Raw genomic sequence first — 109,676 nt, forward strand, 5'->3', positions numbered from 1 at the left:
CCCCCGTTGTCGGCCAGCGTAGGCCGGGCTTCAGCCCGGCCCGCGCCGCTCAGTTCATCGAGACCAGCATGAACGGGCAGCTGCGGCGCGCGTTGGTCAGGCCGGCATGGGCGCCGTTCATGATGAGGTGCCACGTCGGCGCGTAGCCCGGCGCGTGGGCGCGGGAGTAGGAGCAGCCGTTGGCCGGGTTGGTCCAGCTTCGCGCGGTGTAGCTCGCGGGCGGGCCGGCCTCGTAGCCGGTGCCGGCCGGCATCATGCCGGTCGACTGGGCGACGGCCGGCGCGGCGAAGGCGGCGATGGCGAGGGTCGCCGCGATGGCGAGGGAGGATTTCAGGGGCATCTGGTGCGGTCTCCGGTTGGCGTTGATGCTCCCCGAAGACCAGATCCGCGCGGCAATATGGTGCAAGCGGCGTGGCGGCATCTTGGCACTTGCCGCGATCTTTCCCCGTCCGCCGCGCCGGGCTCGCGTTGCGTCACCGCCCGTTTGGAGGCAAAAGGCGCGCCAGCAGACCACAGGAGCGCGCCGCCATGTCCAACGACCAGCTCGAAGCCGCCATCGAGGCCGCTTGGGAGACCCGCGACCAGATCACGCCCGCCACCGGCGGCGAGACCCGCGAAGCCATCCAGGACACGCTGAACGCGCTCGATTCGGGCCAGCTGCGCGTCGCCGAGAAGCGCGGCGACGACTGGCACGTGAACCAGTGGGCCAAGAAGGCGGTGCTGCTGGGCTTCCGCATCAAAGACATGGAGATCCAGCATGGCGGCCCGCAGGGCGGCGGCTGGTGGGACAAGGTCGACAGCAAGTTCGCCGGCTGGGGCGAGAACGCCTGGCGCGCGGCGGGCTTTCGCGCGGTGCCCAACTGCGTGGTGCGCAAGTCGGCCTACATCGCGCCCGGCGTGGTGCTGATGCCCTCCTTCGTCAACCTCGGCGCCTATGTCGACGAGGGCACGATGGTCGACACCTGGGCGACGGTCGGCTCCTGCGCCCAGATCGGCAAGGGCGTGCACCTGTCGGGCGGCGTCGGGATCGGCGGCGTGCTCGAGCCGATGCAGGCCGGGCCGACGATCATCGAGGACAACTGCTTCATCGGCGCCCGCTCGGAGGTGGTCGAGGGGGTGATCGTGCGCGAGGGCTCGGTGCTCGGGATGGGCGTCTACATTGGCCAGTCGACCAAGATCGTCGACCGCGAGAGCGGCGAGGTCTTCTACGGCGAAGTGCCCCCCTACTCTGTCGTCGTCTCCGGCACGATGCCCTCGAAGAACGGCGTGCACCTCTATTGCGCGGTCATCGTGAAACGCGTCGACGAGCGCACCCGCTCGAAGACCGGGATCAACGAACTGCTCCGCGACTGAGCCGCTCCGGCACGCGCAAATCCTTCTGGCTGCGTGAATTTGTGGCGGCAACGCCACAGATGCGCTATGTCGGTTGACGCAAGGAACCCCGACCGAGCTGCCGCTGTTGTGCGTCAGAAGCCGGGGGGTCCGGCGGGAAACTGGAGAGGGATTGCGAGATGAACGGAGTAGGTTGGCTCATGGCCATCATCATCGGCGGCATCGCCGGGTGGTTGGCCGAGAAATTCATGAAGTCCGACATGGGCGTCCTGATGAACATCATCCTCGGCATCGTCGGGGCGATCGTGTTCAACTTCCTCGCCGCCCTGATCTTCGACTTCGAGACCGCCGGCTGGATCGGCTCTCTCATCGCCGGCTTCATCGGCGCCTGCCTGCTGATCTGGCTCGCGCGCCTGATCAAGGGCCGCACCTGACGCCAGGCCGGGCGACAGACCGGGTGGTCCGCGGCAGCGGGCCGCCCCGCGAACTCAGGGAGACGGCATGGGACTCGGTTTCTTCGGCTCGATCATCGTCGGCGGCCTCGCCGGGTGGATCGCCTCCAAAATCATGAAGGCCAGGACCGGTATCTTCCTCAACATCCTGCTCGGCATCTTCGGCGCCCTCGTCCTCAACGCGTTGCTGCGGATGCTCGGCATCTACACCGAGGAGGCGTGGCTCACGCAGCTCATCGTCGGCGCCGCGGGCGCGAGCCTGCTGATCTGGATAGGGCGCAGGTTCCGCTAGCCCTTGACGCCGCGCCCGCCCGGCAACAGGAGAGGGCATGGCCCAATCCGTCTACACCCTCCTCGTCGAAGTCGGCCGCAAGTCGGGCGACGGCCTGCCCAAGGACGCCACCGGCGCGGCGCTGATGTGCTATGCCAGCGGCGTGGACGAGGCCGAGGCCGTGCGCGAGACGGTCGCCGTGCTCAAGCAGGCCGACCTGAACCCGCTCGAGGTCTCTGGCTACGGCACCCTCGAGGAGCGTCTCGCAGAAGGGCACGACATCGAAAATGACGAGCGTGCCCTGATGGACCGCGCCCGCGACGAGAACAGCGTCATCATCGCCCAGATGACCCCCTTCTACGACTGACGCGCCCCGTAGGGTGCGCATTCATAGCGCACCCCCCCGCGCACCACCAGAAACCAACCAACGAAAAAGGGGCCGCTCCCGCGACCCCTTCCCCATCGTCTCTGCCGGCGCTCAGCGGCGGATGCCGAGGCGCTTGATGAGGTCGCGGTAACGCGGCTCGTCGTTCGCCTTGAGGTAGTCGAGCAGCTTGCGGCGGTGGGCCACCATCTTGAGGAGACCACGGCGGCCGTGGTTGTCCTTCTTGTGGGTCTTGAAGTGCTCGGTCAGCGTCGAGATCCGCGAGGTCATGATGGCGACCTGCACCTCGGGCGAACCGGTGTCGCCGTCCTTGGTGCCGTATTCCTTGATCAGGCGGGTCTTTTCTTCGGGCGTGATCGACATCGGGGTCTCCTTCAGGGTCAGAGGTCATGGCACAAGCCGGGATGTCGTCCAGCAGGGCCCTTGGAGTCTCCGGGCGGCGGGTCCGACCGGAAGGCTGCCCCATAGTCGATGCCGGCGCGGATGAAAAGGGTGGAATCGCCGCTCAGGCGTCGGGCCACGCCTCGGGCTGCACGTGATAGCCGATGTAGAGCGGGTGCTTGGGGTGCCCGGCCTTGCTGAGCCCGAGATGGTGGAGCGGCCGCCCCGTCGCGCGCAGCAGCCGCTCGACCTCCGGCCCCCGGTCGCGGTGGGCGCCGTGGGTGCCCCAGGCGCAGACGATGCGATCGTCGCCGCCCCGGATCCAGCGCGCGGCGCTGTCCTCGATGGCGGCGTCGTTGCCCGGCCCGACGGGATCGTCCACCGCGCGCATCACCTTCGGGTCGGTGGCGCGGAAGGCGAAGATGTTGGTCACCCGGAACGCGCCGAAGCCCAGCGCCCGTGCCCGCCGCTCGCAGCGCTCGACGGTCGGGTCGTTCTGGATCTCCGTGGCGGTGGAGGGGTTCAGCATCACGAACAGCGCCCGCGCGCCGGCCGGATCCCAGGTGCGGGTGAGGAGGTAGCGATAGGCTTCGCAGGGCGAGTAGACGGCCACCGAGGCGGCGTCGCCCTTCTGGTGCAGGCGCTCGATCATGGGCGCGGTCTAGCCCGGCGGCGGGCAGGGCGAAAGGCGCTTGATCTAAAGTCCACTTGAGAAATTACCAAGGGAGGGTCGAAGCGCGAATCACACCTAGAAAGGATCACCGACATGTTCTCCCGCCGCCGCCCCGCCTCCCTTGCCAGCCGCCTCGAAGACGAGCTGCAGGCCCTGTGCAACCGCGCCCAGATCGAGCGCCTCGCGCTGCCCCGCCGGGTCCGCAAGGACATCGGCCTGGATTGCGACTGCACCGACCTGCGCCCGCCGCACCATCCGCTGCCGTTCGTCTGAGGCTAGAGCTGGAACACCCGGACCGGGTGCAGCTCACCGCCCTTGTAGCGGCCGACGGCGAGGGGCCGGCCGTCGTGGCTGGCCCAGCATTCCTCGCCGTACTCCAGCCCCGCGGCGATGACCGTCGCGGGGTTGCCGTTCTTCAGCCGGCCCACGCTCTCGGCCGGGCAGCGCACCTCGGGCAGCTCGGCGAGCGCGACCTCCAGCGGCAGCAGCAGCCCGTCGAGCTCGTCGCTGCCGGCCAGCGATTCGACCCGCTCCAGCGTCACCGCGTCCTCGAGCTCGAACGGGCCCGACCAGAGCCGGCGCAGGGTGAGGACGTGCCCGAGACAGCCCAGCACTCGGCCGAGGTCGCGGGCGATGGCGCGCACGTAGCCGCCCTTGCCGCAGGTCATCTCGAGCTCGGCGAGGTCGGGCTCGGGCCGGTCGGTCAGCACCAGTTCCTCGACCCAGAGCGGCCGCCCCTCCACTTCGAATTCCTCGCCGGCCCGGGCGCGCTTGTAGGCGCGCTCGCCGTCGATCTTCACCGCCGAGAAGGCCGGCGGCACCTGGATGATCTCGCCCACGAACCGGCCGAGCGCGTCCTTGATCTCGTCGTCCGAGGGCCGGCCTTCGGCCTCCTTCACCACCGCGCCCTCGGCGTCGTCGGTGTTGGTCTCGGCGCCGAAGCGGACGGTGAAGGCGTAGGCCTTCATCGCTTCGGTGACGTAGGGAATGGTCTTGGTCGCCTCGCCGAAGGCGATGGCGAGGATACCCGTCGCGGCCGGGTCGAGCGTGCCGGCATGGCCAGCCTTCCTGGCGTCGAACGCGCGGCGGACGCGGTTGACGACGGTGGTCGAGGTCAGGCCCGCGGGCTTGTCGACGATCAGCCAGCCGGAAATGTCGCGTCCCTTGCGGCGCCGTGCCATGAAGCTCTCCTTGCCCAGAAAGGGCGGGGTGCTAGCCGCCGTGCCCGGCCTCGTCAAGCACGCCGACGACCGGCCCCATCGCCCACCCCACATCGGAGCGGCCGACGCCCGGCGCGTGCAGCCGGCTGACCTTGCCGTCGAAGTAAAGCGCCTGCGGCAGGTCGAGCCGGTCGCGGAACAGGGTGGCGAAATCGTGGAAGTTGACGACGCCGTCGGAGATCGCGAACACCACCCGGCTGCCGTCGTCGGAGGTACCGACGCCGTTGCGGATGTGGCGGCTGTCGGAGCCTTCGATGAAGCGCGGATGCAGCGCGCCGTCGATCACCAGCATCGGCCCCGACTGGGTGGCGTGGCGGCAGTCGGGCGCTTCGTCGAGGTAGAGACCGGTCTCGTAGACCCGCGCGCTGTCGTTGCGGATGCAGAAGATGCCGTTGGGCAGCATCCCGAAGTTGCCCGGCCCGGCGTTCGGGATCACCCGCATGACCTCCTCGCCGTCCTCGACGTAGTGGCCGACGGGCGAGTGGTCGCGGTGGTACATCCCGGCGTTCATCGCGAAGCTCAGCGGGCCGAGATCGTCCTCGATCGCGCCGAACGAGCCGTAGGTCGCGCCGGACTCGTCGGCGAGGAACAGCCGCAGCGGCTCCTGCGCCGGGTCGACTTCGCAGATGGTGAAGTCGGTGCCCTGCCACGCGAGGCGCTCGCACTCCACCGCGAGCGCGGGGGACGCCAGCAGCGCCAGCGTCAGCGCGGATGCGGTGCGGATCATTCCTCTTCGTCCCGCGCCTCGTCTCCGTCCTCGATGTCCTGGCGCACGCGGGGCTCGTTGAACATCCGGCGGGTGTCGTCGATCCGGTCGAAGGTCTCGTCGACGCGGAAGCGCAGGTCGGGCGCGAACTTCAGGGTGAGGTTCTTCGACACCGCCCGGCGCAGCTCGCCCTTGTTGCGCGCCAGCGCCTTGAGCGCGACCTCGACGTCGCGCCCGCCGAGCGGCAGCACGTAGGCCGTCGCGATCTTGAGGTCGGGCGTGGTCTGGACCTCGCTCACGGTGATCGACATGCCCGTCAGGTCGGGATCGTGGACATCGCCCCGCGCGAGCACGTCGGACAGCGTCCGCCGGATCAGTTCCCCGACCCTGAGCTGCCTCTGCGACGGGCCGCGGCCCTCATCGAATCTGTTCTTCGCCATGGCGGGCATGTAAGCCCCGTGGGCAGACTTGCCAAGCAGACCGCGACGTACGGAGACGACGACATGAGCGACGAGACCCCCGGAATCGTAGTGACCGGCGTGGCCGGACGGATGGGCCGGATGCTGGTCGAGACCGTCGCCGCGTCCGACGCCTGCCGCCTCGTCGGCGCGCTGGTGCGGCCCGGCCACGAGTGGGAGGGCCGCGACGTCGGCGAGGCGACGGGCGGCGCGGCGATGGGCGTGCCGGTGACGTCGGACGCGCTCGAGGCGTTCGCGAAGGCGCAGGCGGTGATCGACTTCACCACCCCCGCGGCGACGGTGGAGTTCGCCGCGCTCGCCGCGCAGGCACGGGCGACGCACGTGATCGGCACCACCGGCTTCGGCGACGACGACCTCGCCTGCATCGCCGCGGCCGCGCGCCACGCCGTCGTCGTGCGGGCGGGCAACATGTCGCTCGGGGTCAACCTGCTGGTCGGGCTGACGCGCAAGGTGGCGGCGGCGCTCGGGGAGGAGTTCGACATCGAGATCGTCGAGGCCCATCACCGTCACAAGGTCGACGCCCCCTCCGGCACCGCGCTGATGCTCGGCGAAGCCGCGGCAGAGGGTCGCGGGGTGGCCCTGTCGGAGGCCGCCGAGCGCGGCCGCGACGGGCAGACCGGTCCGCGCGGCGCGGGCGCGATCGGGTTCTCGGCGGTCCGGGGCGGCGACATCGTGGGCGAGCACGATGTTCTGTTCGCCGGGGCGGGCGAGCGCGTGATGTTGCGCCATGTGGCCACCGATCGGGGGATCTTTGCGCGCGGCGCCGTGCGGGCGGCGCTCTGGGGGCAGGACAAGCGGCCGGGCGAATACACGATGGCGGACGTGCTCGGGCTCTGAGGGAAGGCAACGGCTTGTCGGTTCACGACAAACTCAGCCGCGGCGGGCGGACCTAGCGGCAGGGGGCGGGCGTTTTGTGCGCGTACCTGGAGACCCAAGATGACCGGACCCCTCGCCCTGGCCGCGCTGATGGCGCTGCTGCAGCCTCAGCCGGCCGCCGCCGACTTCCGCCCGATCGACTCGCGGCGGGTGTTCGTCGCGGAGGTGGCCGACCGCACGCTCATCGCGGCGGTGCTCGGCCTGTCGGTGCGGATGGAGGCGAGCGGGCGCATCCGGGGCACCGCGCAGGGGCGCGAGGTCGTCGGGCGCTGGACGTGGGAGGGCGGCGAGTTCTGCCGCACCCTGCGCTGGGAGGGCGGCAACTGGCCGCGCAACTGCCAGCTCGTGGAGATCGACGGCGACAAGGTGCGCCTCACCGCCAACGGCGGCGACGGCAGCTCCGTCGTGTTCAACCTCGGCGACTAGAAGTCGACGGCGATGCCCTTGCGCTCCCAGTCGCCATAGCGGACGGGCTCGGGGCCGTCGCGGCCGCCGAGCTCCGTCGGCAGCGGCGTATCCTGCGCGGCGCGGCGGCGGGCGGCGGCCTCTTCGAGGGCGCGAAGGGCTTCGGGCGGCAGCTTGTCGGTATCGGTCATCTGGGCGCGGCCTTCTTGTCCGGTATGCTCTCCTGATATACGCAGCCGCGTTCGCCGAACAAGGAGCACCCGTTGGCCGATCGTCCGCCCCGCCGTCCCGCCGCGCCGCCTGCCAAGGAAGGCGCCGCGCCCCGCAAGGCCGCCTGGGCGCTCGTCAACGGCGTCACCGCCGGCCGGCTGCTGTCTGAACTCGGCGGCGAGCTCGAGCGGCTCGCTCCCGCCGAGCGCGCCCGCGCCGCCCGCCTCGCGGCCGACGCGCTGCGCGCCGCGGGCCGGGCCGACCGGATGCTCAAGCCGCACCTCTCCAAGCGCCCGCCCGACGCCGTGCGCAACGCGCTGCGCCTCGCGACGCTGGAAATCGGCGAAGGCGCGGCGGCGCACGGGGTGGTCGACGCGTGGGTCGATCTGGTCGGTCGGCATCCGCACACCTCGCGCTACCGCGGCCTCGTCAACGCGGTGCTGCGCAAGATCGCCGAGGCCGGTCCCGAGGCTTGGAGCAAGCTGCCCGTGCCGAACCTGCCGCGCTGGCTGCGCCGTCCGCTCGCCGAGGCGTGGGGCGACCGGCCGGTGCAGCAGATGGAGCGCGCCCATTTCGCGGGCGCGCCGCTCGATCTGACCGCCAGGACCGATCCGGCGGCGCTCGCCGAGGCGACCGGCGGCGCGCTGCTGCCGACGGGGAGCGTGCGGTTGGCGCAGGCCGGTCAGGTCACGGCGCTGCCGGGCTTCGCGGAGGGCGCGTTCTGGGTACAGGACGCCGCCGCCGCCCTGCCCGCCCGGCTGCTCGGCGCGCGGCCCGGCGAGCGGGTGCTCGACCTGTGCGCCGCGCCCGGCGGCAAGACGCTGCAAGTCGCCGCCACCGGGGCCGACGTCACCGCGCTCGACATCTCGCCGGACCGCCTCGCACGGGTGGAGGAGAACCTCGCCCGCTGCGGCCTCGCCGCGCGCACCCTCGCGGGCGACGCGCTCGCGTTCGACGAGGGCGGCTGGGACGCGATCCTGCTCGACGCGCCCTGCTCGGCCACCGGCACCATCCGCCGCCACCCCGACCTGCCCCACGCCAAGGACGGCGCCGAGTTCGGCAGGCTGATCGAGCTGCAGGCCCGGCTGCTCGACCACGCCCTGACCCTGCTGCGCCCCGGCGGGCGGCTGGTCTTCTGCACCTGCTCGCTGCTGCCCGACGAGGGCGAGGTGCAGGTCGAGGAGGCGCTCGCCGCACGCGACGACATCGCCGTCCTGCCGCTCCCCGACCTGCCGGGCCTCGCGCCCGAGTGGCGCACCGAGGAGGGCGGCCTGCGGCTGCGGCCGGACTACTGGCCCGAGCGCGGCGGGATGGACGGCTTCTACATGGCGCTGCTGACAAAGCCCGCGTGACTTGAGCCGGCCCGCGCGGTAGGATCGGCGTCAAACCAAGAGGGGGCGCAGCCTCCGCCCTGAGGCAGCAGTTTGGCCCGTACCCGGACCCTCAAGACGCGCCACGCGCGGCTGATGAACCTTATCCACGCCCGTCTCGCGGCGCGGGGGCGGTCGGTCGCGGCCTTCGCGGCCGAGCCGGAGCCGCGCTCCATCGGCCACTTCGCGCGCGGCCGCCAGCTCTGTGCGGGCAACGTGGTCTTCGCCGGCCACCTCCACGAGATCGGCGACGCCACGCCCTGGGTCATCGCGCCGCCCGATGCGGCCTTCGCCGAGGAGGCGCACGGCTTCGGCTGGCTCGACGACCTCGCGGCGGTGGGCGACGGCAAGGCGCGGGTGCGGGCGCGCGACTGGGTGCTCGACTGGATCGCGCGCTACGGCGGCGGGCGCGGGCCGGGCTGGACGCCCGAGATCACCGGCCGCCGGCTCATCGTCTGGATCAACCACGCGGCGTTCATCCTGCGCGGACAGGACAAGGCGGTGCGCGAGCGCTTCCTCGCCAGCCTCGCGGCGCAGACCCGCTTCCTCGCCCGCCGCTGGCCCGCCGTGCCGCAGGGGCTGGCGCGGTTCGAGGCGCAGGCGGGGCTGATCTACGCCGGGCTCGCGCTCGAGGGACAGGACAAGCTCGCCGACCGGGCGCTCGAGGCGCTTGCGGTGGATTGCGAGCGGCAGGTCGGCCCCGACGGCGGGCTGCCGACGCGCAACCCCGAGGAAGCGCTCGAGGTGCTGACGCTGCTGAACTGGACCGTCGACGCCCTCGGCGCCTCCGACCGCCCGGTGCCCGCGCCGCTGCGCGCCGCGCTCGAGCGGCTGGCCCCGTGCCTGCGGGCGCTGCGCCACGCCGATGGCGGGTTGGCGCGGTTCCACGGCGGCGGGCGCGGCGTGGAGGGCCGGCTCGACCAGGCGCTCGCGGCCTCGGGCGTGCGCGACCGGCCCGCGGCGGGCGCGCTACACATGGGCTACGCGCGGCTCGCCTCCGGACGCACCACGCTGATCTTCGACGCCGCCCCGCCCCCCGGCGGCGCGCTCTCGGTCGGCGCGCACGCCTCGACGCTGGCCTTCGAGCTGACCTCCGGGCGGCGGCCGGTGGTGGTGAATTGCGGCTCCGGCGCGACGTTCGGCCCCGACTGGCGCCGCGCCGGCCGCGCCACGGCGAGCCACTCGACGCTCGGCATCGAGGGCTACTCCTCCTCCCGCCTCGGCCCGCCGTCGATGCTCGGCGGGCACCGCCGCGAGCTGCTCGAGGACAGGCCCAGCGAGGTGATCCACGAGCGCACCCGCCTGCCCGCCGGCGAACGGCTCGAGCTGGCCCACGAGGGCTACCAGGCGACCCACGGCCTGACCCACGCCCGCACCGTCGAGCTGTCGCGCGACGGGCGCGGGATCACCGGCGAGGAGCTGCTGACGACCCTGTCCGACGCCGACGAGCTGCGGTTCGAGCAGGCGCGGGGCGAGGCGGGCGTGCCGTTCAAGGTCCGCTTCCACCTGCACCCCGAGGTCGACGCGGAGGTCGATCTGGGCGGCACCGCGATCAGCCTGGCGCTGAAGTCGGGCGAGATCTGGATCTTCCGCCACGACGGTACCGCCGAACTCGCGCTCGAGCCGTCGGTCTACCTGGAAAAAGGCCGGCTGAAGCCGCGTCCGACGCGACAGGTGGTTTTATCCGGCCGCGCCTTGGCCTATGCGACGCGCGTCCGCTGGTCGCTCGCCAAGGCGCAGGACACGCCGAGCGTCCTGCGCGACGTTCACCGCGACGACCCGTTTGCCGATGCCGACGAGCAGGAGACCACATGACCGACCGCGCCCCGCTGACCCGAGCCCTGCTCTCCGTGTCCGACAAGGACGGCCTCGTCGAGCTCGCCCGCGCGCTCGCGGCGCGCGGGGTGGAGCTGCTCTCCACCGGCGGCTCGGCCAGGCTGCTGCGCGACGCCGGGCTCGAGGTGCGCGACGTCGCCGACCTCACCGGCTTTCCCGAGATGATGGACGGGCGCGTCAAGACGCTGCACCCGAAGGTGCATGGCGGCCTTCTGGCGCTGCGCGACGATCCGGGCCACGTGGCGGCGATGGAGCAGCACGGGATCGCGCCGATCGACCTGCTCGTGGTCAACCTCTACCCGTTCGAGGCCACCGTCGCCGCCGGGGCCGACTACGACACCGCCATCGAGAACATCGACATCGGCGGCCCCGCGATGATCCGCGCGGCGGCGAAGAACCACGGCCACGTGGCCGTCGTCACCGACGTCGAGGATTACGACGCCCTGCTCGCCGAGCTCGACGCCAACGACGGCCAGACCACCTACGCCTTCCGCCGCCGCCTGGCGCAGACCGCCTACGCCCGCACCGCCGCCTACGACACCGCCGTCTCGACCTGGATGGCGAGCGCCATCGGCGAGGCCGCGCCGCGTCGCCGGTCGTTCGCCGGCACCCTCGCCCAGACCCTGCGCTACGGCGAGAACCCGCACCAGCAGGCGGCATTCTACACCGACGGCTCCGACGCGCCGGGGCTGGCGAACGCCGAGCAGCTGCAGGGCAAGGAGCTGTCCTACAACAACATCAACGACACCGACGCCGCCTTCGCGCTGGTCAGCGAGTTCGCCGACGCCGCGCCCGCCTGCGTCATCGTCAAGCACGCCAACCCCTGCGGCGTCGCCACCGGCGGCAGCCTCGCCGAGGCCTACGGGCGCGCGTTCGACTGCGACCGCACCTCCGCCTTCGGCGGCATCGTCGCGCTGAACCGGCCGCTCGACGCGGCGACGGCGCGGGCGATCACCGAGATCTTTACCGAGGTGGTGATCGCGCCCGGCGCCTCCGACGAGGCCCGGGCGATCTTCGCCGCCAAGAAGAACCTGCGGCTGCTGCTGACCGCCGGCCTCGCCGATCCGACCACCGCCGCCACCGCCTTCACCCAGGTTTCCGGCGGCTTCCTCGTGCAGGACCGCGACACCGGCCGCCTCGCGCCCGACGCGCTGAAGGTGGTCAGCGAGCGCGCGCCCTCCGAGCGGGAGCTGGCCGACCTGCGCTTCGCCTGGACCGTCGCCAAGCACGTGAAGTCCAACGCGATCGTCTACTGCAAGGATGGCGCCACCGTCGGTGTCGGCGCCGGCCAGATGAGCCGCGTCGACAGCACGCGCATCGCTGCGCGCAAGGCTGCCGACATGGCCGAGGCGCTCGGCCTCGCCGCGCCGCCGACGCAGGGCTCCGTCGTCGCCTCCGACGCCTTCTTCCCCTTCGCCGACGGCCTGATCACCGCCGCCGAGGCCGGCGCGACGGCGATCATCCAGCCCGGCGGCTCCATGCGCGACGACGAGGTCATCGCCGCCGCCGACGCGCGCGGGCTGGCGATGGTGTTCACCGGCATGCGCCACTTCCGGCACTAGGAGCGGTGATGCGCCTCGCCTACTGGACAGCTTTCTGGGTCTTCCTCGTCGATCAGGCGACGAAGTACGTGGTCGTGCACGGCATGAACCTGATGTCGGTGATGGAGATCGACGTCCTGCCGCCGCTGCTGACCTTCCGCATGGCCTGGAACCGCGGGGTCAATTTCGGCCTGTTCTCGGGATTCGACGCGCGCTGGCTGCTGGTGGCGCTGGCGCTGGTGATCTCGGCGTTCGTGCTGATCTGGCTGCACCGCGAGGGCGGCCGGCGGGCGGCCTACGTCTCGGCTGGGCTGCTGGTGGGCGGCGCGCTCGGCAACGTGGTCGACCGGGTGCTCTACGGGGCGGTCGCGGACTTCATCAACATGTCCTGCTGCGGCATCGACAACCCCTACGCCTTCAACGTCGCCGACGTCGGCGTCTTCGCCGGGGCGGTGGGGCTGGTGCTGTTCACCGGCGACGGCAAGGGCAAGGGCCCGAAGGCCGGCGCAAAACGGTCCGGAAAGACCACGTGACCTCGCCGGCGGGCTGCGTTAATCATTTGGCAGACCGACGGGAAAGCACCTTCATGCGCGCCATCCTCGCCAGCCTCGGCCTTGGCCTGATCCTGACCGCTTGCACGAGCGACCGGACCCTGCACGACCTCGAGACCACCGGCGGCGGGCCCGACGAGTTCTCCGTGCTGCCCGTCCTGCCGCTCGAAATCCCCGACAACCTCGACGCGCTGCCGACGCCGACGCCGGGCGGCGTCAACCGCACCGACCGCTACCCGGTGGGCGAGGGCATCGCCGCGCTCGGCGGCGATCCGGCCGCGACCGTGGCCACCGGCGCGGGCGTGCCGGCGTCCGACGCGGCGCTCGTCGGCGCGGCGGCGCGCCACGGCGTGGTGGCCGACATCCGGCAGGTGCTGCTCGTCGAGGACGCCGCCTTCCGCCGGGCCCGCGGCCCGCTCGCGGGCGGCCTGTTCGGCGGCGGCGACCCGTACTACACCGCCTACGCCCCGCAGCGGCTCGACGCGCAGGCCGAGATGATCCGGATGCGCAACGCCGGCATCCCCGTCCCCACCGCGCCGCCGCCGGCCGAGTAGCCACTGACGCATCGCTCACTTCCTTGTGCCGCCGCTTGTAAGCCGCGCGGCATGGCGTAGCTTGCAGGCGACCTTCACCCACATGGAGCCGCAATGCGACGCATCCTGTTGACCCTGGCCCTCCTCGCCGCTCCCCTCGCCACCCGCGCCCAGACCGACGACGTCACCACCTACCGGCTCGACAACGGCATGGACGTGGTGGTGATCGAGGACCACCGCGCCCCGGTCGTGACGCACATGGTCTGGTACCGCGCCGGCTCGGCCGACGAGCCCGTCGGCGCCTCCGGCGTCGCGCACTTCCTCGAACACCTGCTGTTCAAGGCGACCGACACCCTCGAGTCGGGCGAGTTCAGCCGGATCGTCGCCGAGAACGGCGGCTCCGACAACGCCTTCACCTCCTACGACTACACCGCCTACCACCAGCGCATCGCCGCAGACCGGCTCGAGCTGATGATGGAGATGGAAGCCGACCGGATGAACAACCTGCGCCTGACGCCCGAGGACATCGTCACCGAGCGCGGCGTCGTCCTCGAGGAACGCAACCAGCGCACCGAGTCGAGCCCGGGCGCGCTGGCGCAGGAGCAGCTGCGCGCGGCGCAGTACCTCAACCACCGCTACGGCGTGCCGATCATCGGCTGGAAGCACGAGATGGAGGAGCTGTCGCTCGAGGACGCCCTGTCGTTCTACGACCTCTACTACTCGCCCAACAACGCCATCCTCGTCGTCGCCGGCGATGTCGAGCCCGACGAGGTGCTGGCGCTGGCCGAGGAGCATTACGAGCCCATCCCCGCCGAGCCCGACCTGCCCGAGCGCCTCCGCTCCGAGGAGCCGCCGCAGACCGCCGCGCGCCGCCTCACCTACGAGGACCCGCGCGTCTCGCAGCCCTACCTCGTGCGCACCTACCTCGCCCCCGAGCGCGACGCGGGCGCGCAGCAGAAGGCGGCGGCGCTGGTCTACCTCGCCGAGCTGCTGGGCGGGTCGCCCTTCACCTCCGAGCTCGGCACCGCGCTGCAGTTCGACACGCAGACGGCCGTCTATACCGGCGCGGGCTACGACGGGCTGTCGCTCGACGACACGCTGCTGTCGATCTCCGTCGTGCCGACCGAGGGCACCGGGCTCGCCGAGGCCGAGGCGGCCGTCGACGCGGTGCTCGAGGAATTCCTCGCCGAAGGCCCCGACCCCGAGGCGATGGAGCGGATCCGCACGGCGCTGAACGCCTCCGAGATCTACGCCCGCGACAACGTCTCCTCGCTCGCCCGCCGTTACGGCGCGGCGCTGACCTCCGGCCTCACCGTCGAGGACGTGCAGGCCTGGCCCGGCATCCTGCAGGCCGTGACCGCCGAGGACGTCATGGCCGCCGCCGCCGAGGTGCTCGACGAGCGCCGCTCCGTCACCGCCTGGGTGACGGCCCCCGAGACCGAGGAGCTGTCCCAATGATCCGCACCCTGTTCACCGGCCTCGCCGTCGGCTGCGCCTTCGCCTGGTCGGCCCCGGCCCATGCCGACATCGACGTGCAGGCCGTCACCTCCCCCGGCGGCATCGAGGCGTGGCTCGTGGAGAGCCACGAGATTCCGTTCGTCGCCGTCGAGATCCTGTTCCGCGGCGGCGCGTCGCTCGACGAGCCGGACAAGCGCGGGGCGGTCAACCTGATGACCGGCCTGCTCGAGGAAGGCGCGGGCGACATGACGGCGCAGGAGTTCCAGATCGCGCGCGAGGGGCTGGCCGCCGAGTTCGGCTTCCGCGCCTTTGACGATTCCATCGCCGTCTCCGCCCGCTTCCTGACCGAGAACCGCGACGAGGCCGTCGACCTGCTCAACCTCGCGCTGGCCGATCCGACCTTCGAGGACGACGCCGTCGAGCGGGTCCGGGCGCAGGTGCTCTCCAACATCCGCGCCAGCGCGCAAGACCCGAACGACATCGCCTCGGCCACCTTCATGGAGATGGCGTTCCCCGACCATCCCTACGGCAGCGACCACTCCGGCACTCTGGACAGCGTCGCCGCGCTGACCCGCGACGACCTCGTGACGGCGCACGAGAACGTCCTCGTCACCGGGCGCGCCCATGTCGGCGTCGTCGGCGACATCACCCCCGAGGAACTCGGCCCGCTGCTCGACGATCTGTTCGCGGGCCTGCCCGCCGAGGGCCCGCCGCTGCCGCCCGAGGTCGCGCCCGCCATCGAGGGCGGCGTCACCGTGGTCGACTTCCCGTCGCCCCAGTCCGTCGCCCTGTTCGGCCACGAGGGAATCGACCGGGACGACGAGGACTACTTCGCCGCCTACATCCTCAACGAGATTCTCGGCGGCTCCGGCCGGCAGAGCCTGTTGATGGAAGAGGTGCGCGAGCAGCGCGGGCTGACCTACGGGATCGGCTCCTACCTCGTCCCGAAGGACCTCGCCGACCTCTATCTCGGCTCCGTCTCCTCGGCCAACGCCACCATCGCCGAGGCCATCGACGTGACCCGCGACATCTGGCGCGACCTGGCCGAGAACGGTGTCTCGGAGGAGGATCTGGAGAGCGCGAAGGTCTACATCACCGGCGCCTACCCGCTGCGCTTCGACGGCAACGGCCAGATCGCCGACATTCTCGTCGGAATGCAGTTCACCGGCCTGCCGATCGACTATATCGAGACGCGCAACGACCGGATCAATGCTGTAACGCTGGAGGAGATCAATCGTGTAGCGGCCGAGCTGCTGAAACCGGAGGATCTGCACTTTGTCGTCGTGGGTCAGCCGGAAAACCTGCCCCCGGCGGAAGAGGCTCCCTCGCAGTAGCAATTTCCGCGATTGACGTAACCTTTCGTTCACACCTCGCCTCTAGGACGGTCTCCGGACGACACGAACCGGAGACCGTCATGGCGCACGATACACCCCCTCATCCCGGCCCGAAGCTGGCCCGTGAGTTCACGCAGCTCGGCCTAAGTCTGCGCCAGATGGCCCGCGCCCTCGGCATCTCCCCCGAGCGGGTGGAGGCGCTGGCCGACGGGCGCGGCCGGATCGATCCGGAGATGGCGCTGCGGATCGAGGCCGTGCTCGGCCCCGACGCGCAGCGGTGGCTGGACCTGCAGGCGGCCCACGACCTCGGTCGGCTGCGGCAGGCGGGCGTCGGGTTCACGGCCGATCTGCGCCGGTTGACGATCCATCCGGTGCGGCCGCCCGGAGCCTGCACCTGCTAGCGAACCCTCTCGCAGAATCATCGGCGGCCATGCTAGTCCTTGTTGCATGGCCCTATCCGACCCCAAGATACGCCCCGCGCCCGTCATCCGGCAGCTCGACGAGGCCGCGATCAACCGCATCGCCGCCGGCGAGGTGGTCGAGCGGCCGGCCTCGGCCGTCAAGGAACTGGTGGAGAACGCCATCGACGCCGGGGCGACGCGGATCGAGATCGACTACGCCGACGGCGGCAAGCGGCTGATCCGGGTCACCGACGACGGCTGCGGCATCGCCGGCGACGACCTGCCGCTGGCCCTGTCGCGCCACGCCACGTCGAAGATCGACGGCAGCGACCTGCTCGAGATCTCGACCTTCGGCTTTCGCGGCGAGGCGCTGCCCTCGCTCGGCGCGGTCGGGCGGCTGACGATCACGAGCCGCTGCGGCGACGCGGCGGCGAGCATCACCGTCACCGGCGGACGGGCCGAGGCGGTGCGCCCGGCGGCGCTCTCGCGCGGGACCCGGGTCGAGCTGCGCGACCTGTTCCACGCCACGCCCGCACGGCTGAAGTTCCTGCGCACCGACCGGGCCGAGGCGCAGGCGATCGCCGAGACCGTCAAGCGCCTCGCGCTGGCCGAGCCGTTCGTCGCCTTCACGCTCACCGACCTCTCCGGTGACAGTCCCCGCACCGTGTTCCGCGCCGACGCGCAGAGCGGCGACCTGTTCGACGCGCTGCACGGGCGCACCGCGCAGGTGCTGGGGCGCGACTTCGCCGCCAACGCGATCCCGCTCGACGCCGAGCGCGAGGGGCACCACCTCACCGGCTACGCCGCCCTGCCCACCTACTCGCGCGGGAGCAGCGTGCAGCAGTTCCTGTTCGTTAACGGCCGTCCGGTGCAGGACCGGCTGCTGATCGGCGCGCTGCGGGCGGCCTACATGGACGTGCTGTCGCGCGACCGGCACCCGGCGGCGGTGCTGTTTATCGATTGCGCGCCCCGGCTCGTCGACGTCAACGTCCACCCCGCCAAGAGCCAGGTCCGGTTCCGCGACGGCGGCTCGGTGCGCGGGCTGATCGTGTCGGGCCTGCGCCACGCGCTCGCCGGGGCCGGGCACCGGGCCTCGAGCACCGTCGCGGGCGCGACGCTGGGCGCGTTCCGGGCCGAGCCGGGCCCCGCACCCGCCAACGAGCCGGCCCGCGTCTACCAGATGGACCGCCCCGCCCCGCGCGCCGCGATGCCGCCGATGCCCGGCTTCGCCGAGGCCCCCGCCCCCTCCGCGCGCATCGAGGCCCCGGCCGCGCCCGCGCCGGGCGACGAGCGCCGGCCGCTGGGTGCGGCGCGGGCGCAGGTCCACGAGAACTACATCGTCGCGCAGACCGAGACGGGCATCGTGCTCGTCGACCAGCACGCCGCGCACGAGCGGCTGGTCTACGAAAAGCTCAAGCGGCAGAGCGCCGAGAACGGCATCGCCGCACAGGCATTGCTGATCCCCGAGATCGTCGAGCTCTCCGAGTCCGACTGCGCGCTGCTGCTCTCCCACGCCGACACCCTCGCCACCCTCGGCCTCGTGCTCGAGCCGTTCGGCGGCGGGGCCGTGGCGGTGCGCGAGACACCGGCGCTGCTCGGGCAGGTCGACGCGGCTGCGCTGGTGCGCGACATCCTCGACGAGCTCGCGGACCTCGGCGAGAGCACCGCCCTGCGCGCGCGCATCGACGCGATCCTGTCGCGCGTCGCCTGCCACGGCTCGATCCGCTCGGGCCGCCAGATGCGCGCCGAGGAGATGAACGCGCTGCTGCGCGAGATGGAGGCGACACCGCTTTCGGGCCAGTGCAACCACGGCCGCCCCACCTACGTCGAGCTCAAGCTCTCCGACATCGAGCGGCTGTTCGGCCGCACCTGAGCGGACACACGTGCCGCGAGCCCGCGCCGACAGCCGTTTCGCTTTCCGCTCGGACGCACTAACATCGACGTCAGAGGGCGGCGCGGCCCGGGGAAACGGGGGTTTGACGATGGCGACAGGGATGAAGGTGGCGGCGGCGCTCGCGGCGCTGATCGGGGTGGCGGCCTGCGAGGACGGCGTGCTCGAGCCGCACGAGCTGGAGCTGCAGAACATCCGGCGGATCAGCCAGGTCACTTATCAGGAGGTGCCCTTCGCCGCCGGCGCGCTGCACATCGTCGCCCCCGACGGCGACCGGATGCGCACCTACAAGCTCGTCCCCTGCCACGGCGGCGAGCGCATCTGCGCGGGCTCGGCGCACGGACGCGCCGGGACGATGCTGCAGGGGCAGGAATACCTCGCGGTGAGCGGCGCCTACCACAACACCACCTTCTACCTCTCTCCCGGCGGCGACGGCTTCCTGCGGCAGGGCCACCGCGAAGTGCCGCTCGCCTGGGCGACCGTCACCCCTCACTGACCGGCCGCGCGACGTAGGGCGCGAGGCTCTGCAGGAAGCGGCGGATCGCCCCCGGCCCGTCGCCGGCAAGGAAGGCGCGCGCGCTCTCCGGCCGCCAGCCCGGCTCGGGCGCGAGCTGCGCGGCGAGGCGGGCGCGCTCGGCGGCGGCCTCCGGCGGGAGCGGCAGGCGGGCGGCCTGGTCGAGCAGCAGCGCGAGCTCGTGAATGCGGGCCATGTCGGCGAAGGCGGCCGCCATCGGCGCGGCGAGCGCGGGGCTGTCCTGCCAGCTCTGCCCGCCGAACATGCGCTCGGTCACGTAAGGCCCCGCGCCGTGGCAGGTGTAGCGGTTGCAGCCCGGAAAGCCCCGCGCGCCCTTGTCGGCGTGGATGGCGCAGCCCCCGCCCCGCGCGAGGTGCGGGCAGCCCATCCCGCCGGGCTTGTCGATGGCGAAGGACTCGCCGGCGTCGAACGGCAGCGCCATGCAGCAGAGCGCGGCGCAGCGGGAGCAGTCGGCGGTGAGATCGAGGGCCATGTGGGCTTGTCGCGCCTCGGCGGGCGGAGATGCAACCGGCGGGTCGGTCAAATCCCGAAGATCTGACCGGCGAGCCGGGGCACGAAGCTGTGGAAGCGCAGCCGGGCGTCGGTCGCGGCGAGGCAGATGCAGTCGCCGCCGGGATCGGCGACGGGCTGGTGGTCGACGTCCTCGTCGGCCAGCTCCACGTCGCCCGGACCGAAGCGGCCGATCCCGTCGCTGAAGGCCCCGGCGAGGACGAGGGTGATTTCGGTCCCGGCATGGCCGTGGTCGGGCACGGCGGCCCCGGCGGCGATCGACAGCAGCCGCGCCGTCGCATGCTCGTCGCGGTAGAGGATCGCCTGCTTCACACCGCCGCCGAGCGGCCGCCAACGCACCGCATCGAGGCCGCCGCCGACGTAGCCGCGCACCGGCGCGGGCAGCACGTCTGCCGGAACGGGCGTGCGCGGCGTGGGCGCCGGCCCTTCGCTGCGCACCCGCGCCAGCGTGGCGGCGAGGGCACCGTCGGAAAGCACCTCGGCGTGGGTCTCCAGAAGAGCGCCGCCCAGCACGTCGAACGTCATCGACCGGGCCCGGCACTCGTCACAAAGCGACAGGTGCGCGGCGACGGCAATGGAGAACGCCTCGGGAAGCTCGCCGGTGGCGTAGGCCAGCAGCAGCGACTCGGTGAGGTGATGATTTATGCGTGCGGGGTCAGGCATGGGTCACGACATATGATGGCGCAGCCGCTCGAGACCGAGCCGGATGCGGGACTTGATGGTGCCGAGCGGCAGCCCGGTCTCGTCGGCGATCTCGCGGTGGCTGAGGTCGCCGTAATAGGCTCGCTCGACCAGCACGCGCTGCTTCTCCGGCAGCCGGGTCAGCGCCGCGGCGAGGCGCTCGCTCTCCTGCTGCAGCGCCAGCGCGTCGGCCTGGTCGGCCTCGGCCTCGTGGCCCCAGGGCAGGTCATCGGGCTCGGGGCGGGCGCGCTTGCGCAGGATGTCGATGCGGCGGTTGCGGGCGATGGTGTAGACCCACGTGTTGACGCTCGCCTTCGCGGGATCAAACAGGTGCGCCTTGCGCCAGAGCGTCGCCATGACGTCCTGCGCCACTTCCTCGGCGAGGTCGGGCGCGGAGCCGGAGCGCATGAGGTAGGCTTTCACCCGCGGCGCGAAGTGCGCGAACAGCGCGGCAAAGGCGGATTCGTCTCGACGCTCGCTCAGGGCGCGCATCTCGTCGGCCCACAATGGCCGGTCGTCGCTCGTCTCGTTCACGTTGTTGTGCCCGTGCGTCCTCGCCCGTCCCGCCAGCAAGGCAGGGGGTACGGGGCCACGGTAGGCCAAGCCGGGGGAGGTGTCGAACGCCATCATGATCCCGTTACGACGCGTCGCGCGGGGCGGATCACTTCGCGGCCGCGCCGGGCTCCTCCGGCTCATTTGCATCCGCTTGTGTCCGGCCATCGTAACGAATGGCAAACCTATCCAGGATAAGGACGCCCCATGCCCTTCGAGACTGCCGCCGCTCCGCGCTCCATCGCCGTCATCGGGTCGGGCATCTCCGGCCTCGGCGCCGCCTACGCCCTCGCCGAGACCCACCGCGTCGTGCTGATCGAGGCCGAGAGCCGGCTCGGCGGCCATGCCCGCACCCGGCGCGCCGGGCGGCGGGGCGATTTGACGGTCGATACCGGCTTCATCGTGTTCAACCGGCCCAACTACCCCAACCTCGTGCGCCTGTTCGAAGAGCTCGACGTGCCGACGCGTCCGTCCGACATGAGCTTCGGCGCGAGCTTCGACGAGGGCCGCTTCGAGTTCGGCCTCGCCGACCTGCCCACCCTCTTCGCCCAGCCGCGCAACCTGTTTCGCCCGAGCTACCTGCGCATGATCCGCGATCTTCTGCGCTTCAACAGGGAGGCGCTGGCGGCGGCCGACGAGGACGGGCTCACCGTCGGCGGCCTGCTGGAGAAGCTGCAGCTCGGCGCGTGGTTCCGCGACCGCTACCTGCTGCCAATCTCCGGCGCGATCTGGTCGACGGAGAAGTCGAAGATCCTCGATTTCCCCGCCCGCGCGATGATCGGCTTCTTCGACAACCACAACCTCCTGCAGAACACCGGCCAACACCAGTGGCACACGGTCGACGGCGGCTCGGTGGAATACGTCTCCCGCCTCGCCCGCCGGCTCGACGACCGGGGCGTCGAGATCCGCCTCGCGACGCCGGTCGAGGGGGTGCGGCGCACGGCGCTGGGGGTCGAGGTGAAGGGCAAGGGCGGCGAGTGGGAGATGTTCGACGAGGTCGTCTTCGCCACCCACTCCGACGACAGCCTCGCGCTGCTGAGCGATGCGACCGCCACCGAGCAGAGCAACCTCGGCGCAATCCGCTACCAGCCCAACGACATCGTCCTGCACGGCGACCCGTCGGTCATGCCGCGCCGCCGCCGCGCCTGGTCGTCGTGGGTCTACACCGAGACGGCCGACGCGCCCTCGGACCGGATCGAACTGTCCTACTGGATGAACTCGCTCCAGCGCTGGCTGGGCGACGAGAACGTCTTCGTCACGCTCAACCCCAACCGCGAGATCGACGAGCGCCTGATCTGGGACCGCGCCACGCTGCGCCACCCGGTGTTCGACACCGCCGCGCTCGATGCGCAGCAGCGGGTGCGCGCGATGAACGGGGCCAACCGGACGTGGTTCTGCGGGGCGTGGATGGCCAACGGCTTCCACGAGGACGGCCTCGCCTCCGGGCTGGCCGCCGCCGAGGGCATCGCGGCGCAGGACGCGCTGCTGCGGCTCGCGGGCTGATGGCCGGCGTCGAGCATATCAGGGGCCAGACCTACCACGGCCGGCGCGGCGGCACTCGCAACGCCTTCCGCTACGCGGTCGACTACCTGCTGCTCGACGCCGAGGCCGACCTGCGCGGCCCGCGCCTGTTCTCGCGCAACCGCCGCAACCTCTTCGCCCTCTTCGACAGCGACCACGGCGGCCCGCCCGGCGACGGGCGCGGCGCGCCGTGGGTGCGCGAGGTGCTGGCCGCGCACGGGCTCGCGGCGCCGGCGCGCATCGAGCTGCTCGCCCAGCCGCGCGTGCTCGGGCATGTCTTCAACCCGGTCAGCTTCTGGCTCTGCCACGGTGCGGACGGCACGCTGCGCGCGGTGATCGCCGAGGTGACCAACACCTACGGCGACCGGCACAGCTACCTCTGCCACCGCGACGGCGCGGTGATCGGCTCGGAGGATCGGCTGAGCGCGAGGAAGCTGCTCCACGTCTCGCCGTTCCAGCCGGTGGCGGGGGAGTACACCTTCACCTTCCGCATCGAGCCGGAAGAGGTCGCGATCCACATCGACTACCGCAGCGGCAATGGCGGCCTCGTCGCCACCCTCACCGGCCCGCGCCGCCCGTTGACCGACGGGGCGATCCTGCGCACCGCGCTGCGCCGGCCGTTCGGGTCGCGTCGGGTTCTGGCGCTGATCCATTGGCAGGCGTTGAAGCTGTGGTGGAAGGGCGCGCGGTTCCGCGGCCGGCCGGCGGCCCCGATGGAGGAGGTCAGCCGCTAGGGGCGCGGGAGGGCCGGGCTGAAGCCCGGCCTACTGGGGCAGGGTGGCAGACATGGAAACGGGGGCCGATGGCCCCCGTTTCCGATCCCGGGAATGCAAACTCTGGGATCAGTCGTTCCTAGTTGAACGAATAGACGAGGGAGACGCCGTAGGTATTGTCGGTGTCGTCCATGCCGCGCGCGGGCTCGGTGTGGTACTCGGTCTGCACGCTCGTGCGCAAAGCCAGCGCGTTGTTCATCGCGACGTTCAGCCCGAGGTCGTTGTAGACAACGGTGTCGGACTCGGAGGCGATGATGTCGGTGTCGTTGGTCAGCGAGATGCCGTTCGCGACCTCGGTGTAGTAGTTCGACGTGACGCTCAGCGCGGCCTCTTCGAAATCGCGGTCCACGGCGTCGGACAGTTCCGCGACACGGTAGCCCGGGCCGGCCTGCAGCGACCACTGGGTCGTCGCGGTGTTGACGACGCGGTAGCCGGCGCCGAAGCCCAGGAAGGTGTCGTTCTCGAAGGAGGAGAACTCGTCGATCGAGCCTTGCAGCTTGGCGAAGCCGTAGAAGCGGGGTGTGAAGTCGCGGGTGTACTCGAGATCGTAGAGCAGGCTCTCCTCGACGGTCTCGCCCTCTTCCTCGCCGTACTGGTAGCTGAGGCCGAGCTCGTAGCCGTTGGTGCCGTCGAAATAGCCAAAGTTGGCGCCGACGCCGATGTCGGCGTTGTCGGTGTTGCCCGAAGCCGCGGAGGCCCGCAGGGCGACGGAGCCGTCGAAGCCGAGCTGGCGGCCTTCGTTGCCGAAGGTGGTGTCGCGCTCGAAGTCTTCCTCGATCTGCTCGGTCAGCGCCTCGTTCCGGTCCTCGACGGGCTGGCTGAAGATCGCGTCCTGTGCGGCCGCGGCGCTGGCGGTCATCGCCAGGATCGAGGCGGTGGCGAAGCGAAGAGTGAAGGTCATGTCCTATCCCCCAGGTATCGGTTGTTCGTGGACCCGCGTCGCACTCGGTGCGGCGGACTGGACGAAGAACCCGGAGCAGACACCTCCGTTCCGCCCCCTGCTGCGGTGCGGCGGGGGCGGTGCAGGCTTGCCACATCCCGCGGATCGGCATCAGGAATATCAACGGTTTATCGCCATCACGGCGACGGCACGCGCCGCTGTCTACTTCGTGATGGAACCCGACGCCGCGGCAGCCTACTCGGCCGCGAGCGCGCTGCCTTTCTCGATCCGGACGGCGGCGAATTTGAACTCGGGGATCTTGCCGTAGGGGTCGATGGCCGGGTTTGTCAGGACGTTGGCGGCCGCCTCGACATAGGCGAAGGGAACGAAGACCATGTCCGGCGCGACCGCCCGGTCCTCGCGGGCCATCAGCTCGATCGAGCCGCGCCGGGTGGTCAGCCGCACCATCTCGCCCGCCGCGACGCCGAGCTTGCGCAAGGTCGAGGGGTGGAGCGAGCAGTTGGCCTCCGGCTCCACCGCGTCGAGCACCTTGGAGCGGCGGGTCATCGAACCGGTGTGCCAGTGCTCGAGCTGCCGCCCGGTGGTCAGGATCATCGGATACTCCGCGTCCGGCGTCTCGTCGGGCGGGATGACGGCGGCGGGGGTGAATTTCGCCCGCCCGCCGGCGCGGGGGAAACCGTCGCCGAAGACGATGGGCTGGCCCGGGTCGTCGGGGCTGAGCGAGGGATAGGTGACGGCCTCGCCCTCGAGCCGCTCCCACGTGATGTTGGCGAGCGACTTCATCGTCCGCGCCATCTCGTCGAACACCTCGCTCGGGTGGCTGTAGCTCCAGTCGAGCCCGAGCCGCCGGGCGAGGTCGACGGTGATCGCCCAATCCTCGCGCGCCTCGCCGGGCGGCGGCAGCGCCGGGCGGCCCATCTGGACCTGCCGGTTGGTGTTGGTGACGGTGCCGGTCTTCTCGGCGAAGGCCGAGGCCGGCAGGATAACGTCGGCGTAGTTCGCCGTTTCGGTGAGGAAGATGTCCTGCACGACGAGGTGCTCGAGCTTGGCAAGCGCGGCGCGGGCGTGGTCCACGTCCGGGTCCGACATCGCCGGGTTCTCGCCGAGGATGTACATCCCTGCGATTCGGTCGTCGTGCACCGCGTCCATGATCTCGGTGACGGTCAGCCCCTTCTCGGCGGAGAACTCCGCGCCGCCCCAGATCTCGGCGAAGGCCGAGCGGACGCCGTCGTCGCCGACGGGCTGGTAGTCGGGCAGGAACATCGGGATCAGCCCGGCGTCGGAGGCGCCCTGGACGTTGTTCTGGCCCCTGAGGGGATGCAGCCCGGTGCCGGGGCGGCCGACATGGCCGCACATCAACGCCAGCGAGATCAGGCAGCGGGAGTTGTCGGTGCCGTGGATGTGCTGGCTGACGCCCATGCCCCAGAAGATCATGCCCCGCTCGGCGGTGGCGAAGGTGCGGGCGACGTCGCGGATCACCTCGGCGTCGATGCCGCAGATCCCCGCCATGTCCTCGGGCGCGAAGCCGGCGAGGTGGGCTTTCTCGGCCTCCCAGTTCTCGGTGTAGGCCTGGATGTACTGCTCGTCGTAGAGGCCCTCATCGACGATCACGTGCATGATCGCGTTGAGCAGCGACACGTCGGCCCCGGGGCGGAACTGGAGCATGTGCGAGGCGAACTTGCGCAGGCCGACGCCGCGGGGGTCCATGACGATGAGCTTGCCGCCGCGCTTGGCGAATTGCTTGAAATAGGTCGCGGCGACCGGGTGGTTCTCCACCGGGTTGGCGCCGATGATGATGGCGACGTCGGCGTGCTCGATCTGGTTGAAGGTCGCGGTCACCGCGCCCGAGCCGACGTTCTCCATCAGCGCCGCCACCGAGGAGGCGTGGCAGAGCCGGGTGCAGTGGTCGACGTTATTGTGTCCGAAGCCCTGCCGGATCAGCTTCTGGAACAGGTAGGCCTCCTCGTTGGTGCACTTGGCCGAGCCGAAGCCGGCGACCGCCGCGCCGCCCCGGGTCTCGCGCAGCCGCGCCAGTCCGCCGGCGGCGGCGTCGAGCGCCTCCTCCCAGCTCGCCTCGCGAAAATGGCTGAGCGGGTTCGCCGGGTCGACGTTCAGCCCCTTTGCCGGCGCGTCGTCGCGGCGGATCAGCGGCTTGGTCAGGCGGTGCGGGTGGTGGACGTAGTCGAAGCCGAAGCGGCCCTTGACGCAGAGCCGGCCCTCGTTGGCGGGGCCATCGATGCCGTCGACGTAGACGATCCGGTCGTCCTTGACCTTGAGCGACACCTGGCAGCCGACGCCGCAGAAGGGGCAGACGCTCTCGACCTCGCGGTCGTAGTCCTGCGAGTCGCCCTCCTGCACCTCGTTCAGCACCGAGGCCGGCATCAGCGCGCCCGTCGGGCAGGCCTGCACGCACTCGCCGCAGGCGACGCAGGTCGAGTCGCCCATCGGGTCGTCGAGGTCGAAGACCGGGAAGGCCTGGTGGCCGCGCCCGGCCATGCCGATCACGTCGTTGACCTGCACCTCGCGGCAGGCGCGCACGCAGAGGCCGCACTGGATGCAGGCGTCGAGGTTGACGCGCATCGCGACGTGGCTGTCGTCGAGCAGCGGCACGTGATCGGCGTCCATCGCCGGGAACCGGCTCTCGGCGAGGCCCTGCGCGTCGGCCATCTCCCACAGGTGCGCCGAGCGGTCGTGGGCGGCGGGCTGTTCGGGCTGGTCGGCGAGCAGCAGCTCCATCACCAGCTTGCGCGTCTGCACCTCGCGGGCGCCGTCGGTGGTCACGGTCATGCCCTCGACGGGCGTGCGGATGCAGGAGGCGACCAGGTTGCGCTCGCCGTCGACGGCGACCATGCAGGCGCGGCAATTGCCGTCGGAGCGGTAGCCGGGCGCGTCCTTGTGGCAGAGGTGCGGAATGGTGGTGCCGACCCGCTTGGCGACCTGCCAGATGGTCTCGCCGGGGGCGGCGTCGACGGCGCGGCCGTCGAGGGTGAAGCTGATCGTCTCGGACATGCACGTTCCTCCGCTCGCGCACAGCCTAGCCCGCCCGCCGCCGCGCCAAAAGTCCAGCCGCGACGGTGGCGGCGGGAAAAGCGGCGGCGGCGGTTTCCGATCGAAGCGCCTCGTCTCCCGCGCGGGCACGGACGTTGCGCCGCCGCCCGGCGCGGCATAAGCGAGGACAAAAGGGAGAGGCGGATGGGCGAGATCATCCTGGTCCGGCACGGGCAGGCGAATTCGGCGGCGAGCGACGAGGCCGGCTACGACCGGCTGTCGGAGACCGGACGCCAGCAGGCGGCATGGCTCGGCGAATGGCTGCGCGAGCGGGGCCACGCCTTCGACCGGGTGCTCGCCGGATCGCTCCGCCGTCACCGCCAGACCGCCGAGGCCATGGGCTACGAGGCCGAGGAAGACCCGCGGCTTAACGAGATGGACTACTTCAACCTCGGCCAGGCGCTGTCGACCGCGCGGGGGCATCCCGCTGCCGGGGCCGACCGACTTCGCGGTCTATATCCCGCAGGTGCTCGAGGCCTGGCACCGCGCCGAGATCCAGGGCAACGAGAGCTTCGCCGATTTCGAGGCGCGGGTGACGTCGGTGTTCCAGGAGGCGCAGGCGCCGGGGCGGCGGGTGCTCTGCATCACCTCGGGCGGGGTGATCGGGATGGTGATGCGCTCGCTGCTGCGGCTCGACCCGACGCGGATGGCGCACGTGCTGCTGCCGATCTGGAACAGCTCGATCCACCGGGTGCAGGTCATGGAGCACGGCACGGTGCTGTCGGGCTTCAACGCGATCCCGCACATGGAGCGCGAAGACCGCGCCCACGCCCGGACGCATTTCTGATGCACCTGTGGCTGCGCGCCGAAGCCCGCGCCACCGAGCGGCGCACGCCGCTGCTTCCCGAGGGCGCGGCCCGGCTGATCGCCGGAGGCGTGCAGGTGAGCGTCGAGCGCTCCGCGACGCGGGTGATAGCCGACGCCGCCTACGCGGCCGTCGGCTGCACCCTCGCCCCGCCGGGTAGCTGGGCGAGCGCGCCCGTCGAGGCGGTGATCCTCGGGCTCAAGGAGCTGCCCGAGAGCGATGCGCCGCTGATCCACCGACACATATTCTTCGCCCACGCCTACAAGGGCCAGCCCGGCGCCGACGCCCTGCTCGACCGCTTCCGGCGCGGCGGCGGGACGCTGCTCGACCTCGAGTACCTCGTCGACGCCGACGGGCGGCGGGTGGCGGCGTTCGGCTACTGGGCAGGCTACGTCGGCGCGGCGGTGTCGCTGCTCGCCTACGCGGCGCAGGACGGCCAGCTCGGCCCCGTCGCCCCCTGGGCCGACGCGGCGGCGATGCGCGCGGAAGTCACCGCCGCGCTCGGCGAGGCGCGGCCGGCGACGCTGGTGATCGGCGCACGCGGCCGGGTCGGGACGGGCGCGGCCGACCTCGTGACGCGCGACCTCGGCCTGCCGGTGACGCGCTGGGACATGGAAGAGACGGCGGGGGGCGGGCCGTTCCCGCAGATCGCCGAGCATGAGCTGCTCGTCAACGCGGTGCTCGCCCTGCCCGGCGTGCCGGTCTTCGCGGGGTCGGAGCTGCTGCACGCGCCGCGCCGGCTGCGGGTGATCGGCGACGTCGCCTGCGATCCGGGCACGCCCTACAACCCGATCCCGCTCTACGACGCGGCGACCGGCTGGGACGCCCCCGCGCTGCGGGTCCACGACACGCCGCCGCTCGACATCATGGCGATCGACAACCTGCCCTCGCTGCTCCCCGCCGAAGCGTCGACGGAGTTCGCCGCCGACCTGCTGGAGCACCTCTTGCAGCTGCCCCGCGGCGGCGGCGTCTGGGCCCGCGCCGAGGCGACCTTCCGAAAGCATCTCGGCGCGGTCTGAGCCTCAGTGGCTGTGGGCCTTGTCGTAGTCTTCCGACGGCTTCTTCGCGCCGAACAGCGGGAAGTAGAGCCAGTCGGGCAGGAACTGCGCCAGCCGCAGGATCGAGGCGAGCCCGAAGGGGAAGCTCTTCTTGAACGCGTCGCTGTTCATGTGCTCGAAATATTCCTGCGCCGCCTGCTCGGGCTCCATGATCTGCGGCATCCGGAATTCGTTCTTGTCGGTCATCCGGGTGCGGATGAAGCCCGGATTGACCACCTGCACCTCGACCTTCGTGTGACGCAGGTCGGCGTGCATCCCCTCGGCGAGCGTCAGCACCCCGGCCTTGGACGCGCCGTAGCCGATCGAGCCCGGCAGGCCGCGGAAGGCGCTCAGCGAGCTGGTGAGCACGATGTGGCCCTCGTTGCGCGACAGGAATTCGGGAAGCACCGCGCCGATTATCCGCACCGCGCCGGTGAGGTTGGTCTCGACCATGGTGACGGCCTTCTCGGTGTCCCAGTCCGGCGACGACATCGGCCAGTAGGCGCCGGCCATGTAGATCACCCCATCGATCTTGCCGACCTTGCCGGCGGCCTCGGCGACGCTGTCGGCATCGGTGACGTCGACGGGCACGGCGCTGGCACGGCCGGGCAGCGCGGCGGCGAGCGCCTCGAGCCTTTCCTCCGAGCGGGCCGAGAGCACCAGCTCGCACCCGACCCGGCTCAGCTGCTCGGCGAGCGCGCGGCCCAGCCCCTCGCTCGCCCCGACCAACCAATATCTCTTGCCCTGCCAATCACGCACCCTGGTGCCCTCCTTCGTTCGCGCCTTGCTTCAGGTGATAATAGCGCGCCGGCGCACCACCTCGACCCCCAACTTCGACCGCGCCGCGCCCCGCGCGCGCCGCCGCCCGGTCTGGAGGAGAATGGTGACCGCCGGATGAACGCCCGACCCGACTCTCAGGGTGAACCGCCGCCGCCCGCCCCGGTTCCCGCCCGCGCGCCCGCCGCACGGTTGCAACCGGCCTGCCGCGCGGCTATCGCAGCAGCGGCCCGGACGGCGGGCCGGAAACGACGGGGCGCACGGCACATGGACGACTTGCGGCAGAAGTACCTCGAGCTGATCGGCGGCGCGGCGGACGAGGCGGCGCTCGAAGATCTGCGGGTCCGGGCCATCGGCAAGAAGGGCGAGGTCAGCCTCGCGATGCGCGAGCTCGGCCGCATGAGCCCCGAGGAGCGCAAGGAGGCCGGCCCCCGGCTCAACGCGCTCAAGGACGAGATCACCTCCGCCCTCGCCGCCAAGAAGGCGGCCCTCGAGGACGCCGCGCTCGACGCCCGGCTGATGACCGAGTGGCTCGACGTGACGCTGCCCGGCCGCACCCGCCGCGCCGGCACGATCCACCCGATCAGCCAGGTCACCGAAGAGGTCACCGCGATCTTCGCCGGCATGGGCTTCGCCGTCGCCGAAGGTCCGCAGATCGAGAGCGACTGGTACAATTTCGACGCGCTCAACATCCCCGGGCACCACCCCGCGCGGGCCGAGATGGACACGTTCTACATGGCGCGCGCCGAGGGCGACAACCGCCCGCCCCACGTGCTGCGCACCCACACCTCGCCGGTGCAGATCCGTCACCTCGAGGCGCACGGCGCGCCCTGCCGGATCATCGCGCCGGGCCGCGTCTACCGCGCCGACTACGACCAGACCCACACGCCGATGTTCCACCAGGTCGAGGGCCTCGCGATCGACCGCGACATCTCGATGGCGAACCTCAAGTGGGTGCTCGAGGAGTTCGTGAAGGCGTTCTTCGAGGTCGACGACGTCGAGCTGCGCTTCCGCGCCAGCCACTTCCCCTTCACCGAGCCCTCCGCCGAGGTCGACATCCGCTGCTCCTGGCAGGGCGGGACGCTGAAGGTCGGCGAGGGCGACGACTGGCTCGAGATCCTCGGCTCCGGCATGGTCCACCCAAAGGTGCTCGCCGCCGCCAAGGTCGATCCCGACCAGTGGCAGGGGTTCGCCTTCGGCATGGGGATCGACCGGATCGCGATGCTCAAGTACGGCATCCCCGACCTGCGCGCCTTCTTCGACGCCGACCTGCGCTGGCTGCGCCACTACGGCTTCGCCGCGCTCGACGTGCCGACCCTGCACCGCGGCCTGTCCGCCTGACGCACCGCGGGTCTACGTCGACGACCTCGCCTCCGGCTACGGGGACCGCAGCCGCCACGGCGGCTTCCGGATCGGCGGCCGCGTCGAGGTGATCTTCGACGGCCCGGCGTGCCGGGCTGAAGCCCGGCCTACCGCCGAATTACTCAAACCGGCGTCCAGATCACGTCCGACAGGCGGGGCGCGCCGGTGGCGAGCATCACCAGCCGGTCGAACCCGAGCGCGATGCCCGATGCGGGCGGCATGTCGGCCAGCGCGGCGAGAAAGTCCTCGTCGATCGGGTAGCGCTCGCCGTAGAGGCGCTCGCGGGTGGCCATGTCGGCCTTGAAGCGCGCCCGCTGCTCGACCGGGTCGGTGAGCTCGCCGAAGCCGTTGGCCAACTCGACGCCGCAGGCGAACAGCTCGAAACGCTCCGCGACGCGCGGATCGTCCGGCGCGCGCCGCGCGAGCGCCGCCTCGGGGGCCGGGTAGCGGTCGAGGATCGTCGCGCGGCCCCGGCCGAGGCCGGGCGCGACGAGATCGGTCAGGATCATCGAGAACAGGTCGGACCAGCTCGTCTCGAACCGTGACGCGCCGCGCAGGGTCTCGCCCTGCCGCAGCAGCAGCTCGAGGTCGCCCTGCCCGTCGCGGATGGTGGCGAGCAGGTCGATCCCCTGCCGCAGGAACGCGTCCGCCACGCTCAGCCGCTCCAGCCCGCGCGAGGGCATGCAGGTCTCGCCCCGGTGCGAGAGCACGTCGGTCCCGGCCGCCTCGCAGGCGATGGCGAGCAACTCCTCGCAATCGTCCATCAGCTGCTCGTAGGGCGCGTCGGCGCGGTACCATTCGAGCATGGTGAATTCGTGCCGGTGCAGCGCGCCGGCCGCCGCCTCGCGGTCGCGCCAGACGCGGGAGAAGGTGAAGATCTTCTCCTCCCCCGCCGCCAGCAGCTTCTTCATCGCGAATTCGGGCGAGGTGTGCAGCCAGGCCTGCCGCGTCTCGAGGTCGGCGTCGGTCAGCGTGACTGGCAGCGCGTGGAGGTGGATCTCGTTGCCCGGGCTCGGCACCACGTAGGCCGGGTCGATCTCGGTGAAGCCCCGGTCGGCGAACCACGCGCGCAGCGCGGCCTGGATCCGGTTGCGCGTGAGCAGCAGCGGCCGCCGGTCCGTGTGGCGCCGCTTGTCCCACCATGACGACATATCTGGCCCTCTGCGGTTGATTGCGTTAGCACACCCGGTAATCCGACCCATCGCGCCCCACAAGGAGACGCCTCCGTGAAAGTCATCGCCTCGCAGCTGCGCAAGGGCAACGTCGTCGAGATCGACGAGAAGCTCTACGTCATCCTCTCGGCCCAGAACTTCCACCCCGGCAAGGGCACCCCCGTGACCCAGGTCGACATGCGCCGCATCGCCGACGGGGTGAAGGTCTCCGAGCGCTGGAAGACCACCGACTCGGTCGAGCGCGCCCACGTCGAGGAGAGCGAGTACGATTTCCTCTACGAGGACGGCGAGGGCTACCATTTCATGGACCCGGAGAGCTTCGAGCAGATCACCGTGACGCCCGACGTGATCGGCGACAGCAAGGTGTGGCTGCAGGACGGGATGAAGTGCTTCCTGTCGGTGCACAACGAGGTCGCCATCGCGATGGAGGTGCCGCAGAAGGTCACCGTCGAGATCGTCGAGACCGAGCCCGTGGTGAAGGGCCAGACCGCCTCGTCCTCCTACAAGCCCGCCACCGCCGACAACGGCGTGCGGGTCATGGTGCCGCCCCATATCGGCGTCGGCACGCGGGTGGTGGTGAACACCGAGGACGCGACCTACGTCGAGCGCGCCAAGGACTGAGCTTGTAAGCGATCTGTTACCGCAATTCGGAAACCCGGTCGGCTGATGAGGGAAGTCATCTGACCGTCACCCCCGCCTCGCGCATCCCCGCCAGCGCCGCGTCGAGCGAGCCGTTGGCGTCGATGGCGCGGCAGAGCTCGCGGCGCACCTCCACCTCGAAGCCGAGCCGGGCGGCGTCGATGGCCGAGAAGGCGACGCAGAAATCCGTCGCCAGCCCCACCATCACCAGCCGCGAGATCCCGCGGGTGCGCAGGTAGCCCTCGAGCCCGGTCGGGGTGGCGTGGTCGTTCTCGAAGAAGGCCGAGTAGCTGTCGACCTCGCGGCGGAAGCCCTTGCGCACCACGAGATCGGCCCGGTCGGTGGCGAGGTCGGGGTGAAAGGCGGCGCCGACGCTGCCCTGCACGCAATGGTCGGGCCAGAGCACCTGGGTGCCGTAGGACATCTCCACCGTCTCGAGCGGCGCCTTGCCCGGGTGTTGGGAGGCGAAGGAGGAATGCGCCGCCGGGTGCCAGTCCTGGGTGAGCACCACCGCCCCCGCCTCGGCCATGAGCGCGTTGACCCCCGGCACGATCTCGTCGCCCCCCGCCACGGCGAGCGCGCCGCCGGGGCAGAAGTCGTTCTGCACGTCGATGACGATCAGGGCGGTGTCGGCGGGCATGGGCAATGTCCTCTCAGCGCATTGTCTTGGCGGCGACCTGGCGTTCGGCCGTGGTGCGCAGCCCGAGCTGGCGCTCCCTCAGGACGATGGCGACGCCGGCGAGAATGATCAACCCGGCTCCGCCGAGCATCGGCAGGGTCGGCACCTCGCCGAACCAGAAGTAGCCGATCACGATCGACCAGAGCATCGAGATGTAGGTGAACGGCGCCAACACCCCGGCATCGGCGTGGCGGTAGGAGGCGGTGAGCAGGATCTGCCCGATCCCGCCCACGAGCCCCGCGCCGGCGAGCCACACCCATTCGATCCCGAACGGCATCACCCAGCCGAAGGGAATGGTGAGCAGAGACAGCGTCGCGGCGGTGAGCGAGAAGTAGAACACAATGGCCGCCGTCGTCTCGCGGCCCGACATCGACTTGACGAACACCTGCGCCAGCGCCGCGAGGCTCGCCGAGCCCAGCGTCAGCAGCGCCCCCAGCGCCGCGTTCGAGCCGAGGCCGGCGGAGAAGCGCGGGGCGGTGATGATGACGACGCCCACCAGCCCCACCAGCACCGCGCTGATCCGCACCAGCCGCAGCCGCTCGCCCAGCATCAGCGCCGCGAGCACGACGAGGAACACCGGTGTCACGAAGCGGATCGCCGTCACCTCCGGCAGCGGCAGGTACTTCAGCCCCGCGAAGCCGAGCCCCATCGCGAGCGACCCGGCGATCCCGCGCGCGGCGTGGCCGCGGTAGTTCGTCGTCGCGATGCCGCCCTTCAGCCCGCCCGTCGCGAACAGCCACGCGAGCACCACCGGCAACGCCAGCGCCGAGCGGAAGAACATCGTCTCGCCGGCCGGGATACGGTCGGCGGCCTTCACGAAGGCGGACATCAGGGTGAAGACGGTGACGGCGGAGCAGGCGAGGAGGACGCCGAGCGCGGTGCGCTGGCTGGAGGGTACGGCTGACATGTTGAGGGATCTACGCCGGTTGACGGGGAGGAGCCAGTGCAGCACGGCGCATGTCCGTCATTCGGATACCGTCAGGTGCCCTTGGCTTCGGCCTGCATCCGCCGCATCCGCCGGGCCCGCGGCGCGAGCGTCGGTGCGGCGTCCAGGCTCGCCAGCGCCTCGGCATAGGTCTCGCCCACGTGGACCGGAATGCCGCGCGAGCGCAGCGTGCGGATGTGGACGTCATCGGCGGCGTCCGTCCCGGCGGAGGAGGTGCGCAGGATCACCCGCACGATCCGCCCCGGATGCCGCCGCGCCGCCGCGTCGTAGATCGCCGCGTCGAGCTGGCCGGTGTCGCCGATCAGCACGAACGGCAGCCCCGGATTGGCCTCCACGATGAGATCGATCGCCTTGCCCTTGTGGTCGCCGTGCCCGCCGGAGATGAACTTGTTCTCCCCGAGCCCCAGATCGCGCAGGAACAACGGCCCCCGCGCCAGCCCGTGCCGCGCGAAGACCCGCTCGAGGAAGTTGTGCAGGTTCCATGGAGAGGAGCTGACGTAGAAGACCGGGTTGCGCTCGCCGTCGCTGAGGCGGGTCATCAGCTTGACCGCGTCGGGAAAGATGTGGCGGGTGTGGATGTTGCCGGTGAACGACGTCCAGAGCATCCGCGTGCGCGACCACGCGCCGGTGTCCATCATCGTGTCGTCCACGTCGGAGATCACCCCGAACGAGGCCCCTTCCCCCGGCACGAAGGCCGGCAGCCGCGCCGCGACCACGCCCTCGCTGCCCGGCTCCCAGGCGTAGGACAGCGCGCCCGGCGCCGGCACCTGCGCCATGTGCTCGACCTTGATCTCGACCCAACCGCTCCGGCCCTGCCGCGGCACGGGCAGCAGGAAGTAGCCCTCCTCGTCGCTCCTGGCGTGGTGGCCGTCCGCCTGGATCGCGACACCGCTGACCTCGTTGGTCAGGAACAGCCGCACCATCTGGCGCAGGTTGGTGAGCCAATGCTGGTCGGGACGCGGCTCGTGCCGCCGCAGCCCGGTGACGATCCGGCCGCGGAGCACGATCTCGTCGGGCGTCGCGTAGCCGATATAGGGCTCGATGACAGGTTCCTTGCCGACCGAGCGGCGGCGGCGGCGGCGGTCGAGCAGGCGCTCGACGCGGGCAAGGCCCGCCACGAAGCGCCGCCCGAGCCTCATTCTGCCGGCGCGATCCGCTTGATGCCGCCGTCGGGGGCCGGCGCGTCGATCAGCACGAGCAGCGCGCCGTCGGGCGCCACGTCCACGTCGCGCACCCGGCCGATGCCCTCGGCCACCCGCTCCTCGCCGACGACCAGCCCGTCCTCGAGCTCGAGCCGCACGACGGCGCTCGCGACGAGGCCGCCGATCAGCGCGTCGCCCTGCCAGCCGTCGAAGAGGTCGGCTTGGTAGAAGGTCATTCCGCCGGGCGCGATGACGGGATCCCAGTAGTAGACCGGCTGCTCCATGCCCTCGGCCGACGCCTCGCCGCTGCCCACGGGGTTGCCGCTGTAGGTGACGCCGTAGGATACGACCGGCCAGCCGTAGTTGGCGCCCGGTTCGATCAGGTTCAACTCGTCGCCTCCCGCCGGACCGTGCTCAATGACCCACAGCTCGCCGGTCTCGGGGCGGATCGCGGCGCCTTGGATGTTGCGGTGGCCGTAGGACCAGATCGAGTCGATCCCCTCGCCGCCGACGAACGGGTTGTCGTCGGGCGCGGTGCCGTCGGTGGCGCCGACGCGGACGATCTTGCCGTAGGTCGTGTCGAGGTCCTGCGCCTTCTCGCGGTCCGACATCGAGAAATGCTCGCCGGTCGTGATGAACACCTCCTCGCCCCCCGGCGCGACGATGACCCGGCTGCCGTAGTGCATCGGGTTCTGCGACGGCGGCGTCTGGACGAAGATGTCCTCCACCTGCTCGAGCCGCGTCCCGTCGGCGCTGAGCACGCCAGTCGCGGCCGCCGTGACGGTGCCGCCGTCGACCCGCTTGGCGTAGGTCAGCCAGACCCGCCGCGTCTCGGCGAAGTCGTCCGCCACCGCCACGTCGAGCAGCCCGCCCTGCTCGCGGGCGTCGACCTCCGGCACGCCGCCGAGCGGCTCCGAGAGGCTCCCGTCCGCCGCCACCCGCCGCAGCTGCCCGGGGCGCTCGGTGACGAGGTAGCCGCCGTCGGGCAGCACCGCGATGCCCCACGGATGGGCGAGGCCGGTGGCGAAGTCCTCCACGGTGACGGCCGTCTCGTCCAGCGCCGGGGCGCGGGTCTGCTCGGGGAAGGCGGGGGTGAAATCGGCGTTGGGCGCGCCTTGGGCCACCGGGTCACCGGCCTGCGCGCAGGCGGCGACCGGCAGAAGGACGATCGCGAGGGTCGTTCTAAGCATCGTCGGAAACTCCAGTCTGGATGCCGGTTCAACCCGACTCCCTCAGGCGGGGTTCCGAAGCCGTCCGACCGCCCAGCCCGCGGCGTCCCGAACCGTCTCGTCCGCGTCGTCCAGAAGCGCCTCCGCCGCCCCCAGCAGCGCCCGGTCGCCGGAATTGCCGATGGCGTAGAGCACGTTGCGCACGAACCGCTCGCGCCCGATGCGCTTGATCGGGCTGCCGGAGAAGCGCGCGCGGAAGGCCGCGTCGTCGAGCGCGGCGAGCTCCGCCAGCCGTGGCGGCCCGGCGCCGGCGCCGGCATAGCGCGTCTCGCGGGCGGTGGCGGCGAACTTGTTCCAGGGGCACACGGCGAGGCAGTCGTCGCAGCCGTAGATGCGGTTGCCGAGCAGCGGGCGCAGCGCCTCGTCGACGGGGCCGGCATGCTCGATGGTGAGGTAGGAGATGCAGCGCCGCGCGTCGAGCTGGTAGGGCGCGGGGAAGGCGTCGGTCGGGCAGATGTCGAGGCACGCCCGGCACGAGCCGCAGCGGTCGCGCCCCGGCGGGTCGGGCGGCAGCTCGAGCGTGGTGAAGATCGCGCCGAGGAACACCCAGTTGCCGAGGTCGCGGCCGAGCAGGTTCGTGTGCTTGCCCTGCCAGCCCAGCCCGGCGGCGGCGGCGAGCGGCTTCTCCATCACCGGCGCGGTATCGACGAAGACCTTGATCTGCTCGCCCGGCGCCTGCTCCAGCAGCCACCGGCCCACCCGCTTCAGGCGCTTCTTCACGATGTCGTGGTAGTCGCGCCCCTGGGCGTAGACGCTGATCGCGGCCCGGTCGCGCCGCTGCAGCACCTCGAGCGGGTCGTGCTCGGGGCTGTAGGCCTCGGCCAGCATCACCACCGAGCGCGCCTCGGGCCACAGCGCGGCCGCGTCGCCGCGCCAGTGGGTGCGCTCGGCCATCCACGCCATCTGCCCGTGCCGCCCCTCGGCGAGGAACGTCGCCAGCCGCCCGGCCGTCTCGGGCGCGGCGTCGGGGCGGCAGACACCCATGGCGGAAAATCCCTCCGCGAGGGCCTGCGCCTCCAGCCGGTCCTTCAGGTCCTGCATGTCTCTGTTCTCGAAATATCCCGGGGGAGTCTCCGCCGGCGGCGGAGACGGGGGCAGCGCCCCCATGCCACTCCGGATCGCCTCAGAAGTCGAGGTCGGCGTAGTGCGGCGGCGGCAGGAAGCTCGGGATCTGGTCGGCCAGCAGCGAGCGGAACGCCGGGCGCGACTTGATCTTCGCGTACCAGTCCTTGACCACCTCCGAGCGGTGCCAGTCGACGTCGGAGATGTAGTCGAGGCACGACAGGTGCGCCGCGGCGGCGAAGTCGGCGAGGGTCATGTCGTTGCCCGCCAGCCAGCGGCGCTGGTCGAGCAGCGCGGCCATGTAGTCGAGGTGCTCCTTGATCGCCCGCGCGCCGGCCTTGACGTTGGCCGACTCGGGCGGCCCGGCCGCCATCACCTTGCGGAACACGCGCTCCCCGAGCAGCTTCGACGTCACCTCCTTGTGGAACTTGTCGTCGAACCACGCGACGAGCCGGCGGACCTCGTAGCGCTCTTCCGGCAGGCGGGGCAGCAGCGGCGGGGTCGGATGCAGCTCCTCCAGGTACTCGCAGATCGCGTTGGACTCCGCGAGCAGCCGGTTGCCGTACTTCAGGATCGGCACCCGCCCGGCCGGGTTGCGGCGCAGGAATTCCGGGTCCTTTTCCCAGTACCGCTCCTCGACGAGCTCCACCTCGAGCTTCTTCTCGGCGAGGGTCAGCCGGACTTTCCGGCTGAACGGGGACAGCGGGTAGTGATAGAGTCGGTTCATCGGCGCAGGTGTTTCGACAAGTGCGAGGGTCGTTCACCCATGCCCGCTCGGGGCCGACATTTCAACCGCACGCTCAGCCCTGCCCGCCCTGGAAGCAGGCCGCGCGGCCGTCGCGCTCGATGGTGGCGGCGCCGTCGGCGATCCGCCGCGCACGCTCGCGCGTGGCACGGTCGGGATCGGCGGCGGAGCGGGTCTTGGGCGAGGGCAGCAGGGCCGCGAGCAGGGCGGCCTGCTCGGAGGTGAGCTCGGCGGCGCTGGTGCCGAAATAGTGCTCGGCGGCGGCCTCGACGCCGAACACGCCTTCGTCGAACTCGGCGACGTTGAGGTAGACCTCGAGGATGCGCTCCTTGCTCCAGATCGCCTCGACCACCGGCGTCAGCAGCGCCTCGATGGCCTTCCTGGTGTAGCTGCGGCCGTGCCAGAGATAGACGTTCTTCACCGTCTGCTGGCTGATCGTCGAAGCCCCCATGTCGCCGCCCGACTCGATCGCCGCGCGGATCGCCGACAGGTCCAGCCCCCAGTGCTCGCAGAAGTCCGCGTCCTCGGCCGCGACGGCGGCGCGGGCCATGACGGGCGCGATCTCGTCGAACGCGACCCACTCCCGCTCGAGCGGGCCCAGGCGGCTGCGCTCGCTGAGCATGTACGGGGTGGTCGGCGGATCGACGAGCGCGAACAGGCTCACGAACAAGAGGGTCAGCAAGATCAGGACTCCGGCAAGGCGCACGGCCCAACGCCGAAGGACGCGGATAGGTCCGCCGCGGCCGCCGGAACGGGACCGACGTGCCGTCTTGCCGCTTTTGCTGCCCTTGCGCGCCATTGTGCTGCCTGCCTCGTGCGCCCGATGCGGAGCGTCGCCACCACTTCGGCCCGACGTCCCTGCTCGACGACGTTCACCTTCAACCGGACCATGTCCGCCTCGCCAGTTTCTGCCTGATTGCAGCCCGGTCTGCCACCGGACCTGGGCAGGAACGCGAAACAAACGTGGCGAAAGCGGCGCATTGTTCTCGCAGGTGCCGGGGGCCCGCGCGGGGCCTCCGGCACATGCTCACTCCGCGGGGATCCTGGTCTCCTCGATCCCGATCGGGTGGGGCAGCTTGTCGAGCATCTCGCGCGGGCAGACCTGCAGGAAGTTGCCGCGCTCCTCCTCCCAGTGCTGGAGCAGGTCGGCGGCGCGGCGGCTGCCGGTCTCGGCGAGGTGGCGCTGGACCAGTTCGTGCAGCTGGCCATGCCAGTACTCCTCGGTCACGCCGCAGGTGACGAGCGTCTCGTGGTTGATGAGCGCCGAGGTGCTGCCGAGCGGGTCGTAGAGGTAGGCCATGCCGCCGGTCATCCCGGCGCCGAAGTTCGCACCGATGGGGCCGAGGATCACGGCGGTGCCGCCGGTCATGTACTCGCACCCGTTCGAGCCGCAGCCCTCGATCACCACGGTCGCCCCCGAGTTGCGGACCGCGAAGCGCTCGCCCGCGCGGCCTGCGGCAAACAGGTGGCCCCCCGTCGCGCCGTAGAGCACGGTGTTGCCGATGATGGTATTGTCGGCCGCCACCAGCGGCGACGACATCGGCGGACGCACCACGATGGTACCGCCCGAGAGGCCCTTGCCGACGTAGTCGTTCGCGTCGCCCGAGACCTCGATCTTCAGCCCCGGCGCGGCGAAGGCGCCGAGCGACTGGCCGGCCGAGCCGGTCAGCTTCACCGTGAGGTGGTCGGGCTGCAGGTCGTTCCTCATCCCGAAGCGCTGGACGATGTGGCTCGAGGTGCGGGTGCCGATGGTGCGCAGGGTGTTCTGCACCGCGTATTGCAGCTGCATCTTCTCGCCGTCCTTCAGGAAGCGCGCGGCGTCCTTGATGATCTCGGCGTCGAGCGTGTCCATCACCTCGTTGCGCGGCTTGGTGCGGTCGTAGACGATGTGGTCCGCGCCATCGACGGTGATGAGCAGCGGGTTCAGGTCGAGGTCGTCGAGATGCGCCGCGCCCCGGCTGACCTGCGTGAGCAGGTCGGCGCGGCCGATCACCTCGTCGAGGCTGCGCGCGCCGATGGAGGCGAGCACTTCGCGCACCTCCGTGGCGTAGAAGGTGATCAGGTTGACGACCTTGTCGGCGTTGCCGGTGAACTTCTCGCGCAGCTTCTCGTCCTGGGTGCAGACCCCGACGGGGCAGGTGTTGGACTGGCACTGGCGCACCATGATGCAGCCCATCGCGATCAGCGCGGCGGTGCCGATGCCGTATTCCTCGGCCCCCATCATCGCCGCCATGACGATGTCGCGCCCGGTGCGCAGGCCGCCGTCGGTGCGCAGGGTCACCCGCTCGCGCAGGTTGTTCATGGCGAGGACCTGGTGAGCCTCGGTGAGGCCCATCTCCCAGGGCAGGCCGGCGTACTTGATCGAGGTCGCGGGGCTGGCGCCGGTGCCGCCGTTGTGGCCCGAGATCAGGATCACGTCGGCCTTGGCCTTGGCGACCCCGGCGGCGATGGTGCCGACGCCGGAGGAGGCGACGAGCTTCACCGTCACCTTGCAGCGCGGGTTGATCTGCTTGAGGTCGTAGATCAGCTGCGCCAGGTCCTCGATCGAGTAGATGTCGTGGTGCGGCGGCGGCGAGATCAGCGTCACGCCCTTGGTCGAGTGGCGCAGGCGGGCGATCAGGTCGGTGACCTTCATCCCCGGCAGTTGGCCGCCCTCGCCGGGCTTGGCGCCCTGGGCGACCTTGATCTCGAGCTCCTCGCACTGGTTGAGGTACTCGGCGGTGACGCCGAAGCGGCCCGAGGCGACCTGCTTGATCTTGGCCGACGGGTTGTCGCCGTTGGACTCGGGCACGAAATGCGCCGGATCCTCGCCGCCCTCGCCGCTGTCGGACTTGGCGCCGATGCGGTTCATCGCGACGTTCAGCGTCTTGTGCGCCTCCGGGCTCAGCGCGCCGAGCGACATGCCCGGCGTGACGAAGCGCTTGCGGATCGAGGTGATGGACTCGACCTCCTCGATCGGCACCGCCTCGCCCATCGGCTTGATCGCCAGCAGGTCGCGCAGGTGGATCGGCGGCATGGCCTGCATGGACCGCGAGTATTGCGTCCAGAGCTCGTAGGAAGCGCGGTCGCAGGCGGCCTGCATCATGTGCATGGTGGTGGCGCCCCAGGCATGGGTCTCGCCCTGCTTGCGGGCCTTGTAGAATCCGCCGATGGGCAGGATGTCGGTGCCGCCGGCGAAGCCCTTGGCGTGGACCTCCTCGACCTTCTTCTGGATGCCCGAGACGCCGATGCCGGAGATCCGCGAGTGCATGCCGGGGAAGAACTCGGCGACCATCGCGCGCGACAGGCCGACGGCTTCGAAGTTGAGCCCGCCGCGGTAGGACGAGATCACCGAGATGCCCATCTTCGACATGATCTTGAGCAGGCCGGCGTCGATGGCCTTGCGGTAGCGGGCGACCGCCTCGGTCAGCGAGCAGTCGAGCAGGCCGCGCTCGATCCGGTCGGCGAGGCTGTCCTCGGCGAGGTAGGCGTTCACCGTGGTCGCGCCGCAGCCGATCAGCACGGCGAAGTAGTGCGGATCGACGCACTCGGCGGAGCGGACATTGAGCGAGCAGAAGGTGCGCAGGCCCTTGCGGGTGAGCCACGAGTGGATCGCCGAAGTCGCCAGGATCATCGGCACCGCGACCTTCGCCTCGCCCTGGAACTGGTCGGTCAGCACGAGGTGGCCGGCCCCCGAGCGCACGGCGTCCTCGGCCTCCTCGCGGATGCGGGTGAGCGCGTTGCGCAGCGCCTCCGGGCCGCCGTCGGCGGGGAAGGTGCAGTCGATCTCGGTGCAGGTGGCGCTGAAGCTCGCCTTCAGCTTCTCCCACTGGGCGTTGCCGACGAACGGGCTGTCGAGCACGATGATCTCGGTCTGGCTGCCGTCCTCGTCGAGCACGTTCTTGAGGTTGCCGAACCGGGTCTTGAGCGACATCACCCGGTACTCGCGCAGCGAGTCGATGGGCGGGTTCGTCACCTGGCTGAAGTTCTGGCGGAAGTAGTGCGAGATCGGCCGGTACCGGTCGGAGAGCACGGCGGGCGGCGTGTCGTCGCCCATCGAGGCGATGGCTTCCTTGGCGTCCTCGGCCATCGGCGCGAGGATCTGCTCGAGCTCCTCGATGGTGTAGCCGGCGGCGATCTGGCGGCGGCGCAGCTCGGCGCCGGTGAACAGCGGCGCCTCGGTGGCCGACGCGAGCTCCGTGTCGAGCTCGATGATCTTGCCGACCCACTCGCCGAACGGCTGGCCCGCGGCGAGCTTGTCCTTGATCTCGACGTCGTGGAAGAGGCCGCCCTCCTGCATGTCGACGGCGATCATCTGGCCCGGGCCGAGCGCGCCCTTCTCCTTCACGGTGGCCTCGTCGGTGGGCACCATGCCGACCTCGGAGCCGGCGATCAGCAGCCCGTCGCCGGTGACCACGTAGCGCATCGGGCGCAGGCCGTTGCGGTCGAGCCCGCCGCAGACCCAGCGGCCGTCGGTCATCGCCAGCGCGGCGGGGCCGTCCCACGGCTCCATCACCGCGTTGCAATAGGCGTACATGTCGCGCCAGGCCTGGGGCAGCTCCTCGGCCTGCTTCGACCAGCTCTCGGGCACCAGCAGGGTCTTGGCCATCGGCGCGTTGCGCCCCGAGCGGACCAGCACCTCGAACACCGCGTCGAGCGCGGCGGAATCCGACGAGCCCTGGCTGACGATCGGCTTGATATCGCCGGCCATGTCCCCGAACGTCGCCGAGGCCATGCGGATCTCGTGGCTCTTCATCCAGTTCAGGTTGCCCTTGAGCGTGTTGATCTCGCCGTTGTGGGCGAGCATCCGGAACGGCTGCGCCAGCCACCATTGCGGAAAGGTGTTGGTGGAGTAGCGCTGGTGGTAGATCGCGAAGGCGCTCTCGAACCGCTCGTCGAGCAGGTCGGGATAGAACTCGGCCACGTCCTGGGCGAGCATCATCCCCTTGTAGATGATCGACCGGCAGGACAGCGAGGCGATGTAGAGCTGGCCCACCTGCGCGGCGGCGGCGGCCTTCTCGATGCGGCGGCGGATCACGTAGAGCTCGCGCTCGAAGGTCTCCTCGTCGACGCCCTTGGAGTTGGAGATCAGGATCTGCTCGATCTCGGGGCGCGTCGCGTTGGCCTTGTCGCCGAGCACGGCGATGTTCACCGGCACGTGGCGCCAGCCGTAGATGTAGTAGCCCATCCGCAGCACTTCGCTCTCGACGATGGTGCGGCAGGTCTCCTGGGCGCCGAAATCGGTGCGCGGCAGGAACACCTGGCCGACGGCCATGAGCTGGTCGGCGCGCGGCTCGTGGCCGGTGCGGCGGATCTGGTCGTGGAAGAAGTCGACGGGGATCTGGACGTGGATGCCGGCGCCGTCGCCGGTGCGGCCGTCGGCATCGACGGCGCCGCGGTGCCAGATCGCCTTGAGCGCCTTGATCCCGTTCTCGACCACCTGCCGCGAGCGGCTGCCGTCGATGGAGACCACGAGGCCGACGCCGCAGTTGGACTTCTCGTCGTCCTCGCGGAACAGGCCGTTCTCGGCCATCCACTTGCGCTTGGCCTCTTCGCGGGCGGCCCAGGCGTCATCGTATTGGCGAGTCATGGCGTGTCTCCTTGGACAAAGGAATTGCGGGATTGCCACTCCGCCTCCGTCTCGCGGGTGTGGTTACCCGATAGCGGCAGGTAGGCGGGGGCCTTGTCGGTATAGATTTCCGAGCCGAGCGGCGCGGCGGCGAGCGCGGGGAACAGCCCCGGCATCAGGTCGTAGGGCGCGTCTCCGGCGGTATCGCGCATCCAGAGGTGGCTGCCGCAGGCCGGGCAGAAGGCGCGCTCGGCGATCTCGGAGGACCGGTGGCGGCGGACCTCGCCGGTCACGGACACGGCGGCGGCCTCGGCGCGGAAGCAGGCGAACAGCCCGCCGCTCCAGCGCTGGCACATGGAGCAGTGGCAGACGCCGACGGTCCCGTCGTGGCGGCCCTCCACCACGAGCGCCACGGCACCGCAGAGGCAGCGGCCCTCGAGCCGCGCCGGGATCTTCGCGGCCTCAGCCATAGAGCGCACTCGTCTGCGCGCTGTCGAGCCGCTCGTGATCGCCCTCGAGCGCCCAGGAGGCGGGCTTCTGGTCGGCGAAGATCTCGCGCTTGAGGCGGAAGTCGTCGGCCTCGTCGAACAGGCCGACGGGCACCTCGTAGTTGCCGGTGCCGTCGAGGCCCTTGTCGTAGCGGTACCACAGGCCCGAGCCGCACTTGGCGCACCAGCTCCGAGTCGCCCAGTCAGACGAGCGCAGGGAAGCGACGTGCTCGCCGCCGTCCACCTTCATCGCGGCCTCGGGCACCGTCACCGCGAACATCGCCGCGCCGAGCCAACGGCGGCACATGGAGCAGTGGCAGACGCCGAAATCACCGGTCTGCTGAGCGGTGAAGCGCACCGCGCCGCACATGCATTGTCCTGTCCGCGCCATCTGTTCGCTACTCCGCAACCGCTGGCCGGGGCGGCCCGAAGGCCGCGCCGAGATGGGTCACTCGCTCCCCCACGAGATGTCCTGCACGCCGCAATCGTAGATCGGCGACGACGCGAAGAACCCGGGCTCGCCGGGGGTGATGAGCTTCATCGGGGAGTTGTCCCGCTCGTTCAGCACCTCGCCGTCGACGTCGAGGGTCCGGGAGGTGCCGGGCAGGAACAGCCGGTGCTCGCGGCTGACGTAGTTCACGCCCTCCTGCCGCGTCCGCATGCCGTCGGCGTCCTCGACCTCGGTGGTGTAGGTCATCACCTCGAGCTCGTGGCCGTCGATCTCGATCGTCTCGCCCTGCAGCATGTCGGCACCCCGGTAGCGGGTGACCTCGCCCTCGTCGGTGACGGTCGTGAAATCGTAGGTGTCGACGCCCGTCTCGAGCAGCTCGGTCAGCGACGCCGGATCTTCCGGGTCGTCGCCAAGCGTCGAGCGCACGCGCGAGACGAGGCCGAGGCTCTCGACCCACTCGGTTTCGTAATTGATGCGGCTGGCGAAGACCGGGCCCTGCTCGACGAAGTCGACGCGCCACTGGTCGCCCTCGGCATCGCCCTCGCAGGTGTAGTGGTTGGACATCATGCAGCCGCGCTGCTGCACGGTGAGGAAGCCGGTGCAGCCCTCGGGCGGCTGCCACTGGCGCGTCTCCTGCGCCACGGCGGGCGCGGCGGCGGTGAGGGCGAGAAGGGCGAGGGGAAGCGTGAAACGGGTCATTGTTGTCCTCCGGATTTCGACATCAGGGCACCGCAGCCAAACTTGGGGTTGGCCGACAGGAAGCCCGGCTCTCCGGGGAACATGAACTCCACGGGGCTGTCGTCCACGTCCCACGCCTCGGTCGGCGTCTCGATGTGGCTGGTGCCCGACAGGAACATCCGCCACTCCTTCGAGATCCATTCGTTGCCCGTGGCGCGCCATTCCTCCGACCCGTCGGGGCCGTAGGCGGTGATGTCGTACTCGGTCTGGTGCAGGGTCACGCCGTCGATCGTCTCGACCACGCCGGTCAGGGCATCGCGGCCCACGTAGCGGGTCTCGCCGATCTCGTCGGACTCGGTGATGAAGTCGAAGCTGTCCTCGCCGGCCGACACGAGCTCGGAGAACGACGCCGGATCGGCGGGGGCGGCCTCGAGGCTCTCGGAATGCTGGGTGGAGACGTGGAAGCTCTCGATCCACTGGGTCTCGCGGTCGATCATCCCGGCGTATTCCATCCCCTCCTCGCCGAGATCGACGCGGCGGATGTAGCCCTCCGGATCGCCTTCGCAGGTGAAGGCGTGCTGCACGGTGCAGCTCTTGAGCTGGACGGTGACGAAGGCCTCGCAGCCCTCGGGAAGCGAGAAGGTCTCGACTTGCGCCGCGGCGGGGGCGGCGGTGCCGCCGGCCAACAGGACGGCGGCGATTGCGAGTCGTGGCGGTCGGGTCATGAACATGGCTCCGTTGACGCGGTTCGACCCAGCCATAGCGCGGCCGGAGGCGGAATGCCCCCGGTTCTTCGCCCGACCATGCCCGAACCCGGCGCACATGCGCGTTACTCCGCCGCCACGCTGGCGCTGCCCGACACGTAGTCGAGGATCGCCTCGGCCGCCTCGCGCCCGTCGCGGATCGCCCAGACCACGAGCGACGCGCCGCGGACGATGTCGCCGGCGGCGTAGACGCCGGGCAGCGAGGTCTGGCCGGTGCCGTACTCGGCCTTGACGGTGCCCCAGCGGGTCACTTCCAGCCCTTCGACGCCCCAGAGCCTGGGCAGGTCCTCGGGCTCGAAGCCGAGCGCCTTGATCACGAGGTCGGCGTCCTCGACGTAGTCCGACCCCTCGATCAGCTCCGGCATCTGCCGGCCCGACACGTCGGGCGCGCCGAGGCGCATCTTCTGCACCATCACGCCCTCGACGGCATCGCCGGTGAAGCCCTTCGGCGCGGAGAGCCAGACGAACTCGACGCCCTCCTCCTCGGCGTTCGCCGTCTCGCGCTGCGAGCCCGGCATGTTGGCGCGGTCGCGGCGGTAGAGGCACTTCACGCTCTCGGCGCCCTGCCGGATGGCGGTGCGGACGCAGTCCATCGCGGTGTCGCCGCCGCCGATGACGACCACCTTCTTGCCCTCGGCGTTGAGCTCGCCGCTGGCATATTCAGGCACCTCATCGCCGAAGCCGACGCGGTTGGAGGCGGTGAGGTAGTCGATGGCGCGCACGATTCCGGCGGCGCCCGAGCCCGGGCCCTGCAGGTCGCGGCTCTTGTAGACGCCGGTGGCGATCAGCACCGCGTCGTGCTTGCCGCGGATCGCGTCGAAGGAGATGTCCTCGCCGACGTTGCAGTTCATCACGAACTCGACGCCGCCGTCCTCGAGCTGCGCCATGCGGCGCATCACGACTTCCTTCTCGAGCTTGAAGCCGGGGATGCCGTAGGTCATCAGCCCGCCGCCACGGTCGTAGCGATCGTAGACGGTGACCTGCAGCCCGGCGCGGCGCAGCGCGTCGGCCGCGGCCAGCCCGCCGGGGCCGGCACCGATGATGCCGACGCTCTCGGAGCGCTCCTGCGCCGGGCGGATCGGGGCGATCCAGCCCTCCTCCCACGCGGTGTCGTTAATGTACTTCTCGACCGCGCCGATGGTGACGGTGCCGTGGCCCGACTGCTCGATGACGCAGTTGCCCTCGCAAAGCCGGTCCTGCGGGCAGATGCGGCCGCAGATCTCGGGGAAGGTGTTGGTCGACTGGCTGATCTCGTAGGCCTCGCGCAGCCGCCCCTCGGCGGTCAGGCGGAGCCAGTCGGGGATGTTGTTGTGCAGCGGGCAGTGGCTCTGGCAATACGGCACGCCGCACTGGCTGCAGCGCCCCGACTGCTCGGCCGCCTTCTCGCGCGCGAAATCCGCGTAGATCTCGTTGAAGTCGGCGCGCCGCAGGTCGGGCGGCCGCTTGTCCGGCATGTCCCGCTGGACGGTGACGAACTTCAGCATCTTTTGCTCGGCCAAAGGCGTGCCTCCTCTCGGGTTGAGGTGACGCTTTAGCGAGGTTCGCGCGACATGAAAAGTCATAATTGCTGACCCATCTCATCTTTGCCGGCGCCGCCGCCCTGCACCGCACCGGAACCGGCGCGGCAAATAGGTCCGCAATGCACCCTATCCCGCCCCTTTCGGCTGCCCGGGCGGTGAGTAAGGTCGCCCAGGCCGAATCACGCCGGAGATCGCGATGCCCCTGTTCCAGCTGCTCCTCGTCGCGATCATCCAGGGTGTGACGGAGTTCCTGCCCGTCTCCTCGTCGGGCCACCTTATCCTGCTGCCGCAGCTGACCGAGCTCGAGGACCAGGGCCTCGTGATCGACGTCGCCGTCCATGTCGGCACCCTGTTCGCCGTCATCCTCTACTTCTGGCGCGACGTCCGCGCCGCTCTCGCCGGCACCCTGCGCCTCGCGCGCGGGCGCGCCGACACACCCGGTGCGCGGCTGGCGCTGCTGCTCCTCGTCGCGACCATCCCCGTCATCCTCGCCGGCCTCGCGCTCAAGCTCTCGGGCCTCGACGAGGCGCTGCGCTCGGTGGCGGTGATCGGCTGGACGATGCTGCTCTTCGGCCTTGTCCTCTACTGGGCCGACCAGCGCGGCCCGCAGACCAGGACCGAGTCCGACTGGTCGCTGCGCGACGCGGTGGTGATGGGGCTGTGGCAGGCGGTGGCGCTGATCCCCGGCACCTCCCGCTCGGGCATCACCATCACCGGCGCGCGCGCGCTCGGCTACACCCGCACCGACGGCGCCAAGCTGGCGATGCTGATGTCGATCCCCACCATCGCCGCCTCCGGCATCCTGCTCGGGGCCGACGTGGCGGCGGCGGGCGATCTCGGCGCGGCACGCGACGGCGCCATCGCGGCGGCCTTCGCCTTCGTCTCCGCCCTGCTGGCGCTGGCGCTGATGATGCGGCTGCTGCGCAGCGTGAGCTTCACGCCCTACGTCGTCTACCGCTGCGTGCTCGGGGTGATCCTGCTCTGGATCGCCTACGGTTAGGAGATGCTGGCCCGGTCGCCGCTGCGCTTGATGTTCTTGGCGCTGGCCTTGATCGCGTCGTACTGCCCGGTGGGCCGGAAGCGCCACAGGTAGTCCGGCAGGATCGCCTCCATCGACTTGGGCTGGATGCCCAGTTCGGCGAAGCCCCGCGCTCCGTCGGCCACGATGTTGTCGCTGCGCAGGTTCTCGACCTGGTCGCGGGTCAGCGGCGGCGTGAACAGGCCGAGCGACAGGAACCGCAGCACGGTGAAGCCGCTCGCCATCAGCCGCGCGAGGCCGAATGGCACGTTGACGATCAGCCGCCGTCGCAGGATCACGTCGAGCATCTCGCGCATCAGCACGCTGAAGGTGTTCACGTCCGGCCCGCCGAGCTCGTAGATCCCGGGCGCGGCCTTGCCCTCGACGGCCAGCGCGGCGGCCTTGGCGACGTCGTCGACGAAGACCGGCTGGAACCGCGTGTTGCCGCCCACCACGGGCAGCACCGGCGAACGGGCCGCCATCCGCGCGAAGCGGTTGAAGAACTCGTCGTCCTGCCCGAACACGATCGACGGCCGCAGGATCACCGCGCCCGGGAAGCGCGCGCGCACCCCCGCCTCGCCGGCGGCCTTGGTGCGGGCGTATTCCGAGGGCGAGTCGGGGTCGGCCCCGATCGCCGAGACGTGCACCATCCGTGCCACGCCCTCCTCGGCCGCGATCCGCGCGATCCGCTCGGGCGCCTCTTCCTGCACCGCCTGGAAGGTGTTGCGCCCGTTCTCCGTCAGCACGCCGACGCAGTTGACCACCACGTCCGCTCCGCGCGTCACCGCGCGCACGCTGTCGTCGTCGCGCACGTTGCAGAAGACCGGCACCACCTGCCCGACATTGCCGTAGGGCCGCACGAAGAGCGCCTCCTCCGGCCGGCGCACGGCGACGCGAATGCGCCAGCCCTGCTTCGCGAGGCGGCGGGCGATGTAGCGTCCGACGAAGCCGGATCCGCCGAAGATGGTGACGAGCTTGGACATCAGGCCTACTCCCAATCCGGGTCGTTGCGGGTCTAGCGCCCACCCCTCTGCCAGACAAGGCGCTTTTGCCCCTCCCGGATTGCGTCCACGTCACCCCGACCACCGCAGAATTCGCGTTGACAGCCCCACCGCCTCCGCATAAACGCCACCTCGCACACCAGCCCAGGTGGCGGAATTGGTAGACGCGCTGGTTTCAGGTACCAGTGACTTAACGGTCGTGGAGGTTCGAGTCCTCTCCTGGGCACCACAATCCGGAAGCCGATGGGGCCTCCCTTGTGCGCCCCCTATTCCAAGCCGACCTACACCCCGCGCCGCCCGAAAGCGGCTGCAGCCGGTAGCAGCTGCAGCCTCGTCCGGCGACCGCGTGGAGAACTGTGTGCCAATCCGGCCGCGGCGCGTGGCATCGACCGAGTCTGGCCGTGCCGCTATTCCTGCAGCCAGACCTGCATCGGGGTCTGCCCGCGGTTGCACCAGATGTAGTAGGGCACCGCCGTCAGCGCGGTTTCGCTGCTCGGCGCGCGGCGGGTGGCGTAGAGGTTGCCGCCCCATGCGTCGGCGTCCTCGGCCTCGGCGCGCGCCTCGAGCACGGTGATGCCGCCGAGCAGATCGGACGCGTGGCGGGCCGTGACGGGGGCGTCGGAGGGCAGGCGGAGGCGGTTGACGGGCGCGGGGTTGTCGTGCTGCTCGCAGCAATAGACCAGCGGGCCACGCCGCAGCGCCACCCGGCCCGCGTCCTGGCGCACGTCAGGATGCGCATAGAGCCGCTCGGCCTGCATCGGCAGGTTCAGCTCGACGACATCGCCCGGCGCCCAGTCGCGCGTGATCTTGAGGTAGCCGCGTTCGGGAGCGACCTCCAACGCCTCGCCGTTCACCGACGCCGTCGCGCCGTGGCACCATCCCGGGACGCGCAGCGACAGGGTGAAGGTGCGCGTTCCCTCGGGCTCGAGCGCGATGCGGACCGCGCCGTCCCACGGGTAGTCCGAGGTCTCGGTCAGGGTCACCCGGCCTCCGGCCACGGGGAGCGTCGCGGTCGCGCCGCCGTAGAGATGGACGGCGATCTCCGTTTCAGCGACGCCGTAGAAGTAGCCCGCGACCGACGCGACCAGACGCGAGACGTTCATCGTGCAACAGGGGCATTCATGCCAGGCCCAGCGGTGATGGCTGCCGTCGCTCTCCAGCTTGTTGTCGTAGAAGTAGTGCTCGCCGTCGCGGCTGAGGCCGGCGAGCGCGTTGTTGTAGAGCGCCAGCTCGAGGATGTCGGCGTATTGGCCGTCGAGGTCGAGGTTGAGCATTCGCGCCGCCCAGAACACCATCGCCACCGAAGCGCAGGTCTCGGCGTAGGCGGTATCGTTGGGCAGGTCGTAATCCTTGGTGAAGCCCTCGTTGTGCTCGGAGGGGCCGAAGCCGCCGGTGACGTACATCCGCTTCTCGGTGACGTCGCGCCAAAGCGCCTCGCAGGCGGCCTTGAGCGCGTCGTCGCCGTGCTCGGCGGCGAGATCGGCCATGGCGGTGTACATGTACATCGCACGCACTGCGTGGCCGACCACCTTGGTCTGCTCGCGCACCGGCAGGTGGGCCTGGCCGTACTCGTAGTTCTCGAACCAGTAGGCCTTCGGGTCCTCCCCGCGCGCGCGGGCCTCGATGTCGAAGTAATGCTCCACCCCGTCGGTGTTGCCGCGCTCGTCGATGAAGTAGGTGGCGAGGTCGAGGAACTTCCGCTTGCCGGTGGCGTGCCAGGCCCGCACCAGCGCGATCTCGATCTCCTGGTGGCCGGGATAGCCGCGCTTCTGGCCCTCGCCGCGGCCGAAGGTGGCGGCGACGTGGTCCATCGCCCTTTCCATGACCGACAGGAAGCGGTCCTTGCCGGTGGCGTGGTAATAGGCGACCGCGCCCTCGAGCAGGTGGCCGAGATTGTAGAGCTCATGGTTGTCGCGCAGGTTGGTCCAGCGGTTCTCGGGCTCGCGCTCGATGTAGAAGCAGTTGAGGTAGCCGTCAGGCTGCTGCGCGGCCTCGAGATCGTCGATCATCGCCTCGATCTCGGCTTCGATGGCGGCGTCCCGGCGGTGGCTGATCGCGCAGGCGGCGGCCTCGATCCACTTTCCGATGTCGCTGTCCCAGAAGTACTGCACCGTGAAGTTGTTGGACTGGCGCGGAATGGTCAGCGGCGGCAACGGCTTGGGCAGCTTGATCGAGCCGCGGATGCCGGATTGCTCCAGCTTCTCGAGCTGGCTCGGGATGGTGCGGGCAAGCACCGTCTCGAGCCGTTCGCTCCAGAACGGGCCGGTGATGGTGACGTCGGAGAAGGGGACGGAGGCGTAGGTGCGCATGGCGTGTCCTGTGTGCGGCGCGGCGTCAGAGGGCGGTGCCGGAAGTTGGGTCGAAGAGGTGGATGTCCTCGGGGGCGATGGTGAGCGGCAGGGTCTCGCCGGCGCGGTAGCGGCCGCGGCCTTGCTCGACGATCATGAGCTCGGGCTCGGTCTCGGTGGTGGAGTAGGTGAGCGAGCCGGTGGACTCGACCACCCGCACCGGGACCTGGAGACGTGGCGCGGCGGTGTCGATGCGCAGGTGTTCGGGCCGCAGCCCGACGGTCACCTCGCGGCCGGGCTGGAGCGTGCGCGCCAGCGGCAGCACCGGCTTGCCGGCGATCTCGAGCCGGGCTGACCGGCCGTCCTCGGCGACGGTGGCGTCGAGGAAGTTCATCGCTGGCGAGCCGATGAAGCCGGCGACGAACTTGTTGGCCGGGTTGTCGTAGAGCTCGAGCGGCGCGCCCTGCTGCTCGATGACACCGGCGCGCATCACCACCACGTGGTCGGCCATGGTCATTGCCTCGACCTGGTCGTGGGTGACGTAGACCGAGGTTGCTCCGAGGCGGTCGTGGAGCGCGCGGATCTCCATGCGCATGTGCACCCGCAGCGCGGCGTCGAGGTTGGAGAGCGGCTCGTCGAACAGGAACGCCTTGGGCTCGCAGATGATCGCGCGGCCCATGGCGACGCGCTGGCGCTGGCCGCCCGAGAGCTCGCGCGGGTAGCGCTCGAGCAGCTCGGTCAGGCCGATCACCTGCGCCACCTCGTCGGCCTTCTTACGCGCCTGCTCCTTGTTGAAGCCCTTGAAGCGCAGAGAATAGGTGAGGTTCCCGAGCACGTTCATGTGCGGGTAGAGCGCGTAGGACTGGAACACCATCGCCACGTCGCGCTTCCTCGGAGGCACGCCGCTCATCTCCGTCCCCGCGATCCTCAGGTTGCCCGAGGTGATCGACTCGAGCCCGGCGATGGAGCGCAGCAGGGTGGACTTGCCGCAGCCCGAGGGGCCGACGAGCGCGGTGAAGGCGCCCCTGGGGATGGTGAGGTTGATGTCCTTGAGCGCGTGGTAGGCACCATAGTGCTTGTCGACGCTGGCGATTTCGATCTGGGGGGTCATTTCAGGGCACCCGAAGTCAGGCCGGCGACGATCCGGCGTTGCAGGATGACGAAGATCGCCACGATGGGGGTCACGTAGATCGCGGCGTAGGCCATGATCCCGTTCCAGTCGGTGGAGTTCGGGCCGAGGAAGCCCGACAGGCCCACGCTCGCGGGCTGGTAGGCCTGCGTCGTGATGATCGACTTGGCGTAGATGTACTCGCCGAAGGCCTGCATGAAGGTCAGGATGGCGAGCACGAGGATGCCGTTGCGCGCCAGCGGCAGCACGATGAAGAAGAACGCGCCCCAGCGGGAATTGCCGTCGACCAGCGCCGCCTCCTCGAGCTCTCGCGGCACATTCATGAAGGTGGCGCGCACCAGCACGATGTAGAACGGGATCGCCTTGCCGGCGGCCGCGAGGATGACGGCGGTGCGCGGGTAGGACAGCAGCCCGAGCTGGTTGAAGCCCACGTAGAGCGGCGTGATCATCACCGAGGCCGGCAGCACCTGCAGCATCAGGATGGCGAACAGGCCGAGGTCCACCCAGGCCGAGCGGTAGCGGGCCAGCACGTAGGCGCAGCCCGTGCCGAGCAGCACCGTCAGCGCCGTGACGCCGGTGCCGATCACCAGGCTGTTCCACAGGAAGCGCCCCATGGAGCGGCGCTCCCAGGTCTCGGGGTAGATCGACGGGTCGGGGTCGCGCGGCCAGAAGGTCGGCGGGTTGGCGAAGATCTCCGACTGGCCCTTCAGGCTGGTCGCGTACATCCAGTAGAGCGGGAAGAGGTAGATCGCGGCGAGGACCATCGCGAGCGCGAGGAACAGGCGGGGGACGGGCAGCCGGGTCATCCGCGCACCTCGTGGCGGGTCGACCAGACGTAGACGATCGAGGCGATCAGCACGAAGCCGAGCATCATCACGCTGACCGTCGCGCCCTTGGCGAAGTCGAACAGCAGGAACGAGTACTGCCAGGCCCAGTACTGGGCGACGTTGGAGCTGTTGGCCGGGCCGCCCTCGGTGATGGCGGGGAACAGGTCGAACTGCTGGAGCGTGTAGATCAGCCCGAGCGCGAGCACCGCGCCGATGGTCGAGCGCATCATCGGCAGGGTCATCGTGGTGAAGCGGTGCCAGCCGTTGGCGCCGTCGAGCTCGGCGGCCTCGTAGAGGTCGCGCGGGATGGCGGCGAGGCCGACGGAGAGCAGCATCATGTTGAAGGCGAGGCCGAGCCAGATGTTGGCGATGGTCACTGCCCAGATCGACAGCCGCGGGTCGGACTTCCAGAACATGGTGGAGTCGATCACGCCGATCCCCTTGAGGATGGCGTTGAGCACACCGAAGTCGCCGGCGAGGATCCAGCCCCAGAGCGCGCCCACCACGAGGCCCGGCATCACCCACGAGACGAGGAAGACGCCCCGGATGGTGGCGGCGAAGGGGAAGCGCATCATGAAGAACATCGCCAGCGCGAAGCCGAGGACGAACTGCCCCGCGATCGAGCCGAAGACGAAGAAGGCCGTGTTCTTGAGGATCAGCCCGAACTCGGGCTGGCTCACCACCTCGCGGTAGTTCTCGAGCCCGGCATAGGGCCGCGAGAAGGTGTTGAGGTTGAACATGTCCACCTCCTGGAAGCTCATCACCACGTTGTAGACGAGCGGCATCCCCGACAGGGCCAGCAGGAAGATCATCGTGATCGACACGAGCAGGATGTCGAAGCCCCGCCCGTCGGTCACGCTCGACAGAATGCGCCGCATGAACCGGCTCCCTTCTCGGAGGTGGTGATCGTGAGGGGCCCGGCGGACAGGATGCCGCCGGGCCGGCACCATCAATGCATCAGTTCAGGATGCCGTCGATGGTGCTCTGCGCCTGGGAGAGCGCCTCGTCGGGGGTCATCTGGCCGGTGAGCGCGGCCTGCTCGGCGTCGTAGATCGCCTTGGAAATCTTCTGCCATTCCGGGTGCGGCCCGCGCGGCTGCGCGTATTGCAGCTGCTCCTGGAAGACGGCGAGCGCCGCGTCCTTCTCCTCGATGCCGCTTTGCGGCAGCTCCACGTCCCCGCGCGTCGGCAGGTAGCCGAACTCGGGGAACAGCCGGTGGTCCTGGCTGACGAAGTATTCCAGCACCTCGAACGCCTCCTCGGGGTGTTCGGTGGTGGACATGATGCCGAGGTTGAAGCCGCCGAGCGCGGAGGAGCGCTCCGCCCCTTCCTCGAAGGTCGGCAGCAGGGTCACGCCCCACTCGAAGTCGGCATCCTCGACCATCCGGTCGATCTCCCACGGCCCCGAGATCGCCATCGCGGCGTTGCCCGAGTTGAAGGTGCCGGTGGAATCCCACTGGCCGAGCGACAGCACGTCCTGGCTCATAACGCCGTCGTCGATCATGCCCTTCACCATCGACAGCCACTCGCGGGCGCCCTCGGTGTTGACGCTGTCGTAGCCGCCGCCCGACATCTGGATGACGGGGAGGAACTGGAAGGTGCCCTCCTCGTTGCCGCGCGCCGAGAGCGTCGCGCCGTAGACGCCCTCGTCGGGCTTGGCGAGCATCCGCGCGTATTCCTCGAACTCGGCCCACGTCTGGGGCGGGTTCTCGATGCCGGCTTCCTCGAACATGTCCTTGTTGTAGAAGACGCCGATCGTGTCCGTGTACTTGCCGACGCCGTAGAGCTTGCCGTCCCACGAGACGGAATTCAGCGGGCCCTCGAAATAGGCCTCGGCGTTGATGACGTCGCTCTCCTCGGCCATCTCGGTGATGTCGAGGAACGCGCCGCGGCTGGAGAACAGCGCGAAGTCGGGGTTGTCGAGGCTGACGATGTCGGGCGCATTGCCGGTGGCGTAGGCGCGCAGGGTCTCGTTGACGATCTCGTCGAACTGCAGGATCCGGTACTCGACGTTGATGCCGTTATCCATCTCGTCGAACTCGGCCGAGAAGGTGTCGGACGGGCCGACCTGGTTGGCGCCGTCGATGGACCAGACGGTGATCGTCACCTCCTCCTGGGCAACGAGCGGCCCGGCGACGGCCATCGCGGACAACGCCGCGCCGGCGAGCAGTTTCGTCTTCATGGCAAGGGTCATGTCTTCCTCCGGTGGCGGCACGCGGGCCGCGATTGTTGCCCTTGGGGCTCCTCCTCCCCGTCCGGGCGATGACGCCGGCAACGGACCTGCCGCCGGCATAGGGGTCGGCCTCAGCCGAGCGACGGGTCGCCGCCGCCATACTTGGCGGACACGTTGACGAAAGCGCCGCCGCGGGCCTGCTTGAGGTGCTCGAGCGCGTGGATCTGGCCGGTCATCTCGAGCGCGTCGCGATAGACCGGGTCGTGCCAGCCCTCGATGTCGATGGCGCCCTCGTAGCCCGCCAGCCGCAGCTCGCTGATGATGTCGGTCCAGTTGGAATCGCCAAAGCCAGGCGTGCGCATCCAGACGAAGTCGTGCTTGCCGAAGATGCCGTGCTCGCGGATCACCTCCCAGCGCACCGTCGCGTCCTTGCCGTGAACGTGGAAGATCCTGTCGCCCCACTTGCGGATCTGGGGCAGCGGGTCGATCAGGTAGACCAGCTGGTGGCAGGGCTCCCACTCGAGCCCGAGGTTGTCGTCGGGCGTCTCGTTGAACATCAGCTCCCAGGCGTCCGGGTTGTGGGCGATGTTCCAGTCGCCGGTCTGCCAGTTGCCGTCCATGGCGCAGTTCTCGAAGGCGATCCTGACGCCCTTGTCGGCGGCGCGCTTGGCCAGCTCCGACCACACCTCGCGGTAGCGCGGCAGGCTCTCGGTCAGAGGCTTGCCCCGGACCCGGCCGGTGAAGCCGGCGATGCAGGTGGCGCCGAAATGGTGGGCGTTGTCGATGCAGTCCTTCCAGCCCTGAAGCGTCTCGCGGTCCAGCTCCCGGTCCTCGAGCGGGTTGCCGAACATGCCGAGCGTGGAGATGGTGATGTCGCGCTCGCCGATGGCATCGCGGCAGCGCTTGCCCATCTCGGCGAGGTCCTGGCCGTTGGTGGTCTGCCAGAAGAAGGGCTCGAAGCTCTCGAAGCCCATGTCGGCAATCTCGGCGATGCGCGCCGGCGCCTCGCCGACGCCGGAAGCGCCGACCATGGTCCCGATGCGGATGGATTTTGCGGGATCGCTCACGTTGTCTCCTCGGATATGCTGACGCGCCGCCCGGTCTCGGCGCTCTCGATGGCGGCGAAGGTCATGGCGAGGCTCTTGATGTTGTCGTCGTTGACCGACAGCGGCGCGCGCCCCTCGGCGCGGGCGGTGATGAAGTCGAGGATGACGCCCGCATGGCCCGTCGCCTCGAGCGGCGTCTCCTCGGGCAGGGCGGCGGGGCGCGTGGGGCGGAAGAAGCCGTCGTCGCCGTCGCGCACCGCGCCCTCGATCAGGGCGTTGCCGTCCCAGAGCACGGAGCCCTTGGTGCCGATCACCCGCCAGCTGCTCTCCCAGCTCGTCGGCGCGCCCTCGGCGCACCACGAGCCGCGATAGGAGAAGGTCGCTCCGTCGGTGCAGTCGAACAGCGCGTTGGCGCTGGCGCCGTGGGAGAACCACGAGCCGTTCGGGTTGGTCTCCTGGCAATAGACGGCGGTGGGCTCGGCGGGCAGCAGGAAGCGGGCCGCGTCGAATGTGTGGATCGCCATGTCGAGCAGCAGGACGTGGTCCATCTCCTCGCGGAAGCCGCCGAAATGGGGCCCGAGGAAGAAGTCGGCATGCAGCGCCGTGATCTCCCCCAGCTCGCCGCTCTCGATCAGCGCCTTCATGCGGCGGATGCCGGCGAGGTGGCGGCGGTTCTGCACGATGGCATGGGTGCGCCCCGTCTCCCGCGCCAGGGCGAGCAGCTCCCGCGCCTCCTCGAGGCTGTTCGCCATCGGCTTCTCCGACAGCACGTCGCAGCCGTGGGCGAACGCGGTCTGGACCACGCTCCGCCGCGCTTGCGGCACGACGATGTCGAACACCACGTCGGGCGCCAGCGCCTCGAGCATCGCCGCCAGGTCGCTGCCCGTCTTGGCGGACGTGAAGCCGTGCTGCGCCGCGCGCTCGGCGGCGAGGTCCGGGTCGAGGTCGACGAAGCCCACCAGTTCAATGTCGCGAGCCAGTGCGTCGGTCTCGCGGATGGCGGTCAGCCAGCCGTTCGACATCTGCCCGCAGCCGACCATCACGGCGCGCACCATGTTGTCCCTCCCTCTCCGAACCAGCCTCCCGCCAGTTCGTCCTGTAAACGTTTACGACGCTACTCAACGCCGCATCTTTGTGTCAAACTCTTTTTGAAAACGTTTACGAAAGTTCCTACGTGACAGGCATCAAAGCGCTCGCGCAGCACCTCGACCTTTCCATCGGCACCGTGTCGCGGGCGCTAAACGGCAAGCCGGACGTCAAGGCCGAGACCCGCCGCCGCGTCCTCGCCGCGGCCAAGGAGCTCGATTATCGGCCGAACCATTCCGGCCGCTCCCTGCGGCACGGGCGCACGAACACCGTCGGCCTGGTGCTCGAGACCGGCAGCCCGAGCACCCTGGCCGGCGACACGTTCTTCATGCACCTCGTCGACGCGATGCAGGAGACGCTGGCGGAGGAAGGGCTCGACCTCGTCCTGCTGCCCTGCCGCAGCGCCGACGACCCGATCGAGTTCCTGCGCCGGCACGTCACGCGGCGCATGGTCGATTCCATCGTCATCACCGCGACCCGACGGCAGGACGAGCGAATCGCCATGCTGCTCGAGGACGGCACCCCGTTCCTCGCGCTCGGGCGCAGCGAGACGCCGGGGGCCTACCCCTGGATCGACCTCGACTTCGCCGGAGCGGCACGGGATTCGGTCGACGCGCTGGTGCGGCTCGGGCACCGGCGGATCGCCATCGCCGCGCCCCGGCGGGACGTGAACCTCGCGCATATCTACATGGAGGGCTACCGCGACGCCCTCGCCGCGCACGGGCTGCCGGTGGACGAGGCGCTGATCCTGCGGGCCAGCGGCAGCGAGAACGGCGGGGTGCAGGTGGCGGAGGCGCTGCTCCGCCTCGAGGACCGGCCGACGGCGGTGATGCTCGGGCAGGAGCTGATGGCGATCGGGCTCTACAGCCACCTGGCGCAGGTGGGAGTGCAGCCGGGGCGCGACCTGTCGGTCATCGGTTTCCGCCAGAGCCCGCAGCTCCGCTTCCTGTCCCCCGCCCTCGCCTGCTTCGCGCTCGATGTCCGCGCGCTCGGCAAGGAGGTCGGCCAGGCGGTGATGGCGCTGAGCGCCGACCCGGTCGCGGCGCGTGGCATCGGCCGCGTCTGGCCGCTGGAATACGTCCCCGCCCCGAGCGTGCAGCCGCCGGTCAGGTGAAGCCGCTCGGTCGGAGAGGACGCCGCGCCGACTACCGCGGAACCGGCAGCCCCGGCGAGGATCAGTAGAGCCGCTCGTCGCTGCCGTTGCGTCGCACCCACGTGCCGAGCCCGATCCTGCCCAGCACCTCGAGAAACGGCTTCGGATCCAGCTCCTCGACGTTGCGCATCTCGCGCGCGTCCCACTCGCCGGTGGCGATCAGCATCGCTGCGGCGACCGGCGGCACCCCGGCGGTGTAGGAGATGCCCTGGCTGCCGACCTCGGCGTAGGCCTCCTCGTGGTCGGCGACGTTGTAGACGAAGACCTCGGCCGGCTCACCGTTATTAATGCCCTTCACCAGGTCGCCGATGCAGGTCTTGCCGGTGTAGTCGGGCGCGAGGCTGGACGGATCGGGCAGGCAGGCCTTCACCACCTTCAGCGGCACGACTTCCTGGCCTTCGGCGAGCGTCACCGGCTGTTCCGAGAGCAGGCCGATGTTCTTCAGCACGGTGAAGACGTTGATGTAGTGCTCGCCGAAGCCCATCCAGAACCGCACGTCGGCATCGGGATAGTTGGTCGCGAGGGAATGCACCTCGTCGTGGCCCGACAGGTAGGCGCGTTGCGTGCCGACCACGGGGAGATCCCAGTCGTGGCCGATTTCGAACATCTCGTTCTCCTGCCACTCGCCCTGCTGCCACGAATAGACCGTGCCGGTGAACTCGCGGAAGTTGATCTCCGGATCGAAGTTGGTGGCGAAGTAGCGGCCGTGCGAGCCGGCGTTGATGTCGACGATGTCGATGGACGTCACCTCGTCCAGGTATTCGTCGATGGCGAAGCGGGCATAGGCGTTGACCACGCCCGGGTCGAAGCCGGCGCCGAGGATCGCCGTCACGCCCTTTCGGGCGCAGCTTTCCTTCCGCTTCCATTCGTAGTTGGCGTACCAGGGCGGCGTTTCGCAGATCTTGTCCGGCTCTTCGTGGATCGCGGTGTCGATATAGGCGGCGCCGGTCTCGATGCAGGCTTCGAGTACATGCATGTTCACGAAGGACGAGGCGACGTTGATCACGATCTGCGCGCCGGTCTCCTCGATCAGCGCAGCCACGGCCGCGCTGTCAGTCGCGTCCACCGCGTGCGTTTCGAGGGCGCCGTCGGTCTTGTGGCTCCCCTTCTCCCGGACGCTGGCGAGGATCTGCTCGCATTTCGCCTGCGTGCGCGACGCGATGTGGATGTCTCCGAGCAGATCGGCGTTCTGGGCGCATTTGTGCGCCACGACCTGGGCGACGCCACCGGCGCCGATGATGAGGACGTTCTTCTTCAAGACCTTCGAGCCTCCTTTCGTGTCGGGCCGCCTCAGGACAGGGCGGCTTCGAAATCGCTGTAGCTGAATTCACGGACGGTCCGGACGGTCCCGTCCAGTTCGCGCACCGCGATCGCGGGCATGCGCACGCCGTTGAACCAGTTCTTCTTGACCATCGTATAGCCGCCGGCGTCGCGGATCGAGACGCGGTCCCCCGGCTTCAGCGGTCGTTCGAAGCGGAACTCGCCGAAGATATCCCCGGCGAGGCAGGAATTGCCGCACACCATCCATTCGTGATCGCCGGTGTCGGGCGCGACCTTGGCCTGTTCGCGGTAGATCAGCAGGTCGAGCATGTGCGCCTCGATCGAGCTGTCGACGACGGCGAGCTTCTTGCCGTTGTCGAGCGTGTCGAGCACCGTCAGCTCCAGCGTCGTGGAGTCGGTGATCGCCGCCTCGCCGGGTTCGAGATAGACCTGCACGCCATACGTCTCGGAGAACCGCCTGAGCCGCTCGGCGAGCTTCTCCAGCGGGTAGCCCTCTCCGGTGAAATGGATGCCGCCGCCGAGGCTGACCCATTCCATGCGCGAGATCAGGTGGCCGAAGCGCTCCTCGATCTGGGTCAGCATCGCGTCGAAGCGGTCGAAGTCGTCGTTCTCGCAGTTGTTGTGGAACATGAAGCCCGACACCCGGTCGCAGACCGCGCCGATGCGCTCGGGATCGTGCTCGCCGAGGCGCGAGAAGGGGCGGGCGGGGTCGGCGATGTCGAACGACGACGAGCTGATGCCGGGATTCACCCGCAGGCCACGCACGTGGTCGCTGGCGGCCTCACCGAACCTTTCCAGCTGGCCGATCGTGTTGAAGATGATCTTGTCGGAATTGGCCAGGACCTCGAGCAGGTCGGCCTCGTCCCAGGCCACCGAGTAGGCGTGGGTCTCGCCGGGGAAGTGCTTGCGGCCGAGCTTCACTTCGAAAGGCGACGAGGACGTGGTGCCGTCCATGTACTCGCTCATCAGGTCGAAGACGGACCACGCCGCGAAGCACTTCAGCGCCAGCAGGCACTTGCACCCCGACAGCTCGCGGAGGCGGGCGATCTTCTCGAGGTTGGGCAGCAGCGCCTGCTTGTCGATCAGATAGTAGGGCGTACGCAGCATCTCGGGCTCCCTCGGATGTCGGGCCATGAGCGGTGGCGCGAGCGCCTATAGACACCACGCGCGGCAGGCTCAACAGGAGGTGAAGCCCCTGCGCTCTCAGGACACAGCTTCGCAGGTTCAGGTCCGGGCCTTTTCGAACGCGGCCCAGGCCGCCTCGAAGGCGTCGAAATCAAAGCCCGGCTTGCGGGCTGCATCCAGCACGATGGCTTCGGTGCCCCGCATCTTGCTGATCGCGGCGCTTAGCTCGGCCACGTAATCCTTCGGGATGACCAGTGCCCCGTGCCGGTCGGCGTGGATGAGATCGCCATCGGCGATAACGAGGCCGAAGACCGTGACCGGCGTGCCTATCTCGCGCACGTGGACGAAGGCGTGGCTGGGGCCGACCGCGCCGGCGATCACCGGGAAGCCCGCCGGCAGGTCACCGAGGTCCCGCATCACGCCGTTGGTAAACGCCCCGGCGAGGCCGAAGCCCTTGTGAACCGAGGTGTTGATCTCGCCCCAGAAGGCGCCGACGGCATCGGTGCCATCGACGTCCTCGACCACCGCCAGGGCGGGCCGGGGACCGGTCGCCATGTGACGGTAGTAGTCCATTCGCCGGGTCCGGATCACTTCCGGCGCCTCATCCGGGGGGGCGGCGGCCGCAATCTTCGCGGTGCGGGCCACGCCGACGATGGCGCCCGCCTCCGGGTCGCTGCACAGGACCGTGCCGCGCGTGAAGCGGTCGAAGCCGCGTTTGCCCTCGATCACTTCGATGGCGTTGCAGACGGTGGGCGTGTCGACCTTGCGCAGAAGGTCCAGAAGCTCGGGGGTCATGGTGTCTCCAGCCAGCGGGCCAGCGCCGCGTTGGTCTCGTCCGGTTTCTCCAGGGTGGGCAGATGGCCCGCGCCCTCGATGATCTCGAGCGTCGCCCTGGGCAGCAGGCCCGCCATCAACTCGTGCCGCGCCACGGGGCAGAGCGCGTCATGCCGCCCGCAAAGCACCAGTGCGGGGCCGTCGAAGGCCTGCAGTGCCTCGCTCTGATCCGGGCGGTCCCGCAAGGCGAGGGACTGCCGGATGAAGACCTCCGGCCCCAGATCCCGCGCCATCGCCGCGCAGAGCTCCAGAAGCTTCGGATTGCCGGGGCCATCGGCGAGGTAGTTCGGGATCATCTCGTCGCGCATGACCTCGGCCAGCTCGCCGGCGCGGGCCTTTTCGATCTGCGGGCCGCGGCGGAGCTTGACGGTGTCGGCCTCGGCCAGCGGGTTGGTGTCGAGCAGCGCGATGCGGTCGACGCGGCCCGGCGCCTGCCGAAGAACCTCCATCGCCACGATCCCGCCCATGGACAGGCCCGCCAGGGCGAAGCGGTCCGGCGCCCGAGCCAGGACCTCGGCGGCCAGGGCCTGCACGGTCTCGGCGCCCGAGATAGGCGCGTGATGCACCGCCCGGCGTCCCGAGAAATACGTGGTCTGCGGGCTGAAGAGCCGCGCATCGCACATCATGCCGGGCAGGAGGACGAGCGGTGTCATCGGTCTGGTGCCTCCCCCGGGCTGCCTGCAATCTTCAATCAGCTTCCGGTCCAGCTGGGGCCGGCCGGGTCCTCGGTGCCCACGATGTGGTAGAGCGCGGCCTCGCCGGTCATCGACGGCACGGCGGAATGGGCGAGATCCTCGGGCACCGACATGGTGTCGCCGGGGGCGAGCGTCGCCGAGCCGCCCTCCCAGTCCACGCGCCAATGCCCCCTGACCGGCATCAGGACCGAGGGGCGGTCATGGCTGTGCCTGTCCTCGCGGGCCGAGCCGCGGGTGATGAAATCGACCTCGAAGCCCGGCCTGTCCTTGAGCAGGCCGGTCTCGCCGATCACCTTGCACGGGGTCTTGTCCGCCAGCGCCACCATGTCCCAGTAGCGCGCGACGTGGTTAGGCAGGACCTCCGCCGTGGTGGGCTCGGGCCGCTTGGCCAGCTCCTCGTCGGACATCAGCGGCATGGGCTTCACCCCTTCCGGCAGGGACTGCTGGCGCTTGGTATCGTAGAGCTTGCCGTCCTCGCCCAGCACCAGACCATGGTCGGCGGCATCCTCGATCACCTGCGGCGCCCACATCACGCCGCCCCCGGCATCGTCGCCGCCAAGGATCGCCATGATCATGCCGTAATCGGTGCCGATGTTCTCGAACCCGCGGAAGATGCCGGTGGGGATGTTGAAAATGTCACCCTCCTCCAGCACCACCTCGCCCGCGGTGCCCCAGCGGCCCCAGAAGAACCGCCAGCGGCCCGACAGCACGAAGAACGCTTCGGCGGTGTGATGGTCATGCAGCGAGTTCCGGCACCGGGGCGGCTGGCCGGCCGCGCCGATGTTGAACCCGTGGGGGATGGAGATGTGCACGTGCTGGTCGGGCGACTCGGAGACGCCGCCGCCGATGATGGTGAAGTTCTCCTTCTGGTCGCTGCCGGGCGTGTGGGCATCGATGAAGGCGGTCTTGCAGGGTTGCAGCTCGCCGTAGCGGACGATGCGGGATGCGATGTCTTGCGGTGTCATTGATCTGTTCCTGAAGTTCGGGTTGGGATCAGAGGGTGCAAGCCGCCTGCCCCGGCGGCCGCGGGTTCAGCCGCCGCGCCCTCCGGCTGGCGAGAAAGCAGTGAATCCGGCTGAGAGCCTCGGGCAGCCTTGGCATCACAGGTCTCCGGTCTTCAGCAGAATCTGCTTCCAGATTGCGGTTTCGTCGAAGAGGGTCCATTCGCGGCGCAGCTTTGGTGCCCCGCCGACCAGGAGGCCGAACTCGGCATGGCTGATGCCGAGCACGTAGACCTCCGCCCCCGTCGGTGCCCCGAACGCGCCCCAGCCTTCATGCTTGCCATGCAGGCTCCAGCGCAGGGCCGATCGCGGCGGCATCATCGGGTCCTCGCGGCCGATCTGGTGGTGGATGGCGAAGGTGGCATTGGGAAAGGCCGCGCGCAGCCCCATCCAGAACCGATCGGCGCCGCCATGGCTCAGGGTCTCCAGACCGCCGGGATAGGAGAGATTTGCGCCGCGGTCGTAAGCCTCGGGGATCACGGTGAAATCGGCGCTCATGATCCGGGTCAGAATATCCGCGTGGCGCTGGCCCCATTCGTTGTCGTTGCCGCTTCCCTCATAGGGGCCCCCGACATCGGTCTCAGGCGTCAGCGGCCTGACGCAGGCCTCTGGCCCGCCCTCCCGCGCGATCAGGTCGCGGGCGAAGTCCTTCGGCTCCCACCCCAGCTGGCGCACGATGGCGCCCTGGTCGCGGATCAGCCATTCGTCGTCGATCTGGTTGTTCTTGGCATGGCAGTCGGCGAGGATCCTGTAGTGCAACTGCTTGCCCGTCGGGGCGCCGTAGACGCCGGGATAGGCGTGGGTCGCGGTGGAGTGGAGCCGGTGTGACGACAGCATCCCGGCTTCCGGCGCGCCGGACCAGATCACGTCCTCGCCATAGAGCGTCCTGTCGGGAAACTCGGCCAGCGTCGCCATGGTGGCGGCGATAACGCCCTGATTGCCCACCACCACGGATGCGGGCGATCGCACCACGATCTCGGGCGCGTAGTAGTCATGCAGCGTCGCGATGCCGCGATCTTCCCAGATCTCCTTGGTGATCCCGATGATGTAATCGGGGAAGTCGGCGAATTTCGGGTCAAAGCCCTTCATCGGAGCGTTCATGTGTCAGTCCATCCCTCTGGAATACGGGCAGACCCGCGCACGATCAGCGGAGCCTCGACAGCGATGTTTCGGGTTACGGTGGTCTCGATGCACTCGATCTGGGCGAGCAGCGCCTTGACGGTTTCCTCGACCATCCGCCTGGCGCGCTGGCGCACGGTGGTCAGGTTGTAGGACAGCCAGGCCGCGGGCGGCACGTCATCGAAACCTATGACGGAGACGTCGCTGGGGATGCCGAGGCCCAGTTCATGGCGGATTACATCCATTGCGACGAAGGCCATGTGGTCGTTGGCGACGAACAAGGCGTCCGGGCGGCTTTCGGCGGGGGTGTCGAACATGGTGCGGGCCGCCGCCTTGGCCTGTTCGGCATCGAAGTTCCCGACTTCGCGCGCATGGAGGCTGCGATTCGCGGCAGTCAGCCCCGCGAGGAAACCGGCCTCGCGGTCCCGTTGCGTCGAGGCCCCCTTCCACCCGGCGATGTAGGCGATCCGGTCGTGCCCGCCCGCCAGCAGAAACTCGGCCACCTTTCGGCCGCCCTCGAAATTCTCGGAGGTGACGGCGGCGATGTCCTTGCGGTCGTCGTAGCGGTTGAACAGGACGACGGGCACGCCCGCGTTCTGGCAGCGTTTCGCGATGTCGGAGGACAGGCCGACCGAGGCGAAGACGATCCCGTCGACCTGGTAGTCGAGCATCTCGCCCACCACGTCATCGATCTCGCCGTGCTTCTGCGAGGTGAGAAAAACCAGCACGTGGTAGCCTTCGCGCTGCAAGGCGTTCGACAGCTTTTCAAGGGCTTCGGGGTAAAAGTAGTTCTCCAGGTAGGCGACCACGAGCCCGATGATACGGCTCTTGCCGGAGACGATGGCCCGGGCGAGGATGTTGGGCCGATAGCCGAGCGCCTCGGCGGCGTCGCGCACCTTCCGGGTGGTCTTGTCCGAGGCCGAGGCACCGGGGGTGAAGACCCGGCTAACCGCCGACTGGCTGACCCCGGCCAGCCGCGCCACGTCGAGCGATGTGATCCTGCTCGCGGTCATGCGGGGCCCCTCCTCAATCCGCCGTCCATCCGCCGTCGACCATCAGCGCCGTGCCGGTGATCAGCGCGGCCGCGTCGGAGGCAAGGAAGACCGCCGCCCCCATGATGTCCTCCACTTCGCCGATGCGCCCGAGCTTGATCTTCTCCTCCACCCAGGCGCGGCGGTCCGGGCGGTCGAAGGTCTGCTTGGTCAGCGGTGTGACGATGAAGGTCGGGCAGATCGTGTTGACCCGGATGCCGAGGGGGCCCCATTCGATCGCCATCGACTTGGTGAAGCCCTCGACGGCGTGCTTGGTTGCGGCATAGACGGCGCGGTCGACGCCGCCGACCTTCGCCATCTGGCTGGAGATGTTGATGAGCGATCCGGGCTTGCGCGCCTCCGCCAATCCTCTCGCAACGGCGCGGGTCAGGAAATAGGCGCCCTTCACGTTGAGGTCGCTCGCCGCGTCGAAATCCGCCTCCGTGGTGTCCAAGGCCGGGGCATGGCGGGCCAGTCCGGCGGAGTTGACGAGAATGTCGAAGGGTCCGCCCTCTGCCACTGCGGCTTCTGTGGCGTCCACGTCGGAGACATCGAGCGACAGCACCGAGGCGGTATGGCCTGCGGCCGTCAGCGCCTCCGCCAGGTCCGATAGCTTGTCGGCCGAGCGGGCCGCCAGCACCACCTCCGCCCCCGCCTCGGCGAGCGCCACGGCACTGGCGAGCCCGATGCCCGACGAGGCTCCGGCGACCAGAGCACGCTTGCCGTCCAGCCGGAACGAGGGGGTGCGCGGCAGCTCCATCAGGCGGCGCCTACGGGGAACGGCAGCCGGCCGGGCACCCGGGCCTTGTTGAACTCGCGCAGGCGGGCGAAGACATCGACGTCAAGCTGGCGGTAGGCGTCGAGGATATCGACCATGACCCAGTTCTCGCGGATCTTGCCGCCTTCCAGCCGCCAGAAATCGAGCGACCGCATGGTGATCCGCTTGCCCGAGGGGGCGATCCCCATCCAGCCATCGTGCGTGACCGTCTGGATCATGTTCGGCCAGCCGGTAACGGCCGCGTAATCGCCATCGCCGAAGAAGTGGTAGGTGATCTCGTCCAGATACCTGCCGCGGTCGGGCATGCCGTTCAGGAACGGGATCTGGTGCCAGTTGCGGAATCCCGCGATTCCCCGCCCGGTGCCGATCCCCGCGGGGCCGTACCAGTTCATGCGTTCGTGCCAGAACCGCTCCATCTCCATCACCTCCGGCCCGCCCTGGCCAGGGTGCTTCTTGAGGTGGTTCAGCATCTCGATGATGTGCTGCTGCGCGGCGCTGGAGCGGGCCTCGTCCCAGGGGCCGGGCACGATCCCGTCGAGGGTCATCGGCCCGGGGATACAGAGCTCCCGCCCGAGACTCGGCGCCATCGGCCAGGCATTCGCCTGCATCATCACCTCGGGGATGTCCCAGAGGGTCTGGATCTCGACGACGCGGCCCCCCTCGAAGCGGTAGAACTCGTGGAACCGCATGTGGGTGAGGTGCCCGGTGGGCGGAATCTCGAGCCAGGGAGCGACGAAGGTGCCGAAGTAATGGCCGCCGCAGCCGACCCAGTCGCCGCCGTGCTCGTCCGGCCCGCCCATGACGATCCAGTCGCGCCGCTCCAGGTCCGGCATCGCCTCCAGCAGGGGCGCGTAGCAGGTGTCATAGAAGGCGTCCGGCCCGTCGAAGTCTCTAAAGGGATGCGGCATGTGGATCACCGCCGCGGGGGCGATCACCTGCCTGAGGGCGGCGCGCACACCTTCCGCGTCAAAATCCGCCATCGCCGCCCGGAGGGAGGCGAGCGCCCGCTTGTTGGAGGTTTGAACGTCGGTCATCTCGTCCCGCATCCCCGTCACTCCGCCGCGGTGCCATAAGCGACGTTGCGGCCGCCGTAGCGGCGCACGCGGATGTTGCATTGCTCGGCATGGCCGACGAAGCCCTCCAGCATACAAAGCCGCGAGCCGTATTCGCCGATCTGCGCCGCCGCCTCGTCGGTGGTGATCTTCTGGTAGCTGTGGGTCTTCAGGAACTTGCCGACCCAAAGACCGCCGGTATAGCGCCCGGCCTTCTTCGTCGGCAGCGTGTGGTTGGTGCCGATCACCTTGTCGCCGTTGGCGACATTGGTGCGCGGGCCGAGGAACAGCGCGCCGTAGCTGTGCATCTGCTCCAGATACCAGTCGTCGCGGTCGGTCATCACCTGCACGTGCTCGTACGCCATGTCGTTGGCGACCTGCAGCATCTCCTCGTGGCTGTCGCAGAGCACCACGTCGCCGTAATCCTCCCAACTCGCCCGTGCGGTCTCGGCGGTGGGCAGGATCGCCAGCAGCCGGTCGATCTCCTCCAGCGTCGCCTCGGCCAGCTGGCGCGAGTTGGTGATCAGGCAGGCGGGCGAGTTGTAGCCGTGCTCGGCCTGGCCCAGCAGGTCGGTGGCGCAGAGCTCGGCGTCCACCGTCTCGTCGGCGATCACCATCGTCTCCGTCGGCCCGGCGAAGAGGTCGATCCCGACCCGGCCGTAGAGCTGTCGCTTGGCCTCGGCGACGAAGGCATTGCCGGGGCCGACCAGCATGTGCACCGGCTCGATGGTCTCGGTCCCGAGGGCCATCGACCCCACCGCCTGGATGCCGCCGAGGGCATAGATCTCATGCGCGCCGCCGAGGTGCATGGCGGCCACCACCGCCGGGTTCGGCTCGCCCTTGAAGGGCGCGGTGGCGGCGGCGATGCGCGGCACGCCGGCAACGGTGGCGGTGGCGACCGACATATGCGCCGAGGCGACCATCGGGAACTTGCCGGCGGGCACGTAGCAGCCCACCGACTGCACCGGGATGTTGCGGTGCCCGAGGATCACGCCGGGCATCGGCTCCACCTCGATATCGGTCATCGAGTCGCGCTGGGCGCGGGCGAACCCCATCACCTGGGCCTGGGCGAATTTGATGTCCTCCATGTCCCGCGCGGAGACCTTGGACATCAGCCCCTCGATCTGGCCCCGGGTCAGGCGGAAGCTCTCGGGCGCGTAGTTGTCGAACTTCTGGCTCATCTCGCGCACGGCCGCGTCGCCCCGCGCCTCGATATCGGCCAGCGCCGCCTCCACGGTGCCGCGCACCTTGGCGTCGTCCTCGGCGCGGTCGGTTTCGGGTTTCGATTGCTTGAGATGCTGAATGCTCATTCGCCTTGTCCTTGCATTACGGGTCGGTGCGGCGATCTTTCGCCCCGGTCGAAGGCCTCCCAGCCTTCGCCGTTGAAAACGTCATGGCCGAGCTGGGCCAGCACGTGGGGGAAATCGACCATCACCCAGTTGTCGGTGATCTTGCCGTCCTCGACCTTCCAGAAATCCATGTAGCGGATCTCGACCCGCTTGCCGGTCGGCGCGATGCCCATGAAGGGGCCGGAGTGGGTCGCCTCCTGCCGGCCGAACGCGGCCGCCCATTCGCCCATGTAAAGCCGCGCCTCGTCGATGCAGCTCTTTTCCGAGAAGGCCGCCTGGAACGGGCGCTGCCAGTTGTCCTGGAACTCCTTCAGGCCATTCTTGGTGCCGCAGCCGAAGTTGCCCATCCAGCGAACGGACTGGCTGAAGAACTGGCCGATATCATCGATCCGGTGATCGTTGAGACCGTCGACCATGCCCTCGATCACGGCCCGGGTCGCCTCGGTCTTGCTCATGTCGGTGTCGCGGCTGAGCACCGCCTGCTCTGGTCGGGAGCCTTTCATCGGTCAGCCTTTCACGGCGCCGGCGGTCAGGCCGCTGACGATCTGGCGCTGGAAGAACATGATGAGCACGAAGAGCGGCGCGGTGGCCGAGACCACGGCGGCGACGGCGAACATCACGTTCCCCTCCACCTGCGTGGTGCCGAGGAAGCTGGCGATCGCGGGGATCATGGTCTCGTTCTTCTCCGACAGCAGCATCGAGGTCACCGCGAAGTCGTTGTAGGCGAGAAGGAAGGAGAACAGCCCGGTGGTGATCACCCCCGGCCACATCACCGGGATGATCACGTGCCGGAAGGCCTGGAAGCGGGTGCAGCCGTCGACCATGGCGCTCTCGTCCATGTCCTTGGGGATGTTCAGGAAAAAGCTGTGCAGCATCCACAGGGTGAAAGGCTGGTTGATCGCCACCAGCACGATGATCGTCGTCGGCAGGATGCCCCAGACGTTCCATTCGAAGAACGGCAGCAGGTAGCCCGAGACCAGGGTGATATGCGGCATGGCGCGGAACACCAGCGCGGCCATCAGGAGCCAGAAGGCGTATTGCTTGCCCGAGCGCGCCAGGGCGTAGCCGCCGAGGGTGCCGAAGGTCAGCGAGATGACCACGGTGAAGAAGACCACGATGCAGCTGTTGAGCGCGGCGCGCCAGAACTCCTCCTGCACCCAGGCGCCTTCGTAGCCGCGCAGCGTGAAGGCGCTGCCGGTCTCGGCGATGGTGTTGGTGCCGCGCAGGGCGTTGGTCCAGTCGGCCTTGGAGAAGAAGTCCGCCTGCACCTTGAAGCTGCCCCAGACCGTCCAGAGGAAGGGGAAGGCGGCGATCACCAGCCAGAGGCCGACGAGCAGGAAGGAGATCACGGTCAGCGCCGAGGGCATCTGCCGGGCGGCAGCCGAGGAGGAGGAAGGATCGAGGGTCGTGATGGTCATGGGTCTCTCCTCAATGCGCCTTGCGGTTGAAGTCGCGCCAGGTGCGGATCAGCACCGGGGTCAGCAGGATCACGACGCCGAGGATGGTCATCATCGAGGTCGCCCCGGCCGAGCCGTAGAGCGGATTGCCGCTCTCGCGCAGGTCGTTGAAGATGATCCAGCTGAGCGACGTGGCGTGGGCCTGGCTCTGGAAGCTGACGATCGGCTCGAAGACCCGGAAGTTGTCCATCAGCAGCATCAGCGAGACGAAGGTCAGCAGCGGCACGAGGTGCGGGACGGTGACGTAGCGCATGCTCTGCCACTTGGACGCGCCGTCGATCTTGGCCGCCTCGAGCGTGTCCCTGGGCACGGTCTGCAGCCCGGCGTAGAAGACGATGAAGCTGAAGGGCAGCGTGTGCCAGACGCCGTAGGTCATCAGCATGATCCAGGTGAGCGTCGGCGAGGCCTTGAGGCTGAGTGAAGGATCGCCCGTCAGCCGCTGCAGGGTGGCGCCGATGATGCCGTCGCCGTCGACCATCCAGAACAGGATCAACGAGCCGACGAGGGGCGTGACGAGGAAGGGCAAGAGGGAGACGAAGATCGTCGGCCCCTTGAGCAGCTTCGGCAGGTTGTTGACCCCCACCGCCACGGCGAGGCCCAGCACCAGCACCAGCGGCGTGACCACGGCGGTATAGGTCAGGGTGAAGGTCAGCGCCTTGTAGAAGGGCAGATCGAAGACCCGGCGCAGGAAGGCGCCCGTGTCCTCGGTGGTGCGCCAGGCCTCGGCGATCTCGTCGAAGGCGAGGTGGGCGCGATTGGTATAGGTGGCAAAGCCGTTGAAGCGGCCCAGCGGCTGGGCCTCGCGCAGGGCGGCGGAGGCCTCCAGGTCGACCTCGGTGGTCTGCTCGCAGCCGAAGGGGCCGCAGCTTTCGGAGACGACGAGCACCTGCTCGTGCTCGATGTGCAGCGACTGGATGAAGACCGAGACGATCGGCAGCGCGATGAACAGGACCATGGCGGACAGGGTCGGCAGGATGAACCAGAAGAAGGTGCGGTTTTTCATGCGACACGTGCTCCGATGCCTGGGGTGGAAAAGGCCCGGCCCGCGGGTCGGGTCTTTTCGGGGGAGGAGGCGCGCCGGTCAGGCCGGCGCGCCTTTCGGTGGTTACTGCAGGAAGCCGGCTTCCTTGGCGGCGTCGCGGTAGGCCGCCTCGACGTCGGCGAGGGCCTGCTCGGCGCTCTCCTCGCCCTTGAGGAAGCCGACCAGCTCGTTGCCGAGGGCGGTGTGCATGATGCCGATCTGCGGGATCATCGGGTAGGGCTTGGCCCCGCCCTGCGCGGTGGCCGAGACACCCGCCGCCGCCGGCCCGGGCTCGAAGCCGTCGAGCAGCCAGACCGCGTCGTCGTTGTTGGCCTGCACCATCTCCGAGGTCAGCCCGGAGACCAGCGCGGCGAAGGTCGCCTCGGCTTCCTCGTCGCTGACGTTCTTGGCAATGGTGATGCCGTCCCACCAGAGCGTCGCGCCCGGCACGCCGCCCGGCTCCACCGAGGGCGCGGCCGCCAGCACGGTGTTCTCGGTCACCTCGGAAGTCGAGCCCTCGTCATCGAGGATCGCCGAGCCGCGCGAGCCCCACATGATACCGAGCGCCGCCTGCCCCGCCTCCCAGAGAGCCTGGGTCTCGTTGGAGGCTTGGGTCAGGTGGTCGGGGTGGGCGTATTCCACCAGCCGCGCCATGGTCTCCAGCGCGGCGATGCCGGCCTCGGAGTTGACGGTCGGCTCGGCGGTGCCGGGCTCGAAGAACTCGCCACCGTGGGCAAGGAAGAACAGGTTGAAGGTCTCGCCCACGTTCCAGCCGGTCTGCATGTTCATCACCAGCGGGTGCTCCATGATGCCGGCGGCGCGGATCTTTTCGGCAGCGTCGACGAGCTCGTCGAAGGTGGCGGGAATGCCCTCCACCCCGGCTTCCTCGAGGATGTCCTCGCGCACGAAGAGGTGCTGGGAGTTGGCCATGAAGGCCACGGCCATGGTGTTGCCGCCGATCTTGATCAGCAGGTTCGGCTGGATGTTGTCGCCGTACTTCTCGACCAGGTCATCAAGGGGACGCACCAGCCCGTCGTTCATCAGCTGGGTCAGGGTGGCGTTGGCGACGATGACGGAGGTGTATTCCGCCGGGTCGGGGGTCAGCGCCGCGTTCATGATCTGGCGCGCCTCGGTGGTGTGGTTGCGGGTGAACTCGGCAGCCTGCCCGGCGCAGTTCTCCTCGGCGGCATCGACCACCGCGTGGATCGCCGGGAAGTCCGAGGCGAGGATGCGGATCGATTGCCCTTCGGGGCCGCAGTCGGGCCCGTGTGCCTCTGCGAAGGCGGCGGTGGACATCAGGCCGGCCATCAGGCCCGCGGCGGCGGTCGTTCTCAGAAACATGTTATCCTCCCTGTGTCTCTGTCGTTGAGGGATGCGCTTGCAACCGCGCACCCTTGGTATCCCCGGCCTCCCCCGGGGTATGCGCTGTCAGGCCGCGATCCGCTGGCCGGTCTGTCCGTCGAACAGGTGACAATGGTCTGGCGGAACCTCGATCGAGACCATGTCGTCGATCTCTGCCCGGAAGGTCTTGTCGGCCCGGACGCTGACCAGCGCCCCGCCGATGCGGACGGTGACCATGGTGGCGTCGCCCAGAAGCTCCAGCGTGTAGATCGGCGCCTCGATCTGGCCGCCGCTCTCGACCACCCGGGCGTCCTCGGCCCGGAACCCCAGCGTGACCTTGCCCGAGGGCGCCGGAAGCCCCTCGATCCGGGTGCGCGGCGCGCTGAAGCTGCCGCCGGCCATCTCGCCCTCGATCAGGTTCATCGCCGGCGAGCCGATGAAGCTGGCGACGAAGGTATTGGCCGGGTTGTCGTAGATCTCCGTCGGGCTGCCGACCTGCTGCACCACGCCCTTTTCCATCACCACCACCCGGTCGGCGAGGGTCATCGCCTCGATCTGGTCGTGGGTGACGTAGATCGTGGTGACTTTCAGCTCGTGGGAGAGGTTCTTGATCTGCGCGCGGGTGGACACCCGCAGCTTCGCGTCGAGGTTCGACAGCGGCTCGTCCATGAGGAAAACGTTGGGCTCCCGCACGATGGCGCGGGCCAGCGCCACGCGCTGCCGCTGACCGCCCGAGAGCTCGGCGGGGCGGCGATGCAGGAACTCGTCGAGCTCCACCATCGCACTGGCGCGGCGGACCTTCTCGTCATGTGTCGACGGGTCGACACCCCGCACCTTCAGCGGAAAGCGGATGTTCTCGTAGACGTTGAGGTTGGGGTAGAGCGCGTAGCTCTGGAACACCATCGCCACATCGCGGTCCTTGGGCTCCAGCTGGTTGACCTTGCGGTCGCCGATCCAGATCTCGCCGTCCGAGGGGTCCTCCAGCCCCGCGATCATCCGCATCGTCGTCGTCTTGCCGCAGCCCGACGGGCCCAGCAGCACGAGAAACTCCCGATCCGCGATCCTCAGGTCGAAGTCGTCGACACCGACGAAGCCGCCCCATCGCTTGCAGACATTGCGCAGTTGTATCTCGGCCATGCGGTGCCTCCCACGGTGCGGACCCTCGCGCCTTGCATGCGCTTGCAAGGAGGCTAGACGAAGCAGATTATTCGAGATAATGAAATCGTTCTATGACAGATATAAGCCACGTTAATCTGCGCCTGATCGATACGACGGTGCTGTTGATCTTTCTCAGCCTCATGCGGCATCGCAAGGCGACGGAGGTGGCGCGCGAAATGGGACTGACCCAACCCGCCGTCAGCCACGCGTTGAAGCGCCTGCGCACGCTCTACGAGGATCCGCTCTTTCTGCGCCGGGCGCACGGGCTCGAGCCGACGGCGCTGGCGCATGAGCTCGAGCCCAAGATCCGCCGGATCGTGCGGCTGCTGTCCCAGACGCTCGAAAATCCCGATCAGTTCGATCCGGCCTCAACCGCCACCGACCTCAGGATCGGCGCCTTCGACTACGAGCTGACGACTGTCATTCCGAAACTCGCCGCCGAAATGCGCACCCTCAGCCCCAGCATCAACGTCCACGCCTACCCGCTGGTCTATACCGAGGCGCTCGACGCCCTCGTTCATGGCCGGCTCGACCTCGCCATCGGATATTTCGACATCCCGCTCAGGAGCGAGGCCACCTTCGTCGTCGAGGACCTCTATTCGGAGCGCTACGTCCTCGCCGGGCGGCGCGGACACCCCCTGCTGTCCGACAACCCGACGCTCGAGGAGATGGCACAGGCGGACCACCTGCTCGTCTCGCCCCACGGGTTGATCCGCAACCGCGTCGACGAGGCCTTGCGGATGCAGGGATACCAGCGGAACATCCGCACTGTCGTTCCATCGCTCTTCGCGGCGCTCTCGATCATCGAGAACTCGGAGCTCGTCATGACGCTTCCCGAGCGGGTCGCGGTCGGGAACTGGCAGCCGTTCGACATCGTCCACAAGCCCCTGCCGATCGACGTGGGCGATTTCCAGTTGCAAGCCGTCCGACACGCTCGCGACGCCAACAGCCCGCTCCACGCCTGGCTCCTCGAAAACCTGCGCCGGATCGTGTCCTCCTAGGGGGGCGAACCCGCGCCGACGCGTGCCCGGCCGGAGCCTCATGAGACCGGCATTCTCGGCATAAAGGCTGGACATGCGAGGGCCGGATAGAAAAATGCGCTTAAAGCGAAACGGGGTGGAGCCGTGACTTTCCAGGCAGAAAAGCAAGTCGTTCTAGACCTTTACGCCGCACTCGACAGCGCCCCAGTGGATCGAATCGGATCGATCCTGGCCAAGGCGATGACGCCCGACGCCGTCTGGCGCGGGTTCCATCCCTTTAACAAACTCACCGGCCCGGAGGCGGTGGCGGAGCGCTTCTGGGGACCTCTCCGCCAGTCGCTCACCCGGATGCAGCGGCGGCAGGACATCTTCTTTGCCGGCCGCAACGAGATCGACGGATTCGCGAGCACCTGGGTCGTCTCCATGGGCCACCTGATGGGCCTCTTCGACCGGCCCTGGCTGGGCATCCCGCCGACCGGCAAGATGGCCTTTCTGCGCTACAGCGAGTTCAACCGGATCGAAGATGGCCGGATCGCCGAGACCGCGATGTACTTCGACATCCCGCACCTGATGATGCAGGCCGGACTGAACCCCTTTCCGCCGCAGACCGCTGCGCATCTGGTCCAGCCCGGCCCGCTGACCCACGAAGGACTGCTCTTCGATGATGCTCCCGAGGCCGAAGGGGCGGCCACGCGCGCCGCGATCAACGCCATGATCGGCGATCTCGGCACCTGGCGATCGGGCCTGTCGCTGGAAGAGGAACTCGCCCGGACCTGGGCCGACGACATGATCTGGTGGGGCCCCGCCGGCATCGGAGCGACCTACACGATCGAACGCTACGCCAAGCAGCACTCCGGCCCGTTCCGCGCGGCCTTCACCGACCGCTCCAAGACCCGCCACCTCGCCCGCCTCGCCGAGGGCCACTACGGCGGCTTCTTCGGCTGGCCCAATTTCACTGCCCGCCACAAGGGCGGCTTCATGGGAATGCCCGGCTCGGACACACCCGGAGAGATGCGGGTGATCGACATCTACCGCCGCGATGGCGACAAGCTGGCCGAAAACTGGATCTTCATCGACCTGCTGCACTTCTGGAAGACCCAGGGTGTCGATATTCTGGAGCGCACGGTGAGGATTGCCGGCGCCTGAGCCCCCGTGCCACCCTCACGGAAAGACGCGGCCCGGGATCCGGAAGCAACAAGTTCGGATGAAGCAGTGGTGAGCCGTGCAGGATTCGAACCTGCGACCCACTGATTAAAAGTCAGTTGCTCTACCAACTGAGCTAACGGCCCACGAGGGGTGTCTCTAAGAAAGAGCCCGCAGGCGGTCAACCCCGGAATCTCGGTGCCGCTGGATTCCCTCGGGGCGCTCTTCTATATGGCGCCCATGAGCACCCCCGCCCCCTCTCGCCTGCCGTTCATGAAGATGCACGGGCTCGGCAACGACTTCGTCGTCCTCGACCGGCGCGACGGGCACGCCATGCCCGGCGCGGACGTCATCCGGGCGATGGCCGACCGGCGGCGCGGGGTGGGGTACGACCAGCTCGCGGTGATCGAGGGCGCGGCGGACGCCGATGCCCGGCTGACCTTCTGGAACTCCGACGGCTCCCAATCGGCCGCCTGCGGCAACGCCACGCGCTGCATCGCGGCGCACCTGATGGACGAGACGGGGCGCGACGACCTCGCCCTCGTCACCGCCCGCGGCCGGCTCGCCGCCGAACGGCACGGCGGGGTGGTCGCGGTCAACATGGGCGCGCCCTCGACCGACTGGCAGGGCGTGCCGCTCGCGCGCGAGGTCGATACGCTGCACCTGCCCATCCCGGGCGACCCCGTCGCCACCGGCATGGGCAACCCGCACTGCACCTTCTTCGTCGAGGATGCCGAATCGGTGGACCTCGCCAGCTTCGGCGCCGAGCACGAGCATCATCCGCTGTTCCCCGAGCGCACCAACGTGCAGCTCGCGCAGGTGCTCGACCGCGCCCGCATCCGCATGCGCGTCTGGGAGCGCGGCGTGGGCATCACCGAGGCCTCGGGCTCCTCCTCCTGCGCCACCGCCGTCGCCGCCGCGCGGCGCGGGCTGACGGAGCGGCGGGTGACGGTGCTGCTCGACGGCGGCGAACTCGAGATCGACTGGCGCGACGACGGCGTCTGGATGGCCGGGCCGACGGCGCACGTGTTCGACGGGGTCTGGCATGGCTGACGCACCGCGCTTCACCACCATGGGCTGCCGCCTCAACGCCTACGAGACGGAGGCGATGAAGGCGCTGGCCGAGCAGGCCGGGCTCTCCGACGCGCTCGTCGTCAATACCTGCGCCGTCACCGCCGAGGCCGTGCGCAAGGCGAAGAAGGAGATCCGCCGCCTGCGCCGCGAGAACCCGGAGGCACCGCTCATCGTCACCGGCTGCGCCGCGCAGACCGAGCCCGAGACCTTCGCCGCCATGCCCGAGGTGACGCGCATCATCGGCAACACCGAGAAGATGCAGCCCGAGACCTGGGCCGCGATGGCGCCCGACCTGATCGGCGAGACGGAGCGGGTCGCGGTCGACGACATCATGTCCGTCACCGAGACGGCCGGCCACCTGATCGACGGCTTCGGCACCCGCTCGCGCGCCTACGTGCAGGTCCAGAACGGCTGCGACCACCGCTGCACCTTCTGCATCATCCCCTTCGGACGCGGCAATTCCCGCTCCGTCCCGGCCGGCGTGGTGGTCGAGCAGATCAAGCGGCTGGTGGACCGGGGCTACAACGAGGTCGTGCTCACCGGGGTCGACCTCACCTCCTGGGGCGGCGACCTGCCCGCGCAGCCGCGGCTCGGCGATCTCGTGATGCGGATCCTGCGCCTCGTGCCCGACCTGCCGCGCCTGCGGATCTCGTCGATCGATTCGATCGAGGCCGACGACAACCTGATGCTCGCCATCGCCACCGAGCCGCGCCTGATGCCGCACCTGCATCTCAGCCTGCAGCACGGCGACGACCTGATCCTCAAGCGCATGAAGCGCCGTCACCTGCGCGACGACGCGATCCGCTTCACCGAGGAGGCGCGGCGGCTGCGCCCCGACATGACCTTCGGCGCCGACATCATCGCGGGCTTCCCGACCGAGACGGAGGCCCATTTCGCCAACTCGCTGCGGCTGGTGGAGGAGTGCGACCTGACCTGGCTGCACGTCTTCCCCTACTCGCCCCGCGCCGGCACCCCCGCCGCCCGAATGCCCGCCGTCCCCGGCCCCGCCATCCGCGAGCGCGCCGCCCGCCTGCGCGCCGCCGGCGCGGCGCGGGTCGCCGCCCACCTCGCCGCCCAGGTCGGCCGCGCGCACAGCGTGCTGATGGAGAGCCCCCGCATGGGCCGCACCGAGCAGTTCACCGAGGTCGCCTTCGCCGCCGACCAGCCCGAAACCGCCATCGTCCCCGCCACCATCCGCGCCGTCACCGGAACCCGCCTCGCCGCGTAGGGTGCGCATTCATCGCGCACCCCCCGCTCACCGCCCCTCAACATCGACCCAAGCCAGCCCGGAGCCCGCCCATGCAGCTCGTCATGTCCGCCGCCTCGCCCTTCGTGCGCACCGTCCGCGTCCTCGCCCGCGAGGCCGGGCTGGCGGAGCGGATCGAGGAGGTGCCCGTCGCCACCACGCCCCTCGCCTCCGCGCCCGAGGCACTCGCCGCCAACCCGCTGGGCAAGATCCCGGCGCTGGTGCGCCCCGACGGGCCGACGCTCTACGACAGCCGCGTCATCTGCCGCTACCTCGACGCCCAGGCGCGCGACGGCTTTTACCCAAAGCGGCGGCTCTGGGAGGTGCTGACCCTCGAGGCGACGGCGCACGGCGTGATGGAGGCGGCGGTGCTGATGATCTACGAGGCCCGGCTCAAGGGCGAGGAGGGCAAGAGCGCCGACTGGATCGCCGCCCAGTGGCAGAAGGTCGCCCGCGCGCTCGACGCGCTCGAGGGCCGCTGGATGAGCCACCTCTCCGGCCCGCTCGACGTGGCGCAGATCGCCACCGCCGTCGCGCTCGACTACCTCGACTTCCGCCACGGCGGCCGCGACTGGCGCGAGGGCCGCCCCGCCCTCGCCGCCTGGCACGCCCGCTTCGCGGCGCGCCCGGCGATGGTCGAGACGAAACCCGCCTAGAACGAGAAGCTGACGCCGAGGTTGAGCGCGTTGGTGACGATGTTCGACTCCAGCGTGCCGCCGCTGTCGAGCTCGGCCTCGTTCATCGAGTAGGTGCCCTTGTACTCGCCGAACACCGACACCCGGTCGGTGAGCGGGTAGCTCGCGCCGCCGATCAGCGTCACGGCGGGGCCGGTATACTGGTAGCCGAAGGTCGACGAGCCGCCCTTCTCCACCTCGACATACGGCACCGCCACGCCGACGCCCGCGCCGACATAGGGCGTCAGCTGCCCGAAGCGCTGCGGCCAGCGGTAGTAGCCGTTGAGGGTGAGGACATTGAGCCCGTCGGTGAACTCGAGCGTGTCGTAGCCCGCGTCGCGGCGGTCGTCGTCGCCCGCGTAGACCTTGGCGTGCACGAAATCGAGCCCGTAGCCGAAGTTGGCCCCGCTCCAGTTCGTCACCCGCAGGCCGTAATAGGGCGGCGGGTCGAACGAGCGGCCTTCCCAGCCGATCAGGAAGTCCTCGTCCGGGATTACCCGGTCGCCCTCGACATGGACCCGGCTGTGCGGCGAGGACTGTGCGCCGAGGTAGAAACTCAGCTCCGTCTCCGCGACCGCCGCCACCGGCAGCAGCGCCACGCTGGCGGCGAGAATGATGATCTGGCGCATGAAACGGCCCTCCGGCTAGCCCTAAGGCTAATATGGGGCGCTCCCGGCAGCATCAAGCCCGCGCCCGCCGCCTCTGTCCTGCAAATATCCCGGGGGAGTCGCCGCAGGCGACGGGGGCAGCGCCCCCTCCGCCGTCGTCTCAGCCGCCGATCTTGCCGCGCGCGCCGCCGGTCTGGCCGCGGTCGAGGAGCAGGTGGTCGAGCACCACCGCCGCCGCCATCGCCTCGCCCACCGGCACGGCGCGGATGCCGACGCAGGGGTCGTGGCGGCCCTTCGTGACGACGTCCATCGCGCTGCCGTCCTTGCGGATCGACCTGCGCGGCGTGAGGATCGACGAGGTCGGCTTGACCGCGAAGCGCAGGACGATGTCCTGCCCCGTCGAGATGCCGCCGAGGATGCCGCCGGCGTGGTTGGAGACGTACTCCGGCCCGTCCGGCCCCATGGTGATCTCGTCGGCGTTGTCGCGCCCGGTCAGGCCCGCCGCCGCCATGCCCGCGCCGATCTCCACGCCCTTGACCGCGTTGATCGACATCATCGCCGCCGCGAGGTCGGTGTCGAGCTTGCCGTAGATCGGCGCGCCGAGGCCGGCGGGGGCGCCGCGCACGGTGATCTCGATCATCGCGCCGACCGAGTTGTGCTCCTTGCGGCGCAGGTGGTCGAGGTAGTCGGCCCACTCGTCGACGACGCCGGGATCGGGGCACCAGAAGTCGTTGCAGCCGATCTCGTCCCAGTCGAACCGGCTGCGGTCGATCTTCTTGCTGCCCATCTGCACCATGTAGCCGGTGACGCTCACCCCCGGCGCCAGCTGCGCCAGCGCCGCCCGCGCGACGCCCCCCGCCGCCACCCGCGCCGCCGTCTCGCGCGCCGACGAGCGGCCGCCGCCGCGGTAGTCGCGGATGCCGTACTTCTGCCAGTAGGTGATGTCGGCATGGCCGGGGCGGAAGGTCTCGGCGATGTCGCCGTAATCCTTGCTGCGCTGGTCGGTGTTGCGGATCATCAGCTGGATCGGGGTGCCGGTGGTGACGCCCTCGAACACGCCCGACAGGATCTCGACCGCATCGGGCTCGTTGCGCTGCGTGGTGTGCTTGTTCTGCCCCGGCCGGCGCTTGTCGAGCCAGACCTGCAGGTCTTCCTCCCGGACGGGAACGCCCGGCGGGCAGCCATCCACCGTCGCACCGAGCGCCGGCCCGTGGCTCTCGCCCCAGGTGGTGACGCGGAAGAGGTGGCCATAGCTGTTCAGGCTCATCGCGGGGCTCCTTTTGCGCTCGGGCTACTAGAACGGTTTCCCCTGCGCAACACGGCCCGCGGTCGCACCGATGTGGCTTTGGCAGCGCGATGGTCGGAGCAGGGCCGATAGAAACGCGCCGGCCGGACCCTTGGCCAGACTCCGCCCGAAGCAGCCCCCCGCCGGCCACGACAGCCCCGCTTGCCCCCACCCGCCGCGCAGGCTACGTGTCGCCCCACCTCGGGGTGCCCGTCATGGGCTGAGATGCGCGACTGCGCGGACCCGTTGAACCTGAACCGGCTCACACCGGCGGAGGGAAGGTCGCGAGATTCTCCTGCCCTTTTCCCCGTCCGGCGCATGGAGGATGACATGAGAACCACCGCCACCATCGCAGGACTGATGCTTGCCACCACGGCCAGCGCGGAAACCCTGACCATCTACACCTACGACAGCTTCGTCCCGGAGTGGGGCCCCGGCCCGGCCGTCGCCGCCGCCTTCGAGGCGCAGTGCGGCTGCGAGATCGAGTTCGTCGCCGCCGGCGACGGGGCGGCGCTGCTGAGCCGGCTCCGGCTCGAGGGCGCGCGCACCGAGGCCGACATCGTGCTCGGGCTCGACAGCAACCTCGTCGCGCAGGCCCGCGAGACCGGGCTGTTCGCGCCGCACGGCGTCGAGGCCGATTTCGACCTGCCCGTGGCCTGGGACGACGACACCTTCCTGCCCTTCGACTGGGGTTACTTCGCCTTCGTGTCGAGCGCCGACACCGAGGCGCCGGCCAACTTCCGCGAGCTCGCCGAGAGCGACCTGTCCATCGCGATCCAGGACCCGCGCTCCTCGACGCCCGGCCTCGGCCTCGTGCTGTGGGTCGAGCAGGCCTACGGCGAGGAGGCCGGCGAGGTGTGGCAGGGGCTGGCCGACAACGTGCTGACCGTCACGCCCGGCTGGTCGGAGGCCTACGGCCTGTTCCTCGAGGGCGAGGCCGACGCGGTGCTCTCCTACACCACCTCCCCCGCCTACCACGCCATCGCGGAAGAGGACGACAGCAAGGTCGCCTGGGCCTTCGACGAGGGGCATTACCTGCAGATCGAGGTCGTCGCGATGGTCGAGGGCACGGACCAGCCCGAGCTGGCGCAGGACTTCATGGCGTTCGTCGCCACCGATGGCTTCCAGTCCGTCATCCCGACGACCAACTGGATGTACCCCGCCGTGACGCCCGCCGAGGGCCTGCCCGAGGGCTTCGGCGAACTCGTGCAGCCGGAGACGGCGCTGCTCTACCCGCCGCAGGAGGCGGCCGAGGTGCGCGAGGACGCCATCGCCACGTGGCGCGACGCGCTGGCGCAGTGAGCCCTGCGTGAGCCTCACCCGGCCCGGCCTCTGGGCGGCGGCGCTGCTTCTGGCGCTGTCGCTCGGCACCCTCGCCGCCGTGGCGTGGCGGGCGGAATGGGCCGGGGGGCTCGGCGCGGCCGACTGGGCGGCGATCCGCTTCACGCTGACTCAGGCGCTGGTCTCGGCGGCGCTCTCGGTGGGGCTCGCCGTGCCCGTGGCCCGCGCGCTGGCGCGGCGGGCCTTCCCGGGCCGGGCGGTGCTGGTGACGCTGCTGGGGGCGCCGTTCATCCTGCCGGTCGTGGTTGCGGTGATGGGCCTGCTCGCCGTCTTCGGGCGGCGCGGCCTCGTGAGCGACGCGCTCGCCACCTTCGGCCTGCCACCCATCGACATCTACGGCTTCGAGGGCGTCGTCCTCGCCCATGTCTTCTTCAACCTGCCGCTGGCGACACGGATGCTGCTGCAGGGCTGGCTCGCCATCCCCTCCGAGCGCTTCCGCCTCGCCGAAAGCCTCGGTGCCCCGGTCGGGCGGCTGCTGGAATGGCCGATGGTGCGGGCCACGGCGCCCGGGGCCTTCCTCGTGATCTTCCTGATCTGCCTGTCGAGCTTCGCCGTCGCGTTGATCCTCGGCGGCGGACCGCGCGCGACGACGGTGGAGCTGGCGATCTACCAGGCCGTGCGCTTCGACTTCGACCTCGGCCGCGCGGCACTGCTGGCGCTGGTGCAGTTCGGCCTCTGCGCGCTGGTCGCCGCCGTCGCGTTCCGCGTGGCGCTGCCCGACGGGCTCGGCGGCGGGCTCGACCGGGTCGTGCGGCGGCGCGACGGCGTGCCGCTGCTCGACGCGGCGTGGATCGGCGCGGCGGCGCTGTTCCTGCTGGTACCGCTCGGCGCGGTGGTCCTGGCCGGGGTCGCGGGGCTCGTCGACCTGCCGGGCAGTATCTGGGCGGCGAGCCTGCGCTCGCTCGGCGTGGCGCTGGTGGCGACGGCGCTGGCCATGACGCTGGCCCTGGTGTTGGCGCTCCGGCCGGGCGCGGGGGTGAGCCTCGCCGGGGTGCTGCCGCTCGCCGCTTCGCCGCTGGTGGTCGGGACGGGGCTGTTCGTGCTGCTCTACCCGTTCGTGTCGCCGGGGCGCGTCGCGCTCGCCGTGACGGCGCTCGTCAACGCGATGATGGCGGTGCCCTTCGCGGTGCGCATCCTCGCCCCCGCCGTCGCGCAGGCCGAGGCGACCTACGGGCGCCTCGCCGACGGGCTGGGCCTCGCGGGCTGGCAGCGGCTGCGCCTCCTGCTGCTGCCGCGCCTGCGCCGGCCGCTGGGCTTCGCGGCGGGGCTGGCGGCGGCGTTGTCGATGGGCGATCTCGGGGTCATCACCCTGTTCGCCGGGTCCGACAAGGCGACCTTGCCGCTGGAGATGTACCGCCTGATGGGCTCCTATCGCAGCGACGCCGCCGCCGGGGCGGGGCTGCTGCTGTTCGGGTTGAGCCTGGGGCTGTTCTGGCTGTTCGACAGGGGAGGGCGCATCGGTGCTGACACTTGAGGGCCTGCTGATCGAGCAGGGCGACTTCCGCCTCGCCGCCGACCTCACGGTCGGGCCGGGGGTCGTCGCGCTCATGGGGCCGTCGGGCGCGGGCAAGTCGACGCTGCTCGCCGCGATCGGCGGCTTCATCGACGTCACCGGCCGGGTGCTGGTGCGCGGCGAGGACGTCACCGCCCTGCCCCCGGCGCGGCGGCCGGTGGCGACGCTGTTCCAGGACAACAACCTGTTTCCGCACCTGAGCATCGCGCAGAATGTCGGCCTCGGCATCTCGCCCCGGCGGCTGCGGGCCGGGGACAGGGCGCGGGTCGATGACGTGCTGGCGCGGGTCGGGCTGGAGGGGCTGGGCGCGCGCAAACCCGGCGCGCTCTCGGGCGGCCAGCAGAGCCGCGCCGCGCTGGCGCGGGCGCTGGTGCAGGACCGGCCCGTGGTGCTGCTCGACGAGCCGTTCTCCGCGCTGGGGCCGGGGCTGAAGGCCGAGATGCTCGACCTCGCCCGCGACGTGCTCGCGGCGGACGGCCGGCTGATGCTGATGGTGACGCACGACCCGGCCGACGCCGAGCGCGTGGCCGGCGAGGTGCTGCTGGTGCTCGACGGCGAGGTCACCGGCCCCCACGACCGCGCCGCCCTGCTCGCCGATCCGCCGCCAGCGCTGCGCGCCTATCTGGGCCCGGCATGAGGCTGTTGCCGCTCCTCGCTCTCTGCGCCTGCGCGCCTCTGCCGCCGGAGCCCGCCTACACCGTGCCCGCGCCGCTCTCCGCCATGAGCCGCGAGACCGACTGCACGGCCGCCGCCGCCGAGGCCGCCGGCGTCAGCCTGCGCGACGTCCTGGTGCGGGAGATCGCATCGGAGGGCGACACCACCCGCGTCACCCTCGCCACGCCCGGCGCCAGGTGGACCTGCCGCGCCGGCGCCGGTGGCGTGGAGCTGCGCGCTCTCTAGGAGCGGAGGGCAGCCTCGACTTCGTCTGCTCTGAACCGGCGGCGCCAGTCGCGCCGCCCCGTGGCGTCGGGTCGGCGCTGCCCGGCCTTCTAGCCGGGCGGGACAGGAGGGGGCGGCGGGCCACTCCGGAAAATGAAACGCCCGCCAGTGCGAACCGGCGGGCGTCAGCGTCAGGGCGCAGGTGAAGGCGTCACTTCGCCTTCTTCACCTTGTTCTTGTACGGCGCCCAGAGGCGCTTGTTGGTGAGGTACAGCAGCACCGACAGCACGGTGAGGAAGATCACCCCGGTCAGGCCGGCCTGCTTGCGAGCGACGAGCTTGGGCTCGGCGGTCCACATCAGGAACGCGGCGACGTCCTGCGCCTGGGACTCGACCGTCGCCTCGTGGCCGTCTTCGAAGGTGACATCATCGCCCAGCAGCGGCGGCGCCATGCCGATCCAGCTGCCCGGGGCCATCCGGTGGCCCTCTTCGTCGATGCAGCTGTCGGGGTAGCCGCCGGCGGCGAAGACCGCGTTGTAGTAGCCGTCGATCTCGGCGCCCTCGGCACAGGCCGGCGGCTCGAGGTAGCCGGCGAGCAGCGACGCGATGTACTCGGGGCCGCCCATGCCGTTGAACAGCTGGCTCAGGCCGGTGCCGTAGGGGCCGTGGAAGCCCGCGCGGGCCTTGGCCATCAGCGACAGGTCCGGCGCGGCCGCGGTGCGGTTGACCGGGAAGCGGTCGGCCGGAGTCAGCGTGCGCATCTCGCCGGTGAGCGAGTCCATGAGCTGCGAATTGTTGTCGAAGTCGGCCACGAAGAAGTTGGCCGCGTAGGCCCGCACCTGGTCCTCGGGAAGGGCCGGGCCTGTCTCGTCGGACAGGTTGCGGAACGACACGTACTTGAGCCCGTGGCAGCTGGCGCAGACCTCGGTGTAGATCTGCAGGCCGCGCTGGAGCTGGAACGTGTCGTACGAGCCGAACCACCCCTCGAAGGGGAAGTCGTAATCGTGGATCAGGCTTTCGCCTCCGGCGGCACTGGCGAGGCCCGGAAGGGCGGCGAAGCCGAGCGCCGCGGCGGCGGAGAGGGTGAGCTTGCGAAGCATCTTGCCGTCCTTTCTCACTCGGCCGGGTTCACGACGGTCTTGGTGCCGCCGGTGTGAGGCTCGTAGTGCGCGATGAAGTCTTCCTCGATCGTCGCCGGCCGGGGCAGCGGCTTCTCGATCACGCCGAGCAGCGGCAGGATGACGAGGAAGTAGGCGAACCAGTAGGTCGCGCCGATCAGGGCGATGTAGGGATAGATCCCCTCCGCCGGCCGCGCGCCGACCCAGGTCAGCACCACGAAGTCGATGACCAGCAGGGCGAACCACCACTTGAACATCGGCCGGTAGCGGCCCGAGCGGACCGACGACGTGTCGAGCCAGGGCGCCAGCGCCATCACGAGGATCGCGCCGAACATCGCAAGTACCCCGAAGAACTTCGCGTCGACGATGCCGAAGGTGATCCAGTTTGTGAACATCACCACCCAGACGTCGGCGGTGAAGGCGCGCAGGATCGCGTAGAACGGCAGGAAGTACCATTCGGGGACGATGTGCTCGGGCGTCGCGAGGGCGTTGGCCTCGATGTAGTTGTCGGGGTGGCCCAGGTAGTTGGGCATGAAGCCGACGATGGCCATGAACACCACGAGGATCGCCGACAGCGCCACGAGGTCCTTGATGACGAAGTAGGGCCAGAAGGGCAGCGTGTCCTTGGAGGCCTCTTCCTTCGAGCCGCGCCGCACCTCGACGCCGGTCGGGTTGTGGTTGCCCGTCGAGTGGAACGACCACACGTGCACGATCACCAGCCCCAGGATGATGAAGGGCAGCAGGTAGTGCAGCGAGAAGAAGCGGTTGAGCGCGGGCTGGCCGACGGCCGAGGCGCCAAGCAGCCAGGTCTGGATCGACTCGCCGATGAACGGGATCGCGCCGAACAGGCCGGTGATGACCGCGGTGCCGTGGAACGACATCTGGCCCCAGGGCAGCACGTAGCCCATGAAGGCGGTGCCCATCATCAGCAGGTAGATCAGCATCCCGATGATCCACGTCACTTCGCGCGGGGCCTTGTAGCCGCCGTAATAGAGGCCGCGGAAGATGTGCAGGTAGACCGCGAAGAAGAACAGCGAGGCGCCGTTCATGTGGAAATAGCGGATCATGTGGCCGCCGTTCACGTTGCGCATGATGTGTTCGATCGACGCGAAGGCGAGATCGACGTGCGGCGTGTAGTGCATGACGAGCACGACGCCGGTGGCGATCTGCAGCACCAGCGTGAAGACGAGGACGACGCCCCAGATCCACATCCAGTTGAGGTTCTTCGGCGTCGGGATGAACAGCGTGTCGTAGATCAGCGAGCCGATCGGCAGGCGGCGGTGAAGCCACTTCTCGCCGCGGGTCTTCGGCTCGTAATGATCGTGCGGGATACCGGCCATGGGACTGTCTCCTTAACCGAGTTGCAGCGTCGACGCGTCGGCCCACGCGGTGACGGGCACCGGCAGGTTTTCCGGCGCGGGGCCGCGGCGGATGCGACCGGAGGCGTCGTAGTGCGAGCCGTGGCAGGGGCAGAACCAGCCGCCGAAATCACCGGCCTGGTTGCCCAGCGGCACGCAGCCGAGGTGGGTGCAGACACCCATCTGCACGAGCCAGGCCCGCGGCGTCGCGCCCTCGGCACCCTCGGGCACCGGCATCGCGCGGTTTTCGTCGGTCGCGAGCGCGGTGCCGTCGATGTTGGCGTTGCGCGCGAGCGGGTCGGGCATCGTCTCGACCTCGAGGTCCTGCTCGGCGGCGATGGCGATCTCGGCCTCGGTGCGGTGCCGGATGAACACCGGCTTGCCCTGCCACAGCACCGTGAGCTGCGAGCCCGGCTGGATCGAGCTGACGTCCACGCGAATCGAGGCAAGGGCCTGGACATCCGCCGACGGGTTCATCTGGTTGACCAACGGCCAGATCGCGGCGCCGGCAGCGACTGCGCCCGCACCGGCGGTGGCGTAGTAGATGAAGTCGCGGCGGGTGCCCTCGGGGGTGTCTGCGTGTGACACGTCAAGCATCTCCGTGTGTTGTGGGCCCGGCGAACGGGCAAGGGCGAGGCGACGGGCATGAAACCGCCGACCGGTCGGGCCGGTATCTACATGCCACCCTCTGGCCCGTCCAGCGTCGAAAGCGGTTCACGATGTCGCATTGAGGAGAATCTGACGCACCTCTCCGCGCGGCCTTTCCGGCTCAGGCCGAGGGCAGCCCCGCGCGCCGCGCCGGGCGCGCCTTGGCGAGCTGCACCGCGAGGATCCCGGCCGCGATGATCGCGACGCCGATCCCATCGAGCGGCCCGACTTTCTCGCCGAGGATCATCGCGGCGATCGCGACGCCGAAGAACGGGGTCAGGAAGTGGTAGACGGCCGCGCGCGTCGCGCCGATCCGGTTGACCAGCTGGAACCAGACCAGCGTCGCCAGCACGCCGGGTACGACGACGGTGTAGACGAAGGCCGCCACGAGCTGCCAGCTCCAGTCGATGGCGATCTCCTCGAACGCCAGCGCCGGCCCGGCCAGCGCCGCCGCGCCGATCAGCATCTGCAGCCCCACGATCATCAGGAAGTTGCCCCCCGACGACGCGCCCCGCACCGCCAGCGTGGCCACGGTTAGCGACAGCAGCCCCAGCAGGCACAGCGCCACCCCCACCGGATCCGCTCCGCCCGACAGCCGCGAGCCCATGATGAGCGCCACCCCGGCGACGCCCGCCACCAGTCCGCCGACGCCGAGCGCCGGCAGCCGCTCGCCGAACAGGGTGAAGCTCGCCAGTGCCACGCAGAGCGGCATGGCCGAGGCGATGATCGTCGCCAGCGAGGCCTCGACCGACTGCATGGCGACGAAGTTGAGCCCGAGATAGAGGCCGTTCTGGCAGACCCCGAAGACGATGGTGGCGATCCACTGGGTCCGCGTCAGCCGCCAGCTCTGGCCCAGCGCCCGCGCCAGCAGCACCGCGAACAGCCCCGAAACGAAGAAACGCAGCGACAGCGCCGAGAGCGGCGGCGCGGCCTGCACGATGATCCGGGCCGAGGTGAAGGCGGAGGCCCACATCAGCGCGAAGCCCACGCCCATCAACATCGCCCGCCGGTCCATGCCGCTCACCTCGTCAACCACGGCCGGCAAAGGAAAAGGGCCGCCCGCGGGCGACCCTTTCCGAAAGCACCACGAGAGGCAAGCTCAGCCGTTGACGCTATCCTTGAGCGCCTTGGCGATGGTCATCTTCACCACCTTGTCGGCGTCCTTCTTGATCTGCTCGCCGGTGGCGGGGTTGCGCACCATGCGCTCCGGCCGCTCGCGGCAGTAGATCTTGCCGACCCCGGGAAGCGTGACGGCACCGCCGCCCGACACTTCCTTGGTAATCACGTTGGTCACAGCGTCCAGCGCGGCCGAAGCCGTCTTCTTGTCGCTGCCCATCTCCTCGGCCAGAGCGGCGACGAGCTGGGTCTTGGTCATGGGTTTGGCCATGGTCTTGTCTCCTACACTGCCCGATAAGTTGGGCCCCAGTGCCGGCATTTAACGGCATGTTGTGGGGTCGCACAACGATCCTGTCGCGTTTTTTCCAAGAAAAGCTGCGATTTCTCGCCGATTCCGCTCCTTCCGCGGGGTCGGGAGGGACGAAATCTGCCCGCACCCGCCCGATTGTCGCCCGTCCTACAGGAAGGCGGTCTCCTCGAACGAGCGCAGCTTGCGGCTGTGGATCCGCGCCAGCGGCATCTCGCGGATCGTCTCCATCGCCCGGATGCCGATCATCAGGTGCCGCGCCACCTGCGTCTTGTAGAAGTCCGACGCCATCCCCGGCAGCTTCAGCTCGCCGTGCAGCGGCTTGTCGGAGACGCAGAGCAGGGTGCCGTAGGGCACCCGGAAGCGAAAGCCGTTGGCGGCGATCGTGGCGCTCTCCATGTCGAGCGCCACCGCCCGGCTCTGGCTCAGCCGCTGCACCGGGCCGGCCTGCTCGCGCAGCTCCCAGTTGCGGTTGTCGAGGCTGGCGACGGTGCCGGTGCGCATGATCCGCTTGAGCTCGTAGCCCTCGAGCTTGGTGACGTCGGCGACCGCGTCCTCGAGCGCCACCTGGATTTCGGCCAGCGGCGGGATCGGCACCCAGACCGGCAGGTCGTCGTCGAGCACCTTGTCCTCGCGCAGGTAGGCGTGGGCGAGGACGAAGTCGCCCAGCCGCTGGCTGTTGCGCAGCCCGGCACAGTGGCCGACCATCAGCCAGGCATGCGGGCGCAGCACCGCGATGTGGTCCGTCGCCGTCTTCGCGTTGGAGGGGCCGACACCAATGTTGACCAGCGTGATCCCCTGCCCGTTCGGCCGCTTCAGGTGGTAGGCCGGCATCTGCGGCATCTTCGCCGGCACCGGCAGCACCGCCTCGGGGTCGGTGATCTCGACGTTGCCGGTCGAGACGAACGAGGTGTAGCCCGAGCTCTCGTCGGCCAGCGCCATCCGCGCGAACGCCTCGAACTCCTCGACGTAGAACTGGTAGTTGGTGAACAGCACGTGGTTCTGGAAGTGCTCCGCGCTCGTCGCGGTGTAGTGCGCCAGCCGCGCCAGCGAGTAATCCACCCGCTGCGCGGTGAACGGCGCCAGCGGGTGCGCGCCGTCGTCGAAGGTGAAGCCGGTGCCGTTGACGATGTCGTCGTGCGTCGTGTTCAGGTCCGGGACGTCGAACACGTCGCGCAGGGTGAAATCGGCCGCGCCTTCCTGCGGCACCGAAACGCGCGCGTCGTTGGCCACGGCAAAGTGAACGGGCATCGGCGTGTCGGACACGCCGACCGTCACCGCCTGCTGGTGGTTCTCGATCAGCAACCCGATCTGCTGCTCGAGGTAGCGGGCGAACAGGTCGGGCCGGGTGATCGTCGCGGCGTAGGTGCCGGGCTGCGAGACGTGGCCGAACGACAGCCGGCTGTCGACGGCGGCGTAGCTGCTCGTGACGAAGCGGACCTCGGGATAGAAGGCGCGCACGCGCCCTCCGGCGGGCCCCTCCGACATCGCGCGGCTGAACTCGTCGCACAGGAACTCGGTCGCCGTCTCGTAGAGCTCGCAGAGCCGCGCCACGGCGGCGCGGGCATCGGTGAACGCCTCCGCCGGCGGCACCTCGGGGCTCAAAATGCGAAACGCGGGGTTTTTCGGCATGGCAGCGGCATCATGTGACATCCCCTCTCATTCCCCATCTTGCGCCACAGGGCAAGCGCGAGAGGGCGCACCGCGGCGGAACCGCACGACTTCGCCGAGGGTTCTGAGCAGCATGACGCCACAGCCCGACCTCGTTTACTACCCCGACGACCGCCCCGGCATCACCCGGCGGCGTTGCGGCCGCGGGTTCACCTATCTCGCGCCCGACGGCACCCGCATAGAGCAGGCCAGGGAGCGCAAGCGCATCGAGGCGCTCGCGGTGCCGCCGGCCTACGAGCGGGTCTGGATCTCGCCCCGCCGCAACGGCCACCTGCAGGCGACCGGCAAGGACAGCCGCGCGCGCAAGCAGTACCGCTACCACCCGGACTGGCGGGCCTGGCGCGAGGCGACCAAGTTCGAGAGCCTCGCCGCCTTCGGCGACGCCCTCCCCGCCATCCGCCGCCGCATCCGCGCCGATCTCGCGGGCGAGGTGGGCGACAGGGACTACGCCATCGCCGCGGTGCTGGCGCTGATCGACCGGCTCGCCCTGCGCGTCGGCGCGCCCGACTCGGCGCGCGAGAACAAGACCTACGGCGCCACCACCCTGACCAACCGGCACGTCAGGCTCACCGACGGCGCGCTGCGTCTGCGCTACCGCGCCAAGGGCGGCCATCTGTTCGACCGGACCCTGCGCGACTCCCGCCTGATGAAGATCCTCAACAGCCTGCACGACCTCCCCGGCGCGACGCTGGCGAGCTGGATCGGCGACGACGGCAAGCCCCACGAGGTCAGCTCGGACGCGGTCAACGCCCGGCTCGCCGAGATCACCGGCGAGAGCGGCTTCACCGCCAAGACCTTCCGCACCTGGGCCGGGTCGGAGGCGGCGCTGCTGGTGGCGCTCAAGCAGGAAGACCTGACGATCAAGGCGATGTCCGAGGCCGCCGCCGAGCGGCTGCACAACACGCCGAGCATCGCCCGCAACAGCTACATCCACCCCGAGGTCATCGCCCTCTCCGAGCGCCCCGCCGACGAGCGCGCCGCGCTGTCGGCCGACCTGCCGGAGAAGCCCGAGCTGCGCCAGGCGGAGCGGGCGCTGCTGAAGCTGCTCGCCTGACATGGCCGCCGACGACGACCTCGCCCGCTTCGTGGAGGCGCAGGAAGGGACCTACGCCACCGCGCGCGCCGAGATCGCGGCGGGCGCCAAGGCGAGCCACTGGATGTGGTTCGTCTACCCCCAGCTGCGCGGCCTCGGCCGCTCCGAAACCGCCCGCTTCTACGGCATCGCCGGCCGCGACGAGGCCGCCGCATATCTCGCCCACCCCGTTCTCGGCCCGCGCCTGGTCGAGATGTCGGAGCTGCTGCTCCGCCACCGCGACCGCGCCCCCGAGGCGATCTTCGGCGGCATCGACGCGCTCAAGCTGAGGAGCTCCATGACGCTCTTCGCCGCCCTCCCCGACGCGCCGCCCGTCTTCGCCAACGTGCTCGACGCCTTCTTCGCCGGCGCCCGCTGCCCCCGCACCGAAGCCGCCCTCGCCTGACCTTTCGGCTTCATCTGGCCATAAATATGCAAATCCCGCGCTTGACGCCCGCGCCGGCGCTGCCGATCACGCGCCCATGACCGGAACCCTCCTCTCCCTCGGCCACGGCTACTCCGCCGCTGCCCTCGCCCGCCTGCTGATGCCGCGCGGCTGGCGGGTCATCGGCACGACGCGCTCGCCCGAGAAGGCCGAGCGGCTGGCGGCCGACGGCGTCGAGCCGGTGCTCTTCCCCGGCACCGACCTCGCCCCCCACCTCGCCGCCGCGACCCACCTGCTCGCCTCCGCCGCCCCCGGCGACGACGGCGATCCGTTCCTCGCCGCGCTCGACCTCGCGGACCAGACCTTCGACTGGGTCGGCTACCTCTCCACCACGGGTGTCTACGGCGACCGCGCCGGCGGCTGGGTCGACGAGACCTCCGAGCTCGCGCCGTCCACCAGGCGGGGCCGCCAGCGCGTCGCCGCCGAGCAGGCGTGGCGCGAGACCGGGTTGCCGCTGCACGTCTTCCGCCTCGCCGGCATCTACGGCCCCGGCCGCGGCCCCTTCGCCAAGGTGCGCGGCGGGACGGCGCGGCGGATCGTCAAGCCGGGGCAGGTCTTCTCGCGCATCCACGTCGACGACATCGCGCAGGTGCTGGCCGCCTCCATCGCGCGGCCGAACCCGGGCGCCGTCTACAACGTCTGCGACGACGACCCGGCGCCGCCGCAGGACGTCATCGCCGAGGCCGCGCGGCTGCTGGGCCTGCCGCTGCCGCCCGAGGAGGATTTCGAGACCGCCGAGATGACGCCGATGGCGCGCTCGTTCTACGCCGAGAGCAAGAAGGTGCGGAACGACCGGATCAGGGACGAGCTCGGCGTCGCCCTGCACTACCCCGACTACCGCAGCGGCCTGCGGGCGCTGCTGGCGGCGGAGGATCAGCCGAAATAGTCGGCCAGGATGCGGCGGTAGATGCCCTTGAGCTGTCCGATCTGCGCCACCGGCACCCGCTCGTCGACCTCGTGCATCGTCTGCCCGACGAGGCCGAACTCGACCACCGGGCAGTGATCCTTCACGAACCGCGCGTCCGACGTGCCTCCCGTCGTCGACAGCACCGGCGTCACGCCCGTTTCGGCGGCGACGGCGCCTGCGACGAGGTCGGACAGCGCCCCCGGCGGCGTCAGGAACGCCTCGCCCGACACCTTCACCACCACGTCGATCGCGACGTCGAACGCCTCGGCCACGTCCGCCGCCTCGGCCTCCAGCCAGGCCGTCAGGCTGTCGCCGCTATGGCGGTCGTTGAAGCGGATGTTGACCGTGGCGCGGCTGCGGGCGGGAATGACGTTGGTCGCGCCGTTGCCGGTGTCGATGGTGACGACGGCGAGCGTCGAGGGGTCGAAGTGCGCGGTGCCGTCGTCGAGCGCCGCGCTCGCGAGCCGGTCCATCAGTCGCGCCATCGCCGGCAGCGGGTTCTTCGCTCGGTGCGGGTAGGCGGAGTGGCCCTGCACGCCGGTGACGGTCACGAAGGCCGACAGCGAGCCGCGCCGGCCGATCTTGATCATCTCGCCCATCGTCTCGGGGCAGGTCGGCTCGCCGACGAGGCAGACCGACATCGCCTCGCCCGCGCGCGCCATCCAGTCGAGCAGCGCCACCGTGCCGTCGGCCGAGCCGCCCTCCTCGTCGCCGGTGATCGCCAGCAGGATCGCACCGTCGGGCGGCGTGTCGCGCACGAAGTCCGCCGCCGCGGCGGCGAAGGCGGCGACGCCGGACTTCATGTCGACCGCACCCCGGCCCCAGAGGATGCCGTCGCTAATCTCGCCGCCGAACGGATCGACCCGCCACGCCGCGTGATCGCCCACCGGCACCACGTCGGTGTGCCCGTTGAAGCCGAAGCTCTTCGCGGCGCCCTTCTCGCCCCAACGGGCGAACAGGTTGGGCGTGCCGTTGCGGTCGACGCGGGTGCAGGCGAAGCCGGCCGCCGACAACAGCTCCTCCAGCAACACCAGCGCCCCGCCCTCCTCGGGCGTGACGGAGGGGCAGCGCACGAGGGCGGCGGTGAGGGCGACGGGATCGACGGGATCAGGCATGGGCGCTCCTTGCTCGCGCCCAGCTAGCGCGGCCCGGCTCCCGGTGCAACGCGCGCGGCTCAGTCGAGCTGGCGCGCCTCGTCGACGAGCATGACGGGGATGCCGGCGCGGATCGGGTAGGCGAGGTGGGCGGCGCGGCTGACCAGCTCCTGCCGCTCGGAATCGTAAGTGAGCGGCGCCTGGGTCTGCGGGCACACCAGCGCCTCGAGCATCCGGCGGTCGAACTGGGGGAAGGTCTCTTCGGTCATTGCAACATCTCTTCGCCCGAGCCGCCGCGCAGGGCGAACTCGATCAGGGTTATCAGGGTCTCGCGCCTTGTTTCGAGCGAGGGGGCCTCGAGCAGCGCCTGCTTGTCCTCGGGTTCGAACGGGCAGAGCATCGACAGCGAGTTGATCAGCAGCTCGTCCTCCGCGTCCTTGAGGCTGTCCCAGTCGGTCGACAGGCCCTGATCCGCGAAATAGCGGGCGAGGAGCGACATGAAGCCGTCGCGGTCGAAGCCGCTGTCCTTCTCCGCCGGGCCGAGATCGCGCTCGAAGCCGGTCCAGCTCGCCTTGCAGCGACGGTAGGGGGTGAAGCCCTCGACCTCCTCCACGATCCGGTAGCGCGACGCACCTGACAGGGTGACCATGTAGCGCCCGTCCTCGGTCTCGGAGAAGGCCGTCAGCCGGCCGGCGCAGCCGATGGCGTGGAGCCGTTCGACGCCGCCCGACTGATAGGGCTGAATCATCCCGATCAGGCGCTCCGGGGTCTTGAGCACGTCGTCGAGCATCGCCAGGTAGCGCGGCTCGAAGATGTGCAGCGGCAGCTTGCCCCGGGGCAGCAGCAGCGCCCCCGGAAGCGGGAAGACCGGTAGCGTCTCGGGCAGGTCGGCCGGCTGGATCATGCCCCCTCAGCTAGTCCGCCCCACGCGGGGGGCAATCGGCTCAGGAGAATATCAGCGAGCTCAGCTTCCGGCGCCCGTTGAGCACGACCGGATCGGTCGGCTTGAGCGCGTCGAAGATGGTGAAGAGCTGCGCCTTCGCGGCCCCGTCGTTCCACTCCCGGTCGCGGCGGAACAGCTCGAGCAGCTCGTCCACGGCGCCGGCGGTGTCGCCCGAGGCGTGCAGCGCGGTGGCCAGGTCGTAGCGGGCCTGCGCGTCGGCGGGATCGGCCTCGACCTTGGCGCGCAGCTCGGCCACCGGTCCGGCGTTCTCCGCCTGCCGCGCCAGCTCGATCGCCGCGCGGGCGCTCTCGAGCGGCGCGGTCTCGGTGATCGACGCGGGCGCGCCGTTGAGGATCGCCTCGGCCTGGTCCACCTCGCCGAGCGCGAGGTAGGCCCGCACCAGCCCGCCGTAGGCCTCGGCGTTCTCGCCGTCTTCCTGCAGGATCGCGGCGAAGGTCTCGGCGGCGTCGGCCGCGGCGCCCTCGGCGAGCATCGCCTCGGCGGCCTCGACGGCGGCCCCGAGCCCCTCGTCCTCGCCCTCTGCGCCCGGCCCCATCGCGGCGAGCTTGGCGACGAACTCGTCGATCTGCGAGGGCGGCAGCGCGCCCTGGAAGCCGTCGACGGGCTGGCCCTTCCAGAAGGCGTAGACCGTCGGAATCGACTGCACCTGCAGCTGCCCGGCGACGCCCTGGTTCCGGTCGACGTCGACCTTCACCATCTTCACCGCGCCCTTGTGCTTCGTCACCGCCGCCTCGAGCGCCGGGCCAAGAGTCTTGCAGGGGCCGCACCACGGCGCCCAGAAATCGACGATGACCGGGACGGTCTGCGACGCCTCGACGACGTCGGCCATGAAGGTCTGGTCGCTGCCCTCCTTGATGAGGTCGGTGGCGGGCGGCTGCTGGGGCTGGTCCTGGGTGCCGAGCTCGATCATGGCGGCTGCTCCTTCGGTCTGGGCGTTGTCTGCGCGTCGGGGGTCTATATGGGCGTCGGCGCTGCCGAGGAAAAGGGCGAATGCTTGCGCGCGTCCGCCCCGACGGCCTAGCGTCGCGCCGGTGACTGACGAGGAACGAGAGACATGCCCACCCTGCTCTGCTTCGGCGATTCCAACACCCACGGCTCGCCGCCCGCCAACGGCCCCGGCCCCTACGCCCGCTACGGCCATGGCGTGCGCTGGCCCTCCGTCTGCGCCGGGGCGCTCGGCGAGCGCTGGGAGGTGATCGAGGAAGGGCTGCCGGGGCGCACCGCGCAATTCGACGATCCCGGCATGGGCGCGCACATGAACGGCTGGCCCGCGCTGCGCATCGCCCTCGAGAGCCACGGCCCGCTCGACGTGCTCGCGGTGATGCTGGGGACGAACGACGTCAAGACCCGCTTCGCGCCCACCCCCGCGCGGGTGACGGCGGGCATCGCCGGGCTGCTCGACATAGCGCTGTCGGAGGCGATGCAGGAGCGCCACGGCGGCTTGCGCGTGCTGCTCGTCGCGCCGCCGAAGGTGGTGCTCGCCGGTCTGGACGCGGGCGAGTTCCACGGGGCGGAAGAGGTCTCCGCCGCACTGCCCGACCATTACCGCGCGCTGGCCGAGGCCCGCGGCTGCGCCTTCCTCGACGCCAACGACGTCATCTCCGTGAGCCCGCTCGACGGTATCCACTTCGACGAGACCGCCCACGGCGCGCTCGGCAAGGCCGTGGCGGAGCAGGTGACCCGCCTCGCCTAGCGATTCAGCCGCAGCACCGGCGGCCCCTCGGTGATCCGCCCGATCACCCAGCCCGCCTCGCCCGCCGCGCGCAGCGCCGCGACCGTCGCCTCGGCGTCGGGAACGGCGGCGAGCAGGCCGCCGCAGGTCTGCGGATCGTAGAGCAGGTCGCTCCGTCCGCCCGCCCCGAGCGCCGGGGCGAGGGCACGGTTCTCGGCCCAGATCGTCGAGCGCACGCCCTCCTCTGCAAGCCGCTCCGCGCCCTCGAGCACCGGCACGGCGGCGAGGTCGAGCTCCGCGCCCACGCCCGACGCGTCGCAGATCCCGAGCAGGTGTCCGGCGAGGCCGAAGCCCGTCACGTCGGTCATCGCGTGGGCGCCGCCGAGCAGCCCCGCCGAGGTGCCCTGCGGGCGCACCATCGAGCGGTACGCGTCGGCGATCACGCCGCCCGGCGCGCGGCCGCGCATCTCGGCGGCGAGCAGCACGCCGGTTCCGATGGGCTTGGTCAGCACCAGCCCGTCGCCCGGCCGCGCCCCGGCGAGGGTGATCGCGGGGCGCTCGAGCAAGCCGGTGACGGTGAAGCCGATGGTCATCTCGCTGCCCATCGAGGAATGGCCGCCGACGATGTCCGCGCCCTCCGCCCCGAACACCTCCGCCGCCGTCGCCATCACCTCCGACAACGTGCGCCGCTGCAGCGCCTCGTTCATCCGGGGCAGCACGAGGCTCGCCAGCACCGCCTGCGGGGCCGCGCCCATGGCCCAGACGTCGCCCAGCGCGTGCACCGCCGCGATGCGCGTCATCAGCACCGGGTCGTCGACCACCGCGCGCAGGTGGTCGACGGTGACGACCTGCCGCGCGCCGCCCATCTCCAGCACCGCCGCGTCGTCGCCGGGGCGCGAGGCGACGTCGTCGCGCCGCCCGGGCAGCGCCGACACGATCCCCCCCAGTGCCCCCCGCCCGACCTTCGCGCCGCAGCCGCCGCAGAGCGGCGCGTCGCCCGTCGCCTCGGCCACGCCCAGCGCGACGCGCGGCGGCAGCGGGGCCTCCATCGCGGGCAGGTCGTCGAGCTTCGCCATGAAGCGGCGGTCGATCCAGTCCTTCCAGCGCCACATCGGCCCGCCCGCGAGCGCCCGCCCGCCGCGCTCGGCCAGCGCCTTCTTTTCGCCCAGCGAGATCAGCTTGAGGTAGTCCCTCTGCGGCCGGTAGCGCCGCATCGGCCCGCCGGCGAGGGCGGCGCGCAGGTTGTGCTCGAGCACCGGGGCCTCGCGCACCGCGTAGACCCCGGCCTTGGAGCGCGGCGTCTCGGTCAGGTGCGCGCAGTCGCCGGCGGCGAAGATGTCCGGATCGGAGCTCTGCAGCGTCGGCAACACCGCGACGTAGCCGTGCGTCAGCTCGAGCCCGGTCTCGGCGAGCCACGGATAGGGCCGCGCGCCCGCCGCGCCGATCACGAAGTCCGCCGCCAGCATCTCGCCCGTCACCAGCCGCAGGCCCTCGGCCGTCACCTCGGCGATGTCGGCATCCTCGACCACCTCGACGATGTTCTCCTCGAGCGCCCGCAGCAGCCGCGCCCGCACCGGCGGCGCGAAGCTGTCGAGCACCTCGCCCCGGTCGACCAGCCGCACCTCCGCCCGCCGCCGCCGCAGCGCGTGCGCGACCGCCATCGCCAGTTCCGCGCCGGCGACGCCGCCGCCGACCACCGCCACCCGTGGCCGCTCCGCCCCGCGGCGGAACGCCTCCCACGCGGAGGCGAAGCGGCCGAGCGGCTTGGCGGGCACGGCATGCTCCGCAAAGCCCGGCAGGTCGGGCATCTCGGAGGTGATGCCGATGTCGATGGAGCAGACATCGTAGGCCACCGGCGGGCGGCCCGCGACGGTGACGGTCCGGGCGCCCCGGTCGATCGCCTCGGCGCGCCCGAGGATCACCCGCGCCCCGGCGAAGCGGGCCAGGCGTACGAGGTCGATGTCGAGCTGGTCGCGCCGGTAGTGTCCCGCGACGAAGCCCGGCAACATCCCGGAATAGGCCGCCGCCGCCGCCGGATCGATCAGCGTCAGGCGCACGCCCGGCAGCGGCCGCATCCCGAAGGCGCGCAGCACCAGCGCGTGGGTGTGCCCGCCGCCGATCAGCACGAGGTCGCGGGTCAGGGGAACGTGGTTCTCCATCATGGCGACAGCCACTGTCCGGCCCAGCCGTCGGCCCGCTCGAAGCGCGCCCGGCGGTGGTCGTCGCCGAGGTGGACGACGTCGAGCGTCTGCGCGTGGCAACGCAGGACGGCGAAGTTGTCGAGCCCGGTCGCGAGGCGGTAGGCGAGCGCGTCGGCGATCGGCGTGCCCGGCGCGGGGTCCTTGCCGTAGGCGCTGCGGCTGGCCTCGGGCACCCGCTCCCACAGCGCGCGCACCTCCGCCCCGCGCAGGGTCTCGACCTCGACGCCGAGCCGCACCTGCACCTGCGCCGCCTCGTCCCAGAGCAGCAACGCCGCGCGCGGGTTGATCGCGAGGTTCGCCACCTTGGCCGAGCCCGCGTCGGTGTGCACCTCGCACAGTGCCTCCGCCGCCGACGCCCGGCGCAGCACCAGCGAGCGCACCTGCGGCACCGTCCCCTCCACCGTGGCGAACGCGATCAGCGCGCCCCGCGCCGCCTCCAGCGACGCCCAGGCCCGCCCGTGGAAATCCGCCAGCGTCGGTGCGTCACTCATATCCCGTCATCTCCAGGTAGCCCCGCCCCGCGTGCGAGCCCGTCACCGTCACCGGCCCCTCCCAGTAAGGGAACGCGCTGTCCATCCATGCCTGTTCGTTGAGCGCCGCGACGGTGACGTCGAGCCCCTTCTCCGCCAGCGTCAGCCGCCAGCGCACCGGCACCTCGCGCCCCGCCACCTCGGCCACGCCCAGCGGTTCGGCCGCGAGCCGGCCGTCGGGCAGGGCCTCGGCGGAGCCGTCGGCCCCGATCCACGTCGCCGCGGTGAAGGCCCCGCCGTCGGCCTCGCGCAGCCGGAAGCCCATGAGCTTGTCGCCGTCCTCGAACGACAGCGAGAACCAGTCCCACCCGATCTGCTCCGCCGCCAGCGGCTGCGACGACCATTCCCGGTCGAGCCACGCCTGCCCGGTCACGGCGACCTCGCCGTCGGGCAGGGTCAGCGTGCCGACGACGTCGTAGAACGGCTGGGAATAGTAGTGGCTCGCCTGCCCCGCCGCCGACTTGACGGAAAAGCCGGCGTCCCCGTGCAGCACCAACGGCCCCTCGGCGCTCAGCGCGACGTCGTAGGCGAAGTCAGGCCCGGCGGCGGTGAGGGTGAGATCGTCGAACGAAGGGCCGGCCATGCGCCACTCGTCGATCCAAGCCTCGAACGGCTCGGCGACGACGCCCGCCGTCCCGATCCCGCCGCGCGAGAGCCGCTCGGTCATGTGGTGCGCGGTCTCGGTGGTGACGGCGGCGTGGCCCATCCAGAGCTGCCCCGGCCCGTCGGCGGCGGCGTCGGGAGTCAGGGCCGAGCGGAACAGCGTCCATTGCAGCCCGTAGGTCGCGCCGTCGGCACCGTCGAGGTTGGCGGTGACGTACCACCACTCGATGCGGAAGCCCGGGTGCGGGCCGTGATCGGCGGGGAAGTCGAACGCGTACCCACGCTCGGGCATCCGGAACGCACCGGCTTCGGTGCCAAGCCCGGCGAAGCCCTGCGCCCCGGCCATCGCGGGAAGCAGCAGCAGGGGCAGCACCAGCCTAGCGCTCATTGGCGAACACCTTCAGAAGCTCCGCCGGCGGCGTCCGCGCCAGCCGCCGCGCCGGCCACAGCGCCGCCAGCACGGCCGCGACGAGAGCGAACAGTCCGAGCCGCGCGTAGTCGGCGGGGAACAGGTACATCGGCAGCCGCCAGCCGAACGCCGCGACGTTGACCTTCGCCAGCAGCACCCACGCCAGCGCCAGCCCCAGCGGCAGCGCGGCGAGCGCCGTCAGCGCCGCCAGCAGCACGGCCCGCACCAGCTCCAGCCGCCCCAGCGCCGCGCGGCGCAGGCCCAGCGCCCAGACCGGCGCGAGCTGCGGAAGGCGCAGCCCGGCGAGGGTGAGCAGGCTCATCAGGATGGCGAAGCCGGCGACGGCGAGGGTGAGCACGTTGAGGGCTCCGGTGACGGTGAAGGTGCGCTCGAAGATCTGCAGCGAGAACGCCTTGAGCGCCGCCTGGTTCTCGATCTGCGCCGGCGGCAGGCCGAATTCCTCGATCAGCGCCGCGCGCAGGGCCGCCGGATCGCCGCGCACCGCGAAGCGCTGCGCCGTCGCCTCGGGGTGCAGGCGCGCGAACAGCGCCTCGCCCACGATCACCTGCCCGACCGGGTTGCCGTAGTCGCCGACCACCCCCACCAGCGGCAGCCGCGCGCCGCCGCCGACCTCCACCGGCGCGCCCAGCTCCAGCCCGGCGCGGCGGTAGAGCTGCTCGTTGACGATCGTGCCCTCGCCCGCGAACACCGCCGCCCAAGGCGCGCCCCGCGCGACGAGCAGCCGCCAGTTCTCGGGGTAGGACGGATCGCGGCGCACGCCGTAGACCTCCGCCAGCAGGCCCGCGACCTCGGTATCGACCCAGACCACCGGCAGCACCGCCTCGGCGCGCGGCTCGAGGAAGGCGAGCAGCCGCGCGCCCTCGTCGGCGTCGGTGGCCGAGACGTAGAGGTCGGCCGACAGGCGCTGTTCGATGAAGCCGGTGAAGGTGAGCCGGAACGACGACACCATCGTCGAGACCCCGACATTGGCCGCCATCGCCAGAAGTAGCGCCATCAGCGCCAGCGACAGGCCCGGCAGCTGCTGGCGCGTGTCGGCCCAGAACCATCCCGCGACCGGACCCCCCGCCCGTTGCGCCCCGGCGCGGAGCACCAGGTCGAGCAGCGCCGGCAGCAGCAGCGCCGCGCCGATCAGCAGCGCCGCGAGCAGCGCGAAGGCCGCCACCAGCCCCTCGGCCAGCAGAAGCGCCGCCGCCAGCGCCAGCAGCGCCGCCCCGGCGAGCGCCTGAAGCCGCCGCCCGCCACCCGCGCCCATCGCCCAGGCCCGCGGCCGCGCCGCCGCGAGGAGCGGCATCCGCGCGATCCGGTAGAGCGCCGCCGCCGAGGCCGCGCCGGTGCCGAGCAGCGCGATCGCCTGCCCGGACAGCCACCAGACCGGCCGGAACTCGAGCGCTCCGCCCACCGACGCGCCGTAGAGCCCGCGCAGCGTCGCCGCCACGTCGGGCAGCAGCGCCGCCGCGATGAGGTAGCCGAGCGCCACGCCGATGCCGCCCGCCACCAGCGCCAGCGCCGCCAGCTCGGCCGCCATCAGCCAGACCAGCCGCGACAGCGGCATGCCCAGCGCGCGCAGGGTGCGCACCATCAGGCGGCGCTGCTCGAAGGCGAGGCCGATCGCGCCGTGCACGATGAACAGCCCGACGGCGAAGCTCAGCAGCCCGAAGGCGGTGAGGTTGAGGTGGAAGCTGTCGGTCAGCCGCGACACGTCCGAGCCGTCCTGCGCCGCCCGCAGCGTCAGCCCCGGCGCGACCGTCTCGAGCGGCGGCCGCCCGAGCGGCTGGTCGGGGGCGACGAGCAGCCGGGCCGGGGCGTCGGTGCCAAGCAGGTCGCGGGCGACGGAGATGTCGGTGAGCACCGTCATCGGCGCCACGTCGGGCGCGACGACCTTCTCCGGCGCGACCGCGCCCAGCGCCGCCAGCGCCTCCTCGGTGCCGAAGACCTGCCCCGCTCCGCCGAGGAAGCTGCCGACCTCCGCCCCCGCGCTCAGCTCGACCGGCCCGAGCCCGCCCGGCGCGGTCAGCGGATCGAGCCCGACCACCCGCACGCCTTCGAGCCGGCCCTCGAAGACCGGGCTCACCAGCCACCCCGCCCGGCGCAGGGCGACATAGTCGGCCATCGCCACCGCGCCTCCGTCGGCGCTCAGCACCTGCGCGAACTGCCCCTCGCCGAGCGTCGCGGCGGCGGCGTCGTAGCTGGCGCGGGCCTCGGCGTTGACCGCCTGCACGCCCGACCACAGCGCCGTGGCCAGCGACAGGCCGGCGATCAGCGTGAACAGCTGCAACGGGTTGCGCCGCCAGTGGCTCAGCAGCGCGGCCAGGCCCGCCCGCGTCACGCGACCCGCCCCCGCGCCAGGTGCGCGCGCCGGCCCATCGCCGCCGCCAGCCGTTCCGAGTGGGTCACCATCAGCAGCCCCGCGCCGCTCTCGGCGACCAGCTCGAGCATCAGCTCCAGCACCGACGCCGCCGTCACCTCGTCGAGGTTGCCCGTCGGCTCGTCGGCCAGCACCAGCGCCGGCCGCGCCGCGAGGGTGCGGGCGATGGCGACGCGCTGCTGCTGGCCGCCGCTGAGCTGCTCGGGGTACTTGCCGAGGTGGTCCGCCAGCCCCATCCGCGCCGCGAGGTCGCGGCACCACGCGGCGTCGTGCCGTCCGGCGAGGCGGGCCTGGAAGGCGATGTTGGCACCCACGTCGAGCGACGGGATCAGGTTGAACTGCTGGAACACCACGCCCACCACCTCGCGCCGCAGCCGCGCACGGCCCCGGTCGTCGAGTCCGGCGACGTCGGTCCCGGCGAGCAGGATGCGGCCCCGGTCCGGCAGGTCGAGCCCGCCGGCGAGGTGCAGCAGCGTGCTCTTGCCGCTCCCGGACTCGCCGGTCAGCGCCATCGTCTCGCCCGCCGCCAGCTCCAGCGACACGCCGTCGAGCACCGTCACCAGTCCCTCGGCACCGGGGTAGCTCTTGTGCAGGTCGTCGATGGTCAGCAGCATCCGCGCTCCTCTCTCACCGCCCGGACGTAGGCCGGCGGGCACGAAAGGGAAAGCGTCAGAGCAGCGCGGAGATCGTCGTCAGCGCCGCCAGCAGCGCGCTCGCCCCGGCGAGCCAGCGGCGGTCTTCGGCGGTGGCCGGGTCGCGCAGCCATTCGGAGGTGACGTTGACGAAGCCCACCGGCCCGAAGAACTGCCGCCCGGTCCGCGCGACGGCGCGTCGGCGCAGGGCGAACAGCGTCCGGAAGGCCAGGGCGGCCCAGTACAGGAACACGACGCCCTGCAGCCCCAGGAACAGGACCACCGGCCAGGTCATCAGGTCTCCTCCTCGATGGCAGCGACGCGCCGAGCGGCGTCTCGAAGGGATGCGGCAGGCACGCCGCGCGCGAGCCGCCCCCAAGCGGCCCGTCCATCAGGCAACGCCAGCGCGGGGCGCAAATCAACGGCCCGCGCCGAGACCGCGCGCGAGTGCGTCTCCGCTGCCGCACCTGCCGTGACCCGACGTTGCGGCTGATCGCCCTGCGGGCGCGGGCTAGACTGCCGCGAGGAGGAGCCGCGCCCAATGTCCGAGCAACTGTCCGATATCGTCATCCTGTCCGCCGTCCGCACCGCCATCGGCGGCTTCGGCGGCAGCCTCGCCGCCGTGCCGCCCACCGCGCTCGCCGAGACCGTCACCGCCGCCGCCCTGGCGCGCGCCGGGATCGCGCCCGGACAGGTCGGGCAGGTGGTGTTCGGCCACGTGCTCAACACCGAGCCGCGCGACCTCTACCTCGCCCGCGTCGCCGCGCTGGCGGCCGGGATGCCCGACGGCGTCCCGGCGATGAACGTCAACCGCCTCTGCGGCTCGGGCGCGCAGGCGATCGTGTCGGCGGCGCAGGCGCTGCTGCTGGGCGACGCCGACATCGCGCTCGCCGGGGGCGCCGAGAGCATGAGCCGCGCGCCCTTCACCGTCCCCGCCCAGCGCTGGGGCGCGAAGATGGGCGACGTCGCGGTGCAGGACATGATGCTCGGCGCGCTGAATTGCCCGTTCGGCACCGGCCACATGGGCGTCACCGCCGAGAACGTCGCCGACGAGCACGCCGTCAGCCGCGCCGACCAGGACGCCTTCGCCCTCGAGAGCCAGTCCCGCGCCGCCCGCGCCATCGCCGAGGGCCGCTTCGCCGGCCAGATCGTCGCCGTGGAGCAGCAGACCCGCCAGAGCAGCGTCAGCTTCGACACCGACGAGCACCCCAAGGCGACCAGCGCCGAGGCGCTGGCCGGCCTGCGCCCGGCCTTCCGCAAGGACGGCAGCGTCACCGCCGGCAACGCCAGCGGCATCAACGACGGCGCCGCCGCCCTCGTCCTCGCCCGCGCCGGGGCCGCCGAGGCCGCCGGGGCCGAACCGCTCGCGCGGCTGACGGGCTACGCGCTCGCCGGGGTGCGGCCCGAGGTGATGGGGCTCGGCCCGATCCCGGCGGTGCGGCGCCTGCTCGAGAAGACCGGCCTCGCCATCGACGATTTCGACGTGATCGAGAGCAACGAGGCCTTCGCCGCGCAGGCGCTCGCCGTCAGCCGCGCGCTCGGCCTCGATCCCGAGCGGGTCAATCCCAACGGCGGCGCCATCGCGCTCGGCCACCCGGTCGGCGCGACGGGCGCGATCCTGACGGTGAAGGCGGTGCACGAGCTGGCCCGCACCGGCGGGCGGCGCGCGCTCGTCACCATGTGTATCGGCGGCGGCCAAGGCATCGCGCTGGCGCTCGAGCGGGTCTAGGCGCCGCTCAGTCCTGCATCGGCGGCCACGGCCGCCCATCCTCGAAGGCGATCCACGCCTTCGCCCAGTCCGGCGGCGGCGTCTCCGGCGTCGGGTGGCCGACGGCCTCGACCACCTCGGCGGGCGCGACGATCCCGCCCTTGCCGACGATCGCCTTGCGCAGCAGCACGTGCGACGCGCACTCCCCGTCGCGCCGCCACATCGACTGCTCGATGTAGAAGAACCGCCGGTCCCAGCCGATCACCCGCGTGCGCATCGTGATGCGGTCGAAGTTGCGGATCCGGCGGCGGTAGCGCGTCGTCGAGCCGGCGACGGTCATCGACCAGCCGCGCGCCCGGAACGTGCCCACCAGCCCGATCCGGCGCATCATCGGCACGCGGCCGAGATCGTAGAGCGTCAGGGTGCGCCCGTTGTTGAGCTCGACCCAGGGATCGAGATCCCACGGCAGGCACAGATGCTCGCTGACATGCTCCCCGTCGAGCGCGAGGGGGGCGTCGTCGCGGTGCTTGAACCACTGCCAGGCGAGGCGGAGAAACGGGTACATCGGCGGCTCCAGTTGCGCGCCCGTGAGTGCGGCCCGTTGACGTCAGCGTCAACCGTGACGGGAGGTCAGGGGATTGCCCCGCGCAGCGCGAGTGCCTAAGTCGCCCGAGGGACACAGGCCGGCGGACGGGACAGGTACATGCAATCAATCTTCGAAATTCTTCTGCTCGTGCTGCAGGTGGCGCGCTTCTTCATCATCGCGCACTTCATCATGAGCTGGCTCATCAGTTTCCAGGTGCTCAACATCCGCCAGCCGCTGGTCAACCAGATCTGGTTCGGCCTGAACCGCCTGCTCGAACCGATCTACGGGCCCCTGCGCCGCATCCTGCCCGACCTCGGCGGCATCGACCTGTCGCCCCTCGTGGCGCTGCTCGGCATCTACGCGCTCGAGATCGTGCTGAGGAACAACGTGGGGTTCTTCGTCTGAGGTGGGCCTCAGCTTCCACCCCCATCCGGGCCACGTCCTGGTCTGCGATCTCCGAGGCTACATCGTCCCGGAGATCGTGAAGGTACGGCCGGTGATGGTGGTGTCGGCCAAGCTGCCCCATCGCAGCGGCCTCGTGACCGTGGTGCCGATCAGCACCACGGCGCCGCGCCGCGAGGTCGACTACGTGGTGCGGCTGTCGCGCAATTATCGCCCCGACTCTCCCGAGGACCTGCCCTGCTGGGCGAAGTGCGACCTCTTGGCCAACGTGGCGCTCGCTCGTTTGGACCGCTTCAAGGTCGATCGCCGCAAGTATCTGGCGCCGCGCGCGACCGAAGAGGACCTGGCCCGGGTGCGGGCCGGGGTGTTGCGCGCGCTGGGATGGTCTTATTGAAGCGGCAAGGAATGGTCGCTATATTACGCCCGTGACCCGCTATCGGGCTTGAAGACCCAGAGTACTGGGCAGGCTGTCCGCCGGACGATGACAAGTCCTGGGCAGTCTAGATTGTGTCAGCGTCCGCCAAGCCCCGCCCCCGTGCGGGGCTTGGTCGTTTTGGCGGTTGCCGCGCCGGGCGGGCTATGGGACTCTGGCCGTTAACGAGCAGATAATCACATGCTGGCAGGCTGCCCCCACGATGCACGCTGAACCGCTCCTCCGCGATGTCTTTGGATTCGACTGCTTCCGCCCCGGGCAGGAGGAGATCGTGCGCGCCGTGGCCGAGGGCAAGAACACCCTCGCGATCATGCCCACCGGCGGCGGCAAGTCGCTCTGCTTCCAGCTGCCCGCGCTGCTGCGCGAGGGCGTGACGGTGGTGATCTCGCCGCTGATCGCCCTGATGCGCGACCAGGTGCGCGGGCTGCGCGAAGCGGGCGTCGAGGCCGGGGCGCTCACCTCGGGCAACACCGAGGAGGAGACGGCCGCCGTCTGGGAGGCGCTCGAGGCAGGGCGGATGAAGCTGCTCTACATGGCCCCCGAACGGCTCGCCTCGGCGGGCGCGCAGCGGATGCTGGCGCGGATCGGGGTCAGCCTGATCGCTGTGGACGAGGCCCACTGCGTCAGCCAGTGGGGCCACGATTTCCGCCCCGACTACCTGCGCATCGGCGAGTTGCGCCGCCAGCTCGGGGTGCCGCTCGCCGCCTTCACCGCCACCGCCGACGCCGAGACCCGGGCGGAGATCGTCGAGAAGCTGTTCGACGGCGTCGCCCCCGAGAGCTTCCTGCGCGGCTTCGACCGGCCGAACCTGCACCTCGCCTTCGCCGTCAAGGACCAGCCCCGCCGCCAGATCCTCGCCTTCGCCGCGGCCCGCAAGGGGCAGTCGGGGATCGTCTATTGCGGCACCCGCGCCAAGACAGAGAGCCTCTCCGCCGCGCTGCGCGACGCCGGCCACAGCGCCTGCCACTACCACGGCGGGATGGAGGCCGACGAGCGCCGCGATGTCGAGCGCCGCTTCAGTCAGGAGGACGGGCTGATCGTCGTCGCCACGGTCGCCTTCGGGATGGGCATCGACAAGCCCGACATCCGCTGGGTCGCCCATGCCGACCTGCCCAAGTCGATCGAAGCCTATTACCAGGAGATCGGCCGCGCCGGCCGCGACGGGGCGCCGGCCGAGACGCTGACCCTCTTCGGGCAGGACGACATCCGCTTCCGCCGCCAGCAGATCGACGAGGGCCTTGCCCCCGACGAGCGCAAGGCCGCCGACCACGGCCGGCTCAACGCGCTGCTCGGCCTAGCCGAGGCGCTCGATTGCCGGCGCCGGGCGCTGCTCGGATACTTCGGCGAGAGCCCGGAAACCTGCGGACGCTGCGATCTGTGCGACAAGCCGCCCGAGGTCTTCGACGCCACCACGCCGGTCCGCATGGCGCTGTCGGCGGCGCTGCGCACGGGCGAGTATTTCGGCGCCGGGCACCTGATCGACATCCTGCTCGGCAACGAGACCGAGAAGGTGCGCCAGCGCGGCCATGACGGCCTGCCGACGTTCGGCGTCGGCAAGGAGCTGAGCAAGGGCCAGTGGCAGGCGGTGTTCCGACAGATCATGGGTCGCGACCTCGTCCGCCCCGACCCGTCGCGCCACGGTGCGCTGCGGATGACGGAGAAGGCCCGCCCGATCCTGCGCGGCGAGGCCGAGATCACCCTGCGGCGCGACACGGTCAAGCTCGCCAAGGCCGACCGACCCGTCGTCAAGTCGCTCGTCTCCGAGGAAGACGCGCCGCTGCTCTCCGCGCTCAAGGCCAAGCGCCGCGCGCTGGCCGAGGCGCAGGGCGTGCCGGCCTAC

111 protein-coding genes, 2 tRNA genes, 1 pseudogene and 1 riboswitch (1 of these 115 running past the window's edge) are annotated in these 109,676 nt (G+C 70.4%); of the genes and pseudogenes, 44 read left to right on the forward strand and 70 right to left on the reverse strand.

The features are described from left to right. Positions 1-49 precede the first annotated feature (49 nt). The gene (locus OG2516_RS10060; RefSeq protein WP_007255556.1) at positions 50-340 is read right to left on the reverse strand and encodes a hypothetical protein; all 291 of its coding nucleotides are present in this window, start codon (positions 338-340) and stop codon (positions 50-52) included. 188 nt (positions 341-528) lie between these two features. Here OG2516_RS10060 and dapD point away from each other — a divergent pair, with 188 nt between their 5' ends. From dapD to OG2516_RS10080, 4 genes are all read left to right on the forward strand, one after another. Beyond that, complete coding sequence (gene dapD, locus OG2516_RS10065; RefSeq protein ID WP_007255557.1) at positions 529-1,353, forward strand: 2,3,4,5-tetrahydropyridine-2,6-dicarboxylate N-succinyltransferase; 825 nt, start codon at positions 529-531, stop codon at positions 1,351-1,353. Between the two features lie 158 nt (positions 1,354-1,511). Continuing rightward, positions 1,512-1,766: a GlsB/YeaQ/YmgE family stress response membrane protein gene (locus OG2516_RS10070; RefSeq protein ID WP_040615087.1), complete on the forward strand. Its 255-nt coding sequence runs from the start codon at positions 1,512-1,514 to the stop codon at positions 1,764-1,766. A gap of 67 nt (positions 1,767-1,833) precedes the next feature. Continuing rightward, entirely contained in the window at positions 1,834-2,076 is a 243-nt protein-coding gene (locus tag OG2516_RS10075; protein WP_007255559.1) for a GlsB/YeaQ/YmgE family stress response membrane protein, read from the forward strand. Between the two features lie 37 nt (positions 2,077-2,113). Beyond that, positions 2,114-2,422: a hypothetical protein gene (locus OG2516_RS10080; protein WP_007255560.1), complete on the forward strand. Its 309-nt coding sequence runs from the start codon at positions 2,114-2,116 to the stop codon at positions 2,420-2,422. 111 nt (positions 2,423-2,533) lie between these two features. Here OG2516_RS10080 and rpsO read toward each other — a convergent pair whose 3' ends face one another. Further along, positions 2,534-2,803, reverse strand: coding sequence for a 30S ribosomal protein S15 (rpsO, locus tag OG2516_RS10085; protein ID WP_007255561.1), 270 nt, complete (start codon positions 2,801-2,803; stop codon positions 2,534-2,536). A gap of 142 nt (positions 2,804-2,945) precedes the next feature. Beyond that, positions 2,946-3,473 (reverse strand): DUF1643 domain-containing protein, encoded by a 528-nt coding sequence (locus OG2516_RS10090; RefSeq protein WP_007255562.1) that lies wholly within the window; start codon positions 3,471-3,473, stop codon positions 2,946-2,948. Between the two features lie 114 nt (positions 3,474-3,587). Here OG2516_RS10090 and OG2516_RS10095 point away from each other — a divergent pair, with 114 nt between their 5' ends. Next, on the forward strand, positions 3,588-3,767 hold the full coding sequence (locus OG2516_RS10095) for a hypothetical protein (protein ID WP_007255563.1): 180 nt from the start codon (positions 3,588-3,590) through the stop codon (positions 3,765-3,767). 2 nt (positions 3,768-3,769) lie between these two features. On the opposite strand, the gene truB is transcribed toward OG2516_RS10095, so the two are convergent. From truB to rbfA, 3 genes are read right to left on the reverse strand one after another with little or no spacing between them, the layout of a single operon-like run. After that, positions 3,770-4,675 carry a tRNA pseudouridine(55) synthase TruB gene (gene truB, locus OG2516_RS10100; RefSeq protein WP_007255564.1) on the reverse strand — a complete coding sequence of 302 codons (906 nt, stop codon included), beginning with the start codon at positions 4,673-4,675 and terminating at the stop codon, positions 3,770-3,772. 31 nt (positions 4,676-4,706) lie between these two features. Then, on the reverse strand, positions 4,707-5,441 hold the full coding sequence (locus tag OG2516_RS10105; RefSeq protein WP_007255565.1) for a phosphodiester glycosidase family protein: 735 nt from the start codon (positions 5,439-5,441) through the stop codon (positions 4,707-4,709). Further along, positions 5,438-5,860, reverse strand: coding sequence for a 30S ribosome-binding factor RbfA (gene rbfA, locus OG2516_RS10110; RefSeq protein WP_040615757.1), 423 nt, complete (start codon positions 5,858-5,860; stop codon positions 5,438-5,440). The genes OG2516_RS10105 and rbfA overlap by 4 nt, the downstream gene beginning before the upstream one ends. A gap of 63 nt (positions 5,861-5,923) precedes the next feature. Here rbfA and dapB point away from each other — a divergent pair, with 63 nt between their 5' ends. Continuing rightward, entirely contained in the window at positions 5,924-6,736 is an 813-nt protein-coding gene (dapB, locus tag OG2516_RS10115; RefSeq protein WP_007255567.1) for a 4-hydroxy-tetrahydrodipicolinate reductase, read from the forward strand. 99 nt (positions 6,737-6,835) lie between these two features. After that, positions 6,836-7,201, forward strand: a complete 366-nt coding sequence (locus OG2516_RS10120; RefSeq protein WP_007255568.1) for a hypothetical protein — start codon at positions 6,836-6,838, stop codon at positions 7,199-7,201. On the opposite strand, the gene OG2516_RS10125 is transcribed toward OG2516_RS10120, so the two are convergent. Continuing rightward, positions 7,198-7,371 (reverse strand): DUF1674 domain-containing protein, encoded by a 174-nt coding sequence (locus OG2516_RS10125; RefSeq protein ID WP_007255569.1) that lies wholly within the window; start codon positions 7,369-7,371, stop codon positions 7,198-7,200. The genes OG2516_RS10120 and OG2516_RS10125 overlap by 4 nt on opposite strands. A 72-nt stretch (positions 7,372-7,443) precedes the next feature. Here OG2516_RS10125 and OG2516_RS10130 point away from each other — a divergent pair, with 72 nt between their 5' ends. The 10 genes from OG2516_RS10130 (at position 7,444) to OG2516_RS18995 (ending at position 18,801) form a co-directional block, all read left to right on the forward strand. Beyond that, positions 7,444-8,742: an RsmB/NOP family class I SAM-dependent RNA methyltransferase gene (locus OG2516_RS10130; protein ID WP_007255570.1), complete on the forward strand. Its 1,299-nt coding sequence runs from the start codon at positions 7,444-7,446 to the stop codon at positions 8,740-8,742. A 114-nt stretch (positions 8,743-8,856) separates the two neighbouring features. Continuing rightward, positions 8,857-10,575, forward strand: coding sequence for a heparinase II/III family protein (locus OG2516_RS10135; protein ID WP_007255571.1), 1,719 nt, complete (start codon positions 8,857-8,859; stop codon positions 10,573-10,575). Next, on the forward strand, positions 10,572-12,158 hold the full coding sequence (gene purH / locus OG2516_RS10140) for a bifunctional phosphoribosylaminoimidazolecarboxamide formyltransferase/IMP cyclohydrolase (protein ID WP_007255572.1): 1,587 nt from the start codon (positions 10,572-10,574) through the stop codon (positions 12,156-12,158). The genes OG2516_RS10135 and purH overlap by 4 nt, the downstream gene beginning before the upstream one ends. Positions 12,159-12,166: 8 nt before the next feature. Then, positions 12,167-12,670, forward strand: coding sequence for a signal peptidase II (gene lspA / locus OG2516_RS10145; protein WP_007255573.1), 504 nt, complete (start codon positions 12,167-12,169; stop codon positions 12,668-12,670). 53 nt (positions 12,671-12,723) lie between these two features. Further along, complete coding sequence (locus tag OG2516_RS10150; protein ID WP_007255574.1) at positions 12,724-13,242, forward strand: DUF3035 domain-containing protein; 519 nt, start codon at positions 12,724-12,726, stop codon at positions 13,240-13,242. A 93-nt stretch (positions 13,243-13,335) separates the two neighbouring features. After that, on the forward strand, positions 13,336-14,679 hold the full coding sequence (locus OG2516_RS10155; protein ID WP_007255575.1) for a M16 family metallopeptidase: 1,344 nt from the start codon (positions 13,336-13,338) through the stop codon (positions 14,677-14,679). Beyond that, on the forward strand, positions 14,676-16,013 hold the full coding sequence (locus OG2516_RS10160; protein WP_007255576.1) for a M16 family metallopeptidase: 1,338 nt from the start codon (positions 14,676-14,678) through the stop codon (positions 16,011-16,013). The genes OG2516_RS10155 and OG2516_RS10160 overlap by 4 nt, the downstream gene beginning before the upstream one ends. A gap of 80 nt (positions 16,014-16,093) precedes the next feature. Next, positions 16,094-16,414, forward strand: a complete 321-nt coding sequence (locus OG2516_RS10165) for a HigA family addiction module antitoxin (RefSeq protein WP_040615090.1) — start codon at positions 16,094-16,096, stop codon at positions 16,412-16,414. Positions 16,415-16,460: 46 nt separating this feature from the next. Further along, positions 16,461-18,287 (forward strand): DNA mismatch repair endonuclease MutL, encoded by a 1,827-nt coding sequence (mutL, locus tag OG2516_RS10170; protein WP_007255578.1) that lies wholly within the window; start codon positions 16,461-16,463, stop codon positions 18,285-18,287. 109 nt (positions 18,288-18,396) lie between these two features. Further along, positions 18,397-18,801, forward strand: a complete 405-nt coding sequence (locus OG2516_RS18995) for a hypothetical protein (protein WP_156799311.1) — start codon at positions 18,397-18,399, stop codon at positions 18,799-18,801. On the opposite strand, the gene OG2516_RS10180 is transcribed toward OG2516_RS18995, so the two are convergent. From OG2516_RS10180 to OG2516_RS10190, 3 genes are read right to left on the reverse strand one after another with little or no spacing between them, the layout of a single operon-like run. Continuing rightward, on the reverse strand, positions 18,788-19,312 hold the full coding sequence (locus OG2516_RS10180) for a hypothetical protein (protein WP_007255580.1): 525 nt from the start codon (positions 19,310-19,312) through the stop codon (positions 18,788-18,790). The two genes, OG2516_RS18995 and OG2516_RS10180, sit on opposite strands and share 14 nt — an antisense overlap. A gap of 47 nt (positions 19,313-19,359) precedes the next feature. Next, positions 19,360-20,013 carry a ChrR family anti-sigma-E factor gene (locus OG2516_RS10185; RefSeq protein ID WP_007255581.1) on the reverse strand — a complete coding sequence of 218 codons (654 nt, stop codon included), beginning with the start codon at positions 20,011-20,013 and terminating at the stop codon, positions 19,360-19,362. Between the two features lie 3 nt (positions 20,014-20,016). Next, positions 20,017-20,523, reverse strand: a complete 507-nt coding sequence (locus tag OG2516_RS10190) for a sigma-70 family RNA polymerase sigma factor (protein WP_050769164.1) — start codon at positions 20,521-20,523, stop codon at positions 20,017-20,019. Positions 20,524-20,790: 267 nt separating this feature from the next. Between OG2516_RS10190 and OG2516_RS10195 the strand changes: the two genes are divergently transcribed. Then, a complete protein-coding gene (locus OG2516_RS10195) occupies positions 20,791-22,086 on the forward strand; it encodes an NAD(P)/FAD-dependent oxidoreductase (protein ID WP_007255583.1) in 1,296 nt (431 codons plus the stop codon). Next, the gene (locus OG2516_RS10200) at positions 22,086-22,838 is read left to right on the forward strand and encodes a DUF1365 domain-containing protein (protein WP_007255584.1); all 753 of its coding nucleotides are present in this window, start codon (positions 22,086-22,088) and stop codon (positions 22,836-22,838) included. Before OG2516_RS10195 ends, OG2516_RS10200 begins: the two co-directional genes overlap by 1 nt. A 118-nt stretch (positions 22,839-22,956) precedes the next feature. Here the strand turns inward: OG2516_RS10200 and OG2516_RS10205 are convergent, their stop codons facing one another. Both OG2516_RS10205 and fdhF read right to left on the reverse strand, forming a co-directional pair. After that, positions 22,957-23,778 (reverse strand): DUF481 domain-containing protein, encoded by an 822-nt coding sequence (locus OG2516_RS10205; RefSeq protein WP_007255585.1) that lies wholly within the window; start codon positions 23,776-23,778, stop codon positions 22,957-22,959. A gap of 234 nt (positions 23,779-24,012) precedes the next feature. Continuing rightward, positions 24,013-26,787, reverse strand: a complete 2,775-nt coding sequence (gene fdhF / locus OG2516_RS10210; protein ID WP_007255586.1) for a formate dehydrogenase subunit alpha — start codon at positions 26,785-26,787, stop codon at positions 24,013-24,015. A 183-nt stretch (positions 26,788-26,970) separates the two neighbouring features. Between fdhF and OG2516_RS20875 the strand changes: the two are divergent. From OG2516_RS20875 to OG2516_RS10220, 3 genes and pseudogenes are all read left to right on the forward strand, one after another. Further along, positions 26,971-27,153 (forward strand): annotated as a pseudogene (locus tag OG2516_RS20875) (histidine phosphatase family protein); the annotation flags it as partial. Positions 27,154-27,292: 139 nt separating this feature from the next. Then, positions 27,293-27,613 carry a histidine phosphatase family protein gene (locus tag OG2516_RS20880; RefSeq protein WP_007255587.1) on the forward strand — a complete coding sequence of 107 codons (321 nt, stop codon included), beginning with the start codon at positions 27,293-27,295 and terminating at the stop codon, positions 27,611-27,613. Next, positions 27,610-28,650, forward strand: a complete 1,041-nt coding sequence (locus tag OG2516_RS10220; RefSeq protein ID WP_156799313.1) for a saccharopine dehydrogenase — start codon at positions 27,610-27,612, stop codon at positions 28,648-28,650. The genes OG2516_RS20880 and OG2516_RS10220 overlap by 4 nt, the downstream gene beginning before the upstream one ends. A gap of 3 nt (positions 28,651-28,653) precedes the next feature. Here the strand turns inward: OG2516_RS10220 and OG2516_RS10225 are convergent, their stop codons facing one another. Then, positions 28,654-29,427, reverse strand: coding sequence for an SDR family NAD(P)-dependent oxidoreductase (locus OG2516_RS10225; protein WP_050769131.1), 774 nt, complete (start codon positions 29,425-29,427; stop codon positions 28,654-28,656). Between the two features lie 285 nt (positions 29,428-29,712). Here OG2516_RS10225 and pheS point away from each other — a divergent pair, with 285 nt between their 5' ends. Continuing rightward, complete coding sequence (gene pheS / locus OG2516_RS10230) at positions 29,713-30,786, forward strand: phenylalanine--tRNA ligase subunit alpha (RefSeq protein WP_007255590.1); 1,074 nt, start codon at positions 29,713-29,715, stop codon at positions 30,784-30,786. Positions 30,787-30,929: 143 nt separating this feature from the next. Here the strand turns inward: pheS and epmA are convergent, their stop codons facing one another. Then, positions 30,930-31,958, reverse strand: a complete 1,029-nt coding sequence (epmA, locus tag OG2516_RS10235) for an EF-P lysine aminoacylase EpmA (protein WP_007255591.1) — start codon at positions 31,956-31,958, stop codon at positions 30,930-30,932. Positions 31,959-32,033: 75 nt separating this feature from the next. On the opposite strand from epmA, the gene efp reads away from it, so the two are divergent. After that, positions 32,034-32,600 (forward strand): elongation factor P, encoded by a 567-nt coding sequence (gene efp, locus OG2516_RS10240; RefSeq protein ID WP_007255592.1) that lies wholly within the window; start codon positions 32,034-32,036, stop codon positions 32,598-32,600. A gap of 55 nt (positions 32,601-32,655) precedes the next feature. On the opposite strand, the gene pncA is transcribed toward efp, so the two are convergent. The 13 genes from pncA to OG2516_RS10305 form a co-directional block, all read right to left on the reverse strand. Beyond that, positions 32,656-33,258, reverse strand: coding sequence for a bifunctional nicotinamidase/pyrazinamidase (gene pncA, locus OG2516_RS10245; RefSeq protein WP_007255593.1), 603 nt, complete (start codon positions 33,256-33,258; stop codon positions 32,656-32,658). A 13-nt stretch (positions 33,259-33,271) separates the two neighbouring features. Further along, on the reverse strand, positions 33,272-34,204 hold the full coding sequence (locus tag OG2516_RS10250; protein ID WP_007255594.1) for a DMT family transporter: 933 nt from the start codon (positions 34,202-34,204) through the stop codon (positions 33,272-33,274). A 71-nt stretch (positions 34,205-34,275) separates the two neighbouring features. After that, a complete protein-coding gene (locus OG2516_RS10255; protein WP_007255595.1) occupies positions 34,276-35,382 on the reverse strand; it encodes a phosphatase domain-containing protein in 1,107 nt (368 codons plus the stop codon). Further along, complete coding sequence (locus OG2516_RS10260) at positions 35,379-36,575, reverse strand: PQQ-dependent sugar dehydrogenase (protein ID WP_007255596.1); 1,197 nt, start codon at positions 36,573-36,575, stop codon at positions 35,379-35,381. Before OG2516_RS10260 ends, OG2516_RS10255 begins: the two co-directional genes overlap by 4 nt. 42 nt (positions 36,576-36,617) lie before the next feature. After that, the gene (queG, locus tag OG2516_RS10265; protein ID WP_007255597.1) at positions 36,618-37,655 is read right to left on the reverse strand and encodes a tRNA epoxyqueuosine(34) reductase QueG; all 1,038 of its coding nucleotides are present in this window, start codon (positions 37,653-37,655) and stop codon (positions 36,618-36,620) included. Positions 37,656-37,737: 82 nt separating this feature from the next. Further along, positions 37,738-38,403 (reverse strand): FtsZ-binding protein FzlA, encoded by a 666-nt coding sequence (gene fzlA, locus OG2516_RS10270; RefSeq protein ID WP_007255598.1) that lies wholly within the window; start codon positions 38,401-38,403, stop codon positions 37,738-37,740. A gap of 73 nt (positions 38,404-38,476) precedes the next feature. Next, positions 38,477-39,220: a monofunctional biosynthetic peptidoglycan transglycosylase gene (gene mtgA / locus OG2516_RS10275; RefSeq protein ID WP_040615091.1), complete on the reverse strand. Its 744-nt coding sequence runs from the start codon at positions 39,218-39,220 to the stop codon at positions 38,477-38,479. A 228-nt stretch (positions 39,221-39,448) separates the two neighbouring features. After that, the gene (gene gltB, locus OG2516_RS10280; protein WP_007255600.1) at positions 39,449-43,990 is read right to left on the reverse strand and encodes a glutamate synthase large subunit; all 4,542 of its coding nucleotides are present in this window, start codon (positions 43,988-43,990) and stop codon (positions 39,449-39,451) included. After that, positions 43,987-44,439 carry a GFA family protein gene (locus tag OG2516_RS10285; RefSeq protein ID WP_007255601.1) on the reverse strand — a complete coding sequence of 151 codons (453 nt, stop codon included), beginning with the start codon at positions 44,437-44,439 and terminating at the stop codon, positions 43,987-43,989. Before OG2516_RS10285 ends, gltB begins: the two co-directional genes overlap by 4 nt. After that, a complete protein-coding gene (locus OG2516_RS10290) occupies positions 44,432-44,848 on the reverse strand; it encodes a GFA family protein (RefSeq protein ID WP_040615093.1) in 417 nt (138 codons plus the stop codon). Before OG2516_RS10290 ends, OG2516_RS10285 begins: the two co-directional genes overlap by 8 nt. 57 nt (positions 44,849-44,905) lie before the next feature. Beyond that, a complete protein-coding gene (locus OG2516_RS10295) occupies positions 44,906-45,607 on the reverse strand; it encodes a hypothetical protein (protein WP_007255603.1) in 702 nt (233 codons plus the stop codon). After that, a complete protein-coding gene (locus OG2516_RS10300; RefSeq protein WP_007255604.1) occupies positions 45,604-46,311 on the reverse strand; it encodes a hypothetical protein in 708 nt (235 codons plus the stop codon). The genes OG2516_RS10295 and OG2516_RS10300 overlap by 4 nt, the downstream gene beginning before the upstream one ends. A gap of 104 nt (positions 46,312-46,415) precedes the next feature. Further along, positions 46,416-47,849 carry an NAD(P)-dependent oxidoreductase gene (locus OG2516_RS10305; protein ID WP_007255605.1) on the reverse strand — a complete coding sequence of 478 codons (1,434 nt, stop codon included), beginning with the start codon at positions 47,847-47,849 and terminating at the stop codon, positions 46,416-46,418. 217 nt (positions 47,850-48,066) lie between these two features. On the opposite strand from OG2516_RS10305, the gene OG2516_RS10310 reads away from it, so the two are divergent. Continuing rightward, positions 48,067-48,870: an undecaprenyl-diphosphate phosphatase gene (locus tag OG2516_RS10310; RefSeq protein WP_007255606.1), complete on the forward strand. Its 804-nt coding sequence runs from the start codon at positions 48,067-48,069 to the stop codon at positions 48,868-48,870. On the opposite strand, the gene OG2516_RS10315 is transcribed toward OG2516_RS10310, so the two are convergent. Then, positions 48,867-49,871, reverse strand: coding sequence for a complex I NDUFA9 subunit family protein (locus tag OG2516_RS10315; protein WP_007255607.1), 1,005 nt, complete (start codon positions 49,869-49,871; stop codon positions 48,867-48,869). The two genes, OG2516_RS10310 and OG2516_RS10315, sit on opposite strands and share 4 nt — an antisense overlap. 160 nt (positions 49,872-50,031) lie before the next feature. Between OG2516_RS10315 and OG2516_RS10320 the strand changes: the two genes are divergently transcribed. Continuing rightward, a tRNA-Leu gene (locus tag OG2516_RS10320) sits at positions 50,032-50,118 on the forward strand. A gap of 178 nt (positions 50,119-50,296) precedes the next feature. Here the strand turns inward: OG2516_RS10320 and OG2516_RS10325 are convergent. From OG2516_RS10325 to OG2516_RS10355, 7 genes are all read right to left on the reverse strand, one after another. Further along, positions 50,297-52,198, reverse strand: coding sequence for a glycoside hydrolase family 127 protein (locus OG2516_RS10325; RefSeq protein WP_007255608.1), 1,902 nt, complete (start codon positions 52,196-52,198; stop codon positions 50,297-50,299). 25 nt (positions 52,199-52,223) lie between these two features. Further along, entirely contained in the window at positions 52,224-53,288 is a 1,065-nt protein-coding gene (locus OG2516_RS10330; RefSeq protein ID WP_007255609.1) for an ABC transporter ATP-binding protein, read from the reverse strand. Then, the gene (locus OG2516_RS10335; protein WP_007255610.1) at positions 53,285-54,112 is read right to left on the reverse strand and encodes a carbohydrate ABC transporter permease; all 828 of its coding nucleotides are present in this window, start codon (positions 54,110-54,112) and stop codon (positions 53,285-53,287) included. Before OG2516_RS10335 ends, OG2516_RS10330 begins: the two co-directional genes overlap by 4 nt. Next, entirely contained in the window at positions 54,109-55,011 is a 903-nt protein-coding gene (locus OG2516_RS10340) for a carbohydrate ABC transporter permease (RefSeq protein WP_007255611.1), read from the reverse strand. Before OG2516_RS10340 ends, OG2516_RS10335 begins: the two co-directional genes overlap by 4 nt. Before the next feature lie 79 nt (positions 55,012-55,090). After that, positions 55,091-56,326 carry an ABC transporter substrate-binding protein gene (locus tag OG2516_RS10345; protein WP_040615097.1) on the reverse strand — a complete coding sequence of 412 codons (1,236 nt, stop codon included), beginning with the start codon at positions 56,324-56,326 and terminating at the stop codon, positions 55,091-55,093. Positions 56,327-56,436: 110 nt separating this feature from the next. After that, positions 56,437-57,372, reverse strand: coding sequence for a sugar phosphate isomerase/epimerase family protein (locus tag OG2516_RS10350; RefSeq protein WP_040615100.1), 936 nt, complete (start codon positions 57,370-57,372; stop codon positions 56,437-56,439). After that, positions 57,369-58,406, reverse strand: coding sequence for a Gfo/Idh/MocA family protein (locus OG2516_RS10355; RefSeq protein ID WP_007255614.1), 1,038 nt, complete (start codon positions 58,404-58,406; stop codon positions 57,369-57,371). Before OG2516_RS10355 ends, OG2516_RS10350 begins: the two co-directional genes overlap by 4 nt. 119 nt (positions 58,407-58,525) lie before the next feature. Here OG2516_RS10355 and OG2516_RS10360 point away from each other — a divergent pair, with 119 nt between their 5' ends. Continuing rightward, a complete protein-coding gene (locus OG2516_RS10360; protein WP_007255615.1) occupies positions 58,526-59,551 on the forward strand; it encodes a substrate-binding domain-containing protein in 1,026 nt (341 codons plus the stop codon). Positions 59,552-59,612: 61 nt separating this feature from the next. Here OG2516_RS10360 and OG2516_RS10365 read toward each other — a convergent pair whose 3' ends face one another. The 15 genes from OG2516_RS10365 to OG2516_RS10435 all read right to left on the reverse strand — a co-directional run bounded on the left by OG2516_RS10365 (position 59,613) and on the right by OG2516_RS10435 (position 74,811). Beyond that, positions 59,613-60,848 (reverse strand): saccharopine dehydrogenase family protein, encoded by a 1,236-nt coding sequence (locus tag OG2516_RS10365; RefSeq protein ID WP_007255616.1) that lies wholly within the window; start codon positions 60,846-60,848, stop codon positions 59,613-59,615. A 32-nt stretch (positions 60,849-60,880) separates the two neighbouring features. Further along, the gene (locus OG2516_RS10370) at positions 60,881-61,978 is read right to left on the reverse strand and encodes a carboxynorspermidine decarboxylase (protein ID WP_007255617.1); all 1,098 of its coding nucleotides are present in this window, start codon (positions 61,976-61,978) and stop codon (positions 60,881-60,883) included. Between the two features lie 117 nt (positions 61,979-62,095). Continuing rightward, the gene (locus tag OG2516_RS10375) at positions 62,096-62,791 is read right to left on the reverse strand and encodes an RraA family protein (protein ID WP_007255618.1); all 696 of its coding nucleotides are present in this window, start codon (positions 62,789-62,791) and stop codon (positions 62,096-62,098) included. Then, complete coding sequence (locus tag OG2516_RS10380; RefSeq protein ID WP_007255619.1) at positions 62,788-63,483, reverse strand: alpha/beta fold hydrolase; 696 nt, start codon at positions 63,481-63,483, stop codon at positions 62,788-62,790. The genes OG2516_RS10375 and OG2516_RS10380 overlap by 4 nt, the downstream gene beginning before the upstream one ends. Positions 63,484-63,521: 38 nt before the next feature. Beyond that, positions 63,522-64,490 (reverse strand): cupin domain-containing protein, encoded by a 969-nt coding sequence (locus tag OG2516_RS10385; protein ID WP_007255620.1) that lies wholly within the window; start codon positions 64,488-64,490, stop codon positions 63,522-63,524. 135 nt (positions 64,491-64,625) lie between these two features. Beyond that, complete coding sequence (locus OG2516_RS10390; RefSeq protein WP_007255621.1) at positions 64,626-65,615, reverse strand: nuclear transport factor 2 family protein; 990 nt, start codon at positions 65,613-65,615, stop codon at positions 64,626-64,628. An 8-nt stretch (positions 65,616-65,623) separates the two neighbouring features. Continuing rightward, entirely contained in the window at positions 65,624-66,658 is a 1,035-nt protein-coding gene (locus tag OG2516_RS10395) for a LacI family DNA-binding transcriptional regulator (RefSeq protein WP_007255622.1), read from the reverse strand. Between the two features lie 13 nt (positions 66,659-66,671). Continuing rightward, positions 66,672-67,436, reverse strand: coding sequence for an SDR family NAD(P)-dependent oxidoreductase (locus OG2516_RS10400; RefSeq protein WP_007255623.1), 765 nt, complete (start codon positions 67,434-67,436; stop codon positions 66,672-66,674). Then, positions 67,436-68,488 (reverse strand): ester cyclase, encoded by a 1,053-nt coding sequence (locus tag OG2516_RS10405; protein WP_040615763.1) that lies wholly within the window; start codon positions 68,486-68,488, stop codon positions 67,436-67,438. Before OG2516_RS10405 ends, OG2516_RS10400 begins: the two co-directional genes overlap by 1 nt. A 17-nt stretch (positions 68,489-68,505) precedes the next feature. Beyond that, positions 68,506-69,816, reverse strand: coding sequence for a histidinol dehydrogenase (gene hisD, locus OG2516_RS10410; protein ID WP_007255625.1), 1,311 nt, complete (start codon positions 69,814-69,816; stop codon positions 68,506-68,508). Further along, complete coding sequence (locus OG2516_RS10415; RefSeq protein WP_040615105.1) at positions 69,813-70,358, reverse strand: ester cyclase; 546 nt, start codon at positions 70,356-70,358, stop codon at positions 69,813-69,815. Before OG2516_RS10415 ends, hisD begins: the two co-directional genes overlap by 4 nt. A gap of 3 nt (positions 70,359-70,361) precedes the next feature. Continuing rightward, positions 70,362-71,222 carry a carbohydrate ABC transporter permease gene (locus tag OG2516_RS10420; protein WP_040615764.1) on the reverse strand — a complete coding sequence of 287 codons (861 nt, stop codon included), beginning with the start codon at positions 71,220-71,222 and terminating at the stop codon, positions 70,362-70,364. Positions 71,223-71,283: 61 nt separating this feature from the next. Further along, positions 71,284-72,315 (reverse strand): carbohydrate ABC transporter permease, encoded by a 1,032-nt coding sequence (locus OG2516_RS10425; RefSeq protein WP_007255628.1) that lies wholly within the window; start codon positions 72,313-72,315, stop codon positions 71,284-71,286. A 102-nt stretch (positions 72,316-72,417) separates the two neighbouring features. Beyond that, positions 72,418-73,674 carry an ABC transporter substrate-binding protein gene (locus OG2516_RS10430; RefSeq protein ID WP_007255629.1) on the reverse strand — a complete coding sequence of 419 codons (1,257 nt, stop codon included), beginning with the start codon at positions 73,672-73,674 and terminating at the stop codon, positions 72,418-72,420. Positions 73,675-73,761: 87 nt separating this feature from the next. Next, on the reverse strand, positions 73,762-74,811 hold the full coding sequence (locus tag OG2516_RS10435; RefSeq protein ID WP_007255630.1) for an ABC transporter ATP-binding protein: 1,050 nt from the start codon (positions 74,809-74,811) through the stop codon (positions 73,762-73,764). A gap of 92 nt (positions 74,812-74,903) precedes the next feature. Here OG2516_RS10435 and OG2516_RS10440 point away from each other — a divergent pair, with 92 nt between their 5' ends. Then, the gene (locus OG2516_RS10440) at positions 74,904-75,833 is read left to right on the forward strand and encodes a LysR family transcriptional regulator (protein WP_007255631.1); all 930 of its coding nucleotides are present in this window, start codon (positions 74,904-74,906) and stop codon (positions 75,831-75,833) included. A 123-nt stretch (positions 75,834-75,956) separates the two neighbouring features. After that, entirely contained in the window at positions 75,957-76,958 is a 1,002-nt protein-coding gene (locus OG2516_RS10445; RefSeq protein WP_040615108.1) for a nuclear transport factor 2 family protein, read from the forward strand. A 67-nt stretch (positions 76,959-77,025) separates the two neighbouring features. Here the strand turns inward: OG2516_RS10445 and OG2516_RS10450 are convergent. Further along, positions 77,026-77,101, reverse strand: a tRNA-Lys gene (locus tag OG2516_RS10450). A gap of 94 nt (positions 77,102-77,195) precedes the next feature. On the opposite strand from OG2516_RS10450, the gene dapF reads away from it, so the two are divergent. The 3 genes from dapF (at position 77,196) to OG2516_RS10465 (ending at position 79,931) form a co-directional block, all read left to right on the forward strand. Then, positions 77,196-78,008: a diaminopimelate epimerase gene (gene dapF, locus OG2516_RS10455; protein WP_083788566.1), complete on the forward strand. Its 813-nt coding sequence runs from the start codon at positions 77,196-77,198 to the stop codon at positions 78,006-78,008. After that, on the forward strand, positions 78,001-79,257 hold the full coding sequence (mtaB, locus tag OG2516_RS10460; RefSeq protein WP_007255634.1) for a tRNA (N(6)-L-threonylcarbamoyladenosine(37)-C(2))-methylthiotransferase MtaB: 1,257 nt from the start codon (positions 78,001-78,003) through the stop codon (positions 79,255-79,257). Before dapF ends, mtaB begins: the two co-directional genes overlap by 8 nt. A 71-nt stretch (positions 79,258-79,328) precedes the next feature. Next, positions 79,329-79,931: a glutathione S-transferase gene (locus tag OG2516_RS10465; RefSeq protein ID WP_007255635.1), complete on the forward strand. Its 603-nt coding sequence runs from the start codon at positions 79,329-79,331 to the stop codon at positions 79,929-79,931. On the opposite strand, the gene OG2516_RS10470 is transcribed toward OG2516_RS10465, so the two are convergent. Beyond that, positions 79,928-80,578, reverse strand: a complete 651-nt coding sequence (locus tag OG2516_RS10470) for an outer membrane protein (RefSeq protein WP_007255636.1) — start codon at positions 80,576-80,578, stop codon at positions 79,928-79,930. The genes OG2516_RS10465 and OG2516_RS10470 overlap by 4 nt on opposite strands. Positions 80,579-80,717: 139 nt before the next feature. After that, positions 80,718-81,824 carry a chorismate synthase gene (gene aroC / locus OG2516_RS10475; protein WP_007255637.1) on the reverse strand — a complete coding sequence of 369 codons (1,107 nt, stop codon included), beginning with the start codon at positions 81,822-81,824 and terminating at the stop codon, positions 80,718-80,720. Between the two features lie 210 nt (positions 81,825-82,034). Next, positions 82,035-82,138, forward strand: a riboswitch (TPP riboswitch). A gap of 34 nt (positions 82,139-82,172) precedes the next feature. Here aroC and thiB point away from each other — a divergent pair. The 4 genes from thiB to OG2516_RS10495 are packed head-to-tail and all read left to right on the forward strand — an operon-like array spanning position 82,173 to position 85,596. After that, positions 82,173-83,144, forward strand: coding sequence for a thiamine ABC transporter substrate binding subunit (gene thiB, locus OG2516_RS10480; protein WP_040615111.1), 972 nt, complete (start codon positions 82,173-82,175; stop codon positions 83,142-83,144). Between the two features lie 7 nt (positions 83,145-83,151). Next, positions 83,152-84,657, forward strand: coding sequence for a thiamine/thiamine pyrophosphate ABC transporter permease ThiP (locus OG2516_RS10485; RefSeq protein ID WP_007255639.1), 1,506 nt, complete (start codon positions 83,152-83,154; stop codon positions 84,655-84,657). Next, positions 84,644-85,333 (forward strand): thiamine ABC transporter ATP-binding protein, encoded by a 690-nt coding sequence (locus OG2516_RS10490; protein WP_040615766.1) that lies wholly within the window; start codon positions 84,644-84,646, stop codon positions 85,331-85,333. Before OG2516_RS10485 ends, OG2516_RS10490 begins: the two co-directional genes overlap by 14 nt. Further along, positions 85,330-85,596, forward strand: a complete 267-nt coding sequence (locus OG2516_RS10495) for a hypothetical protein (protein WP_192808366.1) — start codon at positions 85,330-85,332, stop codon at positions 85,594-85,596. The genes OG2516_RS10490 and OG2516_RS10495 overlap by 4 nt, the downstream gene beginning before the upstream one ends. Positions 85,597-85,786: 190 nt before the next feature. On the opposite strand, the gene OG2516_RS10500 is transcribed toward OG2516_RS10495, so the two are convergent. From OG2516_RS10500 to OG2516_RS10525, 6 genes are all read right to left on the reverse strand, one after another. After that, positions 85,787-86,674 (reverse strand): cytochrome c1, encoded by an 888-nt coding sequence (locus tag OG2516_RS10500; RefSeq protein ID WP_007255642.1) that lies wholly within the window; start codon positions 86,672-86,674, stop codon positions 85,787-85,789. A 14-nt stretch (positions 86,675-86,688) separates the two neighbouring features. Next, positions 86,689-88,032, reverse strand: a complete 1,344-nt coding sequence (locus OG2516_RS10505) for a cytochrome b (RefSeq protein ID WP_007255643.1) — start codon at positions 88,030-88,032, stop codon at positions 86,689-86,691. A 12-nt stretch (positions 88,033-88,044) separates the two neighbouring features. After that, the gene (petA, locus tag OG2516_RS10510; protein ID WP_007255644.1) at positions 88,045-88,638 is read right to left on the reverse strand and encodes a ubiquinol-cytochrome c reductase iron-sulfur subunit; all 594 of its coding nucleotides are present in this window, start codon (positions 88,636-88,638) and stop codon (positions 88,045-88,047) included. Between the two features lie 181 nt (positions 88,639-88,819). Then, on the reverse strand, positions 88,820-89,713 hold the full coding sequence (locus OG2516_RS10515; RefSeq protein WP_007255645.1) for a DMT family transporter: 894 nt from the start codon (positions 89,711-89,713) through the stop codon (positions 88,820-88,822). An 84-nt stretch (positions 89,714-89,797) separates the two neighbouring features. Then, positions 89,798-90,085: an HU family DNA-binding protein gene (locus OG2516_RS10520; protein ID WP_007255646.1), complete on the reverse strand. Its 288-nt coding sequence runs from the start codon at positions 90,083-90,085 to the stop codon at positions 89,798-89,800. Between the two features lie 186 nt (positions 90,086-90,271). Continuing rightward, on the reverse strand, positions 90,272-91,753 hold the full coding sequence (locus tag OG2516_RS10525) for an AMP nucleosidase (protein ID WP_040615113.1): 1,482 nt from the start codon (positions 91,751-91,753) through the stop codon (positions 90,272-90,274). 112 nt (positions 91,754-91,865) lie between these two features. On the opposite strand from OG2516_RS10525, the gene OG2516_RS10530 reads away from it, so the two are divergent. The 3 genes from OG2516_RS10530 (at position 91,866) to OG2516_RS10540 (ending at position 94,195) form a co-directional block, all read left to right on the forward strand. After that, a complete protein-coding gene (locus OG2516_RS10530) occupies positions 91,866-92,846 on the forward strand; it encodes a DNA topoisomerase IB (RefSeq protein ID WP_007255648.1) in 981 nt (326 codons plus the stop codon). Position 92,847: 1 nt separating this feature from the next. Continuing rightward, positions 92,848-93,270: a DUF1810 domain-containing protein gene (locus OG2516_RS10535; RefSeq protein WP_007255649.1), complete on the forward strand. Its 423-nt coding sequence runs from the start codon at positions 92,848-92,850 to the stop codon at positions 93,268-93,270. A gap of 76 nt (positions 93,271-93,346) precedes the next feature. Beyond that, positions 93,347-94,195, forward strand: coding sequence for an SDR family oxidoreductase (locus OG2516_RS10540; RefSeq protein ID WP_007255650.1), 849 nt, complete (start codon positions 93,347-93,349; stop codon positions 94,193-94,195). Here OG2516_RS10540 and dapE read toward each other — a convergent pair. The 4 genes from dapE to trxA are packed head-to-tail and all read right to left on the reverse strand — an operon-like array spanning position 94,183 to position 97,184. Continuing rightward, positions 94,183-95,331 carry a succinyl-diaminopimelate desuccinylase gene (gene dapE, locus OG2516_RS10545; protein ID WP_007255651.1) on the reverse strand — a complete coding sequence of 383 codons (1,149 nt, stop codon included), beginning with the start codon at positions 95,329-95,331 and terminating at the stop codon, positions 94,183-94,185. The genes OG2516_RS10540 and dapE overlap by 13 nt on opposite strands. Before the next feature lie 59 nt (positions 95,332-95,390). After that, positions 95,391-95,579 carry a Trm112 family protein gene (locus tag OG2516_RS10550; RefSeq protein ID WP_007255652.1) on the reverse strand — a complete coding sequence of 63 codons (189 nt, stop codon included), beginning with the start codon at positions 95,577-95,579 and terminating at the stop codon, positions 95,391-95,393. Continuing rightward, positions 95,576-96,214 carry an LON peptidase substrate-binding domain-containing protein gene (locus OG2516_RS10555; protein ID WP_007255653.1) on the reverse strand — a complete coding sequence of 213 codons (639 nt, stop codon included), beginning with the start codon at positions 96,212-96,214 and terminating at the stop codon, positions 95,576-95,578. Before OG2516_RS10555 ends, OG2516_RS10550 begins: the two co-directional genes overlap by 4 nt. 40 nt (positions 96,215-96,254) lie before the next feature. Next, the gene (gene trxA, locus OG2516_RS10560) at positions 96,255-97,184 is read right to left on the reverse strand and encodes a thioredoxin (protein ID WP_007255654.1); all 930 of its coding nucleotides are present in this window, start codon (positions 97,182-97,184) and stop codon (positions 96,255-96,257) included. A 144-nt stretch (positions 97,185-97,328) separates the two neighbouring features. Here trxA and OG2516_RS10565 point away from each other — a divergent pair, with 144 nt between their 5' ends. Then, positions 97,329-97,967 (forward strand): SGNH/GDSL hydrolase family protein, encoded by a 639-nt coding sequence (locus tag OG2516_RS10565; protein WP_007255655.1) that lies wholly within the window; start codon positions 97,329-97,331, stop codon positions 97,965-97,967. On the opposite strand, the gene selD is transcribed toward OG2516_RS10565, so the two are convergent. From selD to OG2516_RS10595, 6 genes are read right to left on the reverse strand one after another with little or no spacing between them, the layout of a single operon-like run. Next, positions 97,964-100,105: a selenide, water dikinase SelD gene (gene selD / locus OG2516_RS10570; protein WP_007255656.1), complete on the reverse strand. Its 2,142-nt coding sequence runs from the start codon at positions 100,103-100,105 to the stop codon at positions 97,964-97,966. The genes OG2516_RS10565 and selD overlap by 4 nt on opposite strands. Further along, positions 100,105-100,638 carry a pyridoxamine 5'-phosphate oxidase family protein gene (locus OG2516_RS10575; RefSeq protein ID WP_007255657.1) on the reverse strand — a complete coding sequence of 178 codons (534 nt, stop codon included), beginning with the start codon at positions 100,636-100,638 and terminating at the stop codon, positions 100,105-100,107. The genes selD and OG2516_RS10575 overlap by 1 nt, the downstream gene beginning before the upstream one ends. Then, positions 100,631-101,668: a lipocalin-like domain-containing protein gene (locus OG2516_RS10580; RefSeq protein ID WP_040615118.1), complete on the reverse strand. Its 1,038-nt coding sequence runs from the start codon at positions 101,666-101,668 to the stop codon at positions 100,631-100,633. Before OG2516_RS10580 ends, OG2516_RS10575 begins: the two co-directional genes overlap by 8 nt. Next, the gene (locus OG2516_RS10585) at positions 101,658-104,036 is read right to left on the reverse strand and encodes an FtsX-like permease family protein (RefSeq protein WP_007255659.1); all 2,379 of its coding nucleotides are present in this window, start codon (positions 104,034-104,036) and stop codon (positions 101,658-101,660) included. Before OG2516_RS10585 ends, OG2516_RS10580 begins: the two co-directional genes overlap by 11 nt. Then, a complete protein-coding gene (locus OG2516_RS10590) occupies positions 104,033-104,689 on the reverse strand; it encodes an ABC transporter ATP-binding protein (RefSeq protein ID WP_007255660.1) in 657 nt (218 codons plus the stop codon). Before OG2516_RS10590 ends, OG2516_RS10585 begins: the two co-directional genes overlap by 4 nt. A 55-nt stretch (positions 104,690-104,744) precedes the next feature. Continuing rightward, on the reverse strand, positions 104,745-105,002 hold the full coding sequence (locus tag OG2516_RS10595) for a hypothetical protein (protein ID WP_007255661.1): 258 nt from the start codon (positions 105,000-105,002) through the stop codon (positions 104,745-104,747). Between the two features lie 246 nt (positions 105,003-105,248). On the opposite strand from OG2516_RS10595, the gene bktB reads away from it, so the two are divergent. Further along, positions 105,249-106,436, forward strand: a complete 1,188-nt coding sequence (bktB, locus tag OG2516_RS10600) for a beta-ketothiolase BktB (protein WP_007255662.1) — start codon at positions 105,249-105,251, stop codon at positions 106,434-106,436. A gap of 7 nt (positions 106,437-106,443) precedes the next feature. On the opposite strand, the gene OG2516_RS10605 is transcribed toward bktB, so the two are convergent. Next, complete coding sequence (locus tag OG2516_RS10605) at positions 106,444-106,980, reverse strand: acyl-CoA thioesterase (protein WP_007255663.1); 537 nt, start codon at positions 106,978-106,980, stop codon at positions 106,444-106,446. Positions 106,981-107,118: 138 nt separating this feature from the next. On the opposite strand from OG2516_RS10605, the gene OG2516_RS10610 reads away from it, so the two are divergent. The 3 genes from OG2516_RS10610 to recQ form a co-directional block, all read left to right on the forward strand. After that, complete coding sequence (locus OG2516_RS10610; protein ID WP_007255664.1) at positions 107,119-107,406, forward strand: YggT family protein; 288 nt, start codon at positions 107,119-107,121, stop codon at positions 107,404-107,406. A gap of 1 nt (position 107,407) precedes the next feature. Further along, a complete protein-coding gene (locus OG2516_RS10615) occupies positions 107,408-107,797 on the forward strand; it encodes a type II toxin-antitoxin system PemK/MazF family toxin (RefSeq protein WP_007255665.1) in 390 nt (129 codons plus the stop codon). 241 nt (positions 107,798-108,038) lie between these two features. After that, positions 108,039-109,676: the 5' portion of a DNA helicase RecQ gene (gene recQ / locus OG2516_RS10620; RefSeq protein ID WP_007255666.1), read on the forward strand. The gene runs 402 nt beyond the window's last position; 1,638 of the gene's 2,040 nt are visible here — the first part of the coding sequence; it begins with the start codon at positions 108,039-108,041; the stop codon falls past the right edge of the window.

It is taken from the genome of Oceanicola granulosus HTCC2516 (genome assembly GCF_000153305.1).
GTDB lineage: Bacteria > Pseudomonadota > Alphaproteobacteria > Rhodobacterales > Rhodobacteraceae > Oceanicola > Oceanicola granulosus.

Coding starts and splice junctions, on each gene's coding strand:
- OG2516_RS10300 (WP_007255604.1), bottom strand. CDS start 46,311: ATGACCCGACCGCCACGACTCGCAATCGCCGCCGTCCTGTTGGCCGGC.
- dapB (WP_007255567.1), top strand. CDS start 5,924: ATGAGCGACGAGACCCCCGGAATCGTAGTGACCGGCGTGGCCGGACGG.
- OG2516_RS10375 (WP_007255618.1), bottom strand. CDS start 62,791: ATGACCCCCGAGCTTCTGGACCTTCTGCGCAAGGTCGACACGCCCACC.
- OG2516_RS10285 (WP_007255601.1), bottom strand. CDS start 44,439: ATGGCTGAGGCCGCGAAGATCCCGGCGCGGCTCGAGGGCCGCTGCCTC.
- OG2516_RS10075 (WP_007255559.1), top strand. CDS start 1,834: ATGGGACTCGGTTTCTTCGGCTCGATCATCGTCGGCGGCCTCGCCGGG.
- OG2516_RS10295 (WP_007255603.1), bottom strand. CDS start 45,607: ATGACCCGTTTCACGCTTCCCCTCGCCCTTCTCGCCCTCACCGCCGCC.
- OG2516_RS10380 (WP_007255619.1), bottom strand. CDS start 63,483: ATGACACCGCTCGTCCTCCTGCCCGGCATGATGTGCGATGCGCGGCTC.
- OG2516_RS10565 (WP_007255655.1), top strand. CDS start 97,329: ATGCCCACCCTGCTCTGCTTCGGCGATTCCAACACCCACGGCTCGCCG.
- OG2516_RS10550 (WP_007255652.1), bottom strand. CDS start 95,579: ATGACCGAAGAGACCTTCCCCCAGTTCGACCGCCGGATGCTCGAGGCG.
- OG2516_RS10395 (WP_007255622.1), bottom strand. CDS start 66,658: ATGACCGCGAGCAGGATCACATCGCTCGACGTGGCGCGGCTGGCCGGG.
- OG2516_RS10205 (WP_007255585.1), bottom strand. CDS start 23,778: ATGACCTTCACTCTTCGCTTCGCCACCGCCTCGATCCTGGCGATGACC.
- OG2516_RS10520 (WP_007255646.1), bottom strand. CDS start 90,085: ATGGCCAAACCCATGACCAAGACCCAGCTCGTCGCCGCTCTGGCCGAG.
- OG2516_RS10405 (WP_040615763.1), bottom strand. CDS start 68,488: ATGACCGACGTTCAAACCTCCAACAAGCGGGCGCTCGCCTCCCTCCGG.
- OG2516_RS10250 (WP_007255594.1), bottom strand. CDS start 34,204: ATGTCAGCCGTACCCTCCAGCCAGCGCACCGCGCTCGGCGTCCTCCTC.
- rbfA (WP_040615757.1), bottom strand. CDS start 5,860: ATGGCGAAGAACAGATTCGATGAGGGCCGCGGCCCGTCGCAGAGGCAG.
- OG2516_RS10370 (WP_007255617.1), bottom strand. CDS start 61,978: ATGCTGCGTACGCCCTACTATCTGATCGACAAGCAGGCGCTGCTGCCC.
- trxA (WP_007255654.1), bottom strand. CDS start 97,184: ATGATCGAGCTCGGCACCCAGGACCAGCCCCAGCAGCCGCCCGCCACC.
- OG2516_RS10180 (WP_007255580.1), bottom strand. CDS start 19,312: ATGGCCCTCGATCTCACCGCCGACTGCTCCCGCTGCGCCGCGCTCTGC.
- OG2516_RS10160 (WP_007255576.1), top strand. CDS start 14,676: ATGATCCGCACCCTGTTCACCGGCCTCGCCGTCGGCTGCGCCTTCGCC.
- bktB (WP_007255662.1), top strand. CDS start 105,249: ATGTCCGAGCAACTGTCCGATATCGTCATCCTGTCCGCCGTCCGCACC.
- fdhF (WP_007255586.1), bottom strand. CDS start 26,787: ATGTCCGAGACGATCAGCTTCACCCTCGACGGCCGCGCCGTCGACGCC.
- mtgA (WP_040615091.1), bottom strand. CDS start 39,220: ATGGCGCGCAAGGGCAGCAAAAGCGGCAAGACGGCACGTCGGTCCCGT.
- OG2516_RS10125 (WP_007255569.1), bottom strand. CDS start 7,371: ATGACCGATACCGACAAGCTGCCGCCCGAAGCCCTTCGCGCCCTCGAA.
- OG2516_RS10540 (WP_007255650.1), top strand. CDS start 93,347: ATGACCGGAACCCTCCTCTCCCTCGGCCACGGCTACTCCGCCGCTGCC.
- queG (WP_007255597.1), bottom strand. CDS start 37,655: ATGCAGGACCTGAAGGACCGGCTGGAGGCGCAGGCCCTCGCGGAGGGA.
- OG2516_RS10495 (WP_192808366.1), top strand. CDS start 85,330: ATGAGGCTGTTGCCGCTCCTCGCTCTCTGCGCCTGCGCGCCTCTGCCG.
- OG2516_RS10120 (WP_007255568.1), top strand. CDS start 6,836: ATGACCGGACCCCTCGCCCTGGCCGCGCTGATGGCGCTGCTGCAGCCT.
- OG2516_RS10090 (WP_007255562.1), bottom strand. CDS start 3,473: ATGATCGAGCGCCTGCACCAGAAGGGCGACGCCGCCTCGGTGGCCGTC.
- OG2516_RS10345 (WP_040615097.1), bottom strand. CDS start 56,326: ATGACCCTTGCCATGAAGACGAAACTGCTCGCCGGCGCGGCGTTGTCC.
- OG2516_RS10595 (WP_007255661.1), bottom strand. CDS start 105,002: ATGACCTGGCCGGTGGTCCTGTTCCTGGGGCTGCAGGGCGTCGTGTTC.
- hisD (WP_007255625.1), bottom strand. CDS start 69,816: ATGAGCATTCAGCATCTCAAGCAATCGAAACCCGAAACCGACCGCGCC.
- OG2516_RS10355 (WP_007255614.1), bottom strand. CDS start 58,406: ATGGTGCGCGCCGTGATGGTCGGCTGCGGGCAGATGTCGAACGGCTGG.
- OG2516_RS10420 (WP_040615764.1), bottom strand. CDS start 71,222: ATGCCCTCGGCGCTGACCGTGATCTCCTTCCTGCTCGTCGGCCTCTGG.
- fzlA (WP_007255598.1), bottom strand. CDS start 38,403: ATGAACCGACTCTATCACTACCCGCTGTCCCCGTTCAGCCGGAAAGTC.
- OG2516_RS10310 (WP_007255606.1), top strand. CDS start 48,067: ATGCCCCTGTTCCAGCTGCTCCTCGTCGCGATCATCCAGGGTGTGACG.
- OG2516_RS10555 (WP_007255653.1), bottom strand. CDS start 96,214: ATGATCCAGCCGGCCGACCTGCCCGAGACGCTACCGGTCTTCCCGCTT.
- OG2516_RS10135 (WP_007255571.1), top strand. CDS start 8,857: ATGAACCTTATCCACGCCCGTCTCGCGGCGCGGGGGCGGTCGGTCGCG.
- dapF (WP_083788566.1), top strand. CDS start 77,196: ATGAGCACCCCCGCCCCCTCTCGCCTGCCGTTCATGAAGATGCACGGG.
- truB (WP_007255564.1), bottom strand. CDS start 4,675: ATGGCACGGCGCCGCAAGGGACGCGACATTTCCGGCTGGCTGATCGTC.
- OG2516_RS10095 (WP_007255563.1), top strand. CDS start 3,588: ATGTTCTCCCGCCGCCGCCCCGCCTCCCTTGCCAGCCGCCTCGAAGAC.
- mtaB (WP_007255634.1), top strand. CDS start 78,001: ATGGCTGACGCACCGCGCTTCACCACCATGGGCTGCCGCCTCAACGCC.
- gltB (WP_007255600.1), bottom strand. CDS start 43,990: ATGACTCGCCAATACGATGACGCCTGGGCCGCCCGCGAAGAGGCCAAG.
- pheS (WP_007255590.1), top strand. CDS start 29,713: ATGGACGACTTGCGGCAGAAGTACCTCGAGCTGATCGGCGGCGCGGCG.
- OG2516_RS10335 (WP_007255610.1), bottom strand. CDS start 54,112: ATGACCCGGCTGCCCGTCCCCCGCCTGTTCCTCGCGCTCGCGATGGTC.
- OG2516_RS10440 (WP_007255631.1), top strand. CDS start 74,904: ATGACAGATATAAGCCACGTTAATCTGCGCCTGATCGATACGACGGTG.
- OG2516_RS10535 (WP_007255649.1), top strand. CDS start 92,848: ATGGCCGCCGACGACGACCTCGCCCGCTTCGTGGAGGCGCAGGAAGGG.
- OG2516_RS10580 (WP_040615118.1), bottom strand. CDS start 101,668: ATGAGCGCTAGGCTGGTGCTGCCCCTGCTGCTGCTTCCCGCGATGGCC.
- OG2516_RS10610 (WP_007255664.1), top strand. CDS start 107,119: ATGCAATCAATCTTCGAAATTCTTCTGCTCGTGCTGCAGGTGGCGCGC.
- OG2516_RS18995 (WP_156799311.1), top strand. CDS start 18,397: ATGGCGACAGGGATGAAGGTGGCGGCGGCGCTCGCGGCGCTGATCGGG.
- OG2516_RS10500 (WP_007255642.1), bottom strand. CDS start 86,674: ATGCTTCGCAAGCTCACCCTCTCCGCCGCCGCGGCGCTCGGCTTCGCC.
- OG2516_RS10255 (WP_007255595.1), bottom strand. CDS start 35,382: ATGAGGCTCGGGCGGCGCTTCGTGGCGGGCCTTGCCCGCGTCGAGCGC.
- OG2516_RS10105 (WP_007255565.1), bottom strand. CDS start 5,441: ATGATCCGCACCGCATCCGCGCTGACGCTGGCGCTGCTGGCGTCCCCC.
- OG2516_RS10185 (WP_007255581.1), bottom strand. CDS start 20,013: ATGCCTGACCCCGCACGCATAAATCATCACCTCACCGAGTCGCTGCTG.
- rpsO (WP_007255561.1), bottom strand. CDS start 2,803: ATGTCGATCACGCCCGAAGAAAAGACCCGCCTGATCAAGGAATACGGC.
- OG2516_RS10330 (WP_007255609.1), bottom strand. CDS start 53,288: ATGACCCCCCAGATCGAAATCGCCAGCGTCGACAAGCACTATGGTGCC.
- OG2516_RS10385 (WP_007255620.1), bottom strand. CDS start 64,490: ATGACACCGCAAGACATCGCATCCCGCATCGTCCGCTACGGCGAGCTG.
- OG2516_RS10435 (WP_007255630.1), bottom strand. CDS start 74,811: ATGGCCGAGATACAACTGCGCAATGTCTGCAAGCGATGGGGCGGCTTC.
- dapD (WP_007255557.1), top strand. CDS start 529: ATGTCCAACGACCAGCTCGAAGCCGCCATCGAGGCCGCTTGGGAGACC.
- OG2516_RS10465 (WP_007255635.1), top strand. CDS start 79,329: ATGCAGCTCGTCATGTCCGCCGCCTCGCCCTTCGTGCGCACCGTCCGC.
- OG2516_RS10325 (WP_007255608.1), bottom strand. CDS start 52,198: ATGCGCACCTACGCCTCCGTCCCCTTCTCCGACGTCACCATCACCGGC.
- OG2516_RS10190 (WP_050769164.1), bottom strand. CDS start 20,523: ATGCGCGCCCTGAGCGAGCGTCGAGACGAATCCGCCTTTGCCGCGCTG.
- OG2516_RS10470 (WP_007255636.1), bottom strand. CDS start 80,578: ATGCGCCAGATCATCATTCTCGCCGCCAGCGTGGCGCTGCTGCCGGTG.
- thiB (WP_040615111.1), top strand. CDS start 82,173: ATGAGAACCACCGCCACCATCGCAGGACTGATGCTTGCCACCACGGCC.
- OG2516_RS10505 (WP_007255643.1), bottom strand. CDS start 88,032: ATGGCCGGTATCCCGCACGATCATTACGAGCCGAAGACCCGCGGCGAG.
- OG2516_RS10165 (WP_040615090.1), top strand. CDS start 16,094: ATGGCGCACGATACACCCCCTCATCCCGGCCCGAAGCTGGCCCGTGAG.
- mutL (WP_007255578.1), top strand. CDS start 16,461: ATGGCCCTATCCGACCCCAAGATACGCCCCGCGCCCGTCATCCGGCAG.
- epmA (WP_007255591.1), bottom strand. CDS start 31,958: ATGTCGTCATGGTGGGACAAGCGGCGCCACACGGACCGGCGGCCGCTG.
- aroC (WP_007255637.1), bottom strand. CDS start 81,824: ATGAGCCTGAACAGCTATGGCCACCTCTTCCGCGTCACCACCTGGGGC.
- selD (WP_007255656.1), bottom strand. CDS start 100,105: ATGGAGAACCACGTTCCCCTGACCCGCGACCTCGTGCTGATCGGCGGC.
- OG2516_RS10425 (WP_007255628.1), bottom strand. CDS start 72,315: ATGAAAAACCGCACCTTCTTCTGGTTCATCCTGCCGACCCTGTCCGCC.
- OG2516_RS10590 (WP_007255660.1), bottom strand. CDS start 104,689: ATGCTGCTGACCATCGACGACCTGCACAAGAGCTACCCCGGTGCCGAG.
- OG2516_RS10060 (WP_007255556.1), bottom strand. CDS start 340: ATGCCCCTGAAATCCTCCCTCGCCATCGCGGCGACCCTCGCCATCGCC.
- OG2516_RS10515 (WP_007255645.1), bottom strand. CDS start 89,713: ATGGACCGGCGGGCGATGTTGATGGGCGTGGGCTTCGCGCTGATGTGG.
- OG2516_RS10575 (WP_007255657.1), bottom strand. CDS start 100,638: ATGAGTGACGCACCGACGCTGGCGGATTTCCACGGGCGGGCCTGGGCG.
- OG2516_RS10340 (WP_007255611.1), bottom strand. CDS start 55,011: ATGCGGCGCATTCTGTCGAGCGTGACCGACGGGCGGGGCTTCGACATC.
- purH (WP_007255572.1), top strand. CDS start 10,572: ATGACCGACCGCGCCCCGCTGACCCGAGCCCTGCTCTCCGTGTCCGAC.
- OG2516_RS10150 (WP_007255574.1), top strand. CDS start 12,724: ATGCGCGCCATCCTCGCCAGCCTCGGCCTTGGCCTGATCCTGACCGCT.
- OG2516_RS10260 (WP_007255596.1), bottom strand. CDS start 36,575: ATGCTTAGAACGACCCTCGCGATCGTCCTTCTGCCGGTCGCCGCCTGC.
- lspA (WP_007255573.1), top strand. CDS start 12,167: ATGCGCCTCGCCTACTGGACAGCTTTCTGGGTCTTCCTCGTCGATCAG.
- OG2516_RS10195 (WP_007255583.1), top strand. CDS start 20,791: ATGCCCTTCGAGACTGCCGCCGCTCCGCGCTCCATCGCCGTCATCGGG.
- OG2516_RS10200 (WP_007255584.1), top strand. CDS start 22,086: ATGGCCGGCGTCGAGCATATCAGGGGCCAGACCTACCACGGCCGGCGC.
- OG2516_RS10400 (WP_007255623.1), bottom strand. CDS start 67,436: ATGGAGCTGCCGCGCACCCCCTCGTTCCGGCTGGACGGCAAGCGTGCT.
- dapE (WP_007255651.1), bottom strand. CDS start 95,331: ATGCCTGATCCCGTCGATCCCGTCGCCCTCACCGCCGCCCTCGTGCGC.
- OG2516_RS10080 (WP_007255560.1), top strand. CDS start 2,114: ATGGCCCAATCCGTCTACACCCTCCTCGTCGAAGTCGGCCGCAAGTCG.
- OG2516_RS10430 (WP_007255629.1), bottom strand. CDS start 73,674: ATGTTTCTGAGAACGACCGCCGCCGCGGGCCTGATGGCCGGCCTGATG.
- OG2516_RS10605 (WP_007255663.1), bottom strand. CDS start 106,980: ATGTACCCGTTTCTCCGCCTCGCCTGGCAGTGGTTCAAGCACCGCGAC.
- OG2516_RS10070 (WP_040615087.1), top strand. CDS start 1,512: ATGAACGGAGTAGGTTGGCTCATGGCCATCATCATCGGCGGCATCGCC.
- OG2516_RS10525 (WP_040615113.1), bottom strand. CDS start 91,753: ATGCCGAAAAACCCCGCGTTTCGCATTTTGAGCCCCGAGGTGCCGCCG.
- OG2516_RS10530 (WP_007255648.1), top strand. CDS start 91,866: ATGACGCCACAGCCCGACCTCGTTTACTACCCCGACGACCGCCCCGGC.
- pncA (WP_007255593.1), bottom strand. CDS start 33,258: ATGCCCGCCGACACCGCCCTGATCGTCATCGACGTGCAGAACGACTTC.
- OG2516_RS10155 (WP_007255575.1), top strand. CDS start 13,336: ATGCGACGCATCCTGTTGACCCTGGCCCTCCTCGCCGCTCCCCTCGCC.
- OG2516_RS10415 (WP_040615105.1), bottom strand. CDS start 70,358: ATGAAAGGCTCCCGACCAGAGCAGGCGGTGCTCAGCCGCGACACCGAC.
- OG2516_RS10290 (WP_040615093.1), bottom strand. CDS start 44,848: ATGGCGCGGACAGGACAATGCATGTGCGGCGCGGTGCGCTTCACCGCT.
- OG2516_RS10390 (WP_007255621.1), bottom strand. CDS start 65,615: ATGAAGGGCTTTGACCCGAAATTCGCCGACTTCCCCGATTACATCATC.
- OG2516_RS10315 (WP_007255607.1), bottom strand. CDS start 49,871: ATGTCCAAGCTCGTCACCATCTTCGGCGGATCCGGCTTCGTCGGACGC.